A 111,141-nucleotide genomic window follows, 5' to 3' on the forward strand; every position below is an offset into this window, starting at 1 on the left:
GCCCCCACGGCCTCATCATCGGTGCCACAGGCTCGGGGAAGTCGGAGGTGCTCCGCACGCTCGTGCTCGCGCTCGCGATGACCCACTCGCCGGAGCAGCTCAACTTCGTGCTCGTCGACTTCAAGGGTGGCGCGACGTTCGCCGGCATGGCCGACATGCCGCACGTCTCGGCCATCATCACGAACCTCGGTGAGGAGATCTCCCTCGTCGACCGCATGCAGGACGCGCTCCAGGGCGAGATGGTGCGCCGACAGGAGCTGCTGCGGGCCACCGGTCCGTTCGCCAACGTGGCCGACTACGAGAAGGCGCGTCGCGGCGGCCGCACCGACCTGGCGCCGCTGCCGGCCCTGCTCATCGTCGCCGACGAGTTCTCCGAGCTCCTGTCGGCCAAGCCGGAGTTCGTCGACACGTTCGTCAACATCGGCCGGCTCGGCCGCTCGCTGCAGGTGCACCTGCTGCTGTCCTCCCAGCGGCTGGAGGAGGGCAAGCTGCGCGGCCTCGACACGCACCTCTCCTACCGCATCGGTCTTCGGACGTTCTCGGCGGCCGAGTCCCGTACGGTCCTCGGCGTGCCGGACGCCTATCACCTGCCCACGCAGCCGGGCGCCGGCATCCTGAAGTCCGACACCGAGACCATGACCCAGTTCCGCGCCGCGTACGTGTCCGGACCACCGCCGCGTCGTCGTCGTCGGGCCTCGTCCGGCTCCGGCCAGAGCACGGGTTCGACCGCGGTCGAGCTGTTCACCGCCGCGCCGGTGTGGCGGGCGGAGGCGCCGTTGGACGAGCCGGAGGTCGTGGTCGACGCCGAGCCGGAGGAGAAGCGCAACACCTTCGAGATCGCGGTCGAGTCCATGAAGGGACGCGGCCCCGCGGCGCACCAGGTGTGGCTGCCGCCGCTGGTGACACCGGCCACCCTCGACCAGCTCTTCGGCGACCTCGTCGAGGACCCGTCGCTCGGTCTCGTCTCCCCGCGCTGGCGGAAGGCGGGAGCGCTCACGGTCCCGCTCGGCATCGTCGACGTGCCGCTGGAGCAGCGCCGCGAGAACCTCGCGGTCTCGCTCGGCGGCGCGGCCGGACACATGGCCATCGTCGGCGCGCCCCTGAGCGGTAAGAGCACGCTCGCGCGGACGACGGTCGCCGCCCTGGCGCTCACGCACACGCCGCAGGAGGTGCAGTTCTTCGTCATCGACTTCGGCGGCGGCAGCTTCACCGGCATGCAGGACTTCACGCACATCAGCGGCGTCGCGACGCGGTCCGAGCCGGACGTCGTCCGCCGCACGGTGGCTGAGGTCACCAGCCTGCTGAACGCCCGCGAGGTGTACTTCCGGCAGCACGGCATCGACTCGATCGACGCCTACCGGCAGCGCCGCGGGCAGGGACTGGCCGACGACGGCTACGGCGACATCTTCCTCATCGTCGACGGATGGGGCACGCTCCGCGCCGAGTTCGAGATGCTGGAGCCGCAGATCCAGGCGATCGCCGCCCGCGGTCTCACCTACGGCGTCCACGTCGTGATCACGGCGGCGCGCTGGATGGAGATCCGGGCCAACATCAAGGACCTCATCGGCACACGCATCGAGCTGCGTCTGGGCGACCCGACGGACTCCGAGGTCAACCGCAAGGCGGCGGAGAACGTCACGGCCATCCCCGGCCGCGGCCTCAACGACCGCGGCCTGCAGATGCTCACGGCGCTGCCGCGTGTCGACGGCGTGGACGACGCGTCGAGCCTGCCGGACGGGATCGACGACCTCGTGGCCCGCGTCGCGGCGGCGTGGCACGGACCGGCAGGACCCAAGCTGCGCCTGCTGCCCTCGCGCATCAGCCATGCCGATCTGCGCGCCGTCGCGGCCGCGCAGTCGCCGGACGGCGCGGAGCCCCGCGAACTGCTGCTGGGTATCGACGAGGCGAACCTCGCCCCGTTCTCGATCGATCCGGTCGCCGAGCCGCTGCTGTATCTGTACGGCGACGCGGACTCCGGCAAGTCGTCGATGCTCCGCGGCGTCGTGCACGAGATCACGCGTCTGTACGGGCCGACCGAGGCGAAGATCTTCGTCGTCGACTACCGTCGTGCCCTGCTCGGCGAGATCCCGCAGGAATACCTCGGCGCCTACCTCACGTCGCATGAGATGACCGAGGGCGGGATGAACGAGCTCGCGCAGTTCTTCCGGAGCCGCATCCCCGGACCCGACGTCACGCCCGACCAGCTCCGCAGCCGGTCGTGGTGGAAGGGGGCGGAGGGTTTCGTCCTCATCGACGACTACGACCTCGTGGCGACCTCGCAGGGCAATCCGGTTGCGGTCCTCGCGCCGCTGCTCGCGCAGGCGGCCGACCTCGGCCTCCACGTGATCCTCACCCGCCGCACCGGCGGGGCGAGCCGCGCCGCGTACGATCCGATCATCCAGCGCATGACCGACCTGGGTGCGACCGGCATCCTGCTCTCGGGCAGCCCCGAGGAGGGCCAGCTCATCGGCAAGGTGAAGGCCGTTCCCGCGATTCCGGGCCGTGCGCAGATCGTCAGCCGCGATCGGGGCCTCGTCTCCGCGCAGCTGCTGTGGGTGCCGCCGAGCTACGAGTGACAACCGAGGAGAGACCGAGATGACCTTCGAACCGATGCCGGCCGCAACGCCGATGGTCCCACCCGTGCTGTACCTGCCCCTGAGCGTGACGTCGACGCCCGAGGAGCAGCTCGTCGAGATCCGGGAGCTGAAGGACGGGCGGCGTGCACTGCTCGCCTACACCGCCCTCGACCGGCTGCTGGAGCTCGCCGGCGAGCGGCAGCCTTGGGTGCTGGTGCGCACCGAGGACCTCGGTCAGATCAAGGAGGCGCAGCCCTACGACGTCGTGATCTTCGACCTCGACGTGCCCGCGTCCTACCGCCGGAACGGAGCCATCGCATGAGCCGCATCGCGATGGACCCGGAGGTGATGGCCGTCCATGCGGACATGCACGAGGAGGCGGTCGAGCTCATCGAGACGAAGCTCTCCGGCATTCCGACGGCCGTCGACGGCGGGCTCGCCTCCGATACGGTCGCCGCGATCATGCAGCGGGTGGGGGAGGGCGTCGACGCCCTGTACCGGATCAACGGCACCCTCGGAGAGATCGTCCGCGCCATCGCCGACGACGCGGAGACGAACGAGCAGGACGTGATCGACCAGCTCGACCCGGTCGCGGCCATCGTCGAGGACCTCTGATGACGATCGACACGACCACGTACGGCGACGCCGACCAGGTGCAGGCGGCCGCGGACTGGCTCGACCCCGACCTGAAGGACGCCGCAGACGTCTCCTCCAACGTCACGACCTTCATCCCGACCGGCGTGCGCGGGCACTGGTACGGCGAGTCGGCGGACGACTACGTCACGATCCTCTCGCGCACGACCGACGCCGCGAAGGAGATCAAGGACCTCGCCCGTGACGCCGCCGAGAAGCTCCGGTCGTACGCCGGGCAGCTGCGGCGCATGAAGGAGGACTTCGCGACGCACCGCGACAATGCGCGGGCGGCGGGGCTCCCGGTCAACGGGATGATCATCGGCCGGCCGGTGTCCCTGATCCCGGTATGCCCCACCTCGCGCGACGACCCCTACTGGGACGAGTGGCAGGAGCACCTCGACCGCATCGAGCTGTACAACGAGATCGCCGCCGACGTCGGCTCCTGGTGGGGCGAGCTCGAGGTCTGGATCAGCGAGAACCTCGACGGCTTCCTCGGGACCATGCCGAGCCAGTCCACGGCGGACAAGATCCTGTCCGGTCTGCGGGAGGCGAGCGGCGAGGTCCCGAAGATCTACCTCGAGGGCCAGGGCCTGGCGTGGGCGGAGACGGCGGCCGAGCTCACCTCCCACGCGGAGGATCTGCGTCTCGGAGCATCGGACTTCGTTCGCGAGCTGCGCTCCGGCAACCCTGCCGTCAAGGCCGCTGCCGAGGCCGCCAACCCCACCGGCATGCGGTGGGCGGCTGACGAGGCCGAGGATCTGGCCCGCGGACTCTCTCGCGCGAGTCGGGCGGTGCCGTTCATCGGCTGGGGCGTCGACGCCTGGAACCTCGGCTCGGCGATGTCGTCGGGCGATGACCCGTCGTCCACCGCGGTGGAGATCATCGGCGGTGCGGCGGGTGGCGCGGCTGCGGCTGCCGGGGTCGCCGCGCTCGCGGCGGCCGGTGTCGTCACGCTCCCGGTCTGGGGCACGGCGGTGGTCGTCGGCGGGGCCGCGGTGGCGGTCGGTGCCGGTGCGGTGTGGGCGTACGAGAACTGGGTGCCGCAGGACGTCCGGGAGTCGATCGACGCCGGCATGGCGGATGCATGGGACGCCACGACGGACTTCGCGGAGGACGCCTGGGAGAACACGACCGACTTCGTGGGCGACGCGGGGCACAACATCGGCAAGGCGTGGAAGGGACTGTTCGGGTGACAGGGCAGCAGCAGTCGACGTCTCCGGAGGCGATCTGGGTACCCGGTCATACGGGGTGGCAGGGGCAGCAGCGGGCGACCACGGCACTCACCGTGTTCGGCGTCGTGTTCGCCATCGTGGTCCTGCTGTTCAGCCTGATCCTGTTCGCCGATCCGGCTCCGGCGATGAAGGCTCTGGGGATCGGTGTGCTCGCGGCCGTCGCCGTGGGCGTCTGGCTGATGGTGGCGCACGCCCGCGTCTCCCGGGTCCGAGTCGTCCGGCCGGTCGTCGACGGTCCGGCGATCGCGTTCGGCGGGGCCGCGGGGATCGTCTGGCCGCTGCGCGCCCTCGCGCCCGTGGGGGCCCTGCTCCTCGCGGCGTGGGCATGGAGCATCTTCACAGTGCCCGCAGACCGACTGCCGCTCCTCACCCTGCTCCTCCTCCCGGTGGTCGCGCTGATCATGACGATCGCCGGCATCCGGTCGTGGTTCCGGGCTCCCTCCGCCCATCGCCTGACGCTGCGCCCGGACGGGGTGGAGCTCCGAATCCCGCGCAACAACGTGGCCGTGGCATGGGAGGAGGTCGTCGGCGCCGGCCTGGAAGGCAACCGTGTGGTGCTGCGGACGGCGACCGCGCAGCCGTCCTCGTGGGCGGCGGCCGACCTCGCGAGCGACCCTGTGCTCCTGGCCGAGCTCGTCACCTTCTACGCGAACCGTCCCGACGTCCGTGCCGAGATCGGTGCGGGCACGCTCGCCCGCCTGCGGTCCGGGGAGTTCTAGCGGTGCCTCTCAGCGGGCGCCGGCGGCGTCGGCGAGATGACGCGCCTCGTGGCCGAGGACCTTCACGATGATCCCGTGGCGCCGGAGTTCAGCGACGGTGCGCGCGCCCTCCTCGGCGTCGAGCCCCAGGGCCCGGATGTTCGCCACCACGACCACGTCTCCGGTCCGGAGCGTCGAGATGAGTCGCGCGAGGCGGTCGTTCCAGCTCTCCAGGATGTCCGGCGCCGGGTGACGGAAGCCCTCGATGGGCACGCCGAAGCGGGTGAGGTCGGCGCGCTGCTCGACGACCGACGGCATGCCCTCGCGGGCGACGACGAGGCCGACCAGGCGGGAGCCCGCGGGACGCGCGGTCCAGAAGTTGCGGTTCTGCTGCAGCTCCGTGAAGCACTTCGGGCACTTCGCTGCGTCGTGCGGGAGGTGGAGCGGGCTCGTCAGCGCATCGTCGAGAGACGGCGTCGTTCCCGCCGGGTCAATCGTGTCGCTCATCCCGCACCTCCGCCCTCTATTCTGCCCTGCCCAGGTGTCCCGCGGCGACCGGATCAGAGCAATCCGAGGGCTCGGACCGCGTCCCGCTCCTCCACGAGCTCCGCGACCGAGGCGTCGATGCGCGCGCGGGCCCGGTCGTCGATCTCCAGACCCTCCACGATGCGCCACTCGCCGTCGACGGACTGCACGGGGAACGAGGAGACGAGGCCCTCTGGGACACCGTACTCCCCGCGCGAGACGACGGCGGCGGAGGTCCAGTCCTCGGTCCCGCGGACCCAGTCGCGCACATGGTCGATCGTCGCGCTCGCGGCGGAGGCGACGGAGGACGACCCGCGGACCTCGATGATCTCCGCGCCGCGCTTGGCGACCCGGGGGATGAACGTCTGGTCCAGCCACGCCGGGACGTCGCCGACGATCCGCTCCAGGGCATCCTGCACGGGCTTCCCACCGACGGTCGCATGCGACACGTCGGGGAACTGCGTGGCCGAGTGATTGCCCCAGATGGGCACCCGCCGCACCGTGTGCACGGGGGCGCCGAGCGTCTGGGCGAGCTGGGCCCGTGCGCGGTTCTCGTCCAGCCGCGTGAGGGCGGTGAAGCGGTCGGCGGGCACGCCGTCGGCCGCCGCGGAGGCGATCAGGGCGTTCGTGTTGGCGGGGTTGCCCACCACGGTCACGCGGACGCCGGGGGCGGCGTTCGCGGCGATGGCGGCGCCCTGCGGCCCGAAGATGCCGCCGTTCGCGGCCAGCAGGTCGCCGCGCTCCATCCCGGGACCGCGGGGGCGGGCGCCCACGAGCAGGGCGAGGTCGCAGCCGTCGAAGCCGACCGCGGCGTCGTCGGTCACCTCCACGTGCTCGAGCAGGTCGAATGCGCCGTCCTGAAGCTCCAGCGCCGCGCCCTCTGCCGCGCCGAGTCCCTGCGGGATCTCCAGCAGCCGCAGCCGCACCTTCTCATCCGGACCGAGCATGTCCCCGGCGGCGATGCGGAAGAGGAGCGCGTAGCCGATCTGTCCGCCCGCGCCGGTGATGGTGATCGTGGTGGCCATGTCACGAGCCTACGTCCGTCGCGGTGTCGGCGCGCGGAGTACCCTCGACGCATGACGTTCAATCCCGACGCCGACCTCTCCCGCAACACCACGCGTCGCCGCGGACGCACGGCGGCGATCGCGGGCGGCTCCGGCGTCGGCGTGCTCGCCCTCCTCGCCCTCATCGCCGGCCCCCTGCTGGGCATCGACCTGAGCGGACTCGTCGGGGGCGCGCCCGGGGGCGGGAGCGAGCCCGCCGGTGGTTCGGCCATCGAGAACTGCGACAGCGGCGCCGACGCGAACGCGAACGTCGACTGCCGCATGGCGGGGGCGCAGGTCGCGCTCGACGCCTTCTGGGAGGACAACGTGGAGGGGTATCAGGCTCCGCAGCTCATCGTCGTCGACGGAGCGACCTCCACGCAGTGCGGCACCGCTTCCAACGCGGTCGGCCCGTTCTACTGCCCGCCGGAGGAGACCGTCTACATCGACCCCACGTTCTTCCAGCTCATGCAGCAGCAGTTCGGGGCCTCGGCCGGGAACCTCGCGCAGCTCTACATCGTCGGGCACGAGTGGGGTCACCACATCCAGAACCTCCTCGGGGCGATGGAGCGGTACCCGAACAACGGGACGGGTCCCGGCAGCAACGGCGTGCGCATGGAGCTGCAGGCCGACTGTTATGCCGGCGGCTGGCTCGGCCGCGCGACCGAGCAGACCGACGCCGACGGCGATCCGTACCTCGAGAAGCCGACGGAGGAGCAGATCCGCGACGCCCTGAACGCGGCGTCGACCGTCGGCGACGATCACATCCAGGAGCAGTCCGGGCAGGTGAACCCGGAGACCTGGACCCACGGCTCCAGCGAGCAGCGTCAGCGCTGGTTCGCGGAGGGATACCAGAACGGGCTCGATGCGTGCGGGCAGGTGTTCACCCTCCCCGCCGATCAGCTCGACCCGTAGGCCCGGTGGTCCCGCCGTTGTCAGATAACGTGGACTCGGCAGGACCGCACGACCGGTTGGGGGACCGAACATGACGAACACCGAGGGGCTCTATCCGCCCATCGAGCCGCACGAGACCGGAGTGCTGCTCGTCGGCGACGGGCATCGCGTGGCCTGGGAGATCAGCGGCAACCCCGAGGGTAAACCCGTCGTGTTCCTCCATGGCGGCCCCGGCAGCGGCACCTCGCCGTGGCAGCGCCAGTTCTTCGACCCCGACGTCTACCGGATCGTCCTTCTCGATCAGCGCGGATGCGGTCGGAGCACGCCGTCCGCCGCGGAGCCGGAGGCCGATCTCCGGCACATCACCACCGCGCACCTCATCGCCGACCTCGAACTGCTGCGCAAGAACCTCGGCATCGAGACGTGGCAGGTGTTCGGCGGGTCCTGGGGCAGCGCCCTCGCGCTCGCCTACGCCCAGGCCCACCCCGACGTGGTCTCCGAGCTGATTCTGCGCGGGATCTTCACGCTCCGTCGCGCCGAGCTCGAGTGGTTCTACGAGGGCGGGGCGGCGGCGCTCTTCCCCGACCTGTGGGAGGACTTCATCGCGCCGATCCCGGTCCTGGAGCGCTCCCGGATGATCGAGGCGTACCACCGGCGGCTGTTCGACCCGGACCCGGCGGTCCATGAACCGGCGGCCCTCGCGTGGGCGGCGTGGGAGGCGGCGACCGTCACGCTGCGCCCCGACCCGGAGCAGATCGTGGCGATGGCCGATCCCCGCCGGGCCGTCGCTTTCGCACGCATCGAGAACCACTTCTTCGTGCACCGCGGCTGGTGGGACGAGGGGCAGTTGCTCGCGGGGATCCACGCCATCCGGCACATCCCGACCGTGATCGTGCAGGGCCGCCACGACGTGGTCACGCCGATGATGACGGCGTGGGACCTGCACCGTGCCTGGCCGGAAGCCGACTTCCAGGTGATCGATGACGCGGGGCACTCCGCCGCCGAACCCGGCATCCGCGCGGCTCTCCGCGCCGCGACCGATCGGTTCCGTCCCGAGGGCTGACGCGTTCCGCTCAGGCGCGGAGCGCGCGCAGCAGTGTCTTCACGAGGCCGAGGGCGCCGCCGTCCGCACGATGGCGGGTGAGGCCCTCGCTCACGGCGGCACCGGTGCGGGAGGAGGCGAACCACGGCGGCTTGGGGAGGATGGTCATCCGACCTCCGCCGTTCGCGACGGGGAGCGAGCGCGGGAACGGCCGGAAGGGGCCGCGCAGCACGGAGCGCTCCACCCGATCCAGGAGCAGGGCGTTGTGGACGACACCGATGCCGCTGCCGACGTCATCGATCGTGCCGCCGGGGAATGCGCCCCAGGTGAGCGTCGGCGTGATGAACCCGAAGGCGGTCCAGCCGTTGATCGCGATCGAGCCGTAGTGCAAGGCGGTGAGAGCGCGCTCGAACCCGCTGCCGAGCGCCTTCTCGGTCGCCGGGTCGATGAGCAGGTTCGCGCCGAGCGTGCCCTGCAGCTTCTCGTTCGCGTGGGCGACCGCGGCGTCGAGGAACTCCTGGCCCGTGCCGGGCAGGCTCACCACGCCGAGGACCGGCGCGAAGTACTCCGTGTTCTCCAGGGCTGAGGGGTCGTCGTCGGCATCGATCTCGACGAGGAGCCGGTCGCCGAGCACGAGGGCGTCCGGGTAGTCGTCCGCGGCGGACTGCATACGGGAGGGGGCGCCGGGGTACCAGATGGGGCGCTCCGGAGCGGTGGCGTAGGCGCGGCGCAGTTCGGCGCGGAAGTCGTCTGCCTGGTCCCAGTCCGCGGAGAGGATGACGACCTGCCCCGCGATGCAGTTGTGGCCGCTGTTCTGCAGGCGCATGGTCGCGATGTGCTCGGCCTGGTACGCGAGGTCGGCGGCCGTCCACTTCCCCGGCACGACGATGATGGGGGAGACCCCGCCGAGTTCCGCGGTGATGGGCTTCTTCAGCAGCGGCCGGTTCTCGCGACGGCGGCGCTTGGTCGCGGCCGCCCCCTCGCCGGTCGACGGTCCCCAGACGATGGTGTCGAAGGTCGCCGCCGAGCCGGTGATGTGCACGTGGGCGATACCGGGATGCTGGGTGAGATAGGCGCCGGCGGCCGGGCCCCCGCGCACGATCCGCAGCAGTCCCGGCTCGATGAGCGGGGCGAGCGCGCGCTTGTAGACGGGGACCAGCGCATCCTGCGTGGGGTTCACCTTCAGCAGGGCGGTGCGGTTGTGGGCGAGCAGTTCGTACAGCACGTCCAGCACGGGGATGGAGGTCACGTTCCCGGCGCCGAGCACGAGTCCGACGCCCCCGGACACCGTCGGCGTGCGCTGTGCCAGACCGGCGGTCGCGCGGGCGGTGTTCGGCGTGGTCCCCGGTTCGAGCCAGACCTCGCCGGTGAAGCCGGACAGCAGGAACCGGTCGATGCCGGTGAGGGGGAAGGCATGTACGCGCGCACGGCCGCCGGGTGCGCGGTCGACCCGGATGCCGTCGAGCGGATTCGCGCCGTTCGCGATCCGGGTGAGCGTGGCGATCGAGGCGTCGAGTGCTCCGAGCACGCTGTACGGGCCGCTCAGCCACTCCTCGCCGCGGAGCGGATGCCGCGCGTCCAGGCCCTTGGAGGCGGCGGCGATCGTCGCCCAGTCCTCCGCGGTCGCGGCGACGCTCGTGCGGACCTGCCGGAGCAGCGTCGCGCGCTGCGCCACGGTGAGCGCGGTCCACACCGACGTCCCGGTCTGCAGGTCGGCGACGGCGGCGTCGAGCCGTTCCTTCTCGCCCTCGCCGAGGGCGGGGGTGGCGGGCGCGGTCGTGGGCGCAGAAGTCATCGGCGTCTCCTTCGAACGGGCTTTCAGCTTAGGCGTCCGCGCGGAGATCCGCCGAGTGCGAGGACGATCAGATGATCGAGAGCTCGCGCAGCTTCGACTCCACGTCGGCGTTCGACGGCTCGACGTGGTGCGAGGCGTCGGGGTAGACCACGACGGGGATGTTCGTGCGGCCCGAGATGTCCTTCGCGATGTCCGCGGCGGCGGGGTCGGCGACCAGGTCGACATACGTGTACGCGACGCCGAGCTCGTCGAGCTGCTTCTTCGTGCGGATGCAGTCGCGGCACCAGTCGGCGCCGAACATCGTGATGGTGTCGGAGGCGGGGTTGGTCATGCCTCCAGCCTACGGCCGTGGGGGAGGGCTGGCTCCGAAGAAGCCCGCCAGTGCGGCGGCGAGAGGTTCAGGCGCCTCCTCCGGCATGTGGTGCCCGCTGTCGATGCCGTGGCCGCGGACATCGTCGGCCCAGTCCCGCCAGATGCGGAGGGGGTCGCCGGAGAGCTCCTCGAGATCGTCGCGTTCGGACCACAGCACGAGGGTCGGCATCCGGAGCCGACGCCCGGCGGCGCGATCGGCCTCCTCGTGCGCGCGGTCGATCGTGAGGCCGGCACGGTAGTCCTCGAGCATCGCCCGGACGACCGACGGCTGCCGCACCGCCTGCAGGAACTCGGCGTGGTTCGCCGTGCCCATCGTCGACGGGTCGGCCTTGGGGGCGTACCAGGCCTCCGGATCCGCGCCGATGACGCGCTCCGGGATGTCCGGCTGGGCGAAGAAGAACCAGTGCCACCAGTGCGCGGCGAAGGTCGCGTCGCAGCGTCGGAGGTGCTCCGAGATCGGCAGGCAGTCCAGCAGGGCGACCTGTTCGACGGTCTCCGGGTGATCGAGGGCGAGTCGGAGCGCGACGTAGCTGCCACGGTCGTGACCGACCAGGCGGAAGCGCTCATGGCCGAGTCGCTCGGCGACGGTGCGGATGTCGCGGGCGACGGCGCGTTTGGAATGGGCCGCATGATCGGCGGTGGGCGCCGGGCCGCGGGAACGCCCGTATCCGCGCAGGTCGGGGCAGATCACCGTGAAGCCGCGCTCGACGAGCACCGGGGCCACCCGATGCCAGGTCGCCGAGGTGCGGGGGTGACCGTGCAGGAGCACCACGGGCGGTCCCGAGCCCCCGTGGCGCACGAGGATGTCCGCCTCGGCGGTTGGGATCCGCGTGGTCGTGAAGCCGGGGAACAGTGCCTCGTCGGAGCTGCTCATCGACCGGGGTCCGCTTCGTCCGGCAGCTTCTCGACCGGCACGATCACCACGTCCTGCACCTTCCAGTCCAGGTCGGCGATCCCCTCGGACGCGGCGGTCAGGTCGGCCGTACGGACGCCACGATGATGCGGCACCACGAACGCCTCGATGTGGAACACCTGGCCCTGATCCCGCATGCGCACGGCAGCCTGATCCACCCAGGGGCGGCTGCGCAGGTACGAGACGACATCGCGGGCCAGCGGGTGCGGCTCCGCGCTGTCGAAGGTGCGTGCCCGCTGGTCCATGAGGTCGACGATCGCGGTCTTCGTGTTGCGGAAGCCGTCCCAGATGATGCCGAGCGAGATGAAGAGTGCCGCAGCACCGTCGAGCCACCAGACGCCGGCGCCCACGCCCAGTACGCCGACGATGGAGGCGACCGTCGTCTGCCAGTCCGCCTTCGCCATGTCGGCGTCGGCGTAGAGCAGCTTGTTGTGCAGGACGGGGGCGAGCTTGGCCTTGGCCGGACCGTAGAAGAACACCGGCCCGACGATCACGACGGCCATGACGGCGACCATCAGCCAGCCGAGCCAGATCGTCTGGCCGAAAACCTGCACGGTGCCGATGGTCGGATGCTCCCCGCGGATGAGCCCGGCCACGGCCTCGGCGGCGAGGTTCAGGCCGACCGCGAGGAGCGCGACACCGGCGACGAGGTGGCCGACGCCCATCGCCCGGTGCAGGCCGTAGGGGTGCTTCCGGGTGGGGCGTCGCCGCACGAACAGGAGCGCGAGGAGGAAGGCGAACTGCGGGATGAGCGACAGCATGTCCTCGATCCACGCCGTGCGCATCGCCTGGGACTCGCCCACGACGAGGGCGATCACGGTGATCGTGATCGAGGTGTAGACGATCGTGAAGATCTCCCAGCGCACGGCCTTGCGCGTGGCCTGCTGCTGTTCCTCGGGGAGCTCGGTGCGCCCGAACTGCTTCGTCCCGGTCATTGACCGACCTCCTCGTCGAGAGAGGCCTCGAGGGCCGAGAGGAAGGCGTTCTCGCCGAGGGGTAGGAGCATGACGAGCTCCCGATCTCCCGCGCCCTCGATACCCGGATAGCCGCGGGTCACGCCCGCCTTGTCGATCCACGGGGTGTCCGGCGTCAGTCCGCCGGCCACGAGGTCGAGGTCGCCCGTCTCCAGCATGCCCACCAGGCTCTCCTCGGTCGCGACCGTCCACGTGACGTCCGCGTCGACGCTCGCGGCGAAGTCGTCGACGAGATCCACGACCGGCCCGCGCGGCTCGCCGCCGTCGACTTCTACGAGGCCCGGGTCGGGCGAGGTGCCGACCCGCAGCTCCCCGCCCGTGACCCGGTCCAGGGTGCCGTCCGGGTCCGCCGGGACCGTCATCCCGCATCCGCCGAGGGCCGTGGCGACGAGGAGGCCGGCCAGGGCGCCGATCAGGCGTCGTCCGGCGGATGTCCGTCGAATCCTGTCACTGCTCACGGCCTCAGGATGGCGCACAGCCGCGACGCGGGCAACGGCGTTGACGGTGCTACGGAAGAGGACTAGCCACCCTTGAGAGTAAGGGTAGCCTTACCTATAGTGGAGGCATGAGCAGCGCGTGTGAGCACCTGGAGGATCCGGACTGGGAAGCGATGGAAGGAGCGGGTGCTCATCGCCGGGGATGCGGCCGATGTCGGAGCCATCGCTCGCGTCGCGTCCCGGCTCCCGTGGGATGCACAGGGCGTCATTCTCATCGAGGCCGCCGCCCGCATCCAATTCCGCCACATCGACGTGCCGCAGGGGGTGTCGGTCCGCTGGCTGGTTCGCGCGGAGGGCGCGCACGCTCACACGCGGGGCGAGCGGTTGGCGAACGCCGTCTATGCGTGGTGCCTGGAGTGGACGTGCAGCGAGCCCCCGGAGCACTGGACGGTGTGGCTCGGCCCGCACACTCCGCCGCACGTGGCGCGGATGGCGCGCAGCCTCCTCGGCGTCGCGAACTGAGTCCCGGCTCAGCGCGTCGCGCCGACGGCGGATGCCGTGGCGTTGGAGGTGATCGCGTCGAGCGCGCGGCGGAGCGCCGAGCTCGACGTGTGCGCGGTGTACGGGAAGTAGACGACCTCGACACCCACCTCCGCGAACTCGCTCTCCAGCCGCAGGCCCTTCTCGGTGCCGCGCCAGTCGTCGCCCTTGAAGAAGTGCGTGAAGCGCACGTCGCGCCACGAGTCCATCTTCGACGGCGTTGTCTCGACGTACACGTCGTCGACGAAGGAGATGTGCCGGACGATCTCGGCACGCTCGGCGGTCGGGATGACCGGCTCGATCCCCTTGACCTGACGCAGCATCTCGTCGCTCACGACACCGGCGATCAGGATGTCGCAGTGCTGTTTGGCGTGTCGCAGCAGATTGAGGTGCCCGACGTGAAAAAGGTCGAAAGCTCCGACGGCATAGCCGATACGCGTCCCCATGATCTCCCCAGATCGATCATTCCCCAGTCGAACGGATCCCCACCCGTTCGGCGCGACTCCCACAGCCGCAGACGACACTCTAGCAGGAACGTGTCCTGCAGCCCATAGGAACCCATGGAACGATGGATGTCGGAGCCGATGGGGCTGCGGAACGACGAAGGGGACCACGTTGGGGGCAGGGGTCACGGTCATCGTGCCGACCTACAACGAGCGCGACAACGTCGCCGAGCTCGTGGAGCGCACGGCCGCGGCATTGGCGGGAAGGGACGCCGAGATCCTCTTCGTCGACGACAGCAGCGACGACACCACGGCCGAGGTGGAGCGCGTCGCGGTCGACGCCCCGATCCCGGTGCGGGTGATCCATCGCTCGGACAACGTCGGAGGCCTCGGCGGGGCGGTCGTCGTCGGCCTGGGCGCCGCGGCGGCCGATGTCTGCATCGTGATGGACGGCGACCTCCAGCATCCCCCCGAGCTGCTGCCGACACTGCTGGACCGCTTCGCGGACGGCGACGCGGACGTGGTCGCGGCCTCCCGCTACGTCGGCGGCGGTGACACGAGCGGCCTGGGAACGGCCGTGCGCTTCGGCGTGTCCCGCGCCGCGACGTGGCTGACCCGCGCGATGTTCCCGCGGCGGCTCGCCCGGAGCACCGACCCGATGACCGGGTTCTTCCTCGTCGACCGGCGTCGCCTGCGGCTGGATGCACTGCAGCCGCAGGGCTTCAAGATCCTCCTGGAGATCCTCGCCCGGACGGATCTGCGGATCGCGGAGATCCCGATGGAGTTCGCCGAGCGTCGACACGGCACCTCGAAGGCGAGCCTGCGCCAGGGGGCCACGTTCATCGCACATCTCGCACGGCTGCGGTTCGGGAAGATGTCGCTGTTCGCGGCGATCGGCGTGCTCGGCGCCATCGCCAACCTCGCGATCATGTGGGCGCTGACGGCGGCGGGCGTCCCCTACGTCTGGGCGGCCATCATCGGCGCCGAGGTCACGATCATCGGCAACTTCCTGCTGCAGGAGCGCTTCGTCTTCGCCGACATGCGCACCGACGCCCGCAGCGCCGGGGTGCGCTTCGCGGCGTCCTTCACGTTCAACAACGTCGAGGCGGCCCTGCGCATCCCGGTGATGGCGCTCATGGTCGAGACATGGCACATCTCCAGCGTCCTGGCGACCGCGCTGTCTCTTATCGTGGCCTTCTTCGCCCGGTTCCTGTTCCACTCCCTCGTCGTCTACGCGCCCCGTCGGCGGCGTGAGGAGAGGGCGGCGGCGGGCGAGCCGGAGCCGGACACCGCGACGCTGCGGATCATCCGCGCCATCGATGCCGAGGCCATGAAGCCGGGCGAGCTCTAGCGGAAGTCCCTCTTTACACGGCGGGGACCCGGGTCCATAGTGGGCGACGTGGGATCCGAGGACAGCCCGGCGCTGTCCGTCACCTGGGCGCATCGTGCCGAGCAATCGGTGCAGACCTGGGCGCGCGCACACGCCAGAGGAGAGGTTCCGAGCGTCTGGCCCTACGGGCTGGACGCTCTCCTCGAGCACGCCTCCGTGGAGGTGGAGGAGCTCCCCGACCCCGGCCGGATCGCCCGCCTCCGGGCGCGGGCCGGCATGGGCCCCCGTCCGCGCAGCGACCTCGCGCTCGCCTGGGATGAGAACACCGCGTACCGTCTGCAGATCCTGCGGCCGCGGGCGCGTTTCGCGACCGGCGTGATCTGGCTCACCGACATGGCCACGACCGGCGCGGCGCCCGAGAGGCTCGTGGCGATGCTCCGGGCAGCGACGGCGCTCTGGGTGCTCAGTGCGGCTCAGGTCGCGCCGCTGCAGCGGCTCCTCGGCGCTCGGGGACCACGGGTGTTCGTCGTGCCGTTCGGCATCGACCACGAGTTCTTCTCCGCACGGCCGCCGGCGCCGCGGCCGCGCATCGTGAGCGCGGGCAACGACCGCGACCGGGACCCGGCGACGCTGTACGCTGCGCTCGCGCTGGTGCTGGCCGTGCGCCCGGACGTCGACGTCGTCGTGCAGACGCCGTCCGAGCTGCCTCCTCCGGAAGGGGTGCAGGTGGTCCGTCGCCTGCCGCACACCGAGCTCCGCGACCTGTACGGGACCGCCAGCGTCGTGGTGACCGCGACCCGTCCGAACCTGCACGCCTCCGGGATGACCGTCGCCCTCGAGGCTCTCGCGACCGCGCGGCCGGTCGTCGTGTCGGACACCCCGGGGATGCGCGACTACGTGAGCCCGCGCACCGGCGCGCTCGTCGACCCGGGGCAACCCGCGGCGCTGGCGCGGGCGGTGCTCGCGCTGCTCGACGACCCGGACCGCGCGGCCGAGCTCGGCAGGCAGGGGCGGGCCGAGGTCGAGCAGCGGTTCACCACGAAGACGATGGTCGACGCGCTCGTGCGCGGACTGCAGGCAGCGGACTGAGACCTCTGATCGTCGTCAGCGTCGTCGTCCTCGGCGCTTGACGCGGACGGCGGCGCGGAACGCGTCGCGGTGTGCGCGGCCCGCGTCCGCCCACTCGCGGCGGGAGAGATCCGGGGTGCCGGTGAGGCCCGAGGCGGCGCGCCAGGAGGCGACGAGCGTCTCGGCGTCGAGGTCCTCGCCGTCGTACATGCGCACCCAGTCGGCGCCGACCTCGCGCGCCAGGGCCTCGTTCGCCTGGTTCCGCGGCACGAGCACCGGACGGTCCATGGACAGGGCGGCGAGCACGCTGCCCGAGTTGTGCATGAAGCGGTACGCGAGCACGATCAGCTCGGACGACGTCGCGAGATCCACGAGTTCCGCGTCGCTGAGGAAGTCGAGGTGGAGGTCGACGCCGGGGAGAGCGGCGGTGCGCGCGCGGAGGTCGTCGGCGAGCTCCGGAGTCGACGGCCGGCCGCCGATGCGCAGGCTCAATGCCGGCTCGACCGCGACCGCCTCCCCGTAGGCGTCGATGAATCCGTCGAGACCCTTGTACCGGCGGATGCCGCCGAACGAGCCGAGTCGCCCGTGCACGCGCTCCGCGGACGGGTAGACCGCGTACCAGTCCCGGTAGTGGCCGTGCAGGATCAGGCTGTGCGGAGTCCCGGCGGGCAGGGGCGTGGTCTCGTTGATGACGATGCGGTAGTCGGTGTGCCGGTCGATGAAGCGCAGCAGCCAGAGGCGCGGGGCGTTGTCGTCGGGGAGCTCCAGGTTGTGCACGGTGCGCACGACCGCGATCCGCCGCGACAGCCGGTGCCGGAAGACGAGGGCGGTCGTGAGCGCGAACTTGCCGGCGGACTTCCACCACGTCGAGCCGTGGAGCTTCGCCTCGGGCCAGTGCCAGTGGAAGGCGTCGTAGCGCCCGAAGAGGGCCGTCTTCCACGAGAACCGGAGGTGCTCGAGGCCCTCCGTCGTCCCCAGCGCCTCGTCGAGCATCTTGTTGTACGGATTCGTCGTCGGACGCGGGGCGCCCAGGGACTGCATCACGCGGATGCTCGCGGTGGATTCGGTCATCGTGGTGTCCTCCGATGGGCGACGGTATTCGTCGTAGCGGTGGCCGAGCGCGGCGGCGATGGTGCCGCGGCCGCGGTGGATCAGGCGGGTGCCGCGGGCGTGGTGGGTGATGTTCCCGGTGACGGCGCCGAAGACCCGGCGCACGGCGCCCACGGCGATCCGGGCGATGCCTCCGAGGAGCGCGCGCGCCCGGAGCAGGCCTCGGCGCAGCCTTCCGGGAGCGAGCTTCAGCGCGATGCGGGTGCCCGCGTTGGCGGAGCTGAACGCCCGCTGCGCCGCCCAGGCCCTGCTGAGCCGTGCGGCGACGACGAGGTCCTCGGTCTCCGACTCGTTGCACCAGACGATGCGCGCGCCGTGTGCGACCAGCTCGCGGGTGAACAGGGTGTCCTCGCCGCCACCGAGGCCCAGCGACGGGTCGAACCGCACGCCGGATTCGCGCACGGCGCGCAGGTCGAGCAGGAGGTTCCCCGCAGCGGCCACCGACAGCACGGTCCCGGTGGGCCGGGGCGGGCGGCGGAAGGTGCCGGATGCGAGCAGCCACGGGTCGACATCGTCGTCGAACACCGAGATCACCCGACCCATGACGGCATCCGCGTCGGAGGCGCGCCACGTCGTGATGAGCGCCGACAGCCAGCCGGGACGCGGCACCTCGTCGTCGTCGATGAAGGCGAGCAGGTCGCGGTCGGCGGACTCGTCCAGAAGCCGATTGCGCGCGGCGACGATGCCCGGCGTCGGCTCGACGACGTAGCGCACGGGGAGTGCGGCGCTCGCGGCCACCTCCCGCGCGGAGCCGACGGCGTCGTTGTCGACGACCAGCACCTCGACGTCCACACCCAGCTCCGCGCACTCCGCGATCCGCTCCGGGAGCGCGCGCAGCAGCGCCGCCAGCAGCTCCGGCCTCCGGTAGGTGGGTACGCCGATCGTCACGGCGATCGCGTCGCCCGTCTCCGGTCCCCTCGTCATCCGCCTCATCCCCATGGCAGTCCCTGCGCCTGTGTCCCCGCGCCGGCTCATCGTACCGTGAACGCCGGGGTGCGCCGAGCCGGCTCTGGCGTATAGTCGGTGTCCTGGGAGTCGACGCCGGTCGCGACTCTGGGGAATTCGACCGGCGACCCGAAGCGGACCGTGAGGGCGGATCCGGGGGGAGGATCGCGTGTCAATCGTGCACGGACGGCTGGCCGTCGTCGTCGTGAACTACGCCTCGGCGCGGCTGCTCGAGCGCAACCTCGTGGTGGTGGAGCGCGAGGCCCGCGCGGTCGACGAGGAGGCGTCCGTCATCGTCGTCGACAACTTCGCAGGAGCTGCCGAGCGGCAGGCCGCCGCCGCGGTCGCGCTGACCCACGGGTGGACGCTGATCGCCTCCGAGACCAACACCGGGTTCGGCGGCGGGGTGAACCTCGGCGTCGCCCGGGCCCTCGCCGACGGTGCGACCGACGTGCTCGTCATCAACCCCGACGCCCACATCGACCGGGCCTCGCTGGCGCGCCTGGCCGCCGTCACGGAGTCCTCCCGCACGACTCTGGCGTCGCCGGTCATCACCGACTCCGACGGGCGGACCTGGTTCGCCGGCATCGATCTCCTGCTCGACGACGGCACCATGCGCGCCCGCCGCAAGCGCCGCTCGGACGACCAGCGTCCCTACGAGCCGTGGCTGAGCGGCGCGTGCCTGTGGATCACCCGCGAGGTGTGGGAGCTCTCCGGCGGTTTCGACGACGCCTACTTCCTGTACTGGGAGGACGTCGACTTCTCGCGCCGTGTCGTCTCGGCCGGCGGCACCCTCGCCCTCGTCGAGGATGCACGAGCCGTGCACGACGAAGGGGGCACGCAACGCGACGAGCCCGCACTCTCGCGGGCGAAATCGGAGGGGTACTACTTCTACAACATCCGCAACAGGATGCTGTACGCCGTGCGGCACCTGGACGAGGAGACCGTGCATCGCTGGCGCCGGTCGATCCCCCGTACCGCCCGTGAGGTGATCCTCCGTGGCGGCCGCAGACAGCTGCTGCATTCCGCCTCTCCGCTCCGCGCCTACCTCCGCGGCGTGCGCGAGGCCCGGCGGATCGCCCGCGCAGCCGGCACCGACCAGAAGGAGACGACGTGGTCGTAGACGCGTACCGACAGCTCGCCCGCGCCCAGAAGGGGCACGCGCGCGGGGCCCCGGCCTACTCGGTGTACGTCAACCGCCGGCTCGGACGGGTGCTCGCCGCCGTGGCGTTCCGGCTCGGCCTCACGCCGAACCAGGTGTCGATCATCAGCGCCGCCCACTCGTTCGCGGCGATCGCCCTTATCGCGTTCGCTCCGGTGACCGTCGCCCTGGGCCTGCTCATCGCGCTCCTGCTCGTCCTCGGGTACGCATGGGACTCCGCCGACGGCCAGGTCGCCCGACTCCGCGGCGGCGGAAGCCCGCAGGGCGAGTGGCTGGATCACTTCATCGACACGCTCAAGATCGCCTCGCTGCACCTCGCCGTCCTCATCGGCCTGTACCGGGTGCTGCCCGACACCCCGGCGCTGCTGCTCATCCCGATCGTGTTCAGCATCGTCGCCTCGACCACGTTCTCCGGAATGCTCCTGAACGACCTCCTCAAGGGCAAGCACGCGGTCGCGTCCACGCACGAGCGCGGCGGCGGCACGCTGCGACGCTCGCTGGTGCTGCTCCCGACGGACTTCGGCCTGGTCTGCCTCGTGTTCGTCCTGTGGGGCTGGACGCCGGGCTTCCTCGTCGCCTACGGGGCGCTCTGCGCCGCGGCGGTGCTCTTCCTCGCGCTCGCCGCGGTGAAGTGGTTCCGGGAGATCGGAAGGCTCGGTGAGGCGGCATGACCGGCGGATCGATCCTCGTCGTCTGCGCCGCCAACGTCTGCCGCTCGCCCCTGGCCGAGCTCGCTCTCCGGCGGGGCCTCGGGGAGGGCTCGTCGGTCTCGGTGCGGAGCGCCGGCGTGCGTGCCCAGGACGGGGACCCCATCTGCAGCGAGGTCGCCGCGCGGCATACCGACGGCGACTGGCAGGAGCAGGCGGGGGAGCACCGAGCCCGCGAGGTCACACCCGAGATGCTCGCGGAGGCGGATCTCGTGCTGACGGCCTCGCGGGACATCCGGGGCGAGCTGGTGCGCTCGGCGCCCGAGCTCCGTGACCGCATGTTCACTCTCCGCGAGGCGGCCCACCTCGGCGTCGGGTTCCTGCCCGGCGGGTCCGATGCCGTGGAGGAGTACGTCGCCTCGCTCGACCGCGCCCGGACCAGGGCGACGCCGCTCGGCGGATCTCCTGCCGGAGGCTGGCTCGGACGTCTCGTCGGCCGTCGCCCTGTGGCGGATCCCGCGTCGATCGCCGATCGGCACGGCAGCCGCGGACACGCCGACACGATCCGCGAGGTGGAGCAGGCGGTCGAGGCCATCGCGGCGCAGCTCACCGGGCACCGCCGACACTCCTCCTGACGCGAGGGTTGTGGATTTTCACGGACCGCACTACCATTAGCCGACGCCGTGTTCGCACGGCTGGGGGGAAACCGGAGCCGAGGGGGCTCTGGCTGGGGAATCTGGGTTCTGGGGAGCTGCAGTGTTCACTGTTTCAGCATGCCGTTCTGGGGACGGCTCTTCGCGCGTGAGACGTGCGATGTTCATCGCGCCCGTCGTGGCGCTCACTCTCGTGTTCGCCGGATGCACGGCGGCACCGGACACAGCGGCGACGCCGGAGCCCGAGGGCACCAGCACGACCGACTGGACGCCGCCCGCCGATCCCGAGGCGGAGGGCCCCACCGAGGCGCCCGCGCTGACGGAGGAGACCGGCGCACTGGATGCGGAGATCGCGCTGTCCACCGACATGGTGGTGACCGTCGACGACATCTCGACGACCGAGATCACCCCGGAGACGCCGGGCGAGTACGCCGGCTCCGCCGTCGTGGTGACCGTCAAGGTCGCGAACGACTCGAAGCGGGCGCAGAGCATCGACTCCGCCGTCGTCAGTCTCGTCACGGACGACGGCGACGTCGGCGTGGCCACCACCGCCGGGCCGAACGAACCGCTCCGCGGCGAGCTGGCCGCCGGTGACGCGGCCACGGGAACGTACGTCTTCATGCTCGACCCGACCAAGGGCCGCGCCGTGAAGATCAGCGTGAACTACGCCGCCGGCGAGCCGGTGGCGACCTTCGCGGGCGAGCTCTCCTGAGCCGTGGGCGCGACGACTACCACCGCGTCTCGTACGTGACATTTTCGAAGAAGAAATCTGGGGCTGGGGAGCAACATGGGTAAGACATCCACTTCGAGGCGGGCGCTGCGCGCACTCGCGTCGGTCGTGACGGCGGCGCTGCTGATCACGGGCATGACCACGCTGGGGGCGACCGGGGCCGCGGCGGCCGATACACCGTCGACACCGCCACCGCTGCTGCAGCGGAACGACGACGTAGTGACGTCGGACCCGATCCCGACGGTGCAGATCGACAACGGGTATGTGTGGGCGCAGACGACGATCGGCTCCACCGTGTACGCGGTGGGCAAGTTCGACAACGCGCGGGCCCCGCTCGCCGCGCCGGGCACCAGCCTCACCGCGCGTTCGAACGTCCTCGCCTACGACATCAACACCGGGCAGCTGCTGCCCTTCGCTCCGCAGGTCAACGGCGTGATCAAGGCCGTCGCCGCATCGCCCGACGGGAGCCGCATCTACATCGGCGGCTCCTTCAACGCCGTCAACGGCCAGACCCGCTGGAACTTCGCGGCGCTGGACGCGGTCACCGGCCAGCTCGTGCCCGGGTTCTCGCCCTCGATCGGCGGCAGCGGCGTGTACGCCCTGGCCACCTCGGGGTCGAGCGTCTACGTGGGCGGCCTGTTCACGCAGGGCAACGCCACGCCGCGCAAGAACCTCGCCGCGTTCTCCGCGACGAACGGTGCCCTGCTCAGCTGGGCGCCGCAGAGCGACCTGCAGGTCGACGCCATGGTGATGGATCCCGCAGGGCAGAACGTCATCGCCGCCGGCCGCTTCTCGCAGGTCAACGGCGACCTCACGATGCGCGGCACCGTCGCGCTGGACAAGACGACCGGCGCGGTGGACGCCGGCTGGGCGCTCCCGCAGACCGTCAAGAACGGCTCGAACACCGGGGCGAACTCGGGCAAGGCGGGCATCTTCGGTCTCGCGGCCGACGCCAACGCCGTCTACGGCACCGGCTGGGTCTACGCGGATGCCGCCACGGGCAACCTCGAGGGCACCTTCGCGGCCGAGGCCGGGAGCGGCCAGGTCCGCTGGATCGCGGACTGCCTCGGAGACCACTACGGCGTCTACTCGACAGGGAAGACGGTCTACACGACCAGCCACACGCACGCCTGCGGCACGATGGGCCTGCACCCGGAGCAGAACCCGCGGACTCACCGTTACTCGGAGGCGTACACGGCCGATGCCCGCGGCCTGCTGGGCAACCAGCCCGCGGCCGGCGGCACGTACAAGAACTGGGCCGGTACGCCGGCGCCCTCGGCCTACGCCTGGACGCCGGACTGGGCCGTCGGCGTGACGACGGGCATGGGGCAGGCCGGACTCTCCATCACCGGTGCCGGGAACATGATCTCGATCGGCGGCGAGTTCCGCTCCGTGAACAACGGGCGCTTCGAGGGACTCGTGCGCTTCTCGACCAACCCGCCCGGCGGCGCCAAGGACGGCCCTCGGTTGTCCGGCGCGAACTGGACCGGTACCGCCCAGTCGTTCATCCCGGGTCGGGTGCGCGTGTCCATCCCGGCGAACTGGGACCGTGACGACCTCACCCTCACCTACGAGCTGCGCCGTACGGGCACCACCACGCCGATCGCCACCACCACCGCGCGCGGAACGTGGTGGGATCGTCCGTCGGTGACCCTCGAGGACAAGAACGCCACCCCCGGATCGACGCAGGAGTACACCGTCGTCGCGAAGGACAGCGCGGGCAACACCGTCACGAGCCAGGCCATGAGCGTGACCGTGGCCGCCGGTGCCGTCTCGAACTACGTCAACGCCGTGATCGCGGACGGCCCCCAGCTCTACTACCCGCTGGGCACCGCTCCGCAGGACTGGGCCGGCTCGAACACCCCGGTCTTCGACTCGGGCGTGAGCGCGTCGACCTCGGGCGTCGAGAACACCGCGACCGGTGCCTCGACCTTCACCGGGACGACCACGGGACGCGTGGCGTCGGGGAACAGGATCGCCGCTCCGTCCGAGTTCTCCACGGAGCTCTGGTTCAAGACCAACACCACGAGCGGCGGAAAGCTGCTCGGCTACGGGTCGGCGATCTCGGGCGACTCGGGAAGCTATGACCGTCATCTCTACATGACGAACAACGGCCGGCTCGTCTTCGGCACGTACAACGGCAGCACGCAGACGGTGCAGAACAACGCGGCGCTCAACGACAACGCGTGGCATCACGCGGTCGCGACGCAGAGTGCCGACGGGATGAAGCTCTACATCGACGGTCAGCTCGCGTCGTCGCTCCCCGGAGCGACCACGGCCGAGAATCAACTGGGATATTGGCGTATCGGCGGCGACACCATCGCCGGGTGGCCTTCCGCCCCGAGCTCCAGGTACTTCAAGGGCTCGATGGACGAGGTGGCCGTGTACCCGTTCGCCCTCACCCCGACGCAGGTGAAGACGCACTACGGCATCGGCAAGGGCTTCCAGGCTCCGACGGCGGACTTCACCGCCACGGCGACCGACCTCGCCGTCGCGTTCGACGCCGGTGCATCGACGGCTGCGGGATCCGCGACCATCGCCGGCTACCGCTGGGACTTCGGCGACGACTCCGCGACCGCCACCGGGAAGACGACGAGTCACACCTACGAGAAGTCCGGCACGTACACCGCCACGCTGACCGTGACGGACAGCAACGGCCTCGCCACGTCCGTCGAGAAGCCGGTCGTCGTCAAGGCGCCGAACGTGCTCCCGACCGCCTCCTTCGAGACGACGGCGAACGGCCTGACGGTCTCGGCGGACGCGTCCGCCTCGTCGGACTCCGACGGCTCCATCGCCAGCTACGCCTGGAACTGGGGCGACGGGACGACCTCGACCGGTCAGGTCGCGACGCACACGTATCCCTCGGCGGGCACCCGTACGGTGACGCTGACCGTCACGGATGACCGCGGGGGCAGCGCCTCGACCACCCGGCAGGTGGCGGCCACGCACGCCGACCCGGTGGCGGCCTTCACCGCGACCGCATCGGGCCTGAACGTCGATGTGTCGGCGACCGGGTCGAGCGCGTCCGACGGCGCCACGCTGTCGTACTCGTGGAACTGGGGCGACGGTTCTCCCGCCGGTTCCGGGGCCACCGCCGGCCACACGTACGCCGAGGCCGGCGCCCGCGAGATCACCCTCACCGTGACCGACAGCCTCGGCGCGACGGCCACGGCCACCAAGTCGGTGACGCTGACGGCACAGGTGTTCGCCGCGTCCGACGCCTTCGGGCGGGTCGTCTCGAGCGGCTGGGGAGCGGCGGACAAGGGCGGCACCTGGGCGCCGATGAGCGGCTCCGCGACGGTGCTGTCCGTCGGCGACGGGGTGGGCAAGGTGAACCTGACGCCGGGGGAGACGCGGGAGATGCTGCTGCAGGGCACCTCCGTCCTCGACTCCTCGGCGCGGATCAGCTACACGCTCGCCTCCGGTCCCTCGACCGGGGTGGCCTACGAGGGACTCGGCGCCCGGCGCTCCGGCTCCTCCGGCTACCGTGCCCTCGCGTGGCACCGTGCCGACGGGACGACCTGGCTCGTGATCCACCGCAATGGCACGGCGATCGCCAGCACCGCGGTCTCCGGTCTCACCTGGAGCGCGGGCAGCTCGTTCACGCTCCTGATGGAGACCACCGGGTCCTCCACGACGACCATCCGCGCCAAGCTGTGGGCGGCAGGGTCGGCGGAGCCGGCGAACTGGCAGCTCACCACGACGGACGCGACCCCGGCCCTGCAGGTCGCCGGCGCGGCCACGGTGTTCTCGTACCGGGCGGGCAGCGCCACCGGCACCAACCTGGCCAGCTTCGACGACTTCACGGTGAAGAACCTCGGGGCGCCCGCCCCGCAGCCGGAGCCGCAGCCCGAGCCGGAGCCCGCCAACGTCGCGCCGACCGCCGCGTTCACCGCGACCGCGACGAACCTCACGGTGGCCGTGGACGGCAGCGGATCGACCGACTCCGACGGCACCATCGCCTCGTACGCGTGGGACTTCGGCGACGGCACCACGGGCACGGGCGCGACGAGCACCCGTACCTACACCGCGGCGGGGACCTACACCGTGAAGCTCACGGTCACGGACGACAAGGGGGCGACGCACACCACCAGCAAGCCGGTGACCGTCACGGCGCCGCCGGTCGACCCCCAGCCCGAGCCGGAGCCCGAACCGCAGCCGGCTCCGGTGGCGGACGACGGCTTCGACCGCACCGCGGGACCCGGCTGGGGCACCGCCACGGTCGGCGGGGCGTGGACGATCGCCGGCGGATCCCAGGCGGCGGCGACCGTCGCCGACGGCCAGGGCAAGATGAACCTCATCGCCGGGGACACCCGCCACGCGACGCTCAACACGACCTCGGTCGCCGATGCGGTGCTCGAGACGCAGTTCCGGGTGGACCAGGCCCCGGCAGCGGGTGGCGCCTACATCGGCGTGATCGCGCGGCAGTCGGCGGCGGGGAAGTACTTCGTCCGCGCGTGGCTGCGTCCTGACGGCACGGTCTGGCTCGTCGTGCACCGCGAAGGGACCGTCCTGCGCACGCAGGCCGTGCCCGGGCTGGTGTGGGCGGCGAACACCTCGTACAACCTCGAGGTGTCGGTGACCGGGACGTCGACGGCGACCCTGTCGGCGAAGTTCTGGCCGACCGACACGACGAAGCCGGCAGCCTGGCAGATCACCACGACCGACACGGCACCGCTGGGTGCGGGCGCGGTGGGTCTGAGCGGCAACCGCTCCGGCAGCGCGACGGCTCCGCTGGGCGTGTCGTTCGATTCGTTCCGCGTCACCGCGCCGCAGTAAGATCCTGACGCATGGCCACTGCTGTTCCGATCGCGCTCCTCGCCATCGGCGGAATCGCGGCAGTGGCCATCGTCGTGTTCGTGCTCCGGCTGATGCCGCGAGCCGCCTTCGTCGTCTGGGCGTGCGTGCTGTTCTTCGTGCCGCTCTGGGTGGGGGTGAACGTCGGCTTCTACTGGGCGGCGATCACCCTGCTCACGGTGGTGCTCATCCTCGTGAACTGGTCGGTCGTGCCGCTGCGCGCGGCGGACGCCTGGGTCGCCGTGTTCGTGGTGATCGTCGTCGGCCTGTACGGCTTCGGGACGGTGGACCTCCCCTCGCTGGTGGCCGCGCTGCTGGAGTGGGTCATCCCCTATATCTGGGGCCGTGTCGTCCTCGCCAGGGTGGCGCCGGAATGGGTCACCTCGACGATCGCCGTCGTGGCGATCGTCGCCGCCGCGCTCGCGATCGTGGAGTTCGTCACGTCCTTCAACCCGTTCGTCCTGATCCCGGGCTCCGGAGTCGTGTACGAGACGTGGAGTCCGCTCCAGGAGCGGGGCGGCGTGCTGCGGGCCGAGGGGGCGTGGGGTCATTCGATCGCCCTCGGCGCGGCGTTGGCGATGTCCTCCGCGTTCGTCGTGGCGACCAAGTGGCGGCTGTTCCCGAAGATCAGCGGTGTCGTGCTCATCGCCGTCGCCACCGTCTTCACCTTCAGCCGGGCGGGGCTGCTCACCCTCGTGCTGACCCTCGTGCTGTCCACCTTCCTCATCGTGGGCGTCTCGACCCGTTTCCGGGTGACGGTGGCCCTGGCCGGGGTGATCGGGGCGGCCATCGCGATCCCCGTCATCGACTCGGTGTTCGGCGCGGCCGGCGATGAGGCCGGGGGCAGCGCGGACTACCGGACCGATCTGCTCGTGCTCCTCGAGCAGGTTCAGCTGCTCGGGAATCCCGGCGACTGGCACTCCCTCGTCTCAGGCGACTACTACCTCGGCTACTTCGCCCGTTCGGTGGACAACGCCCTCGTGCTCACACTGCTCCGGTACGGCTACGTGCCGACGCTGCTCATCATGGCGGCGGTCGTCTGCGCGGCGTTGATGGCGGTGCGACGCTCGACCCGCAGCCCGGCGGCCCTGGCGGTCGTCGGCCAGCTCCCGAGCCTGGTGGTCGTGGCGCTCATCACGCAGTACAGCATGTTCCTCTGGTTCTGCGTCGGCCTGGCGATTACCTGGGCGCGCGACGCCGGGAGGCGCGAGAGCGAAGCCGACGACGCGCTCTTCCGGGAGGCGGGGAGGACCGCGTTCGCGGGACCGAGGGACGGCGCCGTTCCACAGGCGCGGCAGACGTGAGGGGACTCGTCAGGTGGCTCCTCTAGAATCGAGATCTCAGGGGGAATGGGGAGTCATGGCGGAGAGCCGGGTCAGCCTGCGTGTGATCGCGGGCTCGCTGCGCAAGTTCTGGTGGTTGATCGTCCTGTGCGGCGTGGTGGGCGCCGCCGGGTCGTACGGATACGCGTCGCTGCAGACGCCGCTGTTCCAGGCCACGACCTCGCTCTACTTCGCCCTCAACCAGGGGACGAGCGCCTCGGATCTCAACCAGGGCTCGGTGTACACGCAGAGCCAGATGCTCTCCTTCGCCCAGCTGGCGACGAGTTCCCGCGTCCTCGAACCGGTGATCGAGGAGCTCGACCTCGATACGACGCCGCGCGCCCTCGCCCGCGACATCGAGGTGACCATCCCGCAGAGCACCGTGACGCTGCGGGTGACCGGGATCACGGACGACGCGGAATCCTCCGCCGAGCTCGCGAACGCCGTGGCCGACCAGCTCATCGAGGTCGTCAAGGACGTGGCTCCGAAGGACCCGAAGGGCGAGTCCACCATCACCGCCCAGGTGATCGACGATGCGGTCGTCCCGGAGTTCCAGTTCACGCCGAGCAAGCCCCGCGATGCCCTCCTCGGCGGATTCCTCGGCGGCGTGCTCGGCCTCGCGGCCGCGGTGCTCATCGGTGTGCTCGACACCCGCGTCCGCAATGAGGAGGCGCTGACGCAGGCCGGGGGAGATCCCGTGCTGGGCGTGGTCTCCAAGTCGCCGCTGTTGGAGGCGCGGGGGATCGCCGTGGCACAGGAGCCGCTCGGTCACACCTCCGAGGAGTTCCGCCGCATCCGGTCGGCGCTCGCCTACGCGAACGTGTCATCCCGCGTGAAGGTGCTCCTGGTCACGTCCGGCATGCCCGCCGAGGGCAAGTCCACCGTCTCGGTGAACCTCGCCATGACCCTCGCGGCCCTGCGTAACTCGGTCCTGCTGATCGACGCGGACATGCGCCGCCCGCGGGCGCACGAGCACGCCGGCATCGACGGGTCCGTCGGCCTCACGAGCGTCCTGCTCGACGAGGTGGGCTTCGAGGTGGCCAAGCACCGCGTCGCCGACACCACGCTCGACATCCTCCCCGCCGGTACGATCCCGCCGAACCCGGCCGAGCTGCTGACGTCGGCCCGCATGGCGCAGCTCCTCGACTTCGCCGCCGCGGAGTACGACTACGTCGTGATCGACTCGCCGCCGACCCTGAGCGTCGCGGACGCCAACCTGCTGGCCACCCAGACCGACGGCGTGATCCTCGTCGTGGACGCGACCAAGACCGGTCGCGCGGCGCTCGCGAAGAGCATCAAGTCGCTGGAATCCGGTGGCGCACGCATCCTCGGAACCGTCCTCAACCGCGCCCGTCCCGACCGTCACCGCAGCGAGTACTACGGCGAGTGAGCGGGGCTGACGCCCTCGCGGCCGACCGCCGAGCCGGCACGCAGCATATCGGCTGATGGGGCCGAAACGTTTGCCTTCGCCCAGACGGGCGGTTATTCTTCATGGGTTGCGAGGGGGGCTCGCTCTTTGTCGCCGGGGTTGAAACTGCGGCGAAGCGTGGGTTGATCGTGCAGTCTGCCCCAGAAACGGTGACATCGTGTCCCTTCCGTTCCTCGTCCGTCGCTCGCCCGTCACGCCGCCCGGCGTGCCCCGACGCCGCCGCATGCTCGCGGCCGCGGTCGGCGCCGCCGTCGCCCTCTCCGGGGTCCTCGTCGCCGCCCCCGCCTCCGCGGCGGGCGCGTCCGCTGTCCGACCCGCCGCAGCGGCCGCCGCCCCTCTCCTGTCCGATGCCATGGATCGCACCGTCGCCTCCGGGTGGGGCGCCTCCTCGGTCGGCGCCTGGCGCGTCGTCGAGGGCGCCTCGAGCGTTGCGAACGGGCGCGCGATGCTCGCCAGCCGCAAGCCCGGGATCACCGCCAGAGCGACGGTGTCCGGAGTCGCGGCCGCGGACGTGGCGAGCCGCTTCTCGGTCTCGGTTCCGGCGCTTCCCGTCGGCGGCCCCCTGTACCTGGCGCAGGCCGTGCGCGTCGTCGGAAAGGACTCCTACGGTGTCCGCGTGCGGGTGCACCCCGACGGGTCCGCGTACGTCTCCGTGGTCCGGTTGACCGACCTCACCACGGTGCAGAGCCTGAGTGAGCGACGCCTGCCGGTGACGGTCAAGAACGGCACGACTCTGCGGGTGGCCCTCGACGTCACGGGGACGAACCCGGTGACGCTGTCCGCGAAGGCCTGGGCGGACGGCAGCGCCGAACCCGCCGCGTGGCAGGTGACGCACACGGATTCGTCAGCCACGAAGATCACCGCTGCCGGCGGCTACGGCTTCGCGCTGTACACCTCCGCCGGGGCGAAGGCCGCAGTGCCCGTCGCGATCGACGACATCCTGGTCACCGCGCCCACCCCGGCCGCGACGCCCGCGCCGACGCCCGCACCCGCACCCGCGCCGAAGCCGACTCCGGCTCCCGCACCCGCTCCCGCACCGGCTCCGGCCCCGGCCCCGCCTGTGACGCCGACGACCCCTGCTCCGCCGACGACGCCCGCCGGGGTGCGGGGGAAGCCGGGTGCCGCCGCTCCCGGAGCCCTCTCCTACCCGGTGCCCGCCACGGCGGTGTACGCGTCTCCCAGCGGATCCGACGCCGCTGCCGGCACGAAGAGCGCGCCGGTGCGCACCCTCACCGCCGCCCTCCGGGTGGTGCCGAACGGGGGCACGATCGTCCTCCGCGGAGGCACGTACCACGAAGAGGTCATCGTCCCGGCGCAGAAGCGCGTGACCATCCAGCCGGCGCCGAACGAGGCGGTCTGGATGGACGGCGCGAAGGTGGTCACCGGCTGGAAGGCCTCCGGGAGGACCTGGGTCGTCGACGGCTGGAACACCGCTCTGGATTCGAGCCCCACGTACACCAAGGGCGCGCCCGACAACACCAACGCCGACTGGCGCTTCGTCGATCCCGCTCATCCGATGGCCGCGCACCCCGACCAGGTCTGGGTCGCCGGTGCGCAGCTGCGGGAGGTGGGCTCGGCCGCGCAGGTCGTCGCCGGCACCTTCTTCGTCGACGACCGCGCCAAGCGTCTCGTGATCGGCACCGATCCGACGGGCAAGACCGTGGAGGCGAGCGTGCTGACGCAGGCGCTGTCCATCCGCTCCGCCGGCTCCGAGGTCCGCGGCATCGGGGTCCGGCGGTACGCCACCAGCGTGCCGCAGATGGGCACGGTCGTCGCCGCGGCGAACGACGTCACCCTCGCCGACGTGACCATCCGCGACAACTCGACCACCGGGTTCTACTCGTGGGCGCCGCGCACGACGTTGACGCGCGTCTCGCTGATCGGCAACGGCCTGCTCGGCGGTGGTGCCTCCCAGGCGGACGGGCTGAAGGTGCGGCAGATGCTCTCCCTCGGGAACAACGCGGAGCACTTCAACCACGCCCCGGTGTCGGGCGCCTTCAAGGTGACCCGCACCCGTGGCGTCACGGTGGCCGACAGCGCCTTCACCGAGAACGCCGGACGCGGGCCGTGGTTCGACGAGTCCACGATCGACATCGTCTTCACCGGGAACGACGTGATCGGCAACACCGGTCACGGCGTGATGGTGGAGCTGTCGGAGCGTGCGACGATCGCCGACAACATCATCGCGAGGAACGGCGAGTTCGGTCTGTTCGTGCTGAACGCGGGCAACGTGAAGATCTGGAACAACACGTTCGTGGGCAACGCGAACCGCAACATCAGCATCGGCCAGGACGATCGCCGGGCCTCCGACCCGAACGCGGCCGGCCACGATCCCCGCACCCGCTACGCGCCCCTGGCGCCGTGGATCGTGCGCAACACCGTCATGTCGAACAACGTCATGGCGGAGAGCGCCGGCAACTGCCTCGTCTGCGTGCAGGACTTCTCGACCACCTTCACCGGTTCGCAGATGATGTCGAGTGTGAACGGCAATCTCTATCACCGCACCGCCGCGGGCACGCCGCGGTGGTTCTCCGCGTGGTCGAAGGGATCGGTCTCGCGGGATCCGGCGGTCGCCGACACCCTGGCCGCGTTCACCGCGGCGACGGGCCAGGACCGCCGCTCGCAGTTCGTGCAGGGAGCGTCCGTCGTGTCCGCGACGTACGCGCTGACTCCCGCGCAGGCTCAGCGGCAGGCCGCGATCGCGGTCCCCGTCCCGGCGGATATCGCGTCGGTATCGCGACTCCCCGGCAACAGCGCGACCCTGGGGGCCCTGCCGCGGTGACGATCTAGGTATGGGTTCTCTTCTCGCTGTCGGCGCCCGCGCGCTGACGATGGTCATCGCGCTGGTCTGCGGCGTTCTCACGACACGGATGATCATCGGGGACGCGGGCGTCGGCAGCTTCGCCCTCTACACGCTGCTCACGACGATCCCGTCGCTGCTGACGTTCACCGACCTGGGCAGCGGCGCCGTGCTCGTGAACGCCGTGGCCACGAGCGACGACGTCCGGACGGACGAGAAGCTGCGCTATCAGCTGACCTCCGTCGGGCGGGTGCTGCTGCTGTTCGCCGCCTCCGCGATGGCGATCAACACCGTGCTCCTCGCCACCGGAGCCTGGGAGCTCATCTTCGGCGACGCCGGGCAGCAGCCGGGGGCGTCGCTGGCGGCGTTCTTCTGCGTCACGATCTTCTGCCTGGGGATCCCGCTCGGCATCTGGGCGCGGATCATGCTCGGGCAGCGCAAGAACCACATCGTGATCCTGCTGCAGGGCCTCATCTCGCCACTCACCCTCGCGGGCGTCTGGGTGCTCCTCACGTTCGGCGGCGACGACCTCCACTCCTATGCGGCCATGGCATCCTTCGCCGCGTCGCTCATCGTCTCGATCCTGGGCGTGCTCATCACGGCGCGCACCACCTCGCCGCTGATCCCCGAGGCCGCCCGCATGGTGCTGCGGCCGCGACGCTTCCCCGGCGTCCGGGTCATGGACGTCGGCTGGCCGATGCTGGCGCAGATGGTGACCTATCCCATCGCGGTCGGGTCGCAGCGCTACGTGATCGCGCAGCTCGGCGGCCCGACCGATGTCGCGGAGTACGGGGTGGCCGGCCAGGTGTTCTTCGCGCTCAACGGCCTCGTGATGGCCGGTGGGCTCGCCCTCTGGCCGCACTTCGCCCGCATGCGGCACCAGGGCGACCTGCGCCGCGGACCGTTCCTGCTGTCCGCGCTGTTCGCCACGGCGGTCGCTCTCGCGACGGTCATGGTGTGGCTCGTCGGCCCCTGGCTGTTCGGATTCATCACCCAGGGGGAGCTGGAGGTGCGGCCGACCACGATCTTCGCGTTCGGGCTCATGATCATGCTCACGGCGGCCGTGTACCCGCTGGGCATGTTCATCATGGACAAGCCGGGCATCCGCTTCCAGGTGATCCCGACTTTGAGCATGGCCGCCGTCGGGATCATCCTCGCGTTCGTGCTCACGCCGATCCTCGGCATCGTCGGCCCGCTGGTCGGCGTCGCGTTCGCGCTGCTGGTCTGCCAGCTGATCCCGTTCTCGATCTACATCGTGCGCAACCGGGCACGGCTGACCGCCGAGGCCCCCGCATCGGTGTGACCCGCGGGCGTTCCTCGCGGGTCAGTCCAGGACGCCGGCGGTGACGCCGGCGCGGTAGACCGCGGGAGCGTGCCGACGCAAGGCCTCGTCCCGGCTCGCGGCGACGCCGGCGACATGGTCGTCCCAGCGTGCGCGGACCTCCGCGAGCGCGGTCGTGATCGCGTCGGCATCGTCCGGAGCGACCAGCTGCGCGGTGGCGTACCCGCCAGCGGCTTCCCGCAGGCCGCTGCTGTCGCTCGCGATGACGGGACGGAGCCCGAGCACGCCCTCGACGGCCGTGTTGCCGAACGGCTCGTCCACTCGGGACGGTACGACCACGACGTCGGCCTCGGCGAGGAAGGGCCAGATGTCGGGGTGGAACCCGGCGAAGGTGACGGGGACGCCGGTCTCGTCGGCGCGCGCGCGCAGATCGCGCTCGAACCACTCGTACCCCTCGAAGACCGCGCCGAGCAGGGTGACCTCGATCGGGCTGCCCGCGGCCTGAAGCGCGGCGGCGGCGTCGATGACGAGGTCGGGGCCCTTCCGCGGCGAGAGCCGGCCCACGTAGAGCACGCGGAGGGGGCCGTCGAGGCGGGAGCGCGGCGGAGCAGGGTGCTCCGGTGACGCGACGCCGTTGGCGACCACGCGGGTCCGGTCGGCGAGGGCCGGGAGCGCGCGTCGGATCGTGTCCAGGCTGAAGCGGCTGTTCACCAGGGTCCGGGCAGAGGCGAGGTGCGGCGCGTAGAGAAGCCGATTCACCAGCGTGCTGGCGGAGGCCTCGGCCTCATGCACGTGGCTGACCGCTCGGGTGCCCCGGAGCCGGGCGACGAGAGGCCACTGCGGGATGATGATCGTCGACACGTAGACGGCGTCGGGACGGACGCGTCCGATCAGCCGCCACGCCGCGCCGAGGCCGCGGAACATGTCGCGGAAGAGGCGGGGCAGCCCCCGCGGGGTGAGCAGGACCTTGCGCAGCACGAGCATCGGCAGGATGACGACCTCCGCGCCGGCCTCTCGCAGCGGGGCGACGAGGAGACCCGTGCTCGGCAGGGCGACCACGACGCGGGCCCCCGCCTCGACGAGGCCGGTCGCGCTCTCGAGGAGCATGCGGTCGGACCCGAACATCTCCGCTCCGGGATGCACCAGGAGGACGGTCTTGCGGTTCTCTCGCTCGGTCATCGGGCGGCGTCCGCGGGGGCGGGGGCCCAGTCCGTGCTCCGTCGGCGTGCGCGCCGGGCGGAGGGATGGATGCTCGAGCCCTCGGCGAGGCGGCGAGCGAGGTCTTCGTATTCGTCGGCCACGTCGTCCCACCGGAACCGGGTCCGGGCGATCTCCTGCACCGCCGCGGCGCGCGCGTCGCGTGCGGCCGCATCGCCCTCCGCGGCGGTCACATGCGCGGCGACGTCGTCCGCATCGGCGAAGAACCACCCGTTGCCGTCGAGCACTTCGCGGTTGAAGGGCACCTCGTAGCCGATCACGGCCGTGCCCGCTCCCATGGCGCGGAGGAGCGACGGATTGGTGCCGCCGACGGAGTGCCCGTGCAGGTAGGTGGCGGCGTGGGCGTAGAGCGCGTCGAGCAGTTCCTGGTCGTACACGCCGCCGACGAGGCGGATCCGCTCGTCGCCCTCGGCGGCGTTCCGGATCTCCTGGATGTACCCGGCCGCGTACGGTGCAGACCCGACGACCACGAGCGGCAGGCGCGCGGCGCTGGCCCGGTAGCCGCGGACGATCTCGAGCACATGGTTCTCCGGCTCGAAGCGCGCGACGACGAGGTGGTAGCCGCCGGGCGTGAGGTCCATCTCGGCCAGACGATGCGTCGGGGGCTCATCGAGGATCGGTGCACCGTAGCGGATCAGCTCCGTCGGCACGTCGAACTGGTGGCGGTAGTAGTCGGAGATGCCGGGGGCGTCGGCGATGAGCGCGTCGGCGGTGCGGACGCCGAACTGCTCGGCCCAGCGATAGTAGGCCTTACCTCGCGGACCCCACTTCGAACGGCGCCACTCCAGACCGTCCATGTGCAGGGCGACCGGCGCGCGACGCAGCCGGAGCAGGGGGAGGAACGGCGAGTTCGCGGCGTTGAAGACGAAGGTCGCGTCGGGCCGGCGGTGGACGAGCAGGTGCAGGGCCGAGAGGCCGGTGTGGCTGAGCGTCTCGACCTGCTTCACGGGGACGGCGGGCAGATGCACCACGCGCATGCCGAGGTACCGCTTCTCCCGGTGCTCGGAGCCGCGGGTGTACACGACGACGTCGTGTCCGCGGTCGGCCAGCCGACGTCCGACCTCCTCGATGGCCGTCTCGAAACCGCCGTACGCGGCAGGCACGCCGCGGGTCCCCACCATCGCGATCGTGAGGGGTGTCGTAGTGCTCATCCGCTCAGTATGCCCCGCTCGGCTGCGCCATGACCTTCGCCGTGCGCCACATGATCTGCAGATCGTTCATGACCGACCAGTTCTCCACGTACCGCAGGTCGAGCCGCACGCTCTCGTCCCACGAGAGGTCGCTGCGTCCGGAGACCTGCCACAGACCCGTGATGCCCGGCTTGATGTAGAGGCGGCGGAACACGGTGCCGTCATAGGCCGTGACCTCGCTGGGCAGCGGCGGACGAGGGCCGACGACGCTCATGTCGCCGACGAGCACGTTCCAGAACTGCGGGAGCTCGTCCAGCGACAGCTTGCGCAGCACCTTCCCGACGCGGGTCACGCGCGGGTCGTCCTTCATCTTGAAGAGCAGGCCGGCGCCCTCGTTCTGCTCCTTGAGCGCCGCGAGCTGCTTCTCGGCGTCGGTGCGCATCGAGCGGAACTTCACCATCTTGAACCGGCGGCCGTCCCGTCCCACGCGCTCCTGGAAGAAGAACACCGGGCCAGGCGAGTCGAGCTTGATGAGCGCGCTGAGCACGGGGGTGAGCAGCGCGATCGGGATGAGCGCGACGGTGGCCACGACGATGTCGAGCGCGCGCTTGAGAAGGTGGACCCCGCCCTCGTAGGTCGGGATCTTCACCTGGATCAGCGGCAGGCCGTCGACCTGGCGCAGCGAGATGCGCGGCCCCGCGACGTCCGTCAGACGGCTCGAGAGCACGAGCTCGGCGGCGGTGCCCTCGAGCTGCCAGCTGAGCTGCTTGACGAAGTCGGGGGACCCCTCGGGGCGGCTCGCCACGATGATGGTGTCCGCCCCGAGCTGTGCCGCCGCCGCGGCGACGGTGTCCAGATCGCCCACGACCGGGTAGATGCTCTCCCCGATCCTGAGCGCGCCGGCATTGCGATCCAGCAGCGTCGTCCCCACGACGTGATAGCCGTTCTCCCCGCCCTTCTGCAGGGAGTCGATCACATACTCGACGTCCTCGGTGGCGCCGACCACCAGTGTCCTCGACGCGAACCGACCGGACAGACGCTGCCGCTGCAGCCAGCGGCGCCAGGTCCAGCGGGCGAAGAGGAGACCGAGCATGCCGACCGGGAGGGCGATGAAGAACAGCGGCTGCAGTCCTTCCCACTCCAGGAGCACGCCCGCGATGGCGGTGATGCCGAAGGCGAGTCCCGCCGCGTGCGCGACGCGACGGTACTCCGTGGCCCCGGACCCGAAGATGGCGGCGGCTCGGCTGTTGAGCGCCGACAGCATCAGGTACCAGGCGAGACCCAGCAATGCGGCGTTGCGCACGGCCTCGATCACCGCGACGCCGGAGACCAGCTGGACCATCGCCGTCAGTGCGACCGCGATCAGGATGACAGCCGCATCCGTGATCCGCAGCCGCATCCGATAGCGACGCTCCCACTGGCGGCGTCGTTCGAGCGTCGCCGACACACGCGGCGTGCTCGCCGCAGGCGTCACCGACGCGGTCGCTCGCGGTGCCGTGATCGGCGTGAAACCCGTACGAGCGATGCTCAGAGCATCCTCGACGGAAGTCATGCCGAGGCCCCTTGAGCCGTGAATGTACGCAGATAACCCCAGTGCGCCATCGTTTCCCCAGTTTTCCCCAGACCGTGAACCCCACGTTCACGGACACGTCTGCGTCCCGACCCCTCGGGTCCTGCTGATGCTTCGCGATCCCACATCGTGAAGGTCCTCGTCGTCCCAACCGACGAGGCGTGCAGCAGGCACTGCAGACGTCCAACACTGTAGCGGATCCGCTCGTCGGAGGGAAGCCGTTCCGCCGACTCGGTGAAATCCGTTCCGGAATACCGCACAGCGCCGGGCGGGCGGGGCTACTCTTTCGCGGTGACCACGCACCAGACACCGAGCACGCGCTTCCACCTGCGTCCCATGGCACCGCGGGACCCGGGGCAGCCACACCGCACGGCGAGCCCGTTGGAGCTCTTCTTCGATCTCGTCTTCGTCGTGGCCGTGAGCATCGCCTCGGCCCAGCTGCACCACGCGCTGAGCCACGGCGACTTCCTCCACGGCATCACCTCCTACGCCATGCTCTTCTTCGCGATCTGGTGGGCGTGGATGAACTTCACCTGGTTCGCGACGTCGTTCGACACCGACGACTGGCCGTACCGGATCGCCACGTTCGTCCAGATGGCGGGCGTCCTCATCCTCGCCGCCGGAGTCCCGCAGGCGTTCGACGAGGGGAACTTCACGCTCCCCGTCGTCGGCTACGTGGTGATGCGCGTCGCGATGGTGGCCCAATGGCTGCGCGCCTCGCGGACCGAGGAACCGCTCCGGGGCGTCGCGCTCCGCTACGCGCTCGGGATCGCGGTCGTGCAGGTGCTGTGGATCCTGTTCCTGCTCATCCCGTCCGGTCCGGTCCAGCTCGTCGCGTTCGTCGTGTTCGCGCTCATCGAGGTCGGCGTCCCGGTGTTCGCGGAGCGCCGAGGACAGACGCCGTGGCACCCGCACCACATCACCGAGCGCTACGGTCTCTTCACCCTCATCGTGCTGGGCGAGAGCCTTCTCGCCTCCGCGAATGCGATCATCGACGCGCTCGACGAGGTGGAGGCGCTCGGTCCGCTCCTCGCGATCTCGGCGCTGGCCTTCATCGTCACGGCCGCGCTGTGGTGGATCTACTTCTGGCCGCCCCACCACCGGGCCATCACGACCCTGGGGCGTTCCCTGCGCTACGGCTACACGCACTACTTCGTGTTCGCCGCGGCCGCGGCGTTCTCGGCCGGTGTCGAGGTCGAGCTGGATGTGATGACGGGGGAGAGCCACCTCGCCCCGGTGATCGCCACGTTCACCGTCTCGGTGCCGATCGCCGTCTTCCTCCTGGGGATCTGGTGGATCGCGATCCGCGACAACGCCGACCGCGTCGTCAACGCGGTCATCCCCGTCGGCGCGCTGCTCGTCCTGCTCGATCCGTTCGTGCCGATGCCCGTGGCGCTGACGGCGACGGTCATGGTGGCGATCGTGATCGTGCTGGTGATCCGGCCGCCCGTTGCTCGGGGAACCGTCGTCACGGACGAGTGATCCGCGGCGTCACACGCTGGCGGCGAAGAGCTCCCGGCACTCGCGGCGCAGGCGCGCGATCGCCTCGCCGTCGCCGCGCAGGTGGCGGATGAGGGCGTGCTGGAGCATGCCGTCCGTGAGCGCGTACGCGAAGAGCGGCGTGAAGCGGCATGGGCGTCCGCAGAGCTCGGAGTAGCGCTCGACCACGCGCCAGATGGCATCCTGCAGGTCGGCCTCGACTTCGGCGATCGTGTCGCCGAAGCCCGACTCGAACAGGGACTGGTTGCGGAGGTCGTACCAGAGCCGGTGCAGGCGGGCGTCGTCGTGCACGCTCCTGGCGAGCTCCTCGGCGGCCCCGGCCGCCAGCTCCTCCGCGGTCTCGGCCCTCTCCAGCACGGCGAGGTAGCGGTCGCCGAGCCCTCCCTTGGATATCCGCACGGCCTCCGCGATGAGGTCGTTCTTGTCGGTGAAGTAGTAGTGCAGCGACCCGTGGGAGAGCTCCGAGTGCTGCGCGATCTCGCGGAGTCCCGTCCGCGCGAACCCCCGCTCGGCGATCGCCTCCAAGGCTGCTTCGGCCAGCGCCCGCCGGCGCAGTGCGAACTTGTCCACCCCAGCGCGTTCCGCGCGCTTGTCCGCTGTCGTCATGCTGTCCCCCGGTCTCGTCCCCTTCGGGATCGGTGCGGGCAATGCTATGGCATCTCGCCCGATCTGGACAGGTGTCCGGGAAAAACTTGACAGGTGCCAAGTGTCATGTTCCACTGGATGCGCCACGGCCGCGCATGTCCCCTGCATGACGGCCGTCTTCGTGGCCGCGCGCGCGATCCCCCCATCGCCCCGGCCCTGCGTTGTCCGCCGAGTTCTTCGAGCGCCAGCGCTGCAGAGCGGAGCGATGTCCCCGCATCCTCCGCTCTGCTCCTGACTCCACAGGAGCCCCAGGGATCACGCATAGCTTCTTGATTGTTCACCCGTCGAGCATGGGGGCAACGCCGCCGACGCTCGAGAGGAGCACATCATGAGCCGCATCCCCGAACCGACCCCCACGCCGCAGGGACCCATGTACGAAGGACGACTGCTGGACCGCGCGGACGAAGAGGTCGTCGACCAGGGCGTCGCCTTCGACCTCCGGACGCTGATGAGCCGTCGCGGGCTGCTGATCGGCGGCGGCCTCGGCCTCGGTGCCGTCGTCCTCGCCGCCTGCGCTCCCGGCGCCACCGGATCGTCGTCGACGATCGCCACCCCCACGCCCAGCGCCACCGGCACGGCGTCGGGCACGGTCACGGAGATCCCCGACGAGACCGCCGGCCCCTATCCGGGCGACGGCTCGAACGGTCCGGACGTCCTCGACGAGGCCGGGATCATCCGCCAGGACATCCGCTCGTCCATCGACGGCGGGGCCACGGCCGACGGCGTCCCGCTCTCCTTCGAGCTCCAGATCCTCGATCTCGCGAACGGCGGGGTGCCCTTCGCCGGCGTCGCGGTCTACGCGTGGCACTGCAACGCGCAGGGGGAGTACTCGCTGTACTCGTCCGGGCTCGAGGACGTCTCCTATCTGCGCGGGGTGCAGGTCGCCGACGACGACGGCAAGGTGTCCTTCACCTCCGTCTTCCCCGGGTGCTACTCCGGGCGCTGGCCGCACATCCACTTCGAGGTCTATCCGGATGCGACCGCGATCACCGACGCGTCGAACGCGATCGCCACGTCCCAGCTCGCGCTGCCCGAGGACGCCTGCAGTGCGGTGTATGCGGAGACGGCGTACTCCGGATCGGCGGACAACCTGGCGCGGATCTCCCTGACCTCCGACAACGTCTTCGGCGACGACGGCGGAGTGTCGCAGCTCGCCACGACGACGGGGAGCGTCACCGGCGGATACACCGCGACCCTCGTGGTCGGCGTCGACACGACGACCACGCCGAGCGCCGGCGTCGCGCCCACCGGTGGCGGTGGTCGTCCCCCCGGAAGCTGAGGCTCTCGGCGCGTGGTTCGTGGATCTGCTAAGCTGATCGTGCAACGTGTGCGTTTCGCCCCCTCTCGGCCGCCTCGTCGCCACTGATCAGGGCCATCCACGGACCACGCACATCGACGCGCGCGGAATCCGCCCTCGGTCTCTTCACGCGCGGAGCGCCACAGCGCGCCCGCCCCACAGCAATGAGCATGAGCATGAGTACCACCACCGTCCCTTCCTCCATCCCTCTCACCTGGAAACAGGCCGACGTCGACGTGCACGTCGCCACCCGCAACGGTGAGTTCGCCGGTTTCGTCGAGTTCGACGGATCCGCGCACCGGCTGCGCGACGAGCGCGGCACCGACCTCGGGTCGTTCCCGTCGCTCGACGACGCCTTCCGTGCGCTCGCCGTCGCGCAGCAGCCCGCGCGACCGGCGGCATCGCCGGCCCTCCCTCGGACGCGCGGTCGGCGGCCGCGTCGAGCACGGGCCTGAGTCGTATGCCGCCTCGCGTATGCGAGCGCGGTTAGTGTGGCCACAGCGATCGGCAACCGCCCTTGGCTTCTTCAGCTCAAGGGCTCCCGATCGACAGGAGAGCATCATCTCCCGCACATCCTCCCCGTCCGTCACCGCCACCCTCGGCCCGGTGCGTCAGACCTACGCCGGGAACGCCGAGTTCCCGCCTCTCACCCGGGCGTACCGGGACGTGCAGCAGGTCGTGAAGGAGACCGGGCTCCTGCAGCGCACGCCCGTGTTCTACACGCTGGTCGGCGCGGCGCTGGTCGTCGCGTTCGCCGGCTGCGTCGCGGGCTTCCTCCTCCTCGGGGACAGCTGGTTCCAGCTCCTCATCGCCGCCGCCCTCGGGGTCGTCTTCACGCAGGTCGCCTTCCTCGCCCATGAGGCGGCGCACCGTCAGATCCTCTCCACGGGACCGGCGAACTTCCGCCTGGCCCGCGTGCTCGCCGGCATCATCGGCATGAGCTACCACTGGTGGGACTCCAAGCACACCCGGCACCACGGCAACCCGAACCAGGTCGGCAAGGACCCCGACATCCAGGTCGACACCATCTCCTTCCTGGAGGAGGATGCGGCGCAGTCGCGTGGCATCGTCCGGCTCATCACGCGCACGCAGGGGTGGCTCTTCTTCCCCCTCCTGACGCTCGAGGGGCTCAACCTGCACTACCTCGGCCTGAAGCACCTGATGACGCGGAAGAACGTGAAGGGACGCTGGACCGAACTCGGTCTCATCGTCCTCCGGTTCGCCGTCCTCCTCGTGCCGCTGTTCCTCCTGCTCCCCGTCGGCATGGCGTTCGCGTTCCTGGGCGTGCAGCTCGCGGTCTTCGGCGTCTACATGGGCGCGTCCTTCGCCCCCAACCACAAGGGCATGCCGGTCATCGCCCCCGACGCCAAGCTCGACTTCTTCTCGAAGCAGGTGCGCACGTCGCGCAACATCCGCGGCGGATGGTGGGTGACGGGGCTGATGGGCGGCCTCAACCACCAGGTCGAGCACCACCTGTTCCCGAACATGTCGCGGCTGCACCTGTCGAAGGCACGCGGCATCGTGCGCGACTACTGCGCCGCCAACGGCATCCCGTACACGGAGACGAGCCTCGGGCAGTCGTACGCGATCGTCATCGCCTACCTCAACCGCGTGGGCCTGGCGGCGCGCGACCCGTTCGACTGCCCGGCGGCGGCACAGCTCCGCCGCGCCTGAGCACACGGATACGACGAAGGGGCGAGCAGACACCTGCTCGCCCCTTCGTGTCTCTGCGCGGGATCAGCGCTTCGAGTCGTCCGTCTCGATCACGTCGATCGTGATCTTCTCCAGGGGGCGGTCGTCGTCGAACTCGTCGTCGAGGACCTCGTCGCCGCGGAAGGTCTCGACCGATGCCTCGACGACGTCGTCCTCGATGTCGTCGTCGTCCTCGTCGATCGTGGCCTCGGTCACCGCGATCTCGGTGGGAAGGCTGTCGTCGCTGAAGATGCCGTCCGGGCGGATGAGCTCGCGCACCTCGGCCATGAAGCTCGTGAGCTGCTGCTGCTGCCACCGCAGCTGACGGGCGCGGTCCTCGGCGTCGCGGAGGACGGTGGAGGTGTGTCCGGTGACCGCGTCGACGATCTTCTGCGACTTCACGCGGGCACGCTCGAGGATCTCCCTGGCGCGCACCTGGGCGTCGGCCTCGATCGCCTGCGCCTGCGAGCGCATGAGCTTCTCGTAGCCGTCCGCCTTCGCGGAGATGCGCTGCGCGTGCTCCAGCGAGGCCGTGACCTGCTCGTTCGCATCGGTCGTGATGCGCTCGGCGTGGGCGACGGCCTGGTTGTGCAGCACGAGGAACTCCTGCTGCGCGTCGTCCTGACGACGAGTGAGGGTCTCCTCGAACTCCAGCACGCGGGCGTTCATCTCACGGACCTCGCGCTCGGCGTCCGCACGCAACTGCGTGGTCTCGCGCGTGACCAGCGAGCGGAGCGCGGCGGCGCCCTTCTCGGCCTCGGTGCGGATGGCGGTGGCCTCCTGGGAGGCCTGGCTGACCTTCTCCGCGGCGTGCGCCGCCTCGCGCTCGATGCGCGCCTCGTGGGCCGTGTACTCGGTCTCCATCTTCAGCCGCACCTGGTCGGCGTCGCGCTGCGCCTGCGAGATGATGCGCTCGGCGTCGGCCTCCGCTTCGGCACGCTGCGCGGCCACTTCCTCGCGGGCAGAGGTCATCAGGCGGTCGGCCTGCACAGCGGCGTTCTGGATGAGCACGTTCGCCTGCTCCTCGGCCACGCGCAGGATCGCCTCGAACTGCTGACGCGACGGTGCCTCCTCGCCATCGGCCTGCGGCATGTCGACGAGCTCGGAGGTCAGGGTCGCCACCTGCTGCTCGGCGTCGGAGGCCTTGGCGTTCGCGGCCGCGAGCTCCGCCTCCAGGGCTTCGCGGGCTTCGCGCTCTTCGGCCTTGATGGCCTCGACGGACTCGGCCTCGCGCGCCTTCGCCTCGGCCAGCTCGTCGGCCGCCTGCTGGAGCTGCGTGCGCATCGACGCCAGCGCGGCGTCGACCTCGTTCTTGTCGTAGCCCCGGAAGCCGATCGTGAACGCCGAGGTGGACGAGGAGGACGACTCGCGCGGAGTGGTCTCGATCAGCTGATCGAAGAAGTCCGGCGACCGGTCGTCGTCGCGGGGGGTGCCCGAGGAATCGCTCATGGGTTCAAGCCTTTCTGGCGTGTCCGCGACACGAAGCGGTCTTCGTTTCCGTGGACGGGTTCGCAAGCACGGGGAAGGAGGCCCCGGCGTGCACCGCGTCCGGGTCCTCATCGGAGTCCCTGCGGGGCGCGGCGCGCGTCTAGCCTAATTGCGTCGCCTGTGAATCGTGACCCCCATTTGCACGGGCAGGCAGCGGCACGATCAGGCGCGGCGGAACCAGCGGGCGTTGCGGTCGTCGAGCAGGTCTCCGCGCTCGAACACGGAGACGGGTCCGTCGCTCACCTCGATCCGGCGCGCTGCCGCCTCTGCGGTCACCCTTTCCCGCAGCTCCCGCCACAGCGGCGCGGTCTGCGGGAAGCCGAGGTAGTCGCGGAACGTCTCCACGCGCAGGAGAGTCCCCTCGGCGTCGGGACCGAGCCGCACGACGGTGTCGTCCGGTTCGACGAAGCGGATGCCGACGGTGCCGTCGTCGAGGACGGCGTAGGCCTTCTCGTGCCCGGCGACCGCCGCGTGCAGGAGCGCGGCCGCGACCTCCGGCGGCGCCTGGATCCGGAGCGTCGTGCCGAGCTCGGTGAGGAGCTCCGTCATCCGCTCTGCGGTGAATCGCGCGCCCGCGCGGGCGCCGGCCGCGGTGGAGCTGGGTCGCACCCATCGAGGGAGGAAGGCCGCGCCGACGAGGAGAGCGATGATGACGACGACGAGAACGACGGTGAGGACGGAGTCCATGGAGACGACCTCCCGGCCGCGCGTCAGCGCGGGCCGGACAGGTGATCGAGGACCAGTTCGCCGGAGGCGTTGAGGGCCTGCATGATCTCCTGGATGCGGTGCGGGTCCACCGTCGGCGGCTCGGCGTCGTCGAACCCGAACTGCAGCGGGATGGCGGGATGGATCCACACGCTCGCGCGCCGGTCGACGCCCCCCTCGACGGGCCGCCAGGTCATCATGAAGCTCTCCTGCCGGCGGAGCTTCGTGCCGATGACGATCTTCAGATGCGCGAGCGTCTCGTCCTCGATGAGGATCGGATCCGAGTGCCCGTCGTACCGGAGTCTTCCCATGATGCTGACGGTACACCCGAGCGCGGGGGCGTACGGATCCTGTGCGCCCGCGCCGGTCGCGGACGGCATCCCGGCCGACCGGGGGAGTGGCGTTCGCGTCGCGGAGGGCCCGCTCTTGGTACGGTGACCGCGGGAGACAACCTGTCCTGGGGCCCGCAGACCAAGAGAGAGCTTCGAGATGACGCGCACGTCCCGCTGGCGCCGGGGCCGGATCGGGATCGTCGCCGTGCTCGCGATCGTGGTCGGCGCGCTCGTCCCCGCTGTCTCCACGGCTGGCACCGCGACCGCCGCGTCCGACGGCTACATGGTCTACCCGGCGTCCGGCAACATCCAGTCGAAGGTCGGCGACGGCTGTCGGAACAATTACCGCGCGCACGACGGCATCGACATCTCCCGCAACGGCGGCACGCCCATCCTCGCCGCGTACGACGGGGTGATCAAGAGTCGTACGTCGAACGGCGGCTACGGCAACTACGTGGACGTGCAGCACGCGGGCGGATACGTGACCCGCTATGCGCACATGGCGGCTCCGGGGTGGTTCGCACCGGGAACCAAGGTCCTCCGCGGGCAGCAGATCGGCGTCGTCGGCAACACGGGCAACTCGGCCGCGTACCACCTGCACTTCGAGGTGTGGCTGAACGGCAAGGTCTACTCGCAGATCAACCAGGGCTTCACGTGTCTCTCCGACGTCACACGAGGGGGGACCATCCCGCTGTTCTTCCCCGGTCTCGGTGCCGGATCGCCCGCCGGCGTCAGCGCCGGAGACTTCACCGGCGATGACAAGGTCGACCTCCTCGTGGTCGCGGGGAACGGCGACCTGCGGCTGCGCGCAGGCAACGGGCGCGCCGGCCTCGCCGGCCCGACCACGCTGTTCGGCAGCGGGTGGGCGAACTCGCGGCGACACATCACGCACACCGATCTCAACGGAGACGGCAATGCCGACCTCCTCGTGGCACGCTCCGACGGGGTCCTGGAGTTCTACGCCGGAAACGGACGCGGGGGCTTCCGTGGGGCGGTCGGGCTGGGCTCGGGGTGGTACAGCATGCGGCACATCGCCTCGGGTGCAGATTTCACGGGTGACGGACGTCAGGACATCCTCGGGGTCTCCGGGTCCGGCAACCTGAGGGTCTACCACGGCAACGGCAGCGGCGGCCTGACCTCCTCGCAGACGATGATCGGCGGCGGCTGGGAGAGCGTCCACTACCTCATCGCGGGAGACTTCGACGGGGACGGACGCGGCGACATCGTCGCAGTCGCGGCCGACGGTCAGCTCCTGCTCTACACCGGGGCGTCGGGCCTGCGTACGGTGCGACAGGTGGGCGTCGGCTGGCAGGAGTTCACCGAGGTCACCGGCGGTGTGGACTACAACGGCGACGGGCGCGCAGATCTGCTGGCGCGCACTCACGCCGGACAGCTCTACCTCTATCCGGGGAACGGGAACGGCGCCTTCGGCGCGCGAGTGCTCGTCGCCTCCGACGCCGCGGACTACCTCGCGATCGAGTGACCGGCCGGAGTCGAGCACTCCGGGGCGCGTATCGTGGGCGCATGGCCGCGGGGACGTTCGACGACATCGTGGCAGCGCTGTACGCGGGGCCGCCGGAAGCGTTCACCGCCAGCCGGAACGCCGCGGCGAAGGATATCGAGGACGCTGCGCTCGCCGCGGAGGTGAAGGCGTTGCGGAAGCCGTCGGTCGCGGCCTGGGTGGTCAACGTGTTCGCGCAGGAGCGGGCCGCCCAGCTCGGGGAGGCCCTGGCGCTGGCCGCGGAGCTGCGCGAGGCGCAGGAAGACCTGGATGCCGCCGCGCTGTCCACGCTCAGCAGGCAGCGCCGTGCCCTGACCCGGCGGCTCGCCGAGAGTGCGGCGGACCTCGCGGGGTCCCGGGGCGAACGCGTCACGGCAGCCACGCGGGACGCCGTCGAGCAGACGATCTCTGCGGCGTTCTTCGATCAGGATGCCGCCGCGGCCGTCGCGTCCGGACGACTCGTGAGGGCTCTGGAGCCGTCGGGGACCGCGGACGACGTCCGCGACGCCGTGGCCGGCACCCTCCCCACCCTGCAGCCGCAACCCCCGCGCCCGCGGGACGAACTGCAGGAGCGGCGGAAGCGGCGGGACGCGGAGCGGCAGGTGGCCGCGGCGGAGAAGGCCCTGGCCACGGCGGAGCGGGCTCTCACGAACGAGGACGAGGCGGTGCGGGCACTGAGTGACCGCGCCGAGGAGCTCGCGGACGGCATCGCCGAGGTGGAGGCGCAGCTGGAGAAGCTGCGTCAGGAGGCCGATCGCGTTGAGCGCGACCGTCCCGCCGCGGAGCAGAGGCGCACGGCGGCCGCGGAGAAGAAGGACGCCGCTGCCGAGGCCGTGGAGTCGGCGCGCGAGGCCCTCGACGACCTCTGAGCGGACCTCAGCTCCGGGCGGAGGCCTTCTCCTCGTCGGAGTTCGGCGTCCATCCGAACCAGCCGTCGTCGGACGGGATGACGCTCCAGTCGCCGCAGACGAAGACGGTCTTCGCCTCGTACGCGGACGGGCCGTCGTCCAGAGTCCACGTCGGGGCGGAGGTCCGCTCCGTCTCCACACAGTCGTCCGGCAGCGCCGTCGTGCTCGTCAGCAGGAGCACGGCGTCGTCGGCGTCCTCGATGGTCGACGTCCGGAGCGTGAGAGCGGTCGCGTCGTCCGGAACCCAGTCCGCGTCGACCGGCGTGTCCGCCCGGAAGGCGTCGGCGTCGTCGAAGGTCGTGGTCGACTGCTTGTGCACGAGACCCTCCACGGCAGCGCATCCGCCGAGCAGCAGGGTGCCGCCGAGGAGCAGGGCGGCAGCGGGGAGGAGGTGTCGTCGTGTCATACCTTCACTCTGCGGGCGCGGCTCGCGGGCGGCGTCCGTCGGGGGAGGTATCCCTCGTCACCCGGAGGAGTGATCTCTGCCGGAGGCGTCTCCGATAGCCTCGGGGGATGCGGGAGGAAGTCCTCGAGGGCGGCAATGCGAGCGGACCCGTCGTGCGGGTCGGGGGCACCGTCCGCAAGGCGTGGACACCCGCGACCCCGCACGTCATCGCCTATGTGCGGGCGATGCGGGACGGCGGCGTCGACGCGCCCGAGCCGCTCGGCAGAGATGCGCAGGGGCGGCAGATCATCGAGTTCCTCCCCGGGACGCTCGCCATGGACGCCGCACCGCTCTCCGCCGCCGAGCTCGGTCACGTGGGCGGGATGGTTCGCCGGATCCATGACGTCTCGGCGCGGTACGTCCCTGCTGTCGACGCGATCTGGGAACCGCCCCTCTCGGCGCCCGCGCAGGAGCTCATCTGCCACAACGACCTGGCGCCGTGGAATCTGATGCTCGGCGACCGCTGGGTCTTCATCGACTGGGACGGCGCCTCCCCGAGCACCCGCTCATGGGACCTCGCCTTCTCCGCGCAGACGTTCGCGCTTCCGAATCCGACCCGGGACCCGGAGCGCTCCGCCGCCGACCTCGCGGCGTTCATCGACGGATACGGCGCCGACGAGGAGCTGCGCGCGGTGCTCCCGGACATGATGCGCCGGCGCACGCAGGCGATGCTCGACCTGCTGCGCTCGTCCGCGGAGACGGGGCGCGAGCCGTGGGGCACCATGTACCGCACGGGTCACGGGGCGCACTGGGCGGCGGTGCTCGACCACGTCACCGCGCATCGGGGTGTATGGCAGCGCGCGCTGGGATGAGGTTCCGCCGGTCTGCTTCTCCTAGGGTGATCGACATGAGTGACGACGTCGGCCGCGCAGTGATCGCGGATCTGTGCCGGATCCCGAACCCGGAGTCGATCGACAGGACGGCGTACGTCGACCTCGGCGGTGTCTCCCAGTTCGTCTCGATCCGCGGTCGCAGCACACGGAACCCCGTGCTCGTCGTCTGCCACGGCGGTCCTGCCCTCCCGTCGCTGCCCTCGTCGTGGGTCTGGCAACGCGGCGTGGAGGACTACTTCACGGTCGTCAACTACGACCAGCGTGCGAGCGGCAAGTCCGCGGGCTCGGTGTCCGAGGACATGGACCTCAGCGTCGACCGGTACGTCGACGATCTCGTGGACCTGATCGCGTGGCTCCAGGGCGAGCTGGGCGTGCAGAAGGTCGGGGTGCTCGGGCACAGCTGGGGGACGGTCCTCGGGCTCACCCTCGCCCGACGGCGTCCCGACCTGCTCTGGGCGTACGTCGGCGTCGGGCAGGTCATCTCCGGTCCCGAGAACGAGGAGGAGAGCTTCCGCCACGCGATGCGGAGTGCCGTCGCGGACGGGAACGAGCAGGCGATCTCCGAGTTGCAGGCGCTCGGGGAGTACCCCGGTGACGAGCCGTTGACCGTCGAACGCATCGTGACCTGCCGGAGATGGGCGCAGTACTACGGCGGGCTCTCGGCGTATCGCTCCGACTTCGCGTACTTCACCGAGTCGCAGGAGCTGTCCCCGTATTACACGGACGCCGACCTGGGCCTCATCGGTGTCGGGCAGCGGGCGACCATGCCCGCGGTGCTGCCCGCCCTGCTCGGCTTCGACGCCCGCGATCAGACGGCGTTCGAGGTGCCGATGCTCCAGTTCCTCGGCCGGCACGACTGTACGACCCCCGCCGGACCGGTCGCCCGCTGGCTGGAGACCGTGACGGCACCGTCGACGCACGTCGTGTGGTTCGAGAACTCCGCGCACCTGTGCATGTTCGAGGAGCCCGGGAAGTTCCTGGTGAGTCTCGTGACCCACGCGCTGCCGCACGCGGTCGAGGCGGGGCAAAGCAAAACCCCCGCCATGTAGAAGCTAGGCGAGGGTTTCTGGGCTGATTGTAATGATCAGCCTTGTGGCTCCGACCGGCATCGATCCGGTGACCTTTCGATTTTCAGTCGAACGCTCTACCAACTGAGCTACAGAGCCGCGCGGCGATGATGCTGCCGCGTCCTAGACGAAGAGCCCTCTCCGAAGAAAGAGCTCGTCGCACGGAGCGACCCTGACGGGACTTGAACCCGCGACCTCCGCCGTGACAGGGCGGCACGCTAACCAACTGCGCTACAGGGCCATACTGGTGTTTTCAATTGTATCGGATGGAGTGACCCCAACGGGATTCGAACCCGTGCTACCGCCGTGAAAGGGCGGCGTCCTAGGCCGCTAAACGATGGGGCCGAGTCAGTCCCGGGGGACTTCCTTGCCGACGCTCAAGCATAAGGGATCATCCGGGCAAATCGCGAATCGAGGCTGGAACCCGCTTCCCCCGGGCGTGTTCGAGCGGGACCATGGAGGGGCCGGGGATGCCGTTCGCGCCGCTCCAGGAGTCTGGTGCTGGTGTGAAAGTTGTTGTTACTGTGGCATCTGTGAAACCGGCGGAAGGGGCCGCGTGAACGACAAGACCACGCAGGATGCGGCACTCGCGGCATCCGCGGACTGCGGGTGTGCGCCCACCCCGACGGAGCGACGTACCCTCTTCGGCGACGGCATCAGCCGCCGCGGCGCTCTCGGACTCGGCGCGCTCAGCGTCGTCGCCCTCAGCGCGTTCGGCATCACATCAGGAGTCACGGCCGCCCACGCCGCGTCGTACCCGAGCTGGGACGACGTGCAGAAGGCCAAGCAGAACGAGGCCTCCAAGGCCGCCGAAGTGAAGCGCATCGAGGGGCTGATCCAGTCGCTCACGCAGAAGGTCTCCGAGACGCAGGCCGCCGCCGAGGTCGCCTCGACCGAGTTCTACAACGCGCAGCAGGCCTATTTCGCCGCGATCGCGGAGGCCGACTCGCTGCAGGAGAAGGCGGACGCGCAGGCCGCCGTCGCCGACGAGTCCGCCCGCAAGGCCGGCCAGGTCGCCGCGCAGCTCTACCGCAACGGCGGTGACGACACCTCGCTGGAGCTGTTCTTCGCGGGCTCCGCAGGCAACGCCGACGAGCTCCTCGCCCGCCTCGGCTCGATGGACAAGCTCCTCGAGTACAACCAGACCGTCTACAACGACGCGGTCGCCGCGCGGAACTCCGCGCAGTCCCTCAGCGACCAGGCGGTCGTCGCCCGGGACGAGCGCGACCGGCTTCAGAAGATCGCCGAAGAGAAGATGGTCGCAGCGCAGCAGGCCGCCGACGCCGCCCAGGCCGCTCTCGACGAGCAGTCGGCGAACCTCGCCACGATGCAGGCGCAGCTCGCCGCGCTGAAGGACACCACCGCGACCACCGTCGCCGGGTACCAGAAGGGCGTCGAGGAGCGCGAGAAGGAGCGCAAGCGCCGCGAGGCCGCCGAGGCCGCCGCGAACGCCGGGGGGAACAGCGGCGGAGGCGGCACCCCGGGAAGCGGTGGCTGGGTGCGTCCGCACGGTGGCTACCGCAGCTCCGGCTACGGCCCCCGCTCGCAGCAGTGCAACGCCAACGGCTGCTCTTCGAGCTGGCACTACGGCGTCGACCTCGCCAACGGCTGCGGCGCGGCGATCTACGCCGCCCACTCGGGCACGGTCGACGCGGCCTTCTACAACGGCGGCTACGGCAACTACGTCCGCATCCAGCACGGCGGCGGCATCGCCACCGGCTACGCGCACATCAAGCCCGGCGGGTTCGCCGTGCGCAGCGGCCAGTGGGTCGAGGCCGGACAGGTCATCGCCTACGCGGGCAACACCGGCGGCTCCTTCGGCTGCCACCTGCACTTCGAGGTCTACATCAACGGCCGCTACACGAACCCCATCGACTTCATGGCGGGCAAGGGCATCTCCGTCTGACGGACGGCTGGACAGCAGAAGACCCCCGGACGCCTGGCGTCCGGGGGTCTTCGCTTCGACAGGCTCAGCGACCCAGAGAAGGTCGGCGACCCAGAGAGGTCAGCGACCCAGATAAGGTCAGTGGCCCTGCTCGCCGAAGCGGACGATGGCCTCGTCGAGGATGCGCTGCGCCTCGGCGGCGTTGCCCCACTCGTCGACCTTGACCCACTTGTTGGGCTCGAGGTCCTTGTAGTGCTCGAAGAAGTGCGCGATCTCCTTCTTCGTGTACTCCGGCACGTCGTCGATGTCCTGGATGTGCGCCCAGCGCGGGTCCTTGGAGAGCACGGCGACGAGCTTGTCGTCTCCGCCGGCCTCGTCGCTCATCTTCAGCACGGCGACGGGGCGGACCTCGACGACGACGCCGGGGTAGATCTGGTGGTCGAGGAGCACCAGCACGTCGAGCGGGTCGCCGTCCTCGCCGAGCGTGTTGTCGAAGTAGCCGTAGTCGGCCGGGTAGCCGAAGGTCGTGTAGAGCACGCGGTCGAGGTGCACTCGCCCGGTCTCGTGGTCGACCTCGTACTTCACGCGGCTGCCGCGCGGGATCTCGATGACGGCGTCGTGTGCGCCCATGCGTGTGCTCCTCAGGAAGATCGGTTGGGATGCCGCCGACCAGCCTACTCGGGGGCCGCGGGATGGCTGTCCCGGTGCCGCCGCTGGACGATCCTGTTCAGGAGGCGTGAGAGAGGACTGCTCAACAGGAGGACCAGCAACCCCAGGTATCCGTTCGGCGACGCGGCGACGGCGATGACCAGGGCGATGGCGAAAAGGACGATCGCCGCGAGATCACCGGCGATTCCGCCGCGGATCACCAGCGGGGGTGCCGTGATGAGCTCCCCGTGCCGCTGCAGATAGAGCCAGCCGGCGAGCGTCGTGACCTGCGTCAGAAGGAGCGTGCCGATGTAGAGGACCGCCTGCAGAGGATCGGGCTCCATCTGACCGATCATCGCCGTCGGCACCGGCAGCCACACGATGGTCGCCATCCACGCCACGTTGATCCACAGCAGCGCCGGCGTGACCGCCTGGACGTCCCGGTACTGACTGTGGTGCCCCATCCAGAACACCGCGATGAGGAGGAAGCTCAATCCGAAGCTCAGAAGCTGGCCCGCGTGTGCGGCGAGGAACTCTGCCGTATCCAGGTGATCGGCGGCCGCCTCGGCGACCGAGTCCGTGAGCGGCAGGATCAGCAACGTCATCGCGATCGCCACGACCGCATCGACGAACGCCTTGAAGCGCTCAGGGCGGAACGACGGAGCAGGGGAGCGACCGGTCACGGCGCCAGGATAGCCCTGCGCGGTTTCGGGCGACACGGCAGCCGAGACGGTGCCCTAGCGTGGAGGGATGCCTTCCCTCGACCCCGCCGTCGCCGAGATCCGCCTCGCCGTGCGCACCGCGCTCGCCGACCTGCCCGAGGGCTCGACCGTCGTCGTCGCGGTGTCCGGCGGCGCCGACTCGCTCGCGCTGGCGGCGGCCACCGCGTTCGAGGCCGCGAAAGTCGGGGTGCGTGCGACCGCGGTGACGGTCGACCACGGTCTGCAGGACGGGTCCGCCGAGGTCGCCGCCGAGACGGCACGCATCGCCGGACGACTCGGATTGGAGGCGCTCGTCGTCCGCGTCGAGGTCGACGGCGACGGCGGTCCCGAGGCGGCCGCGCGGGATGCGCGCTACCGCGTTCTCCGGGACGCGGCGGGCGACATCGGCGCGCGGGCGGTCCTGCTCGGACACACCCTCGACGACCAGGCCGAGACCGTCCTGCTCGGGCTCGCGCGCGGCTCCGGGGCGACGAGCCTGCAGGGCATGGCGCCGGATCGGGAGGACGACGACGGCCTCCGGTGGCTGCGCCCGCTGCTCGGCGTGCGCCGCGAGACCACCCGTGCGTTCTGCGCCGCGGCGGAGCTGCAGCCGTGGGACGACCCCCACAACACCGATGACCGCTACACGCGCGTGCGGGTGCGTCGCCACGTGCTCCCGGTGCTGGAGACGCAACTCGGCCCGGGCATCGCCGAGGCGTTGGCGCGCACCGCCGAGCAGCTCCGGGAGGACGCGGAGGCGTTCGACGAGATGATCCACGAGACGATCGAGGACATCGTCGAGCACGCCGAGGCCGGGATCTCGGTGAGCGTCGCCGCGCTCGCCGCCAACCCGGCCGCGCTGCGCAACCGCATCATCCGTCTCGTGGTCGACAGCGAGTTCGGGGCGAGCCTGAGCCGCGCGCAGACGATCGAGGTCGCCCGCCTCGTGACCGACTGGTCGGGTCAGGGCCCGATCGACCTGCCGGGGTGCGCCGCCGTGCGCCAGGGCGGCCGGATCGTGTTCACCGCCGCGACCCGCTGAATCGCGGGCCGCGGCGGCGTCGCGTCCTACTTCCTGCCGCCGAAGAGGCCGCCGAGGATGCCGCCGAGGTCGATGCCGCCGCCGGAGCCGCTCTTGCCGCCGCCGAGGAGGCCACCCAGCACGTCACCCAACCCGCCGCCGGAGCCGGAGTCGCCGCCGCCGAGGATGCCGCCGATGACGTCGCCGATCCCGCCGGAGCCCTCCGTGCCCGCGTCCGTCTTCGCCGTCTTGTCCTTGGTCGCGTTGGCGATCAGACCCATCACGATCGGCGCGAGGATGGGGAGGAGCTTTCCGAAGTCGATTCCCGGAGTCGCCTTCGACTCCGTCAGCTCCTTCGTGACCTCCTTCTCCTTTCCGCCGAGGATGTGGGAGACGATCTTCTCGCCGTCCTCCTGATCGATGTCGTCGACCGTCGCCGGGCTCGACGCGCCGCGGTGCTTGCCGAGGGCCTTCTCGATGGCCGCCGACCCCTCAGAGCTCTCCGCGTTCTTGGCCAGCCCGCCGAGGAGCACGGCGCCGCCCTGCTCGACCGCGAGCTTGGCCTCGTCGCGCGACACTCCGAGCTTCTGCGCGATGTCGTCGAGGGGGACCTGGCTGAGGATGTCTTGGGTCGCCATGGGGATCTCCTTCCGTCGGGGCGTGCGCCCGCGTCACCGTCAGAGTAGTGCGGTGTCGCCCTGCTGGGGAGGGTGCGCGCCCGCGACCGGAGCACACCGCCGCGTCGCCTAAAATCGATCCATGCGCGCCGCGGAGATCCAGGACGACCTTGCACAGATCCTCGTCACCGAGGAGGAGATCCACGCCAAGCTCGACGAGCTCGCGGCGCAGGTCGCGAAGGACTACGAGGGCAAGGACCTCATCCTCGTTGGCGTGCTGAAGGGCGCGGTCATGGTCATGGCCGACTTCGCGCGGGCGCTGCCGTTCCACGCGCCGATGGACTGGATGGCGGTGTCGAGCTACGGCGCCAGCACGAAGTCGAGCGGCGTCGTGCAGATCCGGAAGGACCTCGACACCGACCTGCACGGCAAGCACGTGCTCATCGTCGAGGACATCATCGACTCCGGCCTCACCCTGAGCTGGCTCCTGGAGAACTTCGAGTCCCGCGGTGCGGAGTCGATCGAGGTGCTCGCGCTGCTGCGCAAGCCGGAGGCCGCGAAGGTCGAGATCGACTGCAAGTACGTCGGCTTCGACATCCCCGTGGAATTCGTCGTCGGCTACGGACTCGACTACGCGGAGCGCTACCGCAACCTCCGCGACGTCGCCGTGCTGGCACCGCACGTCTACAGCTGACGCTTCGACAGGCTCAGCGACCCAGGCGGGCTCAGCGACCCGAGCGGGCTCAGAAGCCGGGCGGGTTCAGAACCCGGGCGGCAGCGCCGAGGGCGTTGCGCCGTGGGTGAACGCACAGCGGCCCCCTAGCACGGAGGCGATACGCTGATCCGACCATGGATGTGAAGAAGCTCACCCGCAATCCGCTGATCTACGTCGCTCTGATCGGCGTGCTGCTCTTCGGCGGATTCCTGCTGATCTCGAACCTCGGTGCGCCGAAGCAGATCACGACGCAGGAGGGGCTCGAGCTGCTCTCCGGCAAGACCGTGACCGAGGTCGTCACCACCGACGGCGATCAGCGCGTGGACATGACGCTGTCCAAGCCGTTCGAGGGCTCCGAGAACGTCCAGTTCTACTACGTCGAGGCCCGGGCCGACGAGGTGGTCTCCGCGATCGATGCGGCCGCCCCGAAGGACGGCTTCAACGACGCCGTGCCGCGCGCGACCTGGTTCGACGGCTTCCTCTCCCTGCTGCTTCCCCTCGTGCTGCTCGGCCTCCTGTTCTGGTGGCTCCTGTCCTCCATGCAGGGCGGCGGCGGCAAGGTCATGCAGTTCGGCAAGTCCAAGGCCAAGCTGGTCAACAAGGAGACCCCGACGGTCACCTTCGCCGACGTCGCCGGTGCCGACGAGGCCATCGAGGAGCTCCACGAGATCAAGGAGTTCCTGCAGGACCCGGCGAAGTTCCAGGCCATCGGCGCCCGTATCCCGAAGGGCGTGCTCCTGTACGGCCCTCCCGGAACCGGAAAGACCCTCCTCGCCCGCGCCGTCGCGGGCGAGGCCGGAGCCCCGTTCTACTCGATCTCCGGTTCCGACTTCGTCGAGATGTTCGTCGGCGTCGGCGCCTCCCGCGTGCGCGACCTGTTCAGCCAGGCCAAGGAGAACGCTCCCGCCATCATCTTCATCGACGAGATCGACGCCGTCGGCCGTCACCGCGGCGCCGGCATGGGCGGCGGCAACGACGAGCGCGAGCAGACGCTGAACCAGATGCTCGTCGAGATGGACGGCTTCGACCCGAACGCGAACGTCATCGTGATCGCGGCCACCAACCGTCCCGACATCCTCGACCCCGCGCTGCTGCGCCCCGGCCGCTTCGACCGTCAGATCGGTGTCGACGCCCCCGACCTCAAGGGCCGCCAGAAGATCCTCGAGGTGCACAGCAAGGGCAAGCCGCTGTCGAAGAACGTCGACCTCGAGGTCGTCGCTCGCAAGACGCCCGGCTTCACCGGTGCCGACCTGGCGAACGTGCTCAACGAGGCCGCGCTGCTCACGGCCCGCTCGAACGCGCAGCTCATCGACAACCGCGCCCTCGACGAGGCCATCGACCGCGTGATCGCCGGTCCGCAGCGTCGCACTCGCGTGATGAAGGACAAGGAGAAGCTCATCACGGCGTACCACGAGGGCGGACACGCGCTCGCGGCGGCGGCGATGAACTACACCGACCCCGTGACGAAGATCACGATCCTGCCCCGCGGCAAGGCGCTGGGCTACACGATGGTGCTGCCGCTGGACGACAAGTACTCCGTGACCCGCAACGAGCTGCAGGACCAGCTCACCTACGCGATGGGTGGTCGCGTGGCCGAGGAGCTCGTCTTCCACGACCCCACCACCGGCGCCTCCAACGACATCGAGAAGGCGACCTCGATCGCCCGAAAGATGGTCATCGAGTACGGCATGACGACGCAGGTCGGTCCGGTTAAGCTCGGCACCGAGGGCGGCGACATGTTCGTCGCGCGCGACATGGGCCGTGGCCGCGAGTACTCCGAGAAGGTCGCGGAGCGTGTCGATGCCGAGGTACGAGCGCTCATCGAGCAGGCGCACAACGAGGCGTACGCGGTGCTCAGCGAGAACCGGGACATCCTCGACCGTCTCGCCCTCGCGCTCCTCGAGGAGGAGACCCTCGACCACTACCGCATCGCCGAGATCTTCACCGAGGTGAAGAAGCTCCCCGAGCGTCCGCTGTGGCTGTCCAGCGAAGACCGCCCGGTCTCGGAGCGGCCGCCGATCGAGGTCCCGAAGAAGGACGTCTCGCTCGCCGCCTCCGTCGAGGCGCCGACGGCCCCGCCGCGTCCGCAGCAGGGCTCCGCCGGAGCGGGCACCCCTCGTCCCGCGACGGCGTGACGTGACCGTCGACAAGGGACGCGTCGAGCGGCTCACCAGGGAACTCCTGGAGGCGATCGGCGAGGACCCCGATCGTCCGGGGATCAAGCAGACGCCCTCCCGGATGGCCGAGCTCTACGCGGAGTTCTTCGCCGGGGTGGGCGAGGATCCCGCCGAGCCGCTCGCCCACACGATCAGCGTGACCCGCGGGCCGGCGCCGGACACCCTGCCGTCCGGCGCGGTGCTGCTGCGCGACATCCGCTTCCGCTCGGTGTGCGAGCACCACCTCCTGCCTTTCGCAGGGCACGCGCACATCGCCTACCTTCCGGGCGAGCAGGTCGTCGGCCTCGGTGCGCTCGTGCGCGTCGTGGAGATCCTCGCCGCGCGGCCGCAGGTGCAGGAGCGGCTGGGGGAGCAGATCGCCGACACGATCGCCGAGAACCTCGACGCGCGCGGCGTGCTCGTCGTGCTCGATGCCAGCCACGGCTGCGTGACGATGCGGGGCGGGCGGCAGACCGAGGCCTCGACGCTGACCATCGCGGCGCGCGGGGTATACACGGATCCCGTGGCACGCGCGGAGCTGGTGACCCTGATCGGCATGACCGTGCCGGGGGCCGGGACGTCGCGCGCATGACCGGCATCTGGGGCATCGTCAACGTCACCCCCGACTCGTTCAGCGACGGCGGGCGGTATCTCGACGCAGACCGCGCGGTCGCCCACGGCCTCCGTCTGCGCGCGGAAGGGGCGTCCGTCCTCGACGTCGGGGGCGAGTCGACCCGGCCGGGCGCGGAACGCGTCGGAGTGGACGAGGAGCAGCGCCGCGTCCTTCCGGTCGTCGAACAGCTCACGGCGGCCGGTGCCGTCGTCAGCATCGACACCCTCAACGCGTCGACCGCCGCGGCCGCCGTGCGCGCGGGAGCGCGCATCGTCAACGACGTCTCCGGCGGACTGGCCGACCCCGACATGCGCGCCGCGGTGGCGGAGTCGGGTGCCGACTTCGCGATCGGGCACTGGCGGGGCTTCTCCGCCGACATGTACGCGAACGCCGATTACCGCCGCGTCGCCCGAGAGGTGGCCGGCGAACTGCGCGAGCGCATCGGGGAGGCGGCCGCCGCCGGGATCGCGCCCTCCCGCCTGATCGTCGACCCCGGTATCGGGTTCGCCAAGGCCGGTGCCCAGAACTGGGACGTGCTGCGGGGCCTCGACGAGATCGTGGGTCTCGGCTTCCGCGTGCTGGTCGGGACGTCGCGCAAGCGCTTCCTCGCCGACGTGCTGCAGGAGGCTGCCCCGGGCGGTGACGGCGTGTCCGAGGAGCGCCGGGACCTGGCCACCGCGGTGACGAGTGCGCTCGCGATGCGCGCCGGTGCCTGGGCGGTGCGCGTGCACGACGTCGCGGCCACCCGCGACGCCCTCGCGATCACCCGCGCCTGGGAAGGCTGAGTGCGAGGTCGGAGCGTCGCCGTACCCTAGAGGCATGGACTTCCTCGACGAGATCGTGCTGACAGGGCTGACCGTGTTCGGCCACCACGGCGTCTACCCGCACGAGCGGGAGAACGGACAGGAGTTCACGGTCGACCTCCGGCTGCGGCTCTCCCTCGAACAGGCCGCCGCGTCCGACGATGTGGCCGACACCGTGCACTACGGCGAGCTCGCGGAGCGGGTGGCCGCCGTCGTCGCGGGGGAGCCGGTGAACCTCATCGAGACCCTGGCCGAGCGGATCGCGGACGTCGCCCTCGGTGACCGCCGCGTGCAGCAGGTGACCGTCACGGTGCACAAGCCGCAGGCGCCGATCGCCCTGACCTTCGGCGACGTGGCTGTGACGGTCCATCGGACGCGGGCTCCGGAGTCGCTGGAGGACATCACCACATGAGCCGCAACCTCACCCGCCCGCCGGAGGTGCCGGGCCCCCGAGCTCCGCGCCCCGAGACGGTGGCGGTCGTCGCGCTCGGCGCCAATCTCGGAGACCGCGAGGAGACGATCCGCGCCGCGGCCGCGCGCATCGCTCGGCTGCCGCTCGTCTCGGACGTGGGCCTGTCGCGCCTGTTCGAGACGGTGGCGCTGCGCGTGGACGGCCCCGACCCGGACGCCCCCGGGTACGTGAACGCGGTGGCTCTGGTGACCACACGGCTCGCTCCCGAGATCCTCCTCGGCATGCTGCACGCCATCGAGGACGAGAACGGCCGCGTGCGCGGCGAGCGGTGGGGCGACCGCACCCTCGACCTCGACCTCATCGCCTATGGCGACGTCGTCTCGGACGACCCCCGCATCCAGCTGCCGCATCCGCGCGCGGCGGAGCGGCTGTTTGTCCTGGAGCCGTGGCTCGACGTCGACCCCGACGCCGAGCTCGTGGGGCGCGGCCGGGTCGCCGATCTGGCGGCGGACCTTCGCGCGCGAGGCGAGGGATGAAGCGCACCTCCGCCGGACTTCTCGCCGTCCTCGCGCTCGTCGGCGCCGGGGCCGGCTTCATCCTCGACCAGATGCTCACGGCGACGGGGCGGGCCACGTTCACGCCGTCCCTCTTCCTCCCGGTGCTGCTCGTCCTCATCGCGGGCGCATCGCTCGGGGTGGCCTGGCCGGTGCGGCGCAGCGTCCGCTCCGGGGTGCGCATCGACCCGTTCCGTGCCCTCCGGGCCGCGACCCTCGCGCGGGCGTCGAGTCTGCTGGGGGCGATCCTGGCGGGCTTCGGGGCGGGCCTGCTGGCCTTCCTCCTCACGCGCCCCATCGATCCCCCGATAGGGTCGACTGTGGCCATGGTGGCGCTGATCGCGAGTGCGGTCGTGCTCGTCATCGCCGCTCTCGTCGCCGAACAGTTCTGCACCCTGCCGAAGGATCCTGATGACTCAGAACCCAGAGACCGCGCCCCTGAACCCGGCGGAGGGCACTGACCTCGGCGCCCTCGACCAGGGCACCTACACGGGCCTGCGCACGGCGCGCAACGAGGCCCGCCTCGAGCTCGACGGCACCTGGCACCAGATCTCGCCGCGCTACGTGGTGTCGCAGATCGTGCAGAACGTCATCTTCCTGGCGATCGTCGTGGCGGCGGCCGTCGTGCTGAACATCGTGCTCGAACAGGACTGGGTGTGGATCCCGGCCGGGGTCATCATCCTCATCACCCTCGTGACGCTGGTCATCCTCCCGCGTCAGGCGCGGGCGATCGGCTACATGCTGCGGGCGGACGACATCGTGTTCCGCAAGGGCATCCTCTGGCAGCGCATGATCGCCGTGCCGTACGGTCGCATGCAGCTCGTCGACATCACCCAGGGGCCTCTCGACCGGGCGTTCGGCATCTCCCAGCTCAAAATGGTCACCGCGGCGGCCACCACCGGCGTGCAGATCCCCGGCCTCACCCAGGCGGCGGCCGAGGCGCTGCGCGACACGCTCATCCAGGTCGCCGAGACCCGCCGGACCGGACTGTGAGCGAGTCGCAGCTCCCCACCGCCGCGCCGGGGCAGACCTCCGCGGGCGCACCGTCGACGCACCTCGCGGACGGCGAATGGCATCGGATGCATCCGCTGACGCCGCTCTTCAAGGGCGGCCTGGCGCTCATCATCGTCGGCGGCATCGTGATCGCGAACATGCGCGACCGCGTCATCGCCTGGCTCGTCGGGCAGTTCGCGCCGGAGGAGGCGCACTACGACGACTACACCGGCGGCGATCCGGTCGACTGGGTGCTCGCCAACAACTTCGCCCTGATCGCGCTGCTGGGTGTCCTGGCGCTCGTCGTGGTGCTCGTGGCCATCTTCTGGTTCGTCTGGCGCTTCCAGCAGTTCCGGATCACCGGGGAGCACGTCGAGGTGCGCAAGGGCATCATCTTCCGGTCGCACCGTCGCGCCCCGCTCGACCGTGTGCAGGGCGTGAACCTCACGCGGCCGTTCCCCGCACGCATCATCGGCCTCGCGAAGCTCGAGGTCGTCGGCGCGGGCACCGACGCGAACGTCGCGCTGGAATACCTGGCGACGCCGCGCGCCGAAGGCGTGCGCGCCGAGATCCTGCGCCTGGCCTCCGGTGCGCGAGCCGCTCGGCACGCGGCGTTGGATCCGCAGAGCGGCGCGACGTCCGGCGGCACCGCTCCGGTTACCGCGCGTGCACAGCTCGTCGGCTCGATGAACGAGGGCGTCAACGGCCTGCTCGCCGGCGTGGACCTGCAGGACGTCGTCCCCGAGAGCGTCGTCAAGATCCCGGCCGGCCGGCTGATCGGCTCGCAGCTCATCTCCGGGTTGCTGTGGCTGGTCTTCTTCGGCGTGATCTTCGCGATCGCGATCGGGAGCACCCTCATCGGCATCCTCGTCGACGGCGATCCCGACGGCGGGGTGGTGCTGCTGGGCATCGGGCTCGGCATGGGCGTCCCCATGGTCATCGCCGTGGTCGGTATCACGTGGGCGCAGATCTCCAAGTCGCTGCGCTACTCCATCGCGCCCACCCCCGACGGCGTGCGCATCACCTACGGCCTACTCACCACGGTCACCGAGACCCTTCCGCCGGGCCGCATCTTCGCGGTCGAGGTGTCGCAGTCCCTGCTGTGGCGGCCGTTCGGCTGGTGGACCATCAAGATCAACCGCATGAGCGGCAAGAGCGCCGCGCAGCAGTCGTCGAGCAGCGGTCAGCAGTTCAACGTCGTGCTCCCGGTCGGCAAGCGCGCGGACGTGGAGCGCGTGTTGTCGCTCGTGCTGCCCGACGTGCCGGCCGAGAGCATCCCCGCGCTGTGGGACCAGGGTGTCGTCGGTCCGACCGACACCGACCCCTATCGGACGATGCCGCGCCGGGCCTGGTGGCGGCGACCGTTCTCCTGGAAGCGTCACGGATACACGGTGACCTCGGACGGCCTGCTCCTGCGCCGCGGAATCGTGTGGCGCAAGCTCGCGGTCTTCCCGCTCGCGCGTCTCCAGGGCGTGTCGCTGAGCCAGGGGCCCATCGACCGGGCCCAGGGGGTCTCCGGCGCGCAGGTGCACACCGTGCCCGGGCCGATCACCGGCCTCCTCTCGGGGCTCGAGCGCGCCGACGCCCTTGCGCTGCTCAACGAGGTCAGCGTCGCCGCGGCCGAGGCGGCGTCCCGAGACCACACGCACCGCTGGAGCGAGCACGCCGCGGCGGGAACTCCGGTCGCACCGCCCGCTCCGCCGGTGTTCGGTGGTCCTGCGACGCCGGCGTCTCCCGCGTTCGGAGGGGCGGCATCCGCTCCGCCTGCTCCGCCCGCTCCACCGGCTCCGTTCGCGCCGCCTGCTCCGCCGACCGGTGTTCCGGGGTCGGCGACTCCGCCGGTCCCGCCCGTCCGGACTCCGCCGGTGACGCCGCCGCCTGCTCCGCCGGTCACGGCGCCTCCGGTCGCGCCGCCGCCTGCTCCGCCGGTCGCGCCGCCACCGCCGCAGACGGCTGCCCCCTCGACCTCTCCCTCGCCGACCGGCCCGACCCCGCCACCCACCCCGCCGGCGCGACCGGACACGTCGCGCGAGGAGTGAGCGTGGTGCGCGACGGGCGCCTGGGCGTCGGCATCGTCGGGGCCGGGCGCGTCGGTCCGGTGATCGGCGCGGCACTGGCCGGAGCCGGGCACGCGATCATCGGGATCACGAGCGGATCGGACGACGAGCGTGCGTCCGCGGTGCTCCCTGGCGTCCCGGTGCTGGACACGCAGGAGGTCGTGCGGCGCGCCGAACTGGTGATCCTCGCGGTCCCCTCCGCCGAGCTTCCGTCCCTCGTCTCGGGCATCGCGGAGGTCGGCGGGTGGCAGATCGGCCAGCTCGTCCTGCACACCGATCCGGCGCAGGGCATCGAGGTCCTGCGCCCGGCGGCGGAGCGCGGTGCCATCCCGTTGGCGGTGCACCCGGCGATCACGTTCACGGGGACCTCGATCGACCTCCGACAGCTGCAGGCGGGCTTCGCGGCGGTCACCGCTCCCGCCGCCGTGCTCCCGATCGCCCAGGCGCTGGCCGTGGAGATGGGGTGCGAACCGGTGGTCATCGCGGAAGCCGACCGTGCCGTCTACGCCGACGCGATCGCCACGGCCACGGAGTTCTCCCGCTCGATCATCGGACAGTCGACCTCGCGGCTCCGTGACATCGGGGTCGAGAACCCGGGTGGCTTCCTGTCGGCTCTGGTGCAGTCGACGGTCGAGCGGGCGCTGCGCGACGCCTCGGACCCGCCCCCGCTGGTCTGATCGCCGTCCCGGCGCGGCGTCTCGGGCTCAGCGTCCGCCGGAGAAGCCGCCTCCGCCTCCGCCCCCGGAGAACCCGCCGCCGAACGAGCCGCCGGTAGCGGACGAGGTGCCGGTGGACGGGGCCGAGTAGGTCGCGGCCGCGGTCGAGGAGCTCATGAACGCCACGAGCGACGTGCGGAGAGCGAAGGACGTGGGGTCGCCGATCCAGGTCGGGCCGTGCGCCTCCCGGCTGTACGCACTCTCCAGCACCCGGCCCCACTCGTCCTCCATGCCGAACAGCATCGCGTAGGGGAGGAGGCGCTCGTAGACATGGATGACGTCCGCCCCCTCCTCGGTGCGCCGTTCCGCGCCGGTGTAGGACTGCAGCATCCGCAACCGATCCTCCTCCGCGACCCGGATGAACTCGCGCACCCCCTGCAGATGCTCGTACGCCTGCGCACCTTCCGGCGTCAGCACCGTGTGCCGCGAGAAGGTGAAGAAACTCGAGGCCGCGACGAGCAGCGTCCCGACGGAGATGGCGAGAAGCGCGGGGCCGGCGGACAGGCGTCCGGATGCCACGGCCACGATGGCGACGACGAGACCGGCCACGGCGAGGGCGATGGCCACGGACTGCAGGATGACGGCAGCGCGGCTGCGCGCCGTGGTCGTCAGACCGCGGCGGGAGGCCTCCTCCTGGCCCTTCGTCGTCAGCGCGGTCATCCGCGTCGCGAAGGCCTCGCTCTCGGTCGGCAGGTCCACGACGCCGTCCGCATCCGCGTGGAGGAAGAGCGTGTCGAGCGCAGCCTGATCGAGGGGGCTCGGCGCCCTGCCGTGGGGCTGTCGTCGCAGCCGGGGCGCTTCGGCTGACGTGCCTTCCTCGATGCGCAGGGCGCCGCGGACGGCGAGGTGCACGATCTCGGCGGGCACCACGTTCTCGGCACCAGGGAGGAGCGCGGCCGCGAGGAGGGGAGGCTGGTCGTCGGGGACCTCGTACTGCGCCACGATGATCCCGCTGGCGCGGCGCCGACGTCGTCCCGAGCTCACCGTGGCCGCCCACCCGGCCGCGGATAGGCCGACGGCGCCGACCGCAGCGAGCACGGGCCCGAGGTCGGCGACGGGATCGGGCTGGCGGGCGGCCGGCTGGGTCACGGTCCGCGGTGCGAAGCCGACGGCCACCGTCACCCCGTCCCCGGCGGGAAGCGACCGGGCCTCGACACGGAACGTCGCGCCCTCCCCGCCCGCGATCGGCCCCGCGAGCTCGCAGGGAGCCGTGGATCCGGCAGGGCCGATGTAGCATCTCGTCGCGCCGGTGAGGTGGGTGGCCAGGGCCGCGTCGAAGCGGATGTCGGCCCGGAACGCCTCGATCGGCTGCGTGCTGTCGAGGGGGAGGAGATCCCAGTAGAACTCGTCCGCGGTGCGGGAACCCGACGCGTCCGGAGCGCTGCCGACGATGATGTCGCGCATCTCGTATTCGATGACGTAGGTGGTCAGGCCGTGGACGAAGTCGTCGTCACCGGTGAGGATGAAGAGCGTCCCGTCGTCCTCGTCGGTCTCGTACGGGACGGCGGCTCCGTCCTCGTCGGTGACCGCGAGCACCCGGGTGTCGAGCGCGGCGTCCTTGTACGTCGTCGCCAGCCCCCGCACGATGCCGCGGTTCTGGTCGGCGTCGGGGAATCGCGCGACGACGGTCTCCGTCACCTGCATGCGCGCCCGCCCGTCCTCGTCGAGCCCGACGTCGTACACCGCGTCCCAGGAGGCGTAGGAGAAGTCGTCCACGTCGGCGGCGGAGACGACGGTGGTCGCGGTCGCCGGGGCCGCCGCGATGGCGATCTCCGGCGCGAGGACGGGGACGGTGGCGAGAGCGACGACGGCGCTCGCGCGGAGGATCCGAGTGGGGGCCATGCCTCGAGGCTACTCAGCACGCCGCGCGGCGAGGACGTCCCGCGCCATCTCGGTAAACTGGGGAGGACTTCCAAGGAGCCCCGCACATGACTGACGCGCCCGCCGCGCCCGAAACGGCCTCGGCCGCCCCTTCCGCCGAAGAGGACATCCACGAGCAGAAGGCCGTCCGCCTCGCCAAGCGCGAGCGTCTGATCGAGAAGCGCACGGACGCCGGCGGCGGTGCGTTCCCGGTCGCGGTGCCCGTGACGCACAGCATTCCCGCGCTGCGCGCGGAGTACGGAGACCTCGAGCCCGGCGCCGAGACCGGCGTCGTCGTCGGTGTCGCCGGCCGCGTGGTGTTCAGCCGCAACACCGGCAAGCTCTGCTTCGCGACGCTCCAGGCCGGCGACGGCTCCCGGATCCAGGCGATGGTCTCCCTCGCCAACGTCGGCGAGGAGTCGCTCGCGGACTGGAAGGAGTACGTCGACCTCGGCGACCATGTCTTCGTGCACGGTGAGGTCATCTCCAGCCGTCGAGGCGAGCTGTCGATCATGGCGGACGACTGGGCCATCGCGTCGAAGGCGATCCTCCCGCTGCCCAACGCCTACGCCGAGCTGAGCGAAGAAGGACGCGTCCGCAGTCGCTACCTCGACCTCATCGTCCGGGAGCAGGCGCGGACGACCGTGCGTGCGCGTGCGGCGGTGAACGCGAGCCTGCGGGCGACGTTCGCCTCCCACGGCTACCTCGAGGTGGAGACGCCCATGCTGCAGGTGCAGCACGGCGGCGCGTCCGCTCGCCCGTTCGTCACCCACTCCAATGCGTTCGACACGGAGCTCTACCTCCGCATCGCCCCGGAGCTGTACCTCAAGCGCGCGGTCGTCGGCGGCATCGAGCGGGTCTTCGAGATCAACCGGAACTTCCGCAACGAGGGCGCCGACTCCACGCACAGCCCGGAGTTCGCGATGCTCGAGGCCTACCAGGCCTACGGCGACTACAACCAGATGGCGGCACTGACGCAGGAACTCGTGCAGCAGGCGGCGATCGCGGTGGCCGGGTCGACCACGGTGACGTGGGCGGACGGCACCGAATACGACCTGGGTGGCGAGTGGGACCGCATCTCGATGTACGAGTCGCTGTCGGCCGCGTCCGGGCGGACCGTCACGCCGATGGACGCCGTCGCGGACCTGATCGCCTTCGCCGAGGCGAACGGCGTCGACGTGCCGCCTCAGGCCACGCACGGCAAGCTCGTCGAGGAGCTCTGGGAGCACTTCGTGAAGGGCGACCTCGTCCGGCCGACGTTCGTCATGGACTTCCCCGTCGACACCTCCCCGCTCGTGCGGGAGCACCGCTCCGTCGAGGGCGTCGTGGAGAAGTGGGACCTCTACATCCGTGGATTCGAGCTGGCGACCGGGTACTCCGAGCTCGTGGACCCGGTCATCCAGCGTGAGCGGTTCGAGGAGCAGGCGAAGCTCGCCGCCCGCGGCGACGTCGAGGCCATGCCGATCGACCAGGAGTTCCTCCGGGCTCTGGAGCACGGCATGCCGCCGTCCGGAGGGATGGGCATGGGCATCGACCGTCTCCTGATGGCGATCACCGGCCTGGGGATCCGCGAGACCATCCTCTTCCCGCTCGTCAAGTAGCAGCGGGGCGCTCATTCTCCTCGCCGCCCACGGAAGGCCCACTCCGGCAGGACCGCACCGCCGATCATGGCGTCGAGCAGTAGCGCGAGACTGTACGTCGGGTCGATCTCCCGCGCCATCTCGAGGTAGCGGCCCGCGTGCGTGGCGCGTCCGAGCGCCCAGGACAACCAGGCCGCGACGGTGAGCGGGCCGGGGCGTGCCTCCCGCGGGGCTCGTGCCGTGGCCTCGCGTACGGCACGAAGCGCGGTGCGGAGTCGCTCGCCGTCCGGCGCCGTGCCGCGGCCGAGGAACACACGCCCGATGTCGTCGGGCACGGGTGCCCCGGCGGCGGTGAAGGCGAGCTGCGCCTCCATGGTGCGGATGCCCTGACGGTGATCGGTCGCCCACTGCGCGATCGCCGTGTCGCGGACCGGTGGTCGCCCCAGGCACCACACGAGCGCGGCGGCGGTGAGGGACGGGAGCGGATCCGAGGCCTCGAGAACCGATTCGAGGAACGCGGGGATGTCGTCGAGCAGAGCGGCGGCGGCGATCACCTGCGGCTCGCCGGTGCGCGTCGTGCGCTCCGGACCGAGCGCACGGTCGAGGCCGTGCAGGATGCGGGCGACCTGGCGGGCCTCCGCCGCAGGGGCGGATGGCAACGCCGCTCCGGAGAACTGGTCTCCCGAGACATCGCCGAGCGCGGCGGCCCCGGGCGGCGGAACGATGTCGGTCAGCGGATGCAGCACCGGATCGGTGTCCTCGTACCGGCTCCAGCCCTCCGGCGTCACGCACAGGGCCTCGACCACTCGGAGCCCCGCGCCCTCGGCGCAACCCAGAAGCGTGTCGACCGCCACCGCGTGCGGAAGCACGAGGCCGTCCGGCGTCTGCTCCGCCGGGGTGTCGGTGTAGACGACGACGGCCAGGGCGTCGGTCCCCGGCACCCGGACGACCAGGTCGACCGCCGCCGTGGCGTAGTGGAGGACGGGGATGACGTGATCGGGGAGGTCGAGGCGCATCGCCCCGTCGCTGCGGGAGCCGCGGAACGGGAGGAGGACGATGCTCTCGCGTGGCGTGAAGCCGGCGAGGGCGGGCACGATGGCCAGGAACTGGGCGGAGTCGGAGGCGCGGAGCACGGTTGTCATGAGGAGAGGGTGACGTTTCTGCGCACGTGATGGGGCACCGGAGGGGCGCTGTGGATGAGAATCCTGGGAAGCGCCACCTGTGCACGAGTAGTCGCTCGCGTACGATGGACGCATGGACAACTTCTGGCTCGCCGCGGCATGGTCGCTCCTGCCGACGGTCGGCGTCAGCATCGTCTTCTTCGTCGTGCTTCGCGGCATCCTCCGGTTCGATCGCACGGAGCGCAAGGTGCACGCGCAGATCGAGGCCGAGGAACGCGCCGCGCGCGGGCTGCCGCCGCGCCCCTGAGTCCGACCCATCCGCTACTGTGAAGCGAGCGCGCCCGGTCCGGCGCGCCCCGGGGTGACCATCCTCGGTGTGGGTGAGGGGGCGTGATGACCGCGGAGTCCTGGGGATGGTGGGTCGCCGCCTTCGTCCTGGTGCTCGACATCATCATCCGCGTCACCGCGATCATCGTCATCCCGCGCAACCGCCGTCCCACCGCGGCGATGGCCTGGCTCCTCGCCGTGTTCTTCATCCCGGTGGTCGGCGTCTTCCTGTTCCTGCTGATCGGGAATCCCCGCCTGCCGCGCGCACGGCGCCGCAAGCAGGAGCAGATCAACCAGTACATCGCGGAGACCAGCGAGCACCTCCACTTCGGGACGCTCCGGCCGAACGCCCCCGCCTGGTTCGGGCCGATCGTGCAGATGAACCAGCGTCTCGGTGCCCTGCCGCTCTCCGGCGACAACGGCGCCCACCTCATCTCCGACTACCAGGAGTCGCTCGACGAGATGGCGGAGGCCATCCGCACGGCGCAGGAGTACGTGCACGTCGAGTTCTACATCCTGCAGTCCGACGACTCGACGGACAACTTCTTCCGCGCCCTCGAAGAGGTGGCTGCGCGGGGTGTGGCCGTGCGCGTGCTCCTCGACCACTGGGCGAACCGGGGCAAGCCGCGCTACCGCCAGACCATCGCCCGCCTGAACGACATGGGTGCGGAGTGGCACCTGATGCTTCCCGTGCAGCCGCTCAAGGGCAAGATGCAGCGCCCGGATCTACGCAATCACCGCAAGCTCCTCGTCGTGGACGGCAACATCGCCTTCCTGGGGTCGCAGAACATCACGGACTCCACCTACAACCTGCCGAAGAACATCCGGCGGGGCCTGCACTGGGTCGACCTGATGGTCCGCCTGGACGGGCCGGTGGTGCTGAGCGTCAACGCGATCTTCCTCAGCGACTGGTACAGCGAGACGGACGTCGTGCTCGAGGAGATCGACATCTCCCACGCCAACATCGGCTCCGGCGACCTGGACTGCCAGGTGGTGCCGTCCGGCCCGGGCTTCGAGGTGGAGAACAACCTGCGGCTCTTCCTCGCCCTCCTGTACGCGGCGAAGAAGCAGATCATGATCGTCAGTCCGTACTTCGTCCCGGACGAGGCCTTGCTGCTCGCGGTCACCGCGGCCGTCGATCGCGGTGTCGAGGTGCAGCTCTTCGTCTCGGAAGAGGGCGACCAGGCGATGGTCTACCACGCCCAGCGCAGCTACTACGAGGCGCTGCTCCGGGCGGGGGTGCGGATCTGGATGTATCGGAAGCCCTACATCCTCCACACCAAGAGCCTCACGATCGACGACGAGGTGGCCGTCATCGGCTCCAGCAACATGGACATGCGCTCGTTCGGCCTGAATCTCGAGGTGTCGATGCTCGTACGCGGCGAGGAGTTCGTCGCCGAGATGCGCGAGGTCGAGGACAAGTACCGGTCGCTGAGCCGGGAGCTGACGCTCGAGGAGTGGCTGCAGCAGCCGCTGCGCTCCACCGTGCTCGACAATCTCGCGCGGCTCACCTCCGCTCTGCAGTGATCGCGCGATCCGTCAACCCCGGTTCCGGGGAGCGGAACCCGCCGCTACCCTGAGGGCATGACTCCCCGCAGGCTCGTGCTCGCCGTGTCCTCCGCGCTCGCCGCGGCCCTCGTCCTCGCCGGCTGCACGGTCGGTCCCGGCGGAGCCGCACCGCATTCGACGTCCGATCCCTCCAGCGGCCCGGGAAGCGCCGGGAGCGCGGACGACCAGGACGACATGGACGGAGCGCTCCTCGACGACGGACGGATGTTCGCTGTCGTCAGCTGGGGGTCGTCGACCTGCCTCCCCCAGGTGGACGAGGTCTCCGCCGAGGGGCAGCGGGTCTCTGTGACGCTCGTCGAGCCGGAAGGTGACGGCGCCACGGAGCAGGCCTGCACGGCGGACCTCGCGCCCCGGGCCAGCCTCGGAGCGCTGCCGGACGGCGTCGACCCGACCAAGGACGTGACGCTGGTGGTGACGTACGGCGACCTGATCGACGAGATCGACGTCGACGGCGACCCCGCCGCCACGGCCACTCCCGGTTCGTCGACCGAGTACCAGCCGTCCGCGGCCTGGTTCGACGACGGCGGTCTGGTGCTGCTGACCTGGGGCTCCTCCAGCTGCGCTCCGGTCGTCGACTCCGTCGAAGCGGACGGCTCGACGGGCACCGTGACCTTCGTCACGGACGAGGATCAGGTGTGCACCATGGACATGGCGCCGCGGGCCACGGTGGTCGAGTTCGCCGAGGACGAGGTCGACGACGACGCCCCGTTCGAGCTGACGCTCGTCGGCGGCGGTCTCGACGGCACGGTCGAGGTCCGCTGAGTCGGACGCCCTCGTCAGAGGATGTGCACCGGGTGACCGGTGGGCAGCGCGAGTAGAAGCGCGCCGGGGTCGGCTCGACACGTGAGGTGCACGGCCTCGCCGAACTCGTCGCCGTCGAGCTCGACGGGTGTGGGGGCGGAGGCGGCGGCCTCGGCGCGGGCACCGCGGAAGTAGTGCACCGAGGCATCCGTGCCGCGGCGCTCGAGCACGAACCGACCGGCACGTGAGCGGCGCAGCACGGAGTTGTCCCACCAGATCTTGCGCCAGACCCCGAGCCAGCCGAGCACGCCGGTCGGCTGGATGACCGCCACGTCGAGGGTCGCATCGGTGATGGAGGCGTCCGGGATGAGGGAGATGCCGGCCGGAAGCGTGCCGCAGTTCGCGAACAGGATGCTGTGCACCTTGGTGGAATGCAGGCGCCCCGTGCCGATCTGGTACACCGCCCGGAAGGGCTTGGCGCGGGGGAGGGATCGGGCGGCGCCGTCGACGTAGGCGATCCAGCCGACGGACTTCTTCAAATCGGCACGGGTGTTCGCGATCATGTCGGCGTCGAGGCCGATGCCGGCGAGCACGACGAAGGCATGCTCCTCCTCGGAGCCGTCCTCCCTGGTCATCCGCGCCCAGCCGATATCGATCGGATGACGGAAGTCGCCGAGGGCGGCGCGGATCATCTCCGCCGGGTCGGCCAGCGGCAGCCCGAGATTCCGAGCGAGGAGGTTCCCGGTGCCGCTCGGCAGGATGGCGAGGGGGACCCCCGTGCCGGCGATGGCCTCCGCGACGGCGCGCACCGTCCCGTCTCCGCCGGCCACGAGCACCACATCCACGCCGCGCGTCAGTGCCTCGGCCGTCGCCCCCTGGCCCGCATCCTCCACGGTCGTCGGATAGAAGGCGGGGTGATCCCATCCCGCCTCTCGGGACAGATCGCGGACCTGCGCGCGCAGGCGCTTCCCGTCGACCTTCACGGGGTTGTACACGAGCGCCGCCTGCTTCAGAACGCGGGGACTCGTGGTCATGGCGCTACTCTAGACCGGCATCCGCCGAGGGGCGGGACGCCGGTGGAGGGAAAACCAGGACGCCCGGTCCCGCGCCGCGCACCTCGTAGACTTGCGGAATGATCGACCTCGCACTCCTCCGCGAAAATCCGGAGATCGTCCGCCGTTCGCAGGCTGCCCGTGGCAACGACCAGAGCACCGTCGACGTCGCACTCGAGGCCGACCGATCGCGCCGCGCGGCACTGGCCGCGTTCGAGGAGCTGCGCGCGGAGCAGAACGCCTTCGGCAAGCAGGTCGCGAAGGCGCCCAAGGAGGAGAAGGCGGCCCTGGTCGCGCAGGCGAAGGACCTCGCCGACCGGGTCAAGCAGGCCCAGCACGCGGCCAACGAGGCCGCCGACGCCGCGGCCGCGGCCCTCGCCCGGATCGAGAACGTCGTCATCGACGGTGTTCCCGCCGGCGGTGAGGAGGACTTCGTCGAGCTGCGGCGCGTCGGGGAGGTGCCGGCGTTCGACTTCGAGCCGCGGGATCACCTCGAGCTCGGGGAGATGCTCGGCGCGATCGACATGGAGCGCGGTGCCAAGGTCTCCGGTGCGCGGTTCTACTTCCTCCGCGGAATCGGTGCCCGCCTCGAGATCGCGCTCATGAACCTCGCCCTCGACAAGGCGCTGCAGAACGGCTTCGTGCCGCTGATCACGCCCACGCTCGTGCGTCCGGAGATCATGCAGGGCACGGGCTTCCTCGGCGAGCATGCCGATGAGGTGTACCACCTCGACAAGGACGACGACCTCTACCTCGTCGGCACCAGCGAGGTCGCGCTCGCCGGGTACCACAAGGACGAGATCGTCGACCTCGCGCGCGGGGCCCTCCGGTACGCCGGATGGTCGACCTGCTACCGCCGGGAGGCCGGCTCGCACGGCAAGGACACCCGCGGAATCATCCGCGTGCACCAGTTCAACAAGCTGGAGATGTTCGTCTACACCACGGCCGAGGACGCCGAGGCGGAGCACCTGCGGCTCGTCGCGCTGCAGGAGGAGATGCTGACCTCGCTCGGCCTCGCCTACCGGGTGATCGACGTCGCCGCAGGAGACCTCGGGTCGAGCGCGGCGCGGAAGTACGACATCGAGGCCTGGGTGCCCACTCAGGGCGCCTTCCGCGAGCTGACCTCCACGTCGAACTGCACGACCTTCCAGGCGCGGCGTCTCGACGTCCGGTACCGCCCGGCCGCGGAGGACGGCGGCACGGCGCCGAAGACCCAGCACGTCGCGACGCTCAACGGCACGCTCGCGACCACGCGCTGGATCGTCGCCCTGCTCGAGACGCACCAGCAGGCGGACGGCTCGGTGCGGGTCCCCGAGGTCCTGCGCCCCTACCTCGGCGGACTCGAGGTGATCCGCCCGCTCGCCGACGAGCAGGCCGCCCGATGACAGCCCCCTGGCTGGTCGGCCTCGACGTCGACGGGACGATCCTCCTGCAGGACGAGACGATGAGCCCCGGCGTGCCCGAGGCCGTCGCCCGGGTGCGGGACGCGGGTCATGTGGTGACCATCGCGACGGGACGCAGCTGGATGGCGACCCGCCGCTACGTGGAGGAGCTCGGGCTGACCGCGGACTACGTGGTGTGCTCCAACGGTGCGGTGACCATGCGCCGTGACGGCGACGAGTGGGAGCGCTGGCACGTCGAGACCTTCGACCCGACGCCGGTGCTCGCCCTGCTCCAGGAGCGCCTTCCGGACGCGCGCTACATGGTCGAGCTCGGGTCGGGGCAGCGGCTGTTCACCGAGCAGCTCGACGACTGGACGCTCGACGGCGGCCGCCAGGTCGACTTCGAGGAGCTCGGGGCCCTCCCCGTCTCCCGCATCGTGGTCGTCTCGCCCGGACACGACGAGGACGACTTCCACCGACTCGTCGCCGACGCCGGGCTCAACGAGGTCTCGTATGCGATCGGCTGGACGGCGTGGCTGGACATCGCCCCGCAGGGCGTCGACAAGGGGACGGCGCTGGAGCGCGTGCGCGACGAGCTCGGCCTCGACGCGGCCCGGGTCCTCGTCGCCGGGGACGGACGCAACGACATCGGCATGTTCGGCTGGGCGCGCACCGGCGGCGGCCGCGCCGTGGCCATGGGGCAGGCGCCCGCCGAGGTGAAGGACGCCGCGGGTGAGGTGACCGCCGACGTCGAGCAGGGAGGGCTGGCGGCGGCGCTGAACACGCTTCCAGCACCCGCCCAGGTCGACGCAGGAGAATAGAACTCGGCTAGACTCGCGCCTGGTCGGCAGATGTTTCTGTCGGGAGGGTTGTCCGAGCGGCCGATGGAGCTGGTCTTGAAAACCAGTGGGCAGAGATGTCTCGTGGGTTCGAATCCCACACCCTCCGCTTCCTGAGCGCGGTACCCCCGCCGTCGCTGAATTCGAAAGGGCCCGAGTGAGCGAGAACACCCGCCGCCGCCGCACCGTCGCGCGACATGGTCAGCTGCGCTCGCCCGGCGCCGCCAGTCAGCTGCTCAAGCTCCTCGCGATCAGCATGGCGGTGGTGCTCGTCAGCGGCATCGGGGTCGCGGCCTACATCTGGTTCGACTTCTCGAGCACGGTCTCGGCGAACGCCGTCGACCTCGACGGCCAGGAAGACCTCCCGCCGGACATCAGCGCGTACAAGGGCGGGTTCAACCTCGTCCTCACCGGCGTCGACACGTGCGAGGACGACTACAAGCAGTACTTCGGCGACCGGTGCACGGGCGGCGACGCCGAGGGCACCCTCAACGACGTGAACCTGCTCGTGCACGTCTCGGAGGAGCCGCGGCGGATCACGGTCGTCAGCTTCCCTCGCGACCTGATGATCCCGATCCCGTCCTGTGAGGACGAGGACGGCAACGCCACCGCCGCGATGAGCAAGCAGCCCCTGAACGTCGCGTACACCGACGGCGGGCTGAACTGCGTCGTCCGCACGATCTCCGCCCTCACGGACCAGGAGGTGCAGTTCGCCGCCTCCGTGACGTTCGGCGGCGTCATCGAGATCACCAACGCGATCGGCGGCGTCGACGTCTGCCTCGCCAACCCGATCCGCGACCGCTACACCGGTCTCGACATGGCCGCCGGCACCCACACCGTCCAGGGCCTCGAAGCCCTGCAGTTCCTCCGCACCCGGCACGGTGTCGGCGACGGCAGCGACCTCGGCCGCATCGGCAACCAGCAGCAGTACATGTCCAGCCTCGCGCGCAAGCTCATCAGCGGTGAGGTGCTGGGCAACGTGCCGGTCATGCTGAAGCTCGCCAACACCGGCATCCAGAACCTGGAGACGAGCACGTCGCTCGCCGATCCCATGATGATCGTGCAGATCGCGCTCGCCGTGAAGTCGGTGCCCTTCGAGGACATCGTGTTCGTGCAGTACCCGACGCTGACCGACTGGAACGACCCGAACAAGGTCGTGCCGAACGAGGAGGCCGCCGTCGCGCTCTGGGACGCGATCGAGGCCAACGCCCAGCTGCAGATCACTCACGAGAACACCAGCAACGACGGCGTCGTCGTGCAGGACCCGACGACTCCGACCGAGCCGACCGAGCCCGCCGAACCGACGCAGGAGGCGACGCCGACGCCGACGACCGCCCCGGACGTCGTGGCGCTGCCGGATTCGATCAAGGGCAACTCCGCCGCCCAGCAGACCTGCTCGAACGGCAACGTGCGCTGATCGCCCCTCAGGCGCCCCGCGGGCGGTAGACCGTCGGCGGGTGCGTCGTCGCCACGAGAGCGCGGAGCTCCGAGAGCGCGGCCGGCGCCGCTCCCCGGGCCCGCGCCTGGACGAGGACGTTGCCGAGAGCGGTCGCCTCGACAGGACCGGCGAGGACGGGAAGCCCGGTGCGGTCCGCGGTCGCCTGACACAGCAGCCGGTTGAGAGACCCGCCGCCGACGAGGTGGACGACGTCGAGGGGCTGGCCGGAGAGCCGCGCCGCCGTCCCGACGGCGTCGGCGAACGCGGCCGCGATGCTCTCCACGACGAGCCGGACGAAGGCCGGGCGCGAGGCGGGGGCGGCGACGCCGCTCGCGCGCAGGAGATCGGCGATACGCGCCGGCATGTCGCCGGGGGCCGAGAGCGCGGGGTCGTTCGCATCGAACACCGCCGACGGAGGCTCCGCGGCGGCGGCCTCGGCGAGCAGTCCCGACAGATCGATGGACGCTCCGTCTTCGGCCTCCCAGGCCCGCACGGTCTCGCTGAGGAGCCACAGTCCGGTCACGTTGTGGAGGACGCGGAAGCGGTCGTCCACGCCGCGTTCGTTGGTGAAGTTGGCGTCCCGCGCCGCCGCCGTGAGGATCGGCTCGACCCGCTCGACCCCGACCAGTCCCCAGGTGCCGCAGGAGATGTACGCGGCACGGGGTGACGTCATCGGGACGGCGACCACCGCCGAGGCGGTGTCGTGCGAGCCCACGGCGATCACCGGCAGATCCGCGCCGATGCGCTCCGCGACCCCGGGGCGCAGCCGACCGATGACCGTGCCGGGATCGACGAGGTCCGGCAGGAGGGAGGCGTCGATGCCGAGGCGGGTCGCGAGCGCCCGGTCCCAGGTGCCGGCACTCACATCCAGCAGCCCCGTGGTCGAGGCGTTGGTCCGTTCGGCGACGCGGGCGCCGGTGAGGAGGAAGGCGAGGAGGTCCGGGATGAGGAGCGCGGTATCGGCGTCGTGCCGGAGCTCGTCCGCCCGGAGCTGGTAGAGCGTGTTGAACGGGAGGAACTGCAGGCCGTTGCGTGCGTGGAGGTCGTCGAACGGGACGAGGGAGTGCACCTCGTCCACTCCGCGGGCGGTGCGGTCGTCGCGGTAGTGGAACGGCTCCGCGAGCAGCTCGCCGGCGCGGAGGAGGCCGTAGTCGACCGCCCACGAGTCGATCCCGATCGACTCGATGCCCGGTTCCCGGCGGACCGCTTCGGCCAGGCCGTCGAGGACATGGGCGACGAGCGCGTCGAAGTCCCAGTGCAGACCGTCGCCGCGGGCGACCGGGCCGTTCGGGAAGCGGGAGACCGGCTCGAGCTCCAGGACGCCCGGCCCCACGCGGCCGATCATCACGCGGCCGCTCGTGGCGCCGAGATCCACCGCCGCGACCGCACGGACGTGCCGTGCGGTTGCGGGCGAGCGGTCGTCGGTCATCGCAGGAACGCCGCGGCGACGCCGGAATCGACGGGGATGTGCAGCCCGGTGGTCCGACTCAGCTCCGGTCCGGTCAGCACGAAGACGGCATCCGCGACGTTCTCCGGCACGACCTCGCGCTTGAGGATGGTGCGGTTGGCGTAGAACTGGCCGAGGTCCTCTTCCTTGACGCCGTACGTGGCCGCCCGGTTCGCTCCCCACCCGGAGGCGAAGATGCCGGAACCGCGGACCACACCGTCGGGGTTGATGCCGTTGACCCGGATGCCGTGCTCGCCGAGTTCCACCGCGAGCAGCCGCACCTGGTGCGCCTGGTCGGCCTTCGTCGCCGAGTAGGCGATGTTGTTCGGACCCGCGAAGACGGAGTTCTTGGAGGAGATGTAGATGATGTCGCCGCCGAGCCCCTGATCGATGAGCACCCGGGCTGCCGCCTTCGAGACGAGGAACGAGCCCTTCGCCATCACATCGTGCTGGAGATCCCAGTCCTTCTCGGTCGTCTCCAGCAGCGGCTTCGACAGCGAGAGGCCCGCGTTGTTCACGACGAGGTCGAGGCCGCCGAACGCGAGCACCGCCTCGTCGATCGCCGCCTGCACCGCGTCGGCGTCGGCGACATCGGCGGCCACGCCGATGGCGACGTCCTCGTTCCCGAGCTCGGCGGCCGCGGCTCTGGCCTTGTCGAGGTCGAGGTCGGCGACGACGACGCAGGCGCCCTCCGCGGCGAGGCGGGTCGCGATGGCCTTGCCGATCCCGCTCGCGGCACCGGTGACGAGGGCGATGCGGCCCTGGTGGGACTTCGGCTTCGGCATCCGCTGCAGCTTCGCCTCCTCCAGCGCCCAATACTCGATGCGGAACTTCTCCGCGTCGGAGATGGGGGCGTAGGTCGACAGGGCCTCGGCACCGCGCATGACGTTGATCGCGTTGACGTAGAACTCGCCGGCGACCCGTGCGGTCTGCTTGTTCGCCCCGTACGAGAACATCCCGACGCCGGGCACGAGGACGATGAGCGGATCCGCGCCTCGGATCGCGGGGGATTCGGCGGTCGCGTGGGCGTCGTAATAGGCCTGGTAGTCGGCGCGGTAGGCGGCGTGGAGCTCCCGCAGGCGTTCCGTCTGCTCCTCCAGGGTCGCGGTGGCGGGCAGGTCGAGGAGGAGCGGCTTGACCTTGGTGCGCAGGAAGTGGTCGGGGCAGCTCGTGCCGAGGGCGGCGAGGGCCGGAGCCTTCTCGGAGGCCAGGAAGTCGAGGACCACGTCGCTGTCCGTGAAGTGGCCGACCATCGGCTTGTCCGTCGACGCGAGACCGCGGACGGTGCCGGCGAGGGCGGCCGCCCGTGCGCGGCGCTCCGGCTCCGGCAGGGCCTCGAAGCCCGATCGCGTGCCGCCGAACGGCGCGGGGGAGCCGTGCTCCGCGATGTAGGCGGCGGCGGTGTCGATCATCCACAAGGAGTTCGCCTCCGCCTCCTCCGAGGTGTCTCCCCACGCGGTGATGCCGTGGCCGCCGAGGATCGTGCCGATGGCCTGCGGGTTCTCCGCCTTGATCTGCGCGATGTCCAGTCCGAGCTGGAAGCCGGGGCGGCGCCACGGCACCCAGACCACGCGGTCGCCGAAGATCGTCGTCGTGAGTTCCTCTCCGTCGGCCGCGGTGGCGATCGCGATGCCCGAGTCGGGGTGGAGGTGATCCACGTGCGGGGCGTCGACCAGGCCGTGCATCGCGGTGTCGATCGAGGGGGCGGCGCCGCCCTTGCCGTGCAGGCAGTAGTCGAAGGCGGCGACCATCTCGTCCTCCCGCTCGACCCCCGGATAGACGTCGACGAGCGCGCGCACGCGGTCGAGGCGGAGGACCGCGAGACCGGCCTCGGTCAGGGTGCCGAGGTCACCACCGGAGCCCTTCACCCAGAGGAGTTCGACCGGCTGCCCCGTCACCGGGTCGATCTCGGTGCCCTTGGCGGAGGTGTTGCCGCCCGCGTAGTTCGTGTTCTTCGGGTCGGCGCCCAGGCGGTTGCCCCGCGCGATCAGGTCGGCGGCGGTGGGGTTGGTCATGTGAGTCCTCGGTTCGTGAGTGAAGATGCCGGTCGACGCCGGAGAGTCAGGGGAGCTGCAGGATCCGAGTCGCGAACCGATCGATCGTCGCGGCGAAGGCGGATTCCTCGGGGCGGTTGAGGTGCCCGTGGGTGGTGCCCGGCTCGACGACGACGTCGACCTCCACGCCGGCGGTGGCGAGGGAGCCGGCGAACGCCTCGCCGGACATACGGAGTTCGTCGGTCTCGTCGTTGACCATGATGGTGGGCGGGAAAGAGGCGAGCGCCGTCGGCTCTGCGGTGCCGGGGACGGCATAGACGTCCGCCGTGTCGGGGTCGCTCCCGAGATAGTTCTCGTACATGCCCCGCACGAAGTCCGGGGTGAACACGTCAGCGGAGGGATCTCCGTCGAGCAGGGCACGCAGCTCCGGGTCGGGAGCGGCCTGCACCGCCTGCAGGGTCGGGTAGGCGAGGACCGCGAGTGCGGGCACCACGCCGCCCTCGTGCGCGAGGCGGAGCGCCGCGCCGGTGGCGAGGTTGCCGCCTGCGCTGGCTCCGCCGATCGCCCAACCTCGCGAAGCGACGTCCGACGTGGCGGCCCAGCGGAACGCGGAGACCATCTCGTCGTGCGGGACGGGGTAGTGCACACCCCCGCGCTTCTCCGCGCCGAGGCGTGCGCTCCACTCGGCTGTCATCGGGGCGAGGGCGTAGTCCACGCTCACCACGGCGATCCCGTGGTCGACGAACGCCCGCGCGACGGCGTCGGCCTCCGCCATGTCGATGTCGCCGCCGGCGAATCCGCCGCCGTGAGCCCACACCAGGCCGTGGCCGCTCGGCGACTTCGGGGAGTAGACGCGCACACGCAGCGGCCCGTGCGGCCCGTCCAAGACGTGATCGTGGATGTCGCGCGCGCTCATACGCTCAGGCTCCCCAGCCCGCCTGCACGCCGCCCACGCGCTCCTCCGCGATCCGCTGCCCGTACCCGGAGGCCGCGTACGCCGCCATCGGGTCGGCGGGCAGCCCGCGCTCCTCTCGCCACGCGGCCAGGGCCGGGCGGACGTCGGTGGAGAAGGCGTCCATGAAGACGGCGTTCGCGGTGAGCACGTCGCCGCTGCGCTGGGCAGTCGTCAGCGCATCCCGGTCGACGAGCAGCGCCCGCGCGGTCATCTCCTGCACGTTCAGGACGGAGCGGATCTGTCCGGGGATCTTGTCCTCGATGTTGTGGCACTGGTCCAGCATGAAGGCCACGTCGGGGTTGTTCAGCCCGCCGCCCCGGATGACCTCGAACAGGATCCGGAACAGCTGGAACGGGTCGGCGGCACCCACGATGAGGTCGTCGTCCGCATAGAAGCGGGAGTTGAAGTCGAACGAGCCGAGCTTGCCGAGGCGCAGCAGCTGCATCACGATGAACTCGATGTTGGTGCCCGGCGCGTGGTGACCGGTGTCGAGGCAGACCATCGCCTTGTCCCCGAGGGCGGTCACCTGCACGTAGGACGTCCCCCAGTCCGGGACGTCGGTGTGGTAGAACGCCGGCTCGAAGAACTTGTACTCGAGCACGAGGCGCTGGTGGTCGCCGAGGCGCGCGTAGATCTGCTGCAACGAGTCGTGCAGGCGATCCTGCCGTCCGCGCAGGTCGGCCTGACCGGGGTAGTTCGACCCCTCCGCCAGCCAGATCTTCAGGTCGCGGCTGCCGGTGGCGTCCATGACGTCGACGCAGGCCAGGTGATGGTCGATGGCCTTGCGGCGCACAGCCGCATCCTCGTGGGTGAGGGCGCCGAACTTGTAGTCGTCGTCCTGGAAGGTGTTGGAGTTGACGGTGCCGAGGGCGACGCCGTGGTCCTCGGCATGACGGCGCAGGTCGTCGAAGGAGTCGACCAGATCCCACGGGATGTGCAGCGCCACGGTCGGGGCGAGCCCCGTGTGGGCGTGGACCTGTGCGGCGTCCGCGATCTTCTCGTACGGGTCGCGGGGCGTGCCGGGAGTGCTGAACACCTTGAACCGGGTCCCGGAGTTGCCGAACGCCCAACTGGGCAGCTCGATGCTCTGCTTCTCGAGCGCGGCGAGGATGTCGGGGGTGAGGATGCTCACGATGCACGGCCTTCGTTGTCGGTGGCGGGTGTGGCGCTCTCGCCGGCGGCGGCGAGCTGGTCTTCGAGGTGGAACACCTCGGTGAGAGGGGTGGCGGCCTGATCGGGACGGCCGTCGAGGTCGAGGAAGAAGGGGGCCATCTCGGCCTCCCAGCGTGCGGCGACGGGGGAGGCGGCGAGGTACGCCTGCGCGGCCGCATCGTCATCGGTCTCGTAGTAGCCGAAGAGCACGCCACCGCTTCCGAGGAAGAGGCTGTAGTCGCGCCGTCCGGCGGCCGCGATCTCGCGGAGCATCTCCGGGCGCACCGGCGTGTGACGGGCGAGGTACTCGGGCAGCAGCTCGGGCTTCACCTGGAGCTGGAAGGCGACGCGGGTCATGCGATTCCTCTCGGGGTCCGGCCGGCGCCCGCGGGGAGCGCCGGCCGGAGGCGACTCAGAAGTCGAAGTCGCCGATGTTGTCGGCGTCGAACACGAACGGGTCGCCCAGCAGGACGACGCCGTCGGCGCCGACGGTGTACTCGCCGAGGTCGCCGGCCTCGAAGGTGTCGCCCTCTTCACCGGTGATGTCGCCGGCGATCAGGGCCTGGGCGGCGTAAGCGGCCAGGTAGCCGAGGTCGGCCGGGTTCCACAGCGCGAAGGCGGTGACGGTGCCGTCCTCCACGTACTCGCGCATCTGGTTGGGCGTGCCGAGTCCGGTCAGCGCGACCTGGCCCTTGAAGTCGGACGTCGACAGGTAGCGCGCCGCGGCGGCGATGCCGACCGTGGTGGGCGAGACGATGCCCTTGAGGTCCGGGTGGGTCTGCAGCAGCGCGGCCGTCTTGTCGAACGACGTCTGGTCGTCGTCGTCGCCGTAGACCGTCTCGACGATCGTGATGTCGGGGTACTCGCTGGCGACGTACTCCTCCATCAGCTCGATCCAGGCGTTCTGGTTCGTGGCGTTGGCCGATGCGGAGAGGATGGCGATCTCCCCGGCGCCGCCGATCTGCTCGGCGATGAGGTCGATCTGCACCTTCGCGATGCCCTCGGAGTCGGCCTGGTTGATGAACAGGTCGCGGCAGTCGGTGTTGGTGTCGGAGTCGAAGGTGACGACCTTGACCCCGGCTTCCCTGGCCTCGTTCAACGCGTCGCAGATGGCCTGCGGGTCGTTGGCCGAGACGACGAGGGCGCCGACACCCTGCTGCGTGGCCGTGTTGATGTAGCTGACCTGGGCGTCGGGCGTGGCCTCGGCAGGGGCGACCTCGGAGAACGTGCCGCCGAACTCCTCGACGGCCTTCTTGCCGCCCTCGCTGGACGTGTCGAAGTACGGGTTGCCGAGGTTCTTGGGCAGGAAGGTGATCGAGGCGTCCGCCCCGTCGCCGCCGCCGTCTCCTCCGCCGTCGGTGGAGCCGGCGCAGCCGGTCAGTGCGACCGCCGCCGCCACCGCGAGGGCGGCGAAGGCGGTGACACGCTTGCGTGCAAACGTCATTGTTCGTTCCTTTCGTCGGGAGATGCCGCGGATGCGGCGTCCATCGGTGCCTTCGTCGCTGTGGCGGCACCGGCGGGGGGTCTGCCCGGTCGGCGGCGTGCCTTCTGCAGCCAGGCCAGGAAGCTTGCGGCCACCACCGAGATCACGAGGAGCGTGCCGGTGATGATGTTGATGACGTCGGAGGTGACGTTCACCAGGCGGAGTGCACTCGCGAGCGCCCCGATGAGGAAGGCGGCGGCGATGACGCCGTAGATCTTGCCGCGACCGCCGAACACCGACACCCCGCCGAGCACGACGGCCGCGATGACCTGGAGCTCGAGGCCGGTGGCGTTGTCGCCGCGGGCGCTGCCGTAGCGGAGCGTGTAGAAGATGCCGGCGAATGCGGCGACCGCTCCGGACAGCACGAACAGGATGAGCTTCGTGCGCTCGACGTGCACACCGGAGAAGTGCGCCGCGTCCTTCGACAGCCCGATCGCGTACACCCCGCGGCCGAACGGCGTGAAGTGCAGCAGGACCGCGAAGACCGCGACGAGCACGAGGAACGGGATCGTGATGACGGGTATCGGGGTGCCCGCGATCTTCGCCTTGGCGAGAGCCGTCCAGAACTCCGGGAAGTCGGTGACCGCCGCCGTGCCGAGCAGTCCGACGGCGAGGCCGCGGAAGAGGGCGAGCGTGCCGATCGTGACGGCGAGCGAGGGCAAGCCGACGACCGTCACGAGGAAGCCGTTGAACGCGCCGCCGACCACGCCCACGACGAGGGCGGCGAGGGCCGCGAGCTCGAACGGGAGCCCCGCCTGCACCAGCGCGCCGGTGACGACGCTGGACAGCCCGACCATGCTGCCCACCGAGAGGTCGATCTCGCCGGTGATCATGATGAGGGTCATCGGCAGGGCGATCAGGAGGATCGGGGCGATGTCGAGCAGCAGGTAGGTCAGCGTGATGGGCTGTCCGAACCCGCGGATGCTGGAGGCCGAGACGATCGCGACGAGCAGGAGCAGGCCGACGATCGCGGCCTCGCGCGTGAGCAGGAGCCGGCGCCACAGGGGCTTGTCGTAGTCGCGGATGACGCGGGTGGTCGCGGTGGCGGTCGCGGTGGTCATGATTCGTCCCTCGCCTCGATGAGCCGCCGTCTCTGCCGCACCGCGAGCACGCGGTCGAGCACGATGGCGCCGATGATGAGCAGGCCGACGACGGCACGCTGCCAGAAGTCGGGGATGCCGAGGATCGGCAGAGCGCGGTTGATGGTCAGCAGCAGGACGGCGCCGATCGCGGCGCCCCACACCGAGCCGATGCCGCCGGTGATCGCGACGCCGCCGATGACGGCCGCGCCCACCGCGTCCAGCTCCCATCCCGCTCCCGCCTGGGAGTTGATGGTGCCGTACCGGGCCGCGTAGAAGACGCCGGCGAGTCCGGCGAGAGCTCCCGACAGGACGAACGCGGTGAGCACTCGGCGCGTGACGCGCAGGCCGTAGAGCTCGGCCGCCGCGGGGTCGGAGCCGATCGCGTAGAACTCCCGGCCGCCGCGGGTGTTCTTCATGTACCAGGCGGCGACGGCGAGCACGACGACCGCGACGATCGCGAGGATCGGGATGCCGAGGACCTGCCCCGTGCCGAGGGCGAGGAAGTCGCGCGGCATGTCGGAGGCGTTCACGCGGTCGCTGCCGGTCCACAGCACGTTGATGCCGCGGTAGGCGTAGAGGGTGCCGAGGGTGATCACCATCGCCGGCACCTTGGCGTACGCGACGAGCGCGCCGTTGATGAGGCCGAGCAGAGCGCCGAGCACCACGGCGGCGACCACGACCAGGACGATCGGGATGCCGGGGATGTCGATGAAGAGCCGACCGGTCAGGTACGCGGTCAGACCCATCACGGAACCCACGGACAGGTCGACGTTGCGCGTGATGAGGACGATGGCCTGCCCCACGGCGACGAGCACGAGGATCGAGGGCGTCAGCAGCAGGTCGCGCCAGCCGTCGGCGCTGAACAGGAACTTGGGGTTGTTGAGGGTCGCGGCGGTCACCACGAGCACGAGGGCGAGGAGGATGCCGAACTCGCGGGCTCTGCCGAGACCGGAGATGCGCTTGGTGAGCGCGGAGACGGGGATGGCGGTGGTCACGAGCTGAGCTCCGATGCGTGCGTCGCGGCGAACATGACGTTCTCGGAGGTGGCCTCCGAGCGGGGGATCTCGGCCGTGATGCGACCCTCGCGCATCACGAGCACCCGGTCGGCCATGCCGAGCACCTCGGGCAGCTCGGACGAGATCATGAGGATGCCCATGCCCTGACCGGCGAGCTGGGACAGCAGGCGGTGCACCTCGGACTTGGTGCCGACGTCGATGCCGCGGGTCGGCTCGTCGATGAGCAGCACCTGCGGCTGCGTGGCGAGCCATTTCGCGAGGACGACCTTCTGCTGGTTGCCGCCGGAGAGCGTCGCGGCGACGGTGTCCAGGGCGTGGGTCTTCACCTCGAGCCGCGACGCCCACTCCCGGGCGGCGCGGTTCTCCATCGCTGTGGTGAGCAGGCCGAGGCGGGCGAGACGCCGACGGATCGCGAGGGTGATGTTCCCGCCGACGCCGGCTTCGATGACGAGGCCCTGCTTCCGGCGGTCCTCGGGGACGAGGGCGAGACCGGCGCGCATGGCGTCGACCGGACGGCGCGCGCGGATCCGGCGGCCCTTCATGCGCACGCTGCCCTCGCGGTACCCGTCCACGCCGAAGACCGCGCGCGCGACCTCGCTGCGCCCGGCGCCGACGAGGCCGGCGAGCCCGACGATCTCGCCCGCACGGACGGAGAACGAGATGTCGTGGAAGAGGCCGGGGCTCGTGAGCCCCTCGACCTCGAGCAGCGGCTCGCCGATCGTCGCCTCCTGCTTCGGGAACAGCTCGGACACCTCGCGGCCGACCATCTGGTGCACGAGTTCGTCGACCGTGGTGTCGGCGATGGCGGAGGTCGCGATGTACGCGCCGTCTCGCATGACCGTGACGGTGTCGCAGAGCGCGAACACCTCGTCGAACCGGTGCGAGATGAAGATGAGGCCGCGGCCCTCGTCGCGCAGGCTCCGGGCGATCGCGAACAGGCGCTCCACCTCCACGCCGGAGAGCGCCGCGGTGGGCTCGTCCATGATGAGCAGCGTGGCGTCGAGGGAGACCGCCTTGGCGATCTCGATGACCTGCTGGTCGGCGATCGACAGGCCTTCGGCGGGGCGGTCGGGGTCGATGGTGACGCCGAGGCGGGTGAAGAGCCGCTCGACCTCGTGGCGCATGGCCTTGCGGTCGATCCGCCCGAACCGCCCGGTCGGCTGGCGCCCCATGAAGATGTTCTCGGTGACGGAGAGATCGGGGAAGAGCGTCGGCTCCTGGTAGATGACCGCGACGCCGGCCGCCTTCGACTGGGCGGTCGAGGTGAAGTCCACGTCTTCGCCGCGAAGCCGGAAGACCCCGCCGTCGCGCTGGTAGAGACCGGCGACGATCTTCACGAGCGTGGACTTGCCGGCCCCGTTCTCGCCGACGAGCGCGTGGATGGAGCCGGGGCGGACGGCGATGGTGCCGGAGCGCAGGGCGATCACCGACCCGAACGCCTTCTGGACGTCGGCGAGCTCGAGCACGGGCGCCGTCGTGGGTGAGGACATCATTTCTCTCTCCATTGAGGGAATGAATCGTTTCAAACCCTGATGGAGATGAGACTAGGGGCTGTGTTGACGCGTGTCAATACGGCATGAGAGTCTGAGGCGATCCCCGCGGATGAGTCGTTTCAGCGGCGGGAGCCGGAGGGAGGGCGCGATGGCCGTCAGTGTGCGGGAGGTCGCCGAGGACGCGGGTGTCTCCGTCGGGACCGTCTCGAACGTGCTCAACCGGCCGGAGAAGGTGGCCGCGGAGACCGTCGCGCGTGTGCAGGCGTCGATCGACCGCCTCGGGTTCGTGCGCAACGACGCGGCACGGCAGCTCCGTGCGGGGCGCAGTCGGACGATCGGCCTCGTCGTGCTCGACATCCGCAACCCCTTCTTCGCCGAGGTGATCCGCGGAGCCGAGGAGCGCGCCGACCAGCACGGACTCTCCGTCCTCGTCGCCAACAGCGACGAGAAGCAGGAGCGGGAGGCGATGCATCTCGATCTCTTCGAGGAGCAGCGGGTGACCGGCGTGCTCGTCACTCCCGTGGCGGAATCCCTGCCGCGGCTGGTGCGGATGCATGAGCGCGGGACGCACGCCGTGCTCGTCGACCGGGAATCGCAGGACGAGCGGTTCGCCTCCGTCGCCGTCGACGATGTCGAGGGCGGACGCATCGCGACCGAGCACCTGCTGGCGGTCGGTCGTCGCCGGATCGCCTTCGTCGGCGGCCCGGTCGCGCTGCGCCAGGTCTCCGACCGCCTGAGCGGCGCGCAGGCCGCGGCGGCCGCGGCGGGGATCGGGCTGGAGTTCATCCCGACCTCCGCGCTCACCGTCGAGGAGGGACGCCGGGCCGGTGCGCAGATCCTCGACCGCGCCCCCGGGGACCGGCCGGACGCGGTCTTCGCGGCGAACGACCTCCTGGCACTGGGCCTCCTGCAGAGCCTGGTGATGACCGGCGATGCCCGGGTCCCCGAGGACATCGCGCTCGTGGGCTACGACGACATCGACTTCGCGGCGGCCGCCGTGATCCCGCTCAGCTCGGTGCGGCAGCCGGCCGCTCTCATCGGCTCGACCGCCGTCGACCTGCTGCTGCGAGGCCAGGACGAGGTGGCGCCGGCGCCGGAGCACGTGCTGTTCCGGCCGGAGCTCGTCGCCCGCCGCTCGACGACCGGGGAGTGACCGTCAGGCCGGCGTCGATGTGGTGCGTTGGGCGCTCGCACCCCGCATGATGCGGGCGACGGCGGTGATGAGGAAGAGCTGCCCGGTGATCCCCTCGGCGACGGCCACCGCCTGCACGCCCGGTCCGACGGGGACGAGGTTCCCGTAGCCCGTCGTGGTCAGTGCCGTGAACGAGAAGAAGAGCTGATTGCCGAGCGAGTCGTTCGCCGCATCTCCGAACAGCGGCGTCGGCAGCAGCAGCGACAGCAGGTTGTAGACGAAGGCGAAGAACATGCCGACGAGGATGTACGCGGTCACCGCGGCCAGGAGCGCCTCGACGTCGAGGCCTCGGCGGGTGACCTGGTGCGCGATGATGGCCCACGGCGCCACGAGCAGCGCGAGCATGGAGGCGGCGGACAGGGCGACCGCGAGGGCGGGACTGTCCGTGGCGAAGAATGCCGCGAGGAGGGCAGCCAGCCCCGCGGCCGAGAGCACGACCCACGACACCCGCTGCACGAGGGCGTGCGCCCTGGTCACGCGGAACACGATCGCGACCGTGACCAGCATCGCGAGGAACGCCCAGGGGCTGGGGACCGTGCCGGGCTGGGCCGCGCACAGTCCGTACGACACGATGAGGAGGGCGAGCACCGCGGCATAGCCCAGGGCGCCGCGCCTCGGGTCGGCCGGGGCAGCGAACCCCGCGCGGACGTGCGCTCCCGATGGCTCGGACATGGCGTCTCCTCTCGCGTCCGCGGGCGCCGGACCCTCGCAACGTGCGGCCAGTATCGCAGGGCATGCGGCCGGCTCCCGGGAGCATCCGAGACCGGCGGTTCGTGACCACGCGCAGGACCCGTTATGATGGTGGGGTGCATCCGTGCTCTCGAGCCGGATGCCTGGAGACGTCGCATAGTCCGGCCTAGTGCACCACCCTGCTAAGGTGGAGTCCCCTTACGGGGACCAGGGGTTCAAATCCCCTCGTCTCCGCACTGAGAAGCCCCGACGAGTCCGCTCGCCGGGGCTTTCGTGTTCTCGCGTGCGGGCGGGCCCTCCTCACGCCCGCGTCCCCGGCATCCAGGTCGGGTCGGGGGAGAGTGCGGCGGAGATCTTCCGGCTGGCCGCGCCGAGCTGCCGGGCCTGCGCCGGGGTCAGGGTGTCGAAGACGACGCGGCGGATGAGGGCCTGGTGTGCGGGGGTCGACTCCTCGACCTTCCGGTGGCCGGCGTCGGTGAGGATGCCGAGGGTGAAGCGCCCGTCTTCCGCATCGACCTCGCGCCGGATCCAGCCTTTCGCCTCCAGGCGGGTGACCGCACGGGAGAGTCGGGACAGCGTGCTGTTCGCGTAGCCCGCGAGGACACTGAGGCGGAGCGTGCGCTCCGGTGCCGCATCGAGAGCGTAGAGGATGCCGTGCTCGAAGTGGGTCAGTCCGCTGTCGCGCTGCAGTTGCGCGTCGAGGGCCGCGGGGAGCCGTTCGAGGAGCGTCGCGAGTGCCGACCAGACGTCCATCTCTTCGGTGCTCAAGGGGGCGGGGGAGGATGACGACATTCCTCCACCGTAGCGGTCGAGCCGTGCTCTTCGTTTGCTCAGGAAAGTGACTGGAAGCTAGTATGACTTGCTCAGGCAAGTGATGCGGGGCGTCCGCGGAAGTGAGAGGGAGACGGATGGAACTGGGGCTGCGCGGCAAGAGGGCGTTCATCAGCGGATCGAGCCAGGGGATCGGATACGCGGTCGCGTCCGCTCTCGCCACCGAGGGGGTCGATGTCGTGATCAACGGTCGTGACGAGGGACGGGTCGACGCGGCGGTCGGCGTGCTGGCCCTCGCGCACCCGGAGGTGACCGTGTCCGGGATCGCCGCGGACTTCACCGACCCGTCGCAGGTGGCGCGGCTGACGGAGCGGCTCGGTGACGTCGACATCCTCGTCAACAACGTCGGTCTCTTCGGTCTCGCCGACTTCGCGGACGTCGCCGATGCGGACTGGGCGCACTACTTCGAGGTGAACGTGATGAGCGGCGTGCGCCTCTCCCGGTCTCTCCTGCCGGGGATGAGGGAACGGGGCTGGGGGCGCATCGTCTTCGTCAGCAGCGAGTCCGGCGTCAACGTCCCGGCCGACATGGTGCACTACGGCGTGACGAAGGCCGCGATGATCGCGCTCGGGAACGGGTTGGCCAAACTCACCCGCGGCACCGGCGTGACGGTGAACACCGTCCTGGGCGGCCCGACCTACTCGGAGGGGGTCGCGGCGAGCGTCGCCGCGGTCGCCGAGGCCCGGTCCGTCTCCGAGGAGGTGATGAAGGAGGCGATCATCGGACAGAATGCGACCACACTGCTGGGGCGCTTCCTCGATCCGGCCGAGGTCGCCGACCTCGTCGTCTACCTCTCCAGTGTGCGCGCATCGGCGACGAACGGCGCCGCGCTGCGGGCGGATGGCGGGGTGCTGACCGCGATGCTGTGAGCGCGGCCGGGCGAGTCGCTCGGGTGTCCCGGTTCGGGTATCCTCGCGGGCATGCCTGAACCGACCCAGACCCCGCAGCGCGAGGCCTTCGGCTCGCGGAACGTGTTCATCCTCTCGGCGATCGGCTCGGCCGTGGGTCTCGGGAACATCTGGCGCTTCCCCTACGTCGCCTACGAAGGCGGCGGCGGTGCGTTCCTCATTCCGTACCTGTGCGCGCTGCTGACCGCCGGCATCCCGCTGCTGTTCCTCGACTACGCGATCGGCCACCGGTTCCGGGGCTCCGCGCCCCTCGCGTTCCGACGCCTGCACCGGGCCGCCGAACCGCTGGGCTGGTGGCAGGTGCTGATCTGCGTCGTCATCGCGGTGTACTACGCCGTGATCGTCGCGTGGGCGGGCATGTACACCTGGTTCTCCGCGCAGCTCACCTGGGGTGCGGGCAACGAGAACGACTTCTTCTTCGTCGACTTCCTGAAGTCCGCCGACGTCGCGGAGGTCGGCCTGTCCGGCGAGTTCGTGCCGCAGGTGGGCCTGCCGCTGATCGCGGTGTGGCTGATCGTCATCATTATCATGGCGCTCGGCGTCAAGCGCGGCATCGGTCGCGCCAACATGATCCTGATGCCGCTGCTCACCCTCATGTTCGCGGTGCTCGTCGTGCAGGCTCTCTTCCTCCCTGGCGCCCTGGACGGTCTGAACGCGTTCTTCACGCCGAACTGGGAGGCGCTCGCCGACCCGGCCGTGTGGGCCTCCGCCTACGGGCACATCTTCTTCTCGCTGTCCGTCGCGTTCGGGATCATGGTGACGTACGCGTCCTACCTCAAGCGCAAGACCGACCTCACCGGCTCCGGTCTCGTGGTCGCATTCGCCAACTCCGGTTTCGAGATCCTCGCCGGCATCGGCGTGTTCGCCGCACTCGGGTTCATGGCCCAGGCGCAGGGCACGGATGTCTCCGGCGTCGCGACCTCGGGCATCGGTCTCGCGTTCGTCGCCTTCCCCACGATCGTGTCGCAGGCGACCGGCGGGTCGATCATCGGCGTGCTGTTCTTCGGTGCCCTCGTCTTCGCGGGCGTGACCTCCCTCATCTCGATCCTCGAGGTGATCGTGGCCGCCCTGCAGGACAAGCTCGGGTGGGGACGGGTGCGCACCACCCTCATCGTCTCCATCCCGCTCGCCGTCATCTCCATGGCCCTGTTCTCCACCACCACTGCGCTGTCGGTGCTCGACACCACCGACGCCTTCGTCAACGCCTTCGGCATCATGGCGGTCGCCCTCGTCGCGGTGATCGTGGTGGCGTGGGTGCTGCACAGGCTGCCGCAGCTGCAGGAGCACCTCAACCGGCGATCCAGCTTCCGGGTCGGGCTGCTCTGGCGCCTGCTCGTGGGTGTGCTGGCCCCGCTCGTGCTCGGTTACCTGCTCATCACCGAACTCCTGACGAAGATCGCCGAGCCGTACAGCGGCTACCCCGGCTGGTTCCTCGGCGTGTTCGGCTGGGGCATGGTCATCGCGCTGGTGGTCGGCGGAGTGCTGCTGTCGCTGGTGCCGTGGAGCAGGCGCTCGCGCGCCAAGGACGACGTCGGCTACGACGACTTCCTCGACCAGGAGGAGTACGCCGCCGACCCGGAGACGACGAGCATCGCCGTCCCGGCGGCGCAGACGAAGGGAGCGGGAGCATGACCACCACCGCGATCGTCATGATGATCATCGCCATGGTCACGGTGTGGGGCGGCCTCATCGCCGCCGTCGTGAACCTCGCCCGCCATCCCGAGGTGGAGGACGCCGAGCCGGCGGTCCCGGTCGAGCTCTGATCCCCGGCCCGATCGCATCGGACCACGACGATCGGGTGCAGGCGGGGACTGCGGCGAAACGATGGTGGGGAAAGGAGGGCCCCCGTGATCGGCACGCTCAACGCCCTGGTCGACCTCGTCGACGCGGACCACGGTCAGGAGATCGACGTCGCCGCGTTCGCCCGTGCGCACGGCACCACCGAGTACCACCTGCGACGGATGTTCTCGGCGCTGGCCGGGATGCCGTTGACCGAGTATGTGCGGCGTCGTCGGATGACTCTCGCCGGCGCGGAGCTCGCCGCCGGCGCGCCGAGTCTGCTCGATGTCGCCGTTCGGCACGGCTACAGCTCGACCGAGGCGTTCGCCCGGGCGTTCCGCGCCGTGCACGGCATCGGGCCGGCGGACGCGCGTCGGCACGGGGGTCCTCTCCGCACACAACCCACGCTCCGGTTCCGCCTGAGCGTCGAAGGGAGTACCCCGATGGATGTCACCATCACCCACCGTCCCGCGTTCGTCCTCGCGGGCCATGCCGCGGAGGTCCCGCTGATCCACGTCGGCGTCAATCCGCACATCCAGGCGCACATCGCCGCCATCCCACCCGAGGAGCACGCCCGCGTCAAGGCCCTCGGGAACGAGGAGCCCGCAGGCATCCTCGCCGTGACCGCCGACATCGATCCGGATGCCCCGGAGGGGACGCCGCTGACGTACCTGCACGGGGTGGCCGTGCGCGCCGACACCGCGGTTCCCGACGACCTCGACGCCCTGCGCGTGGCGGAGGGCACCTGGGCCGTGTTCGGCGCGAGCGGACCCTTCCCCGAGACCCTCCAGAATCTGTGGGCGGCGACGGCGACCGAATGGTTCCCGTCGAACCCGTGGCGGCTGCGGCCCGGGCCGTCGATCGTCCGCTACCGGGAGTTCACCGGCGACACGGCTTCCTGCGAGCTCTGGCTCCCCGTCGAGCAGAGCTGACCGCCATCGGGTCGAGCCCCTGGGGCTCGACCCGATGTCGGTGCGCCGTGGCACACTGGCCGCACGACGTACCGAGAGGCGGGCCATGACGGCGATCGATCCCAAGAAGACGCTCGACGCGTATCGGGCGAAGCGGGGCGCCTTCCGTGTCCTCGAGGTGCCGCCGCTGACCTATCTGATGATCGACGGCGCCGGAGATCCGAACACCGCTCCGGCCTTCTTCGACGCAGTCGCGGCGCTCTACCCGCTGGCGTACACCCTCAAGTTCGCCAGCCGGGCAGAGCTCGACGTCGATCAGGTCGTAATGCCCCTGGAAGGCCTGTGGCATGCGCCCGACATGGCCTCGTTCACCACGCGACGCGACAAGTCGACGTGGCTCTGGACGCTCATGATCATGGTGGGCGATCACGTCACTCCCGCCCTGTTCGACCGCGCGGTCGAGACGGTCGCGGCGAAGAGCGCGAAGAAGGGGGAAGAGCTTCCGGCGCTGGCCGCCGTCCGGCGGGAGGTCCTCGACGAGGGCCTCTGCGTGCAGACATTGCACATCGGGCCGTTCGACGATGAAGGACCCGTGCTCGAGGAGCTGCACGAGCGCTTCGTCCCGGAGAACGGGTTGCAGATGCGCGGACGGCACCACGAGATCTACCTCAGCGACCGTCGTCGGACGGCTCCGGAGAAGCTGCGCACCATCCTGCGGCAGCCCGTCGAACGGATCACCTGAGCGCTGTCGCACCGGGGGTCCGGAAAGCAACCCCCTGATCGGGACGCGCCGCGGCGGATACTCTTCGAGCATGAGCACCGTCAAGCATGCGGCGCGCGTGGCGAAGGACTCCACCGCGTTCCGGCGGACCGCCCGCGCGGGATTCGTGGTCCTCGGCATCATCCACATCATCATCGGCGCGATCGCCATCACGATCGCGGCCGGCGGGTCGGGGGACGCCGACCAGGACGGCGCGATGGAGCAGGTGCGCAACAACCCCATCGGCGGACTGCTGCTGCTCGCGATCGCCGTGGGCCTCTTCGCGCTCGCCGTGTGGCAGGTGGCGAGCGGGTTCCTGGCCGCCGACCCCGCGGAGACGAAGAAGTGGGGCAAGCGCCTCAAGCTCTTCGGGATCTCGGGCACCTACCTGGTGATCGCCGGTCTCGCACTCGTCTACGCGGTGGGCGGCCGCGCGGAGTCCTCCGACGCCTCGAAGACCCTGAGCCAGGTGGTCCTCGCCGCACCGGGCGGGGTGGCCCTGCTCGTGGTGATCGGCCTCAGCGTCATCGGTGTCGGCATCGGCTTCATCATCGGCGGGATCATGCGCTCCTTCCGCAAGCTCATCGACGTGCCGACCGGAGCCGCCCGCGCCGGCGTGATGGCGCTCGGCATCGTGGGCTATATCGGCAAGGGCATCGCGGTGGGGGTCACCGGGGTGCTGTTCGTGGTGGCGGCCGTGACGCAGGACCCGGAACGCGCTGCGGGTCTCGACGCCGCTCTGCACAGCCTCCTCAGTCTGCCGTTCGGCCGGCTCATCCTCGGTGCGGTCGGCATCGGCTTCGCGCTGTACGGGGCCTTCTGCATCGCCCGCGCCCGCCTCGCCCGCATGTCCTAGCCTCCCGCCGGGCACGACTTCGGAGATCGTTGCCGACACGCCGCTCGACGGTGCGGCAGCCCGGCGTGTCTCGCCCCGTCTCCGAAGCTGTGCCCGTCCGGAGCCGGGCCCCGGTCAGCCGGAAGATGGGAGACTGGAACGATGAGCGCTTCTCCCGGAGTCGACGTGATCACCCCGCTGACCGAGACCGAGGTGCAGCGGATCCGCGAGGACTTCCCGATCCTGCACACCCGCGTCCACGGTCACCCGCTGGCGTACCTCGATTCGGGGGCGACCTCGCAGCGTCCGGAGTCCGTGCTCGACGCCGAACGCCGCTTCGCCACCACGATGAACGCGGCCGTCCACCGCGGTGCCCACACGCTGGCCGCCGAGGCGACCGAGCTCTTCGAAGACGCCCGCAGCACCCTCGCCCGGTTCGTGGGCGTCGATGACGACGAGATCGTCTGGACCTCGAACGCCACCGAAGCGGTCAACCTCGTCGCCTACTCTCTCTCCAACGCCTCCCTCGGCCGGGGTGGCGCCGCGGCCGAACCTCTCCGGCTCCGCGAAGGGGACGAGATCGTCACCACCGAGATGGAGCACCACGCCAACCTGATCCCCTGGCAGGAGCTCGCCGCGCGCACCGGGGCGACGCTCCGGGTCATCCCGCTCGACGACGACGGGGCCCTGCGGCTGGATGCGGCCGCGGAGATCATCTCGGAGCGCACGAAGCTCGTGGCCTTCACCCACGTCTCGAACGTGCTGGGCGTGATCAACCCGGTCGAGACCCTCGTCGCGCTGGCCAGGGAGGTCGGCGCCCTCACCCTGCTCGACGCCTGCCAGTCGGCTCCGCACCTCCCGCTGGACCTGCACGCGCTCGGCGTCGACTTCGCGGTCCTCTCCGGCCACAAGATGCTCGGCCCCACCGGCATCGGGGCGCTCTACGGCCGTCGCGAGGTCCTCACCGCGATGCCCCCGTTCCTCACGGGCGGCTCCATGATCACGACGGTGACCACGACCGCGGCCGAGTACCTGCCGCCACCGCAGCGCTTCGAAGCGGGCACGCAGCGGGTGTCCCAGGCGATCGCGCTCGCCGCTGCCGTCGACTACCTCTCCGCGGTCGGCATGGAGCGCATCGCCGCCCACGAGGCCGCGTTCGGGCAGCGTCTCGTCGAAGGACTCGGCGCGATCGACGGCGTGCGCGTGCTGGGCGCGGGCATCGAGCTGCCGCGGGTCGGTCTCGCGAGCTTCGACGTGGCCGGGATCCACTCGCACGACGTCGGGCAGTTCCTCGACGACCAGGGCATCGCGGTGCGCGTCGGTCACCACTGCGCGCAGCCCCTGCACCGTCGGATGGGCGTGACCTCATCGACGAGGGCGAGCACCTACCTGTACACCACCGCGTCCGAGGTGGACGCCGTCATCGAGGCGGTCGCCGGGGCGATCGCGTTCTTCGGGAGGGGCGCATGAGCGACCTGCAGAGCCTGTACCAGGAGCTGATCCTCGACCACTCGCGCACGCCGCACGGCTTCGGGCTCCGCGAGGAGATCCCGGCCCAGTCGCATCAGCTCAACCCGACCTGCGGCGACGAGATCACGCTGCAGGTGCATCGCAGCGCCGACGGCGGCGTGGAGGCGATCGCGTGGGAGGGACACGGGTGCGCCATCTCCCAGGCCTCCGCGTCCCTGCTCGCCGAGCTCGCCGAGGGCCTCACCGTGGACGAGCTCGAGGTGCGGATCGCTGCCTTCCGCGAGGCGATGCGCTCCCGCGGAACGATCGAGCCGGATGAGGAACTGCTCGGCGATGCCGCGGCGCTCGGGGGAGTCTCGCGGTACGTGGCGCGCGTGAAGTGCGCCATGCTCGCCTGGGTGGCGGCGGAGGACGCGCTCACGCGCCTCTGACCGCGTTCGCCTCCCTCCTCGACGGGAATAGCATCCGCCGGCAGGCGTTGGCCCGAGCATGACAACTCTCGGAATCATCGGAGCAGGCAACATCGGCAGCCAGGTCGCGCGTGTGGCGGTGGCCAACGGCTATGACGTCGTGATCGCGAACTCGAGAGGGCCGGAGACCTTGGCCGATCTCGTCGCAGAGCTCGGGCCGCGCGCGAAGGCGGCGACGGCGGAGGAGGCGGCCGCCGCGGCCGACGTGGCCGTGGTGACGGTGCCGCTGCACGCGATCGATCAGCTTCCCGCCGCGCAGCTCGCCGGGAAGATCGTGCTGGACACGAACAACTACTACTTCGAGCGCGACGGGCACATCGAGGCCCTCGACAAGGGCGAGACCACCACGTCCGAGCTCGTGCAGGCGCAGCTCCCGGACTCGAAGATCGCCAAGGCGTTCAACCACATCTACGCCGCCGAGATCACCACCGACGGGACGCCGGCCGGTACGCCGAACCGTCGCGCGCTGGCCACGGCCGGGGACGACGCAGAGGCCGTGGCCTTCGTCACCCGCTTCTACGACGAGGCCGGTTTCGACACGGTCAACGTCGGCCCGCTCAGCGAGTCGTGGCGAGTCGAGCGTGACCGTCCGGCGTACGTCATCCGGCAGAACGCGGAAGAGCTGGCGGCGAACGTCGCGCGGGCGAACCGTCTGCCCTGACGCGGCGCGCGCCCCGGTCTGGGATACCAAACTTGGCCAATCCCGGGCCGGGGTGCGACAATGCCCGGATGGCGGGGGCTGTGGGGGTAAGCGGGGAACTCGAGTCGGTCAGGGTCACGAGGATCCTCCGGGATGACATCGTGCTGGGTCGGCGCGCGCCCGGTTCCCGGCTCGTGGAGCGGGATATCGCCGCCGAGCTGAATGTGTCCCGACTCCCGGTGCGGGAAGCCATCCGCACGCTGGTCGCGGAGGGCGTGGTCGTCGCACGGCCCCGGACGTGGGCCGTGGTGCGGGAGTTCACCCATGACGACATCCGCAACTTCGCGGAGGTGCGCGAGGCGATCGAGACCCTCATCTTCGTGTTCGCGGCCGAGCGCCACGACGCGAAAGGGCTCGCCCGGCTGCGCGAGGCGTACGAGCGCGAAGTCGCCGCGGCCCGGGCCGGCGACGCGGAGACCGCCCGGACGGCGGCCGCGGCGTTCCATGAGATCGCCGTCGACCTGGCGGGCAACGAGATGCTCGGCGAGCTCATCGCCGTGTTCCTGACGCGCCTGCGCTGGCTGTTCGGACAGCACGACGATCTGGAGGCGATGGCGGAGGAGCACCGCGTCATCCTCGAGGCCGTCCGCGCGCGCGATGTCGAGGCGCTGCGACGGATCGTGCCCGCGCACCTGGCGAGCGGGCACTCCGCGGCCGAACGGCGGCTGGCGCAGACGGCGACCACCTGAGCCGTCCGTCGGGAGAACGACCCCCGGACGCGCCGCGAGCGGTTGTATCCTTGTCCGGTCGGAGTCGGTCCGGTCTGTTCGCGCTGTCCTGGGGAGCGAGATGCGAAGTCTTGCTGTCGTCGTCGGGGGGATCCTCCTGCTCGGAGGTGCTGCGCTCCTGGTGGTGGCCGATCAGGAGCGCGCCGCCGGTGTCGCCGCCGTGAAGGCGGAGATCGCGCGGATCGAGCAGGTGCTCGCGGAGTCGCAGGCCGAGAACCTCGAACTGGCGGAGCGTCTCACCGCTCTGCGATCGCGCATCGCGGAGCAGGACGCCGAGCTGAACGACACGACGGGCTTCCTGCCGTGAGGCGCCGGGTGCTCGCGGTGACGGTGTCGGCGGCCGTGCTCGTCGCGGCGGCCGCCGTCGCACGATCCGACGCACTGGACCAGGAGCGCGCCGAGGCGGTGGCCGAGCTCTCCGTGCTGGCCGACCAGTCCTACGGCGCCGCACAGCGCACTGACCACCTGTCCGGCGCTGTGGCGCAGGCCGAGCAGGACGCGGAGGATCGGGCTGCCGTGCTGGCGGTACGGCCGGCATTCCTGGAGGAGCTCTCGACGCTGGCCGCCGTCCTCCAGGGTGCGGACGGCAAGGTCGACACGGCGGCACACCTCGCGTCCGCCCGGTCCGCCCAGGAGACCGTGCGCGCCGAGCGCCATGACCCGGACACCGTGGTCGCGGCGACCGCGACGGTGGAGGCGCTCACGCAAAAGGTCGGCACCGAGGTCGCCGGATGGCAGGCGTCGCAGAGTGCCGGCCCCGGCGGGCCCGCATGGACGTCGAGCGGGCCGGACGGCTACGCGCGGGTGCGCGCCGCCCTCGACAGGGTCGGCGGCGGGGGCGTGGGGCTGTACGAGTCGTCGTCGTGCGCGGGCGGCACGGCACCGGCCTGTGCCAACAGCAACGGCTACATCAAGTACCGCGCCGACATCACCGGGTGGAGTGACGGACGCCTGAACTGGGCGATGGCGCATGAGCTGGCCCACATCTATCAGTTCCGCGTCTGGGGCTCCCTCACCTCCTCGGGCGCGTACGGGGCGATGTTCGGTGGCGACCCGGAGTTCCTCGCTAACTGCATGGCCGTGGTCCGCGGCTTCCCGGGGGCGGTGGGCTGCTCCGGCGAGCAGCAGGCCTGGGCCTCGGGGATCTGGGTCGGCGTCGTCGGCTGAGTCGCAGTACGACGCGATGTCGGAGGCCTCCGGCATCCTGATCGGAGCCGTTCCGGCCGAGACTGCGCGGCATCGATACCGGTACGCTCGAGAGAAGGAGGTGCGGGTGGGACGGACTGCGGATGCCATCGCCGAAGGCGTCGCGATCGCGACGGCCGCTGCGCGCCTCGCCGTGAAGAATCACATCCTCATCGGCACCATCGCGGAGGACGGCGTCTTCGACCTCGACAAGTACGTCGAGGATGCGAGGGCTGCCCTCGGGGCGATGGCCGAGGAGTCGGAGGAGGCCGCCGCCACGGTCACCGCCCTGCGCAAGCGCGCCCGCGGCCGGCATTCCGATCCGGTCGGCACGCACGACTACCGTGACCGCGATGTGCGCAATCTCCGGCGGCGGGCCAAGCAGTCGCTCGGCGTCGCGCAGCGTCTGCGCGAGATGATGGACGACCGTGCCCGGCTGGAGAGCATCGTCGAGGAGGCGCGCGCGGCGGCCTGGGCCGACGTGCGGCACAACCTCGACCGCCGGCTGCGCGTCGAGGGCATGCGACCGGATCAGGACCCGGACTACGCGCGCATGCGGGAGGCGCGCATGCAGGCGCTGCGCCTTGTCGATCTCCAGGCGCTCTCGTCGCAGCAGCGGGCCAAGGAGAAGCGGCGGAAGAAACAGGAGAAGGCGGCCGCGAAGGGGGAGTGAGGCTTCGTTTCGCTTTCCGGTCTCGTCTGTTGTAGGCTGGTCGTCGGCCCGCTGAGCGGTAAAGCACCGCGGGTCCTGCGCCTCTAGCTCAATGGATAGAGCATCTGACTACGGATCAGAAGGTTGGGGGTTCGAGTCCCTCGAGGCGCACACTGTGTTGAGACAGTACGAGAACCCCCGTCGCGGAAGCGGCGGGGGTTCTCGCTGTTCCGGGGCGAGTGCTCCGGTCAGAGCAGGCTGGTGATCGCCGGGTCGCGCTCGGCGAGGTCGGCCGCCGTGGCCATGATGGCGGTGCGCATCGCGGCCACCGCGACCGCGGGGGTGACGTCGGAGCGATGGGCGAGACTGATCGTCCGCGACATCGCCGGGTGGGCGAGGCGCGCCGACCGCAGCGCCGGGCGTTCGTAGAGCACCATCGCCGGGACCACTGCGACCCCGACGCCTCGTTCGACGAAGCGGAGCACCGCATCCATCTCCGCACCCTCCAGCGCGAGGGTCGGGGTGAGGTCGGCGGCGCGGAAAGCGGCGTCCATCGCGGCCCGCAGCTCATAACTCTCGTCGAACTGGATGAGCGGGAGGGTGGCGAGGTGCGCGAGGCTCACGGACGGGCCGTGGGTGACCGGAGGTGCGGCCGCCGATGAGATCACCACGAGCTCCTCGGCGAGGAGCGGAACGTGCGTGAGGCTGACCCCCGCGGGCACCGGTCCCTCGGACTGGGTGACGAGGGCGATGTCGACCGCCCCGACCGCGAGCTGCTCGACGAGCAGCCTTGAGCCGCCCTCGGTGAGGTGCAGATCGATGCCGGGGTGGGTGGCATGGAACGAGCTGAGGGCCTCCGCCACGAGGCTGATGCAGAGCGTGGGCGGGGCGCCCAGGCGCACGCGGCCGCGGCGGAGTCCGGCGAGTTCGGCCACCTCGTCGCGGATGGCGTCGGCCTCGGCGAGCATGCGCTGCGCATGGGGGAGGACCGTCTCGCCGGCGGCCGTCAAGGCGATGTGACCGCGCGCGCGATGGAACAGCTCGGCGCCGAGTTCCCTCTCGAGGGTCGAGATCTGACGGCTCAGCGAGGGCTGCGCGAGGTGGAGGTGCTCGGACGCGCGGGTGAAATGGCCGAGGCGAGCCACTTCGACGAACCCGCGGAGCTGCTCGAGGTTCATATCCATAGCGTACCCGCATGGTTTCCAGACGAACTATGCATTGGAGTTATTAGGATCACCTAACTAGCGTCGAGAGCATGAATGCACCCGAACGACAGATCTCCACCACGGTCCTCGTGATCGGCACCGGAGGCTCCGGGCTCCGCGCCGCGATCGAGGTCGCCGAGCACGGCGTCGACGTGCTCGCCGTCGGCAAGCGCCCCCGGCAGGACGCCCACACGTCGCTCGCGGCCGGCGGCATCAACGCGGCCCTCGGCACGATGGACGCCGAGGACAGCTGGCAGCAGCACGCGGCGGACACGATCAAGGAGAGCTACCTCCTCGCCAACCCCCACACCGTCCAGATCGTCACCCAGGGTGCCGAACGCGGCATCCGCGACCTCGAGCGCTGGGGCATGGACTTCGCCCGCGAAGGGGACGGCCGCATCTCGCAGCGCTTCTTCGGCGCGCACACGTACCGCCGCACGGCCTTCGCCGGCGACTACACGGGCCTCGAGATCCAGCGGACGCTGGTCGCCCGCGCGGAGCAGCTCGACGTCCCCATCCTCGACAACGTCTACATCACACGTCTGCTCGTGCGCGACAACGTCGTCTTCGGCGCCTATGGCTTCGACCAGGCGGACGGCACGCGCTACCTCATCCATGCGGACGCCGTGATCCTCGCCGCCGGCGGACACAACCGCATCTGGCGCCGCACGTCGTCGCGCCGCGACGAGAACACCGGAGACTCCTTCCGGCTCGCCGTCGAGGCGGGGGCGCGACTTCGCGATCCGGAGCTGGTGCAGTTCCATCCGTCCGGCATCATCGAGCCCGAGAACGCCGCCGGCACGCTCATCTCCGAGGCCGCGCGCGGGGAGGGCGGCATCCTCCGCAACGCCCTCGGCGAGCGGTTCATGGCGAAGTACGACCCCGAGCGGATGGAGCTGTCGACGCGGGACCGGGTCGCGCTCGCCGCCTACACCGAGATCCAGGAAGGGCGCGGCACCGCGAACGGCGGCGTCTGGCTCGATGTGTCGCACCTGCCCCGCGAGACCATCATGACCCGGCTTCCGCGCGTCTATCAGACGATGATGGAGCTGCAGATGCTCGACATCACGGCGGAGCCGATCGAGATCGCGCCGACCGCGCACTACTCGATGGGCGGAGTGTGGGTGCGGCCGGACGACCACCAGACCGACGTCGACGGGCTGTACGCGATCGGGGAGGCGTCGAGCGGACTCCACGGCGCGAACCGTCTCGGGGGCAACTCCCTCATCGAGCTGCTCGTCTACGGCCGGATCGTCGGTCAGGCCGCGATGGCCCACGCCGCGGGGCTCGACGCCCAGCGCCGGTCGGCCGATGCGGTCGCCGCCGCCCGTGCCGAGATCGACGACCTCCTCGCCGCGGAGGGGCGCGAGAACGTGCGGGCTCTGCAGCGCGCGATCCGCAACCTCATGACGGAGTACGCCGGTGTGGTGCGGTCGGAGGACGGGCTGAACGCCGGCCTCGCCGACCTCGACATGATCGAGGGGCGGATGGAGGACATCGGCATCCACCCGGACATCGCCGGGTTCCAGGACCTCGCGCACGCGTTCGACCTCAAGGCCTCCGCGCTCGCCGCCCGAGCCACGCTGGAGGCGGCGCGGGAGCGGCGGGAGACCCGCGGATGCCACAACCGCAGCGACTTCCCGGACACCGATCCCACGCTGCAGGTGAACCTCGTCTGGTCGCCGACCGCCGGCGTGACCCGCGAGGAGATCCCCGCGATTCCCGACGAGATCGCCGAGCTCATGCGCGACGTCGACACGACCGGCAAGCTCGTCGAGTAGTTCCCCGAGACCCCGGTTTCGCGTCGAGACCCCGCCCTGCACGCATCAGCAGGGCGGGGTCTCGACGATAGTGCGGGGTCTCGGGGCGGGAGTCAGTCGACGCCGAGGCCGACGGCCTCGTGGTCAGGCTCCGGGTCGTCGCGCTTCGGGGCCTTCGGCTCCTCGCCCGGGGCCTTCTCGGTGCTGGGCTCCTCCAGCTCCTCGGTGCTCGGGACCTCGGCCGGGTCCGCGTCCTCGGGGGAGTCCGCCTGCTCCGGCGTCGTCGCCTCGCCCTCCGTGGTGTCGGAGGCCGGGGTCGGGGTGGGGGTCTGCGCCTCGGGCGAGAGATCGTCGTTCGCGGTCGGTTCGGGAGTGCTGTCGGTCATGATCGTCCCTTTCTGCGATGTCGTGCTCTCAGCCTGCCTCCGCCTCTCCGGGAGATGAAGGGCCTTGACGCGGACCCGCCGGCCACGCGGTTAATCGCGGTGAACCGGAATCCCGAACTCGGCGTAGCCTGGAGGGGTGACTGCGTACGTCTCGGCCTTCGACCTCTTCTCCATCGGCGTCGGCCCGTCCAGCTCGCACACCGTCGGACCCATGCGCGCCGCGCTCGACTTCGCGCGGCAGCTGACCGCCTCCGGGGAACTGGACCGTGTCGGCCGCGTCGAGTGCACGCTGTACGGCTCGCTCGGCGCCACAGGGATCGGCCACGGCACCCCGGACGCGGTGGTCGCGGGGCTTCGCGGTCTCGCTCCCGAGACGTGCGATCCGGCGGCCGTCCGTGCGGCGTGGTCCGCGTATCCGGAGGGGGAGCCGCTGCGGATCGACGGCGCCCATGCGGTGCCGTTCCAGAAGGACGACATCGTGTTCGCGCCCCGGACCCGACTCCCCGGCCACCCGAACGCCATGACGCTCATCGCCCGTGATGCCGACGGGACCACCCTGTTCGAGCAGACGTACTACTCGATCGGCGGCGGGTTCATCCGGCGCGAGGGGGAGGAGGCGCACCTCTCGACCGGCGCCTTCCCGCATCCCTATGCCGATGCCGCCTCGCTGCTCGCCCTCTGCGATGAGCATGGCCTGTCCATCGCGGAGGTCGCCCGCCGCAATGAGACGGCACTGCGCAGCGAGGAGGAGGTCGCCGCCGGCCTCGATGCGATCTGGGACGCGATGGCGGGCTGCGTGGACGCCGGCCTGCACGCCGAGGGCGTCCTTCCGGGCATGCTGCAGGTGAAGCGCCGCGCCGGCACGATCCGCGCGCAGCTCGAGGCGGTCGAAGCCGACGGGCACCGGGAGCTCCCCGGCGAGTGGCTCGGGGCGTTCGCGCTCGCGGTGAACGAGGAGAACGCGGCGGGTGGCCGCGTCGTGACGGCACCCACCAACGGCGCGGCGGGCATCCTCCCGGCGGTGGCGATGTACTGGTGGCGCTTCCTCGCCGACTCGGGCCTCGGTGCCGGGAACGCGGTCACGCCGTACGGCGAGCTCGTCGGCAGCGCGCTGCTCGGGTTCGACGGGGCTCCGCCGTCGCCTCCCGCACTCGACGGCGAGGACGCGGAGATCGCGGAGGCCAACCGCCGCCGGGGTATCCGCAGGTTCCTGCTGACGGCCACCGCCCTCGGGTCGCTGTTCAAGGCCAACGCCTCGATCTCCGGCGCCGAGGGCGGGTGTCAAGCCGAGGTCGGCTCCGCGTGCGCGATGGCCGCGGGCGGGCTCACCGCGGTGATGGGCGGCACGAACCGGCAGATCGAGAACGCCGCGGAGATCGCGATGGAGCACCACCTCGGCCTCACGTGCGACCCGATCGGGGGACTCGTGCAGATCCCGTGCATCGAGCGCAACGCGATCGCCGCCTCGACCGCCGTCACCGCCGCCCGCCTCGCGCTCCGCGGCGACGGAAGCCACTACGTCTCGCTGGATGCCGTCGTCGAGACGATGCGCCAGACGGGCCTCGACATGTCGACGAAGTACAAGGAGACCAGCGAGGGTGGTCTGGCGGTGAACGTCATCGAGTGCTGACCTCGCCGGCCCACCCCCTTTCGCGCGCCCCGGCCCGTTGCGTGCGCACGGAGGGGGGTGGCAGGCACACAGAGGGGTGGGTCGACGGAGGAGGGAGAGGCACATGCGGCAGCAGCCGGTCGTCGCGGTGCGGCCGAACGAGGAAGCGCCGATCCCGAACGGGACGTGGCCGACGAACATCCCCGCGGTGGCCCAGGTGCTGCGCGAGGGACTGGATCTCGGGCCGGGAGTGACCTTCCTCGTCGGCGAGAACGGCAGCGGGAAGTCCACCCTCGTCGAGGGCATCGCGATCGCGTACGGTCTCTCCCCGGAAGGCGGGTCCCGCCAGGCGCAGCACCGGACGCGGCCGAGCGAGTCGCCGCTGTCGGATTGGCTGCGCCTCCAGCGCGGCGTCGGGGCGCACCGCTGGGGGTTCTTCCTCCGGGCGGAGACGATGCGTTCGTTCTACACGTATCTCGAGGAGAACCCCTCCCTGCGCGGCGATGTGCCCTTCCATGAGATGAGCCACGGGGAGTCGTTCCTCGCCCTGCTCGACAGCCGCTTCGATGATCCGGGGTTCTACTGCCTGGACGAGCCGGAGGCCGCGCTGTCGTTCCACTCGACTCTCACGCTGATCGCCGTGCTACAGCGCATCGCCGACGAGGGCGGCCAGGTGCTGTGCGCCACGCACTCGCCGGTGCTCGCGGCGCTTCCGGGTGCGGCCATCCTGGAGGTCGGGGAGTGGGGACTCCGCCCGACCGCCTGGGAGGACCTCGAGATCGTGAACCACTGGCGCTCGTTCCTCGGGCAGCCGCAGCGGTATCTCCGGCATCTGCTCGGTGAGTGAGGATCCGCGGAGCCGTAGGCTGGCGGGCATGACCGAACAGAAGGCGCCGAGACGACGCGGGCGCCCGCGCGGCGGCACCGACTCCCGCGAGCGCATCGTGTCCGCGGCCGTCGACGAGTTCGGTGCGCAGGGGTACGACGGCGCGACGGTGCGGTCGATCGCCGCCCGCGCCGGGGTCGACTCCGCGCTCGTCCACCACTACTTCGGCACCAAGGCCGACCTGTTCGCCGAGGCCGCCGGAATACCGCTGCGCCCCGACCTCGACGTCCCCGAGATCCTCGCGGGGCCGAAGGACGAAGCGGGGGCCCGGCTCGTCCGCTATGTGCTCGACGCGTTCGAGAAGCCCGACGTGCGCCGCCGCGGCGTGCTGCTCCTGCGTACGGCGATCGGGAGCAGACTGACGACGCCCCTGCTCGCTGGCTTCCTCTCCCGCGAACTGCTCTCCCGTGTGGCGCGCCGCCTCGACGTGGAGGACGCCGACTTCCGTGCCGCCCTCGTCGCGTCGCAGATCGCCGGCATGCTCATCGGCCGCTACGTCCTGCAGCTTCCCGCGCTCGCCGGCGCCTCCGTCGACGAGCTCGTCGGCCGCGTCGGCCCCACCGTCCAGCGCTACCTCTTCGACTGACCCGCGCCGCGGCGAGAGGCGTTGACGCCCGACGAGGCGAGGCGCATAATTCATCGCATGATGAATAATGCGGCCGTCGAGATCACGCAGCTCCGCGTGCGGCGTGGGGCCGTGTCCGTGTTCGACGCCATCGACCTCGCCGTTCCCCGCGGCCAGATCACAGGTCTCCTCGGCCCCTCCGGGTGCGGCAAGACCACGCTCATGCGGTCGATCGTCGGTGTGCAGCGGATCGCCTCCGGTGACGTGACCGTTCTCGGCGAGCCGGGCGGGTCCCGCCGGCTCCGGCACCGTGTCGCGTACGGCACGCAGGGCGCCTCGGTCTACGGCGATCTCAGCGTGCGGCAGAATCTCGCCTACTTCGCCGCGCTCCTGAAGGCGCCGAAGGGCGACGTCGACCGGGTCATCCAGGAGGTCGGTTTCGACGCGCAGGCGACACAGCTCGTCGATGCGCTGAGCGGCGGCCAGGCGACGCGGGTGTCGCTCGCGACGGCCCTGATCGGCTCCCCGGAGCTCATCGTGCTGGACGAGCCGACCGTCGGACTCGACCCCGTGCTGCGCGCGGAGCTCTGGACCCTGTTCCGCCGGCTGGCCGACCGGGGCGTCACGCTCATCGTGTCGAGTCACGTGATGGACGAGGCGGTGCGCTGCGACCGGCTGCTGCTGATGCGGGAGGGGAGGATCATCGCCGACACGACGCCGTCCGCACTGCTCGCCGACACCGGAACGACCGACGCCGAGGCCGCGTTCCTGGCGCTGATCGAACGGGACAGGGCCGCCGGCACCGCGACCACCAGGCGCGCACGCCGAGAAGCCCAGGAACGCCAGGAGGAGGACGGGACATGAACGGCCGCCGGCTGTTCGCGACCGCCGGCCGCGTGCTCACGCAGCTCCGACACGACCCGCGGTCCATCGCCCTGATGCTCATCGCCCCGAGCCTGCTCGTCGGTCTCTTCGCCTGGCTGTTCAGCGAGCAGGACGGTGTGTTCGACCAGTTCGGCGGTGCCATCCTGGCGCTGTTCCCGTTCATCGTGATGTTCCTCATCACGTCGATCACCACCCTGCGGGAGCGTCGTTCGGGCACGCTTGAACGGCTGATGACCACGCCGCTCGAGAAGGCCGACTTCATCCTCGGCTACGCGCTCGCGTTCGGGTTGATGGCTCTGCTGCAGGCGGTGATCACGGTCTCGTTCGCGGTCGGGGTGTGCGGGCTCGACGTGGACGGGCCGCTGTGGCAGCTGGGTCTCGTCGCGGTGGTCGATGCCCTGCTCGGCACGGCGCTGGGGCTCCTGGCGAGCGCGTTCGCCCAGACCGAGTTCCAGGCGGTGCAGTTCATGCCCTTGCTGGTGTTCCCGCAGATCATCCTCGGCGGTCTGTTCATGCCGCGGGACCAGATGCCCGACGTGCTGTACGCCATCTCCGACTGGCTGCCGCTGAGCTACGCGATCGACACGATCAACGCGGTCGCGGCGGGGGACGACGGTGGGGACGTGTTCGGTCCGCTGCTCATCGTCGTGGCCTTCGCCGTCGGCGCTCTGGTGCTGGCCGCGCTCACGCTGCGGCGGCGCACACGCTGAGCCGGAGTCTTGGCCTGGGTCAGCGCGCGGCGCGGTTCTTGGTGTGCTTCGTCGGCACGGCGGCCCACGGGTCCTCGGGCCACGGGTGCCGGGGGTAGCGGCCGCGCATCTCGGCGCGTACCTGGGCGTAGGGGCCCGACCAGAACGAGGCGAGGTCGTCGGTGACCGCGAGCGGCCGCCCCGCCGGGGACAGCAGATGGAAGAGCACGGGGACGCGGCCGTCCACGAGCCGGGGAGTCTCCGCCCAGCCGAAGCACTCCTGCAGCTTCACCGCCACGACGGGCCGTGCGGTCGCGTCGCCGTCGGGCTCCGGGTAGGTGATGCGTACACGGGAGCCGCTGGGCACCTCGAGCCGCTCCGGGACGAGCGCATCGAGGTGCACGGCCTCGGGCCAGGGCAGCAGACGACGAAGGGCGGATGACAGATCCAGCCGACTCGCGGGCGTGCCGGAGGCGAGAGCGTCGAGCTCCGGTGCCAGCCACACGTCGAGCGATGCGAGCAGACCCGCGTCCGACACATCGGGCCAGGGGTCTCCGAGCTCACGTCGCAGTAGCGCGAGTCGGCGGCGCAGGGCCTCCGCCCCGTCGGACCACGTGAACATGCCGAGGCCATCGCGTCGGAGTGCTCGGCCCACGGCATCCCGGCCTTCCGAGGCCGACGGGCGCACCGGCACCGATGAGCGCACGATCGCACCGATCCGGCGTTCGCGGCGGGCCTGTACGCGGCCTCCGACGAACTCGGCCTCGACGCGGTCGCTCATCAAGGGGCCTGCCGCGCGCTCCACCTGCTCCTCGGTGAAGGCCGTTGCGGCGCGGATGACCGCACCGGAGCCGGCTGCCGTCCGGGACGAGGCTCGGGCGACGTCGGCCACGGCGAGCCATTCCGACGCGGCCAGGGCGCCGCTGACACCGGCCCGGGTGCCGGACGCCAGCAGGAACGTCGCTCCCGATCCCGAGTGCTCGGCGCGGTGGGCGACGCGCTCGGGGAAGGCCAGCGCAATCACGAGACCGACGCCGTCGAGACCGGCGCGGGTGTCCGGTGCCGGAGCGACCAGGCGTTCCAGACGGCGAGCGTCCTCGCGCCACCGCCGGGCCTCGGCCGTGCTCCCTCCGCGCAACGCGACGAGAGCGCGGGCGACATCGGCGTCCGGGATGCGCTGGTCCCCGCCGAGAAGCGCCACGACCTCGGCGGCGAGCCGGCTCCCCACCGCGGGGCTGCCGTCCCGCAGCGCTCTGGCCAACCGGGGATCGGTGGGGATTCGTGCCAGCGCACGGCCCTCTGCCGTGGCGCGCCCGTCGTCGTCGATCGCTCCGAGACCGCGGAGCACCGTGACGGCATCGGCCAGGCTGTCGGCTCGCAGCGGTTCGATCATGCGCAGGCCGGCGCCGCCCGGGGCGCCCCAGCAGGCGAGCAGGAGGGCGGCGTCGGTGAGGTCTGCCGTGGCGATCTCCGGCGACGGCCGCGCAGGAGCGGCAGCATAGGTGCGCTCGTCCACACAGCGGATGACGGTGCCGGGGCCCTGTCGAGTGGCGCGTCCGGCTCGCTGCACGCACGAGGAACGGGAGGCGGCGGTGGTGACCAGACCGGTCATCCCGCGGGCGGCGTCGCGCTGCGGCTGCCGGGCCAGACAGCTGTCCACGACCAGCCGCACACCCGGCACCGTGAGAGACGACTCGGCGAGGGAGGTGGCGACGATGATGCGGGGCCGGGCTTCCGACGCACGACCGCGGATCACGGCGTCCTGCTCCGCCGGCGGGATCTGGCCGTGCAGTTCCCGGACGTCGAAGGCGCTGTTCCGGTCGCGGACTCGTCGCGCGATCTCCGCCACTTCGCGCGCGCCGGGGGCGAACACGAGCACATCGGCTTCGGGATCTTCCCGGACGAGCTCGGCGGCGGCGGTGGCGGTGACACTCGCGACGTGGTCGAGGAAGCCCCGGGTGACTCCGCGTTCGTCGAGGCGGGGCGCGGAACCTGGTGCCCAGCGCTCGGTGAGGGGGAAAGCCGGGACGTCGTGGTCGACGATCGGCGCGGGAGACTCCTCGGTGCCGATGACCGCGGCGATCCGGTCGGCGTCGAGGGTCGCGGACATCGCGATGACGACGAGGTCATCTCGCAGCTCGCGCACCTCGGAGAGCAGGCCGAGGAGAAGGTCGGTCTCGAGGGCACGCTCGTGCACCTCGTCGATGATGACCGCGCTCACGCCGTCGAGTCCGGGGTCGTCGAGCATCCGTCGCAGGAGCACGCCAGCGGTGACGAACTCGACCCTCGTGTCCGGCCCGACAGTGCGCTCGCCGCGGACGGTGAAGCCCACCCGGGAGCCGAGGGGTGTGCCGTCGAGCTGTGCGAGTCGGCGAGCGGCCGCGCGCGCGGCGATCCGGCGCGGCTGGGTGACGATCACGCGTCCGGTGCGGCGTGAGGCGAGGAGCGGCGGGACGAGCGTGGTCTTGCCCGTACCTGGCGGCGCGGTCACGACCACGGATCCGCTCGTGTCGAGGGCGGTGGAGAGGTCGTCGAGGGCGCCCTCGAAAGACAGACCGGCGCCGATGGCGGTGAGGTCGAAGGCGGCGCGGGTCACCCGTCCAGTCTGCCCGGTCATGAGACAGCGGATGCCGCGACCCGATCGGCCGCGGCATCCGCTGTCGTACGCTGCCTACTCCGCGGCGGGAGCGGGCGGCGCGGGCGGCGGTGGAGTGGTCGGCGCGGGCGTACGCGGCGCCGGGGCGGGCGCGGACGCTTCGGCGACTCCCGCCCCGAAACCGCGGCCGACGGCCTGTCCCTGGATGATGCCGGCGAGGTCGAGCCCGGTCGCGGAGTGCACGCTGTCGAAGACCGAACGCAGGGCCTTCGCGCTGTCGGCACCGACGACGTTGGACGCGCCGTCCTCGCCGGATCCGCCGACGATCGAGACGCTGCCGATCGCGGCGTAGCCCTTCGCGAACTCGGACATGATCGAGGGCAGCACCTCCAGAACGCGCTGCGAGAGGAACGCGTCCTGGTTGGAGGCGATGGCTTTGGCCTCAGCCTCGACGGCGGCGGCACGGGCCTCACCCTCGGCGCGGATCGCCTCGGCCTCGGCGTTGGCGCGCAGGCGACGGGCTTCGGCTTCCGCCTCCGCCTGGGCGCGCAGCGCGTCGGCGTCACCGGTGGCCTTCGCGATCGCGGCCGCCGCCTCACCGTCGGCGCGCGCCTTGTCGGCCTGCGCCTGCTGCTCGGCGATGCGGGTGCGCGCCTCGGCTTGCTTGACCTGCTCGATCGCCGCCGCCTCGGCCGCGCGCTCACGCGTGTAGAGCTCGGCCTGCGCGCGGGTCTCCGCCTCGTACCGCTGCGCGTCCGCGACGCGCTTGACGTCGGCGTCGAGCTGCGCCTGCTTGTTCTCGGCCTGCTGCTGCAGCACGGCCTGCTCGGCCTGGGCGCGGGCGAGCTGCTCGGCCTGCTCCGCCTCGGCGCGCGCGCGGCCGATGCCGGCGTTGGCGTTGGCGGTGTTCGTGTCGAGCGCGGTCTGCTCGACGAGGTTCGCCTCCTGGTTCGCGATGTTCTTCTGGTTGATCGCGCGGTCGGCGTTGGTCTGCGAGATCTCCGCGGCCTGGCGCTTCGCCTGGATCTCCGGGGCACCGAGGGACTGGATGTAGCCGACCTTGTCGGTGATGCCCTTGATCTGGAAGGAGTCGAGGATGAGGCCCTGCTCGGCGAGCTCCTGGGAGACGTCGGCGGCGATCTGGTCGGAGAACTTCTTGCGCTCCCGCATGAGCTCCACGACGGAGAGCGTCGCGACGATGCCGCGCAGGGCGCCCTCGAGCTGCTCGGTGGTGAACTGCTCGATGGCCTTGTCCTGGGAGGCGAAGCGCTCGGCGGCCCGGCGCACCAGCAGCGGGTCGGAGC

At 70.9% G+C, this 111,141-nt stretch carries 104 protein-coding genes and 6 tRNA genes (2 of these 110 only partly in view); 69 read left to right on the plus strand and 41 right to left on the minus strand.

Annotated features, from left to right (window positions below; translation table 11 throughout):
- The 5 genes in view from eccCa to ACFU8V_RS04805 are tightly spaced (at most 19 nt apart) and all read left to right on the plus strand, a layout consistent with a single transcriptional unit that may run on beyond the window.
- Window positions 1-2,576: the 3' portion of a type VII secretion protein EccCa gene (eccCa, locus tag ACFU8V_RS04785; RefSeq protein ID WP_378869420.1), read on the plus strand. It extends 1,399 nt beyond the left edge of the window; 2,576 of the gene's 3,975 nt are visible here — the last part of the coding sequence; the start codon falls outside the window, past its left edge; its stop codon occupies window positions 2,574-2,576.
- A 19-nt stretch (window positions 2,577-2,595) separates the two neighbouring features.
- Window positions 2,596-2,898, plus strand: a complete 303-nt coding sequence (locus tag ACFU8V_RS04790; protein WP_085604937.1) for an SAV_915 family protein — start codon at window positions 2,596-2,598, stop codon at window positions 2,896-2,898.
- On the plus strand, window positions 2,895-3,191 hold the full coding sequence (locus ACFU8V_RS04795; protein WP_062635420.1) for a hypothetical protein: 297 nt from the start codon (window positions 2,895-2,897) through the stop codon (window positions 3,189-3,191). Before ACFU8V_RS04790 ends, ACFU8V_RS04795 begins: the two co-directional genes overlap by 4 nt.
- Window positions 3,191-4,402, plus strand: a complete 1,212-nt coding sequence (locus ACFU8V_RS04800) for a hypothetical protein (RefSeq protein WP_025104634.1) — start codon at window positions 3,191-3,193, stop codon at window positions 4,400-4,402. Before ACFU8V_RS04795 ends, ACFU8V_RS04800 begins: the two co-directional genes overlap by 1 nt.
- Window positions 4,399-5,160: a hypothetical protein gene (locus tag ACFU8V_RS04805; RefSeq protein WP_374459670.1), complete on the plus strand. Its 762-nt coding sequence runs from the start codon at window positions 4,399-4,401 to the stop codon at window positions 5,158-5,160. The genes ACFU8V_RS04800 and ACFU8V_RS04805 overlap by 4 nt, the downstream gene beginning before the upstream one ends.
- Window positions 5,161-5,169: 9 nt before the next feature.
- Here the strand turns inward: ACFU8V_RS04805 and ACFU8V_RS04810 are convergent, their stop codons facing one another.
- Together ACFU8V_RS04810 and ACFU8V_RS04815 are read right to left on the minus strand one after the other, a co-directional pair.
- Entirely contained in the window at window positions 5,170-5,646 is a 477-nt protein-coding gene (locus tag ACFU8V_RS04810) for a dehydrogenase (protein ID WP_025104632.1), read from the minus strand.
- A gap of 53 nt (window positions 5,647-5,699) precedes the next feature.
- Entirely contained in the window at window positions 5,700-6,689 is a 990-nt protein-coding gene (locus ACFU8V_RS04815) for a malate dehydrogenase (protein ID WP_085604943.1), read from the minus strand.
- 51 nt (window positions 6,690-6,740) lie between these two features.
- Between ACFU8V_RS04815 and ACFU8V_RS04820 the strand changes: the two genes are divergently transcribed.
- Both ACFU8V_RS04820 and pip read left to right on the plus strand, forming a co-directional pair.
- Entirely contained in the window at window positions 6,741-7,622 is an 882-nt protein-coding gene (locus ACFU8V_RS04820; RefSeq protein ID WP_025104630.1) for a neutral zinc metallopeptidase, read from the plus strand.
- 70 nt (window positions 7,623-7,692) lie between these two features.
- Window positions 7,693-8,664 carry a prolyl aminopeptidase gene (gene pip, locus ACFU8V_RS04825; protein WP_378869428.1) on the plus strand — a complete coding sequence of 324 codons (972 nt, stop codon included), beginning with the start codon at window positions 7,693-7,695 and terminating at the stop codon, window positions 8,662-8,664.
- Window positions 8,665-8,674: 10 nt separating this feature from the next.
- Here pip and ACFU8V_RS04830 read toward each other — a convergent pair whose 3' ends face one another.
- The 5 genes from ACFU8V_RS04830 to ACFU8V_RS04850 form a co-directional block, all read right to left on the minus strand.
- Window positions 8,675-10,438, minus strand: coding sequence for an aldehyde dehydrogenase family protein (locus ACFU8V_RS04830; RefSeq protein ID WP_085604952.1), 1,764 nt, complete (start codon window positions 10,436-10,438; stop codon window positions 8,675-8,677).
- A gap of 67 nt (window positions 10,439-10,505) precedes the next feature.
- Window positions 10,506-10,769, minus strand: a complete 264-nt coding sequence (locus tag ACFU8V_RS04835; protein ID WP_025104627.1) for a glutaredoxin domain-containing protein — start codon at window positions 10,767-10,769, stop codon at window positions 10,506-10,508.
- Between the two features lie 9 nt (window positions 10,770-10,778).
- Window positions 10,779-11,684 (minus strand): alpha/beta fold hydrolase, encoded by a 906-nt coding sequence (locus ACFU8V_RS04840; RefSeq protein ID WP_378869432.1) that lies wholly within the window; start codon window positions 11,682-11,684, stop codon window positions 10,779-10,781.
- Entirely contained in the window at window positions 11,681-12,658 is a 978-nt protein-coding gene (locus tag ACFU8V_RS04845; protein ID WP_338565376.1) for a cation transporter, read from the minus strand. The genes ACFU8V_RS04840 and ACFU8V_RS04845 overlap by 4 nt, the downstream gene beginning before the upstream one ends.
- Window positions 12,655-13,155 carry a hypothetical protein gene (locus ACFU8V_RS04850; RefSeq protein ID WP_378869435.1) on the minus strand — a complete coding sequence of 167 codons (501 nt, stop codon included), beginning with the start codon at window positions 13,153-13,155 and terminating at the stop codon, window positions 12,655-12,657. Before ACFU8V_RS04850 ends, ACFU8V_RS04845 begins: the two co-directional genes overlap by 4 nt.
- 120 nt (window positions 13,156-13,275) lie before the next feature.
- Between ACFU8V_RS04850 and ACFU8V_RS04855 the strand changes: the two genes are divergently transcribed.
- Window positions 13,276-13,656: an SIP domain-containing protein gene (locus tag ACFU8V_RS04855; RefSeq protein ID WP_378869438.1), complete on the plus strand. Its 381-nt coding sequence runs from the start codon at window positions 13,276-13,278 to the stop codon at window positions 13,654-13,656.
- A gap of 8 nt (window positions 13,657-13,664) precedes the next feature.
- Here ACFU8V_RS04855 and ACFU8V_RS04860 read toward each other — a convergent pair whose 3' ends face one another.
- Window positions 13,665-14,120, minus strand: a complete 456-nt coding sequence (locus ACFU8V_RS04860; RefSeq protein WP_378869441.1) for an adenylyltransferase/cytidyltransferase family protein — start codon at window positions 14,118-14,120, stop codon at window positions 13,665-13,667.
- A 169-nt stretch (window positions 14,121-14,289) separates the two neighbouring features.
- Between ACFU8V_RS04860 and ACFU8V_RS04865 the strand changes: the two genes are divergently transcribed.
- Both ACFU8V_RS04865 and ACFU8V_RS04870 read left to right on the plus strand, forming a co-directional pair.
- Window positions 14,290-15,468 (plus strand): glycosyltransferase, encoded by a 1,179-nt coding sequence (locus tag ACFU8V_RS04865; RefSeq protein ID WP_303708550.1) that lies wholly within the window; start codon window positions 14,290-14,292, stop codon window positions 15,466-15,468.
- 48 nt (window positions 15,469-15,516) lie between these two features.
- Window positions 15,517-16,536, plus strand: a complete 1,020-nt coding sequence (locus ACFU8V_RS04870) for a glycosyltransferase family 4 protein (protein WP_303708549.1) — start codon at window positions 15,517-15,519, stop codon at window positions 16,534-16,536.
- Window positions 16,537-16,551: 15 nt separating this feature from the next.
- On the opposite strand, the gene ACFU8V_RS04875 is transcribed toward ACFU8V_RS04870, so the two are convergent.
- The gene (locus ACFU8V_RS04875) at window positions 16,552-18,549 is read right to left on the minus strand and encodes a glycosyltransferase (RefSeq protein WP_378869445.1); all 1,998 of its coding nucleotides are present in this window, start codon (window positions 18,547-18,549) and stop codon (window positions 16,552-16,554) included.
- 190 nt (window positions 18,550-18,739) lie between these two features.
- On the opposite strand from ACFU8V_RS04875, the gene ACFU8V_RS04880 reads away from it, so the two are divergent.
- From ACFU8V_RS04880 to ACFU8V_RS04920, 9 genes are all read left to right on the plus strand, one after another.
- Window positions 18,740-19,693 carry a glycosyltransferase family 2 protein gene (locus ACFU8V_RS04880; RefSeq protein WP_378869448.1) on the plus strand — a complete coding sequence of 318 codons (954 nt, stop codon included), beginning with the start codon at window positions 18,740-18,742 and terminating at the stop codon, window positions 19,691-19,693.
- Complete coding sequence (locus ACFU8V_RS04885; protein WP_378869451.1) at window positions 19,684-20,403, plus strand: CDP-alcohol phosphatidyltransferase family protein; 720 nt, start codon at window positions 19,684-19,686, stop codon at window positions 20,401-20,403. Before ACFU8V_RS04880 ends, ACFU8V_RS04885 begins: the two co-directional genes overlap by 10 nt.
- Window positions 20,400-21,014, plus strand: coding sequence for a hypothetical protein (locus ACFU8V_RS04890; protein ID WP_303708546.1), 615 nt, complete (start codon window positions 20,400-20,402; stop codon window positions 21,012-21,014). The genes ACFU8V_RS04885 and ACFU8V_RS04890 overlap by 4 nt, the downstream gene beginning before the upstream one ends.
- 178 nt (window positions 21,015-21,192) lie before the next feature.
- Window positions 21,193-21,744 carry a DUF4352 domain-containing protein gene (locus tag ACFU8V_RS04895; protein WP_303708545.1) on the plus strand — a complete coding sequence of 184 codons (552 nt, stop codon included), beginning with the start codon at window positions 21,193-21,195 and terminating at the stop codon, window positions 21,742-21,744.
- A gap of 75 nt (window positions 21,745-21,819) precedes the next feature.
- The gene (locus ACFU8V_RS04900; protein ID WP_378869456.1) at window positions 21,820-26,541 is read left to right on the plus strand and encodes a PKD domain-containing protein; all 4,722 of its coding nucleotides are present in this window, start codon (window positions 21,820-21,822) and stop codon (window positions 26,539-26,541) included.
- 11 nt (window positions 26,542-26,552) lie between these two features.
- Window positions 26,553-27,863 (plus strand): hypothetical protein, encoded by a 1,311-nt coding sequence (locus tag ACFU8V_RS04905; RefSeq protein WP_378869459.1) that lies wholly within the window; start codon window positions 26,553-26,555, stop codon window positions 27,861-27,863.
- A gap of 55 nt (window positions 27,864-27,918) precedes the next feature.
- A complete protein-coding gene (locus ACFU8V_RS04910) occupies window positions 27,919-29,271 on the plus strand; it encodes a polysaccharide biosynthesis tyrosine autokinase (RefSeq protein WP_378869462.1) in 1,353 nt (450 codons plus the stop codon).
- 196 nt (window positions 29,272-29,467) lie between these two features.
- Window positions 29,468-32,092: a right-handed parallel beta-helix repeat-containing protein gene (locus tag ACFU8V_RS04915; RefSeq protein ID WP_378869465.1), complete on the plus strand. Its 2,625-nt coding sequence runs from the start codon at window positions 29,468-29,470 to the stop codon at window positions 32,090-32,092.
- A gap of 10 nt (window positions 32,093-32,102) precedes the next feature.
- Window positions 32,103-33,413 carry a hypothetical protein gene (locus tag ACFU8V_RS04920; protein WP_378869467.1) on the plus strand — a complete coding sequence of 437 codons (1,311 nt, stop codon included), beginning with the start codon at window positions 32,103-32,105 and terminating at the stop codon, window positions 33,411-33,413.
- Between the two features lie 21 nt (window positions 33,414-33,434).
- On the opposite strand, the gene ACFU8V_RS04925 is transcribed toward ACFU8V_RS04920, so the two are convergent.
- From ACFU8V_RS04925 to ACFU8V_RS04935, 3 genes are read right to left on the minus strand one after another with little or no spacing between them, the layout of a single operon-like run.
- Complete coding sequence (locus ACFU8V_RS04925) at window positions 33,435-34,571, minus strand: glycosyltransferase (protein WP_378869470.1); 1,137 nt, start codon at window positions 34,569-34,571, stop codon at window positions 33,435-33,437.
- Window positions 34,568-35,761: a DUF1972 domain-containing protein gene (locus ACFU8V_RS04930; RefSeq protein ID WP_378869473.1), complete on the minus strand. Its 1,194-nt coding sequence runs from the start codon at window positions 35,759-35,761 to the stop codon at window positions 34,568-34,570. Before ACFU8V_RS04930 ends, ACFU8V_RS04925 begins: the two co-directional genes overlap by 4 nt.
- 4 nt (window positions 35,762-35,765) lie before the next feature.
- Window positions 35,766-37,292: a sugar transferase gene (locus ACFU8V_RS04935; protein ID WP_025104608.1), complete on the minus strand. Its 1,527-nt coding sequence runs from the start codon at window positions 37,290-37,292 to the stop codon at window positions 35,766-35,768.
- Window positions 37,293-37,646: 354 nt separating this feature from the next.
- Between ACFU8V_RS04935 and ACFU8V_RS04940 the strand changes: the two genes are divergently transcribed.
- Window positions 37,647-38,792, plus strand: coding sequence for a low temperature requirement protein A (locus ACFU8V_RS04940; protein WP_378871793.1), 1,146 nt, complete (start codon window positions 37,647-37,649; stop codon window positions 38,790-38,792).
- Window positions 38,793-38,801: 9 nt separating this feature from the next.
- On the opposite strand, the gene ACFU8V_RS04945 is transcribed toward ACFU8V_RS04940, so the two are convergent.
- Window positions 38,802-39,380 (minus strand): TetR/AcrR family transcriptional regulator, encoded by a 579-nt coding sequence (locus ACFU8V_RS04945; protein ID WP_197426445.1) that lies wholly within the window; start codon window positions 39,378-39,380, stop codon window positions 38,802-38,804.
- Window positions 39,381-39,783: 403 nt separating this feature from the next.
- On the opposite strand from ACFU8V_RS04945, the gene ACFU8V_RS04950 reads away from it, so the two are divergent.
- From ACFU8V_RS04950 to ACFU8V_RS04960, 3 genes are all read left to right on the plus strand, one after another.
- On the plus strand, window positions 39,784-40,734 hold the full coding sequence (locus ACFU8V_RS04950) for an intradiol ring-cleavage dioxygenase (protein WP_378869477.1): 951 nt from the start codon (window positions 39,784-39,786) through the stop codon (window positions 40,732-40,734).
- A gap of 194 nt (window positions 40,735-40,928) precedes the next feature.
- Entirely contained in the window at window positions 40,929-41,207 is a 279-nt protein-coding gene (locus ACFU8V_RS04955) for a hypothetical protein (protein ID WP_146008213.1), read from the plus strand.
- 151 nt (window positions 41,208-41,358) lie between these two features.
- A complete protein-coding gene (locus ACFU8V_RS04960) occupies window positions 41,359-42,426 on the plus strand; it encodes a fatty acid desaturase (RefSeq protein WP_374209033.1) in 1,068 nt (355 codons plus the stop codon).
- Between the two features lie 63 nt (window positions 42,427-42,489).
- Here ACFU8V_RS04960 and ACFU8V_RS04965 read toward each other — a convergent pair whose 3' ends face one another.
- The 3 genes from ACFU8V_RS04965 to ACFU8V_RS04975 form a co-directional block, all read right to left on the minus strand.
- Window positions 42,490-43,893 (minus strand): hypothetical protein, encoded by a 1,404-nt coding sequence (locus ACFU8V_RS04965; RefSeq protein ID WP_025104602.1) that lies wholly within the window; start codon window positions 43,891-43,893, stop codon window positions 42,490-42,492.
- A 201-nt stretch (window positions 43,894-44,094) separates the two neighbouring features.
- Complete coding sequence (locus ACFU8V_RS04970; RefSeq protein ID WP_378869482.1) at window positions 44,095-44,619, minus strand: hypothetical protein; 525 nt, start codon at window positions 44,617-44,619, stop codon at window positions 44,095-44,097.
- Window positions 44,620-44,642: 23 nt separating this feature from the next.
- Window positions 44,643-44,948: a hypothetical protein gene (locus ACFU8V_RS04975; protein ID WP_025104600.1), complete on the minus strand. Its 306-nt coding sequence runs from the start codon at window positions 44,946-44,948 to the stop codon at window positions 44,643-44,645.
- Between the two features lie 178 nt (window positions 44,949-45,126).
- Here ACFU8V_RS04975 and ACFU8V_RS04980 point away from each other — a divergent pair, with 178 nt between their 5' ends.
- The gene (locus ACFU8V_RS04980; protein ID WP_374459688.1) at window positions 45,127-46,452 is read left to right on the plus strand and encodes an FG-GAP-like repeat-containing protein; all 1,326 of its coding nucleotides are present in this window, start codon (window positions 45,127-45,129) and stop codon (window positions 46,450-46,452) included.
- A gap of 41 nt (window positions 46,453-46,493) precedes the next feature.
- Window positions 46,494-47,339, plus strand: a complete 846-nt coding sequence (locus ACFU8V_RS04985; RefSeq protein ID WP_378869487.1) for a transposase — start codon at window positions 46,494-46,496, stop codon at window positions 47,337-47,339.
- Between the two features lie 7 nt (window positions 47,340-47,346).
- Here ACFU8V_RS04985 and ACFU8V_RS04990 read toward each other — a convergent pair whose 3' ends face one another.
- The gene (locus tag ACFU8V_RS04990; RefSeq protein WP_025104597.1) at window positions 47,347-47,784 is read right to left on the minus strand and encodes a hypothetical protein; all 438 of its coding nucleotides are present in this window, start codon (window positions 47,782-47,784) and stop codon (window positions 47,347-47,349) included.
- Between the two features lie 107 nt (window positions 47,785-47,891).
- Between ACFU8V_RS04990 and ACFU8V_RS04995 the strand changes: the two genes are divergently transcribed.
- Window positions 47,892-48,635 carry a phosphotransferase gene (locus ACFU8V_RS04995; protein WP_378869492.1) on the plus strand — a complete coding sequence of 248 codons (744 nt, stop codon included), beginning with the start codon at window positions 47,892-47,894 and terminating at the stop codon, window positions 48,633-48,635.
- 35 nt (window positions 48,636-48,670) lie between these two features.
- Window positions 48,671-49,705, plus strand: coding sequence for an alpha/beta fold hydrolase (locus ACFU8V_RS05000; RefSeq protein ID WP_378869495.1), 1,035 nt, complete (start codon window positions 48,671-48,673; stop codon window positions 49,703-49,705).
- Between the two features lie 44 nt (window positions 49,706-49,749).
- On the opposite strand, the gene ACFU8V_RS05005 is transcribed toward ACFU8V_RS05000, so the two are convergent.
- From ACFU8V_RS05005 to ACFU8V_RS05015, 3 genes are all read right to left on the minus strand, one after another.
- A tRNA-Phe gene (locus ACFU8V_RS05005) sits at window positions 49,750-49,822 on the minus strand.
- Between the two features lie 68 nt (window positions 49,823-49,890).
- Window positions 49,891-49,964, minus strand: a tRNA-Asp gene (locus tag ACFU8V_RS05010).
- 31 nt (window positions 49,965-49,995) lie between these two features.
- A tRNA-Glu gene (locus ACFU8V_RS05015) sits at window positions 49,996-50,068 on the minus strand.
- Window positions 50,069-50,279: 211 nt separating this feature from the next.
- Here ACFU8V_RS05015 and ACFU8V_RS05020 point away from each other — a divergent pair.
- A complete protein-coding gene (locus ACFU8V_RS05020) occupies window positions 50,280-51,629 on the plus strand; it encodes a M23 family metallopeptidase (RefSeq protein ID WP_025104594.1) in 1,350 nt (449 codons plus the stop codon).
- A gap of 117 nt (window positions 51,630-51,746) precedes the next feature.
- On the opposite strand, the gene ppa is transcribed toward ACFU8V_RS05020, so the two are convergent.
- Together ppa and ACFU8V_RS05030 are read right to left on the minus strand one after the other, a co-directional pair.
- The gene (gene ppa, locus ACFU8V_RS05025) at window positions 51,747-52,238 is read right to left on the minus strand and encodes an inorganic diphosphatase (RefSeq protein WP_025104593.1); all 492 of its coding nucleotides are present in this window, start codon (window positions 52,236-52,238) and stop codon (window positions 51,747-51,749) included.
- A 44-nt stretch (window positions 52,239-52,282) separates the two neighbouring features.
- Window positions 52,283-52,939: a TMEM175 family protein gene (locus ACFU8V_RS05030; protein ID WP_378869500.1), complete on the minus strand. Its 657-nt coding sequence runs from the start codon at window positions 52,937-52,939 to the stop codon at window positions 52,283-52,285.
- A 67-nt stretch (window positions 52,940-53,006) separates the two neighbouring features.
- On the opposite strand from ACFU8V_RS05030, the gene tilS reads away from it, so the two are divergent.
- A complete protein-coding gene (gene tilS / locus ACFU8V_RS05035) occupies window positions 53,007-53,999 on the plus strand; it encodes a tRNA lysidine(34) synthetase TilS (RefSeq protein ID WP_126893500.1) in 993 nt (330 codons plus the stop codon).
- A gap of 26 nt (window positions 54,000-54,025) precedes the next feature.
- On the opposite strand, the gene ACFU8V_RS05040 is transcribed toward tilS, so the two are convergent.
- Window positions 54,026-54,616 (minus strand): DUF937 domain-containing protein, encoded by a 591-nt coding sequence (locus tag ACFU8V_RS05040; RefSeq protein WP_378869503.1) that lies wholly within the window; start codon window positions 54,614-54,616, stop codon window positions 54,026-54,028.
- Between the two features lie 121 nt (window positions 54,617-54,737).
- On the opposite strand from ACFU8V_RS05040, the gene hpt reads away from it, so the two are divergent.
- The 10 genes from hpt to ACFU8V_RS05090 all read left to right on the plus strand — a co-directional run bounded on the left by hpt (window position 54,738) and on the right by ACFU8V_RS05090 (window position 63,575).
- Window positions 54,738-55,289 (plus strand): hypoxanthine phosphoribosyltransferase, encoded by a 552-nt coding sequence (gene hpt, locus ACFU8V_RS05045; protein ID WP_017204674.1) that lies wholly within the window; start codon window positions 54,738-54,740, stop codon window positions 55,287-55,289.
- A gap of 155 nt (window positions 55,290-55,444) precedes the next feature.
- The gene (gene ftsH, locus ACFU8V_RS05050; protein ID WP_378869506.1) at window positions 55,445-57,445 is read left to right on the plus strand and encodes an ATP-dependent zinc metalloprotease FtsH; all 2,001 of its coding nucleotides are present in this window, start codon (window positions 55,445-55,447) and stop codon (window positions 57,443-57,445) included.
- A 1-nt stretch (window position 57,446) separates the two neighbouring features.
- Window positions 57,447-58,058 (plus strand): GTP cyclohydrolase I, encoded by a 612-nt coding sequence (gene folE / locus ACFU8V_RS05055; RefSeq protein WP_025104588.1) that lies wholly within the window; start codon window positions 57,447-57,449, stop codon window positions 58,056-58,058.
- Window positions 58,055-58,864, plus strand: a complete 810-nt coding sequence (gene folP, locus ACFU8V_RS05060) for a dihydropteroate synthase (protein ID WP_025104587.1) — start codon at window positions 58,055-58,057, stop codon at window positions 58,862-58,864. The genes folE and folP overlap by 4 nt, the downstream gene beginning before the upstream one ends.
- 34 nt (window positions 58,865-58,898) lie before the next feature.
- Window positions 58,899-59,294: a dihydroneopterin aldolase gene (gene folB, locus ACFU8V_RS05065; RefSeq protein WP_085604020.1), complete on the plus strand. Its 396-nt coding sequence runs from the start codon at window positions 58,899-58,901 to the stop codon at window positions 59,292-59,294.
- Window positions 59,291-59,830 carry a 2-amino-4-hydroxy-6-hydroxymethyldihydropteridine diphosphokinase gene (folK, locus tag ACFU8V_RS05070; protein WP_025104585.1) on the plus strand — a complete coding sequence of 180 codons (540 nt, stop codon included), beginning with the start codon at window positions 59,291-59,293 and terminating at the stop codon, window positions 59,828-59,830. The genes folB and folK overlap by 4 nt, the downstream gene beginning before the upstream one ends.
- The gene (locus ACFU8V_RS05075; RefSeq protein WP_025104584.1) at window positions 59,827-60,309 is read left to right on the plus strand and encodes a DUF3180 domain-containing protein; all 483 of its coding nucleotides are present in this window, start codon (window positions 59,827-59,829) and stop codon (window positions 60,307-60,309) included. The genes folK and ACFU8V_RS05075 overlap by 4 nt, the downstream gene beginning before the upstream one ends.
- The gene (locus ACFU8V_RS05080) at window positions 60,260-60,841 is read left to right on the plus strand and encodes a PH domain-containing protein (RefSeq protein ID WP_060921542.1); all 582 of its coding nucleotides are present in this window, start codon (window positions 60,260-60,262) and stop codon (window positions 60,839-60,841) included. Before ACFU8V_RS05075 ends, ACFU8V_RS05080 begins: the two co-directional genes overlap by 50 nt.
- Entirely contained in the window at window positions 60,838-62,880 is a 2,043-nt protein-coding gene (locus ACFU8V_RS05085) for a PH domain-containing protein (protein WP_378869512.1), read from the plus strand. Before ACFU8V_RS05080 ends, ACFU8V_RS05085 begins: the two co-directional genes overlap by 4 nt.
- A 2-nt stretch (window positions 62,881-62,882) precedes the next feature.
- Complete coding sequence (locus ACFU8V_RS05090; RefSeq protein WP_025104581.1) at window positions 62,883-63,575, plus strand: DUF2520 domain-containing protein; 693 nt, start codon at window positions 62,883-62,885, stop codon at window positions 63,573-63,575.
- Between the two features lie 27 nt (window positions 63,576-63,602).
- Here ACFU8V_RS05090 and ACFU8V_RS05095 read toward each other — a convergent pair whose 3' ends face one another.
- Window positions 63,603-65,456 (minus strand): DUF2207 domain-containing protein, encoded by a 1,854-nt coding sequence (locus tag ACFU8V_RS05095; protein ID WP_378869517.1) that lies wholly within the window; start codon window positions 65,454-65,456, stop codon window positions 63,603-63,605.
- Window positions 65,457-65,542: 86 nt separating this feature from the next.
- On the opposite strand from ACFU8V_RS05095, the gene lysS reads away from it, so the two are divergent.
- Window positions 65,543-67,075 carry a lysine--tRNA ligase gene (gene lysS / locus ACFU8V_RS05100; protein ID WP_378869520.1) on the plus strand — a complete coding sequence of 511 codons (1,533 nt, stop codon included), beginning with the start codon at window positions 65,543-65,545 and terminating at the stop codon, window positions 67,073-67,075.
- An 11-nt stretch (window positions 67,076-67,086) separates the two neighbouring features.
- On the opposite strand, the gene ACFU8V_RS05105 is transcribed toward lysS, so the two are convergent.
- Window positions 67,087-68,196 (minus strand): DUF4192 domain-containing protein, encoded by a 1,110-nt coding sequence (locus ACFU8V_RS05105; RefSeq protein WP_378869523.1) that lies wholly within the window; start codon window positions 68,194-68,196, stop codon window positions 67,087-67,089.
- A 112-nt stretch (window positions 68,197-68,308) separates the two neighbouring features.
- Here ACFU8V_RS05105 and ACFU8V_RS05110 point away from each other — a divergent pair, with 112 nt between their 5' ends.
- The 3 genes from ACFU8V_RS05110 to ACFU8V_RS05120 all read left to right on the plus strand — a co-directional run bounded on the left by ACFU8V_RS05110 (window position 68,309) and on the right by ACFU8V_RS05120 (window position 70,833).
- Window positions 68,309-68,482, plus strand: a complete 174-nt coding sequence (locus ACFU8V_RS05110; RefSeq protein WP_164498164.1) for a hypothetical protein — start codon at window positions 68,309-68,311, stop codon at window positions 68,480-68,482.
- An 86-nt stretch (window positions 68,483-68,568) separates the two neighbouring features.
- A complete protein-coding gene (gene cls, locus ACFU8V_RS05115) occupies window positions 68,569-70,029 on the plus strand; it encodes a cardiolipin synthase (RefSeq protein WP_025104577.1) in 1,461 nt (486 codons plus the stop codon).
- 57 nt (window positions 70,030-70,086) lie between these two features.
- Entirely contained in the window at window positions 70,087-70,833 is a 747-nt protein-coding gene (locus ACFU8V_RS05120) for a hypothetical protein (protein ID WP_085603998.1), read from the plus strand.
- Window positions 70,834-70,847: 14 nt separating this feature from the next.
- On the opposite strand, the gene ACFU8V_RS05125 is transcribed toward ACFU8V_RS05120, so the two are convergent.
- The gene (locus ACFU8V_RS05125; protein WP_378869528.1) at window positions 70,848-71,846 is read right to left on the minus strand and encodes a diacylglycerol/lipid kinase family protein; all 999 of its coding nucleotides are present in this window, start codon (window positions 71,844-71,846) and stop codon (window positions 70,848-70,850) included.
- Between the two features lie 98 nt (window positions 71,847-71,944).
- Between ACFU8V_RS05125 and serS the strand changes: the two genes are divergently transcribed.
- The 4 genes from serS (at window position 71,945) to ACFU8V_RS05145 (ending at window position 75,502) form a co-directional block, all read left to right on the plus strand.
- Window positions 71,945-73,249 (plus strand): serine--tRNA ligase, encoded by a 1,305-nt coding sequence (gene serS / locus ACFU8V_RS05130; protein WP_025104574.1) that lies wholly within the window; start codon window positions 71,945-71,947, stop codon window positions 73,247-73,249.
- The gene (locus ACFU8V_RS05135) at window positions 73,246-74,067 is read left to right on the plus strand and encodes an HAD family hydrolase (protein WP_025104573.1); all 822 of its coding nucleotides are present in this window, start codon (window positions 73,246-73,248) and stop codon (window positions 74,065-74,067) included. The genes serS and ACFU8V_RS05135 overlap by 4 nt, the downstream gene beginning before the upstream one ends.
- Before the next feature lie 42 nt (window positions 74,068-74,109).
- A tRNA-Ser gene (locus tag ACFU8V_RS05140) sits at window positions 74,110-74,194 on the plus strand.
- 48 nt (window positions 74,195-74,242) lie between these two features.
- Window positions 74,243-75,502: an LCP family protein gene (locus tag ACFU8V_RS05145; RefSeq protein WP_085603992.1), complete on the plus strand. Its 1,260-nt coding sequence runs from the start codon at window positions 74,243-74,245 to the stop codon at window positions 75,500-75,502.
- Window positions 75,503-75,509: 7 nt separating this feature from the next.
- On the opposite strand, the gene ACFU8V_RS05150 is transcribed toward ACFU8V_RS05145, so the two are convergent.
- From ACFU8V_RS05150 to ACFU8V_RS05190, 9 genes are read right to left on the minus strand one after another with little or no spacing between them, the layout of a single operon-like run.
- A complete protein-coding gene (locus tag ACFU8V_RS05150; RefSeq protein ID WP_085603989.1) occupies window positions 75,510-76,952 on the minus strand; it encodes a rhamnulokinase family protein in 1,443 nt (480 codons plus the stop codon).
- A complete protein-coding gene (locus ACFU8V_RS05155; RefSeq protein WP_378869534.1) occupies window positions 76,949-78,985 on the minus strand; it encodes a bifunctional aldolase/short-chain dehydrogenase in 2,037 nt (678 codons plus the stop codon). Before ACFU8V_RS05155 ends, ACFU8V_RS05150 begins: the two co-directional genes overlap by 4 nt.
- A gap of 46 nt (window positions 78,986-79,031) precedes the next feature.
- Window positions 79,032-79,880 carry an alpha/beta hydrolase fold domain-containing protein gene (locus ACFU8V_RS05160; RefSeq protein WP_085603984.1) on the minus strand — a complete coding sequence of 283 codons (849 nt, stop codon included), beginning with the start codon at window positions 79,878-79,880 and terminating at the stop codon, window positions 79,032-79,034.
- Window positions 79,881-79,884: 4 nt separating this feature from the next.
- Complete coding sequence (gene rhaI / locus ACFU8V_RS05165; RefSeq protein WP_378869537.1) at window positions 79,885-81,051, minus strand: L-rhamnose isomerase; 1,167 nt, start codon at window positions 81,049-81,051, stop codon at window positions 79,885-79,887.
- Window positions 81,048-81,428 (minus strand): L-rhamnose mutarotase, encoded by a 381-nt coding sequence (locus ACFU8V_RS05170; protein WP_060921421.1) that lies wholly within the window; start codon window positions 81,426-81,428, stop codon window positions 81,048-81,050. Before ACFU8V_RS05170 ends, rhaI begins: the two co-directional genes overlap by 4 nt.
- A gap of 55 nt (window positions 81,429-81,483) precedes the next feature.
- Window positions 81,484-82,515 carry a rhamnose ABC transporter substrate-binding protein gene (gene rhaS / locus ACFU8V_RS05175; protein ID WP_378869540.1) on the minus strand — a complete coding sequence of 344 codons (1,032 nt, stop codon included), beginning with the start codon at window positions 82,513-82,515 and terminating at the stop codon, window positions 81,484-81,486.
- Window positions 82,512-83,615, minus strand: coding sequence for an ABC transporter permease (locus ACFU8V_RS05180; RefSeq protein WP_366216544.1), 1,104 nt, complete (start codon window positions 83,613-83,615; stop codon window positions 82,512-82,514). Before ACFU8V_RS05180 ends, rhaS begins: the two co-directional genes overlap by 4 nt.
- A complete protein-coding gene (locus ACFU8V_RS05185) occupies window positions 83,612-84,631 on the minus strand; it encodes an ABC transporter permease (RefSeq protein WP_025104564.1) in 1,020 nt (339 codons plus the stop codon). The genes ACFU8V_RS05180 and ACFU8V_RS05185 overlap by 4 nt, the downstream gene beginning before the upstream one ends.
- Window positions 84,628-86,145 carry a sugar ABC transporter ATP-binding protein gene (locus ACFU8V_RS05190; protein ID WP_126893492.1) on the minus strand — a complete coding sequence of 506 codons (1,518 nt, stop codon included), beginning with the start codon at window positions 86,143-86,145 and terminating at the stop codon, window positions 84,628-84,630. Before ACFU8V_RS05190 ends, ACFU8V_RS05185 begins: the two co-directional genes overlap by 4 nt.
- A gap of 148 nt (window positions 86,146-86,293) precedes the next feature.
- On the opposite strand from ACFU8V_RS05190, the gene ACFU8V_RS05195 reads away from it, so the two are divergent.
- Window positions 86,294-87,298, plus strand: a complete 1,005-nt coding sequence (locus ACFU8V_RS05195) for a LacI family DNA-binding transcriptional regulator (protein WP_025104562.1) — start codon at window positions 86,294-86,296, stop codon at window positions 87,296-87,298.
- Between the two features lie 3 nt (window positions 87,299-87,301).
- Here the strand turns inward: ACFU8V_RS05195 and ACFU8V_RS05200 are convergent, their stop codons facing one another.
- Complete coding sequence (locus ACFU8V_RS05200; protein WP_102207996.1) at window positions 87,302-88,009, minus strand: potassium channel family protein; 708 nt, start codon at window positions 88,007-88,009, stop codon at window positions 87,302-87,304.
- 163 nt (window positions 88,010-88,172) lie between these two features.
- Here ACFU8V_RS05200 and ACFU8V_RS05205 point away from each other — a divergent pair.
- Window positions 88,173-88,261: transfer RNA gene (locus ACFU8V_RS05205), tRNA-Ser, on the plus strand.
- A 66-nt stretch (window positions 88,262-88,327) separates the two neighbouring features.
- Here ACFU8V_RS05205 and ACFU8V_RS05210 read toward each other — a convergent pair.
- The gene (locus ACFU8V_RS05210; RefSeq protein ID WP_249521755.1) at window positions 88,328-88,819 is read right to left on the minus strand and encodes a MarR family winged helix-turn-helix transcriptional regulator; all 492 of its coding nucleotides are present in this window, start codon (window positions 88,817-88,819) and stop codon (window positions 88,328-88,330) included.
- 116 nt (window positions 88,820-88,935) lie between these two features.
- Here ACFU8V_RS05210 and ACFU8V_RS05215 point away from each other — a divergent pair, with 116 nt between their 5' ends.
- The 14 genes from ACFU8V_RS05215 (at window position 88,936) to ACFU8V_RS05280 (ending at window position 99,427) form a co-directional block, all read left to right on the plus strand.
- The gene (locus ACFU8V_RS05215; protein WP_378869547.1) at window positions 88,936-89,727 is read left to right on the plus strand and encodes an SDR family NAD(P)-dependent oxidoreductase; all 792 of its coding nucleotides are present in this window, start codon (window positions 88,936-88,938) and stop codon (window positions 89,725-89,727) included.
- Window positions 89,728-89,778: 51 nt separating this feature from the next.
- A complete protein-coding gene (locus tag ACFU8V_RS05220; protein WP_378869550.1) occupies window positions 89,779-91,398 on the plus strand; it encodes a sodium-dependent transporter in 1,620 nt (539 codons plus the stop codon).
- Window positions 91,395-91,529 carry a methionine/alanine import family NSS transporter small subunit gene (locus ACFU8V_RS05225; RefSeq protein WP_085603954.1) on the plus strand — a complete coding sequence of 45 codons (135 nt, stop codon included), beginning with the start codon at window positions 91,395-91,397 and terminating at the stop codon, window positions 91,527-91,529. The genes ACFU8V_RS05220 and ACFU8V_RS05225 overlap by 4 nt, the downstream gene beginning before the upstream one ends.
- An 84-nt stretch (window positions 91,530-91,613) precedes the next feature.
- Entirely contained in the window at window positions 91,614-92,477 is an 864-nt protein-coding gene (locus tag ACFU8V_RS05230; RefSeq protein WP_378869553.1) for a GyrI-like domain-containing protein, read from the plus strand.
- 85 nt (window positions 92,478-92,562) lie between these two features.
- A complete protein-coding gene (locus ACFU8V_RS05235) occupies window positions 92,563-93,198 on the plus strand; it encodes a GyrI-like domain-containing protein (protein WP_378869555.1) in 636 nt (211 codons plus the stop codon).
- A gap of 70 nt (window positions 93,199-93,268) precedes the next feature.
- Window positions 93,269-94,072 (plus strand): DUF1206 domain-containing protein, encoded by an 804-nt coding sequence (locus ACFU8V_RS05240; RefSeq protein WP_249521751.1) that lies wholly within the window; start codon window positions 93,269-93,271, stop codon window positions 94,070-94,072.
- Window positions 94,073-94,213: 141 nt separating this feature from the next.
- Complete coding sequence (locus tag ACFU8V_RS05245; RefSeq protein WP_378869558.1) at window positions 94,214-95,521, plus strand: cysteine desulfurase; 1,308 nt, start codon at window positions 94,214-94,216, stop codon at window positions 95,519-95,521.
- Window positions 95,518-95,952 carry a Fe-S cluster assembly sulfur transfer protein SufU gene (sufU, locus tag ACFU8V_RS05250; RefSeq protein ID WP_025104553.1) on the plus strand — a complete coding sequence of 145 codons (435 nt, stop codon included), beginning with the start codon at window positions 95,518-95,520 and terminating at the stop codon, window positions 95,950-95,952. The genes ACFU8V_RS05245 and sufU overlap by 4 nt, the downstream gene beginning before the upstream one ends.
- Before the next feature lie 58 nt (window positions 95,953-96,010).
- Entirely contained in the window at window positions 96,011-96,652 is a 642-nt protein-coding gene (locus tag ACFU8V_RS05255; RefSeq protein WP_025104552.1) for an NADPH-dependent F420 reductase, read from the plus strand.
- 68 nt (window positions 96,653-96,720) lie between these two features.
- The gene (locus ACFU8V_RS05260; protein ID WP_025104551.1) at window positions 96,721-97,380 is read left to right on the plus strand and encodes a GntR family transcriptional regulator; all 660 of its coding nucleotides are present in this window, start codon (window positions 96,721-96,723) and stop codon (window positions 97,378-97,380) included.
- A 100-nt stretch (window positions 97,381-97,480) separates the two neighbouring features.
- Window positions 97,481-97,726: a hypothetical protein gene (locus tag ACFU8V_RS05265; protein ID WP_025104550.1), complete on the plus strand. Its 246-nt coding sequence runs from the start codon at window positions 97,481-97,483 to the stop codon at window positions 97,724-97,726.
- A gap of 8 nt (window positions 97,727-97,734) precedes the next feature.
- Complete coding sequence (locus tag ACFU8V_RS05270; protein ID WP_378869563.1) at window positions 97,735-98,586, plus strand: hypothetical protein; 852 nt, start codon at window positions 97,735-97,737, stop codon at window positions 98,584-98,586.
- A gap of 106 nt (window positions 98,587-98,692) precedes the next feature.
- Window positions 98,693-99,277 (plus strand): hypothetical protein, encoded by a 585-nt coding sequence (locus ACFU8V_RS05275; RefSeq protein WP_025104548.1) that lies wholly within the window; start codon window positions 98,693-98,695, stop codon window positions 99,275-99,277.
- A 77-nt stretch (window positions 99,278-99,354) separates the two neighbouring features.
- Window positions 99,355-99,427: transfer RNA gene (locus ACFU8V_RS05280), tRNA-Arg, on the plus strand.
- Between the two features lie 77 nt (window positions 99,428-99,504).
- Here the strand turns inward: ACFU8V_RS05280 and ACFU8V_RS05285 are convergent.
- Entirely contained in the window at window positions 99,505-100,440 is a 936-nt protein-coding gene (locus ACFU8V_RS05285) for a LysR family transcriptional regulator (protein ID WP_029989652.1), read from the minus strand.
- Between the two features lie 71 nt (window positions 100,441-100,511).
- Between ACFU8V_RS05285 and ACFU8V_RS05290 the strand changes: the two genes are divergently transcribed.
- On the plus strand, window positions 100,512-102,242 hold the full coding sequence (locus tag ACFU8V_RS05290) for an L-aspartate oxidase (protein ID WP_062635576.1): 1,731 nt from the start codon (window positions 100,512-100,514) through the stop codon (window positions 102,240-102,242).
- Between the two features lie 92 nt (window positions 102,243-102,334).
- Here ACFU8V_RS05290 and ACFU8V_RS05295 read toward each other — a convergent pair whose 3' ends face one another.
- Window positions 102,335-102,607 (minus strand): hypothetical protein, encoded by a 273-nt coding sequence (locus tag ACFU8V_RS05295; RefSeq protein WP_062635578.1) that lies wholly within the window; start codon window positions 102,605-102,607, stop codon window positions 102,335-102,337.
- 136 nt (window positions 102,608-102,743) lie between these two features.
- Between ACFU8V_RS05295 and ACFU8V_RS05300 the strand changes: the two genes are divergently transcribed.
- The 5 genes from ACFU8V_RS05300 to ACFU8V_RS05320 all read left to right on the plus strand — a co-directional run bounded on the left by ACFU8V_RS05300 (window position 102,744) and on the right by ACFU8V_RS05320 (window position 107,262).
- Complete coding sequence (locus tag ACFU8V_RS05300) at window positions 102,744-104,237, plus strand: L-serine ammonia-lyase, iron-sulfur-dependent, subunit alpha (protein ID WP_303708510.1); 1,494 nt, start codon at window positions 102,744-102,746, stop codon at window positions 104,235-104,237.
- Window positions 104,238-104,340: 103 nt separating this feature from the next.
- Window positions 104,341-105,063 carry an AAA family ATPase gene (locus ACFU8V_RS05305; RefSeq protein WP_378869570.1) on the plus strand — a complete coding sequence of 241 codons (723 nt, stop codon included), beginning with the start codon at window positions 104,341-104,343 and terminating at the stop codon, window positions 105,061-105,063.
- 28 nt (window positions 105,064-105,091) lie between these two features.
- Window positions 105,092-105,688: a TetR family transcriptional regulator gene (locus ACFU8V_RS05310; RefSeq protein ID WP_249521746.1), complete on the plus strand. Its 597-nt coding sequence runs from the start codon at window positions 105,092-105,094 to the stop codon at window positions 105,686-105,688.
- Window positions 105,689-105,745: 57 nt separating this feature from the next.
- On the plus strand, window positions 105,746-106,531 hold the full coding sequence (locus ACFU8V_RS05315; protein WP_338565415.1) for an ABC transporter ATP-binding protein: 786 nt from the start codon (window positions 105,746-105,748) through the stop codon (window positions 106,529-106,531).
- Window positions 106,528-107,262, plus strand: coding sequence for an ABC transporter permease (locus tag ACFU8V_RS05320; RefSeq protein WP_126893472.1), 735 nt, complete (start codon window positions 106,528-106,530; stop codon window positions 107,260-107,262). The genes ACFU8V_RS05315 and ACFU8V_RS05320 overlap by 4 nt, the downstream gene beginning before the upstream one ends.
- 19 nt (window positions 107,263-107,281) lie before the next feature.
- On the opposite strand, the gene hrpB is transcribed toward ACFU8V_RS05320, so the two are convergent.
- Window positions 107,282-109,858, minus strand: a complete 2,577-nt coding sequence (gene hrpB, locus ACFU8V_RS05325) for an ATP-dependent helicase HrpB (protein ID WP_378869575.1) — start codon at window positions 109,856-109,858, stop codon at window positions 107,282-107,284.
- A 54-nt stretch (window positions 109,859-109,912) separates the two neighbouring features.
- Window positions 109,913-111,141 carry the 3' portion of an SPFH domain-containing protein gene (locus ACFU8V_RS05330; RefSeq protein WP_378869578.1) on the minus strand. It continues 373 nt past the right edge of the window, so only the last 1,229 of its 1,602 coding nucleotides appear in the window; its start codon lies beyond the right edge, outside the window; its stop codon occupies window positions 109,913-109,915.

The sequence above is a fragment of the Microbacterium sp. NPDC057658 genome (assembly GCF_042799975.1).
Classification (GTDB): domain Bacteria; phylum Actinomycetota; class Actinomycetes; order Actinomycetales; family Microbacteriaceae; genus Microbacterium.

Excerpts from the sequence above, each read along its gene's own strand:
- ACFU8V_RS04790 (WP_085604937.1), top strand. The coding sequence starts at position 2,596 with ATGACCTTCGAACCGATGCCGGCCGCAACGCCGATGGTCCCACCCGTG.
- ACFU8V_RS04795 (WP_062635420.1), top strand. The coding sequence starts at position 2,895 with ATGAGCCGCATCGCGATGGACCCGGAGGTGATGGCCGTCCATGCGGAC.
- ACFU8V_RS04800 (WP_025104634.1), top strand. The coding sequence starts at position 3,191 with ATGACGATCGACACGACCACGTACGGCGACGCCGACCAGGTGCAGGCG.
- ACFU8V_RS04810 (WP_025104632.1), bottom strand. The coding sequence starts at position 5,646 with ATGAGCGACACGATTGACCCGGCGGGAACGACGCCGTCTCTCGACGAT.
- ACFU8V_RS04815 (WP_085604943.1), bottom strand. The coding sequence starts at position 6,689 with ATGGCCACCACGATCACCATCACCGGCGCGGGCGGACAGATCGGCTAC.
- ACFU8V_RS04820 (WP_025104630.1), top strand. The coding sequence starts at position 6,741 with ATGACGTTCAATCCCGACGCCGACCTCTCCCGCAACACCACGCGTCGC.
- pip (WP_378869428.1), top strand. The coding sequence starts at position 7,693 with ATGACGAACACCGAGGGGCTCTATCCGCCCATCGAGCCGCACGAGACC.
- ACFU8V_RS04830 (WP_085604952.1), bottom strand. The coding sequence starts at position 10,438 with ATGACTTCTGCGCCCACGACCGCGCCCGCCACCCCCGCCCTCGGCGAG.
- ACFU8V_RS04835 (WP_025104627.1), bottom strand. The coding sequence starts at position 10,769 with ATGACCAACCCCGCCTCCGACACCATCACGATGTTCGGCGCCGACTGG.
- ACFU8V_RS04840 (WP_378869432.1), bottom strand. The coding sequence starts at position 11,684 with ATGAGCAGCTCCGACGAGGCACTGTTCCCCGGCTTCACGACCACGCGG.
- ACFU8V_RS04845 (WP_338565376.1), bottom strand. The coding sequence starts at position 12,658 with ATGACCGGGACGAAGCAGTTCGGGCGCACCGAGCTCCCCGAGGAACAG.
- ACFU8V_RS04860 (WP_378869441.1), bottom strand. The coding sequence starts at position 14,120 with ATGGGGACGCGTATCGGCTATGCCGTCGGAGCTTTCGACCTTTTTCAC.
- ACFU8V_RS04875 (WP_378869445.1), bottom strand. The coding sequence starts at position 18,549 with ATGACGAGGGGACCGGAGACGGGCGACGCGATCGCCGTGACGATCGGC.
- ACFU8V_RS04890 (WP_303708546.1), top strand. The coding sequence starts at position 20,400 with ATGACCGGCGGATCGATCCTCGTCGTCTGCGCCGCCAACGTCTGCCGC.
- ACFU8V_RS04895 (WP_303708545.1), top strand. The coding sequence starts at position 21,193 with ATGTTCATCGCGCCCGTCGTGGCGCTCACTCTCGTGTTCGCCGGATGC.
- ACFU8V_RS04900 (WP_378869456.1), top strand. The coding sequence starts at position 21,820 with ATGGGTAAGACATCCACTTCGAGGCGGGCGCTGCGCGCACTCGCGTCG.
- ACFU8V_RS04905 (WP_378869459.1), top strand. The coding sequence starts at position 26,553 with ATGGCCACTGCTGTTCCGATCGCGCTCCTCGCCATCGGCGGAATCGCG.
- ACFU8V_RS04910 (WP_378869462.1), top strand. The coding sequence starts at position 27,919 with ATGGCGGAGAGCCGGGTCAGCCTGCGTGTGATCGCGGGCTCGCTGCGC.
- ACFU8V_RS04920 (WP_378869467.1), top strand. The coding sequence starts at position 32,103 with ATGGGTTCTCTTCTCGCTGTCGGCGCCCGCGCGCTGACGATGGTCATC.
- ACFU8V_RS04925 (WP_378869470.1), bottom strand. The coding sequence starts at position 34,571 with ATGACCGAGCGAGAGAACCGCAAGACCGTCCTCCTGGTGCATCCCGGA.
- ACFU8V_RS04930 (WP_378869473.1), bottom strand. The coding sequence starts at position 35,761 with ATGAGCACTACGACACCCCTCACGATCGCGATGGTGGGGACCCGCGGC.
- ACFU8V_RS04935 (WP_025104608.1), bottom strand. The coding sequence starts at position 37,292 with ATGACTTCCGTCGAGGATGCTCTGAGCATCGCTCGTACGGGTTTCACG.
- ACFU8V_RS04940 (WP_378871793.1), top strand. The coding sequence starts at position 37,647 with ATGGCACCGCGGGACCCGGGGCAGCCACACCGCACGGCGAGCCCGTTG.
- ACFU8V_RS04950 (WP_378869477.1), top strand. The coding sequence starts at position 39,784 with ATGAGCCGCATCCCCGAACCGACCCCCACGCCGCAGGGACCCATGTAC.
- ACFU8V_RS04955 (WP_146008213.1), top strand. The coding sequence starts at position 40,929 with ATGAGTACCACCACCGTCCCTTCCTCCATCCCTCTCACCTGGAAACAG.
- ACFU8V_RS04965 (WP_025104602.1), bottom strand. The coding sequence starts at position 43,893 with ATGAGCGATTCCTCGGGCACCCCCCGCGACGACGACCGGTCGCCGGAC.
- ACFU8V_RS04970 (WP_378869482.1), bottom strand. The coding sequence starts at position 44,619 with ATGGACTCCGTCCTCACCGTCGTTCTCGTCGTCGTCATCATCGCTCTC.
- ACFU8V_RS04975 (WP_025104600.1), bottom strand. The coding sequence starts at position 44,948 with ATGGGAAGACTCCGGTACGACGGGCACTCGGATCCGATCCTCATCGAG.
- ACFU8V_RS04980 (WP_374459688.1), top strand. The coding sequence starts at position 45,127 with ATGACGCGCACGTCCCGCTGGCGCCGGGGCCGGATCGGGATCGTCGCC.
- ACFU8V_RS04985 (WP_378869487.1), top strand. The coding sequence starts at position 46,494 with ATGGCCGCGGGGACGTTCGACGACATCGTGGCAGCGCTGTACGCGGGG.
- ACFU8V_RS04990 (WP_025104597.1), bottom strand. The coding sequence starts at position 47,784 with ATGACACGACGACACCTCCTCCCCGCTGCCGCCCTGCTCCTCGGCGGC.
- ACFU8V_RS04995 (WP_378869492.1), top strand. The coding sequence starts at position 47,892 with ATGCGGGAGGAAGTCCTCGAGGGCGGCAATGCGAGCGGACCCGTCGTG.
- ACFU8V_RS05000 (WP_378869495.1), top strand. The coding sequence starts at position 48,671 with ATGAGTGACGACGTCGGCCGCGCAGTGATCGCGGATCTGTGCCGGATC.
- ppa (WP_025104593.1), bottom strand. The coding sequence starts at position 52,238 with ATGGGCGCACACGACGCCGTCATCGAGATCCCGCGCGGCAGCCGCGTG.
- tilS (WP_126893500.1), top strand. The coding sequence starts at position 53,007 with ATGCCTTCCCTCGACCCCGCCGTCGCCGAGATCCGCCTCGCCGTGCGC.
- ACFU8V_RS05040 (WP_378869503.1), bottom strand. The coding sequence starts at position 54,616 with ATGGCGACCCAAGACATCCTCAGCCAGGTCCCCCTCGACGACATCGCG.
- hpt (WP_017204674.1), top strand. The coding sequence starts at position 54,738 with ATGCGCGCCGCGGAGATCCAGGACGACCTTGCACAGATCCTCGTCACC.
- ftsH (WP_378869506.1), top strand. The coding sequence starts at position 55,445 with ATGGATGTGAAGAAGCTCACCCGCAATCCGCTGATCTACGTCGCTCTG.
- folP (WP_025104587.1), top strand. The coding sequence starts at position 58,055 with ATGACCGGCATCTGGGGCATCGTCAACGTCACCCCCGACTCGTTCAGC.
- folB (WP_085604020.1), top strand. The coding sequence starts at position 58,899 with ATGGACTTCCTCGACGAGATCGTGCTGACAGGGCTGACCGTGTTCGGC.
- folK (WP_025104585.1), top strand. The coding sequence starts at position 59,291 with ATGAGCCGCAACCTCACCCGCCCGCCGGAGGTGCCGGGCCCCCGAGCT.
- ACFU8V_RS05075 (WP_025104584.1), top strand. The coding sequence starts at position 59,827 with ATGAAGCGCACCTCCGCCGGACTTCTCGCCGTCCTCGCGCTCGTCGGC.
- ACFU8V_RS05080 (WP_060921542.1), top strand. The coding sequence starts at position 60,260 with ATGACTCAGAACCCAGAGACCGCGCCCCTGAACCCGGCGGAGGGCACT.
- ACFU8V_RS05095 (WP_378869517.1), bottom strand. The coding sequence starts at position 65,456 with ATGGCCCCCACTCGGATCCTCCGCGCGAGCGCCGTCGTCGCTCTCGCC.
- lysS (WP_378869520.1), top strand. The coding sequence starts at position 65,543 with ATGACTGACGCGCCCGCCGCGCCCGAAACGGCCTCGGCCGCCCCTTCC.
- ACFU8V_RS05105 (WP_378869523.1), bottom strand. The coding sequence starts at position 68,196 with ATGACAACCGTGCTCCGCGCCTCCGACTCCGCCCAGTTCCTGGCCATC.
- ACFU8V_RS05110 (WP_164498164.1), top strand. The coding sequence starts at position 68,309 with ATGGACAACTTCTGGCTCGCCGCGGCATGGTCGCTCCTGCCGACGGTC.
- cls (WP_025104577.1), top strand. The coding sequence starts at position 68,569 with ATGACCGCGGAGTCCTGGGGATGGTGGGTCGCCGCCTTCGTCCTGGTG.
- ACFU8V_RS05120 (WP_085603998.1), top strand. The coding sequence starts at position 70,087 with ATGACTCCCCGCAGGCTCGTGCTCGCCGTGTCCTCCGCGCTCGCCGCG.
- ACFU8V_RS05125 (WP_378869528.1), bottom strand. The coding sequence starts at position 71,846 with ATGACCACGAGTCCCCGCGTTCTGAAGCAGGCGGCGCTCGTGTACAAC.
- serS (WP_025104574.1), top strand. The coding sequence starts at position 71,945 with ATGATCGACCTCGCACTCCTCCGCGAAAATCCGGAGATCGTCCGCCGT.
- ACFU8V_RS05135 (WP_025104573.1), top strand. The coding sequence starts at position 73,246 with ATGACAGCCCCCTGGCTGGTCGGCCTCGACGTCGACGGGACGATCCTC.
- ACFU8V_RS05150 (WP_085603989.1), bottom strand. The coding sequence starts at position 76,952 with ATGACCGACGACCGCTCGCCCGCAACCGCACGGCACGTCCGTGCGGTC.
- ACFU8V_RS05155 (WP_378869534.1), bottom strand. The coding sequence starts at position 78,985 with ATGACCAACCCCACCGCCGCCGACCTGATCGCGCGGGGCAACCGCCTG.
- ACFU8V_RS05160 (WP_085603984.1), bottom strand. The coding sequence starts at position 79,880 with ATGAGCGCGCGCGACATCCACGATCACGTCTTGGACGGGCCGCACGGG.
- ACFU8V_RS05170 (WP_060921421.1), bottom strand. The coding sequence starts at position 81,428 with ATGACCCGCGTCGCCTTCCAGCTCCAGGTGAAGCCCGAGCTGCTGCCC.
- rhaS (WP_378869540.1), bottom strand. The coding sequence starts at position 82,515 with ATGACGTTTGCACGCAAGCGTGTCACCGCCTTCGCCGCCCTCGCGGTG.
- ACFU8V_RS05180 (WP_366216544.1), bottom strand. The coding sequence starts at position 83,615 with ATGACCACCGCGACCGCCACCGCGACCACCCGCGTCATCCGCGACTAC.
- ACFU8V_RS05190 (WP_126893492.1), bottom strand. The coding sequence starts at position 86,145 with ATGATGTCCTCACCCACGACGGCGCCCGTGCTCGAGCTCGCCGACGTC.
- ACFU8V_RS05195 (WP_025104562.1), top strand. The coding sequence starts at position 86,294 with ATGGCCGTCAGTGTGCGGGAGGTCGCCGAGGACGCGGGTGTCTCCGTC.
- ACFU8V_RS05200 (WP_102207996.1), bottom strand. The coding sequence starts at position 88,009 with ATGTCCGAGCCATCGGGAGCGCACGTCCGCGCGGGGTTCGCTGCCCCG.
- ACFU8V_RS05210 (WP_249521755.1), bottom strand. The coding sequence starts at position 88,819 with ATGTCGTCATCCTCCCCCGCCCCCTTGAGCACCGAAGAGATGGACGTC.
- ACFU8V_RS05215 (WP_378869547.1), top strand. The coding sequence starts at position 88,936 with ATGGAACTGGGGCTGCGCGGCAAGAGGGCGTTCATCAGCGGATCGAGC.
- ACFU8V_RS05220 (WP_378869550.1), top strand. The coding sequence starts at position 89,779 with ATGCCTGAACCGACCCAGACCCCGCAGCGCGAGGCCTTCGGCTCGCGG.
- ACFU8V_RS05225 (WP_085603954.1), top strand. The coding sequence starts at position 91,395 with ATGACCACCACCGCGATCGTCATGATGATCATCGCCATGGTCACGGTG.
- ACFU8V_RS05235 (WP_378869555.1), top strand. The coding sequence starts at position 92,563 with ATGACGGCGATCGATCCCAAGAAGACGCTCGACGCGTATCGGGCGAAG.
- ACFU8V_RS05240 (WP_249521751.1), top strand. The coding sequence starts at position 93,269 with ATGAGCACCGTCAAGCATGCGGCGCGCGTGGCGAAGGACTCCACCGCG.
- ACFU8V_RS05245 (WP_378869558.1), top strand. The coding sequence starts at position 94,214 with ATGAGCGCTTCTCCCGGAGTCGACGTGATCACCCCGCTGACCGAGACC.
- sufU (WP_025104553.1), top strand. The coding sequence starts at position 95,518 with ATGAGCGACCTGCAGAGCCTGTACCAGGAGCTGATCCTCGACCACTCG.
- ACFU8V_RS05255 (WP_025104552.1), top strand. The coding sequence starts at position 96,011 with ATGACAACTCTCGGAATCATCGGAGCAGGCAACATCGGCAGCCAGGTC.
- ACFU8V_RS05260 (WP_025104551.1), top strand. The coding sequence starts at position 96,721 with ATGGCGGGGGCTGTGGGGGTAAGCGGGGAACTCGAGTCGGTCAGGGTC.
- ACFU8V_RS05265 (WP_025104550.1), top strand. The coding sequence starts at position 97,481 with ATGCGAAGTCTTGCTGTCGTCGTCGGGGGGATCCTCCTGCTCGGAGGT.
- ACFU8V_RS05285 (WP_029989652.1), bottom strand. The coding sequence starts at position 100,440 with ATGGATATGAACCTCGAGCAGCTCCGCGGGTTCGTCGAAGTGGCTCGC.
- ACFU8V_RS05290 (WP_062635576.1), top strand. The coding sequence starts at position 100,512 with ATGAATGCACCCGAACGACAGATCTCCACCACGGTCCTCGTGATCGGC.
- ACFU8V_RS05295 (WP_062635578.1), bottom strand. The coding sequence starts at position 102,607 with ATGACCGACAGCACTCCCGAACCGACCGCGAACGACGATCTCTCGCCC.
- ACFU8V_RS05305 (WP_378869570.1), top strand. The coding sequence starts at position 104,341 with ATGCGGCAGCAGCCGGTCGTCGCGGTGCGGCCGAACGAGGAAGCGCCG.
- ACFU8V_RS05310 (WP_249521746.1), top strand. The coding sequence starts at position 105,092 with ATGACCGAACAGAAGGCGCCGAGACGACGCGGGCGCCCGCGCGGCGGC.
- ACFU8V_RS05315 (WP_338565415.1), top strand. The coding sequence starts at position 105,746 with ATGATGAATAATGCGGCCGTCGAGATCACGCAGCTCCGCGTGCGGCGT.
- ACFU8V_RS05320 (WP_126893472.1), top strand. The coding sequence starts at position 106,528 with ATGAACGGCCGCCGGCTGTTCGCGACCGCCGGCCGCGTGCTCACGCAG.
- hrpB (WP_378869575.1), bottom strand. The coding sequence starts at position 109,858 with ATGACCGGGCAGACTGGACGGGTGACCCGCGCCGCCTTCGACCTCACC.